Raw genomic sequence first — 115,343 nt, 5'->3', positions numbered from 1 at the left:
CCTCGCCCCCAAGATGGAGATGAAGCGCGCCGCGAAACCCGCCCCCGCGAAGCTGCCCACTCAATTGTACGACCGCGCACCCGAGCCCGTGTCGCCGGGCAACACCTTCGCCGAACACACGCCCAACGCCTTCACCGAGACCGCCGCGGACAAGCTCTCCACCTTCGCGGTGGACGTGGACACGGCCTCGTACACGGTGGCCCGCCGCTACCTCACCCAGGGCTCGCTGCCCCCGGGCGCGTCGGTGCGGGTGGAGGAGTTCGTCAACTACTTCAAGTACCGCTACGCCCCTCCCGAGGAGGGCGCCTTCCGCGTGCACCTGGAGGGCGCGCCCTCCCCCTTCGCCCAGGGCCGGCACTTCGTACGCGTGGGCATCCAGGGCAAGAGCGTCTCGCGCTCGCAGCGCAAGCCCGCGCACCTCGTCTTCCTCGTGGACACCAGTGGCTCCATGAGCCAGCCGGACAAGCTGCCGCTGGCCAAGGAGGCGATGAAGATCGCGGTGAAGAACCTCAACGAGAACGACACGGTGGCGCTCGTCACCTACGCGGGGAGCACCCGGGACGTGCTGTCGCCCACCCCGGCGACGGACCTGGAGCGCATCTACAAGGCCATCGACTCGCTGGAGTCCGGGGGCGGCACCGCCATGGGCTCGGGCATGGAGATGGCCTATCGGCACGCGGTGAAGAAGGCCTCGGCCCGCGTGGTGTCGCGCGTGGTGGTGCTCACGGATGGCGACGCCAACATCGGCCCCAACCTCTCCGCGGACACCATGCTGCGCGGCATCGAGGGCTACGTGAAGGAAGGCGTCACCCTGTCGACCATCGGCTTCGGCATGGGCAACTACCGGGATGACCTGATGGAGAAGCTCGCCGACAAGGGCAACGGCAACTGCTTCTACATCGACAGCCACAAGGAAGCGCGCAAGGTCTTCGAGCAGCAGCTCACCGGCACCCTGGAGGTCATCGCCAAGGACGTGAAGGTGCAGGTGGAGTTCGACCCCAAGGTGGTGCGCCGCTACCGGCTGGTGGGTTACGAGAACCGGAACATCGCCGACCAGGACTTCCGCGACGACAAGGTGGACGCGGGCGAGATTGGCGCCGGCCACAGCGTCACCGCGCTCTACGAGGTGGAGCTCACCCAGCCCCAGGCGTCCCTGGGCACGGTGCGCATCCGCGCGAAGACGCCCTCCGGGACCGAGGCCGCCGAGCAGGCCTTCCCCTTCGAGCCGAAGATGATGCGCGCCTCGCTCGAGGCGGCCTCCGCCGACTTCCGCTTCGCCCTGGCGGTGGCGGCCACCGCGGACGTGCTCCGGGGCAGCCCGAGCGCCAAGGAGTGGAACCTCGCCACGGTGCAGAAGCTCGCCGAGGGCGCCACCGAGGGACAGTCCGACCGGGCGGAATTCACCCGGCTCGTCGCCCAGGCGCGTGGACTGCTCGGCGCCACGGCCCGCGACGCCCGCTGAGCGGCCATGTGCCCGAAGCGCTCCCCGGAAGACCAGCCAGGAAGGCTCTCGTCCCCCCACCGTGTCGCTGCTTCACGGCGGGGGTGGAGCCAAGGTTGTCGCGGGAGGCTTCACCCATGGAAATCGGTCATACGGTTCGGGCTTTGCTGACGGGAGTTCCCCACCTCCTCCTCGGAGGCCGCTCGTCGGTCAGGGCGGGAGCCGAGCGGCTCGCGTCCGCCCGGCTCGGTGTGCGTGGACTGCCGGTGATCATCCCCATGGATTCCGTGGCCTTCAACCAGGGCGGGCCCATTCCCAGCCGGTACACCGCGGATGGGGACAGCCTCACTCCGCCCCTGTTGTGGCGGGACGTGCCCGAGCGGACGCGCTCGCTCGTCCTCATCGCCGAGGATCCCGACGCCCCCACGCCCCAGCCCTTCGTGCATTGGATCGCCCTGATGCCCCCGGAGGCCCGCAGCCTGGGCATCCTGTTGAGCAAGGAGCAGGCGACGACGGTCGAGACGGGTCGCACGACGCTGCTGCGCACCGGTTGGGTGGGCTGCTCGCCGCCCCGTGGTGACTCCGCGCACCACTACCACTTCCAGCTCTTCGCCCTGGATCGGGAGCTCCACCGCGGCACGCACCCGGGACGCTCCTCGCTCCTGCGCCAGATGAAGGGCCACGTGCTGGGCTTTGGTGAACTGGTGGGCACCTACCAGCGCGGCGCGCTCCACTGATTCCCCGACCAGGACGGGAGGGATCAAGTTGCTGGCTCGTGGCAGCAATGCTTGACGCGGCAAGCCACGCCGCTGTCACAAGCGATTGCTCGTGTTCTGCTCAAAGGCTGACAGTTTCACTTGGCCGTTGCGTGACCAGTCCATTGCCTCTAGCGTCGCCGCCGCTTCGACACGCGGTTGCTGCTCCATGGACTTTCATTTCGCATGGCCCGGAGCAGCACACGCGAGTCAGTGCACCCTACCCGACAAGTTGGAGAGTACATGGAACGGCTGTTCGCAAGGCGCAAGACTCCCGCGTGCGCGCTCGTGGCGCTACTGGCGTTGACGGCGTGCCCCTCGAAACCGGAGCCGACGCCCGACCCCGACCCCACGAATCCCCCGCCCGAGCAGGCCATCGACAAGCCCCTGGAGCCGCTGCCGGACTGGCCCCGGGTGCAGAGCACCATCCCTCGCGACGAGGAGCTGGAGAAGCGCATCGACGCCATCGTGAGCGCGATGACGCTCGAGGAGAAGATCGGGCAGATGACCCAGCCCGAAATCAAGAGCATCACGCCCGAGCAGGTGCGCGACTACCACATCGGCTCGGTGCTCAACGGAGGCGGCGCCTGGCCCAACTCGAACAAGGCCGCGACGATCCAGGACTGGACGTCGCTCGCCGACAGGTATTGGGAGGCCTCGATGGACAAGACGGCCAACCCCCACCAGATCCCCATCACCTGGGGAACGGACGCGGTGCACGGCCACAACAACGTGAAGGGCGCGACGTTCTTCCCGCACAACATCGGCCTGGGCGCCACGCGGGATCCGGAGCTGATCAAGCGCATTGGCGAGGTGACGGCGCGCGAGGTGGTCAGCACCGGCATCGACTGGGTCTTCGGTCCGACGCTCGCCGTGGTGCGCGATGATCGCTGGGGCCGCACCTATGAGGGCTACTCCGAGGATCCCGCCCTCGTGGCGGCGTACGGGGGGAAGATCGTCGAGGGGCTCCAGGGTCAGCTCGGCAAGGACGCCAAGGCCAACGAGAAGGTCGTCGCCACGCCCAAGCACTTCCTGGGGGATGGCGGCACCCTCAAGGGCAAGAACGAAGGCATCACCTTCGTCACCGAGCAGGATCTGCTCAACATCCACGGCCGCGGCTACGTCACCGCGCTCGAGGCGGGTGCCCAGACGGTCATGGCGTCCTTCAGCAGCTGGAAGGATGCCTCCAAGGGCGAGAGCGCCAAGCCCTACAAGATGCACGCCGGCAAGTACCTGCTGACGGACGTGCTGAAGAACAAGATGGGCTTCGACGGCTACGTCATCTCCGACTGGAACGGCCTCGGGCAGATCAAGCCGGACAACAGCGACTCGCCCATCACCTGCACCGCCGCGAACTGCCCGGAGGCGATCAACGCCGGCGTGGACATGATCATGGTGCCCTCGGACTGGAAAGCCTTCATCACGAACACCATCGACTCGGTGAAGAAGGGGGAGATCAAGCAGGAGCGCATCGACGACGCGGTGCGCCGCATCCTGCGCGTGAAGCTCCGCGCGGGCCTGTTCACCAAGCCCAAGCCCTCCGAGCGCATGACCACCGCCCAGGTCGGCACGCCCGAGCACCGGGCCGTGGCGCGCGAGGCGGTGCGCAAGTCGCTCGTGCTGCTCAAGAACAACGGCAACACGCTGCCGCTCGCGCGCTCGGCGAAGATCCTCGTGGCGGGCGAGAGCGCCGACAGCCTGAGGGATCAGTCCGGTGGCTGGTCCCTGAGCTGGCAGGGCAATGACAACACGAACGAGGAGTTCGGCGGTGGCACCACGCTGTGGGGCGCCATCCAGAAGATCGCCCCCAATGCCGTGCACAGCGCCGACGGAGCGCTCGCGGACGCGAGCTACGACGTGGCCGTGGTGGTGCTCGGGGAAATCCCCTACGCCGAGGGCTACGGCGACATCGGGGACAACTTCACCCTGGAGTACTCCAACATCCGGCTGAGCAACTCCGGCGGCGCCCCCTTCAAGGGCAAGAGGGATCTGGAGCTCCTCAACAGCCTGAAGGCCAAGGGCGTGAAGAAGATCGTCACCGTGCTGTACTCGGGCCGCCCGCTCTACACCCACAGGGAGCTCAACCGCTCGGATGCCTTCGTCGCGGCCTTCCTGCCCGGCACCGAGGGGGACGGCATCACGGACGTGCTGTTCAAGAAGGAGGACGGCTCGGTCGACTTCGACTTCACCGGCAAGCTGTCCTACTCCTGGCCCAAGAGCGCCTGCCAGACGGCGATCAACCGGCTGGATGCGAGCTACGAGCCCCTCTACCCCTACGGCTACGGTCTGAGCTACGCCCAGGGCCAGGAGCAGGGCGCGCTCGAGGAGGCCAGCCCGGCGAAGGGCTGCGGCGCGGGCGACCTGCCGACGGACACCACGAACCAGCCGCTGGTCATCTTCGAGCGCGGCAACCAGAACGGCTGGGTCATGCGCATTGGCGCGGATCCCAAGTGGGACATCGAGGTGCGCCAGTCCACGGGCGATAGCACCCAGACGCTCCAGGGCGAGGTCATCGCCACCCCGACGGGTGACCGCGTGGGCAGCCAGTGGGCCGGCATCGAGGCCACCTGGACGAAGGCGGGGCAGATCCTCATGCAGGCGTCCGGGGAGCGGCGCAACCTCCAGGCGTACCGCAACTCGAACAGCTCGGTGGTGTTCGACCTCAAGATGAGCGAGTACCCGACCAGCGGGGTGACCGCCCGGGTGGACACCCCGTGGCCCCAGCGCGCCGAGCTCGACGTCACCCAGGCCTTCAAGGCGCTGCCCCTCGGGGAGTGGACGGAGGTCGCCCTCCCGCTCGTGTGCTTCAATGACGAGAACGTGAACTACCAGGAGGTCGACACGCCCCTGTTGCTCACCACCTCCGGCACGATGAAGCTGACGATCGCCAACATCCGCTGGGTGCCGAACAAGCCGGGCACGGTCACGTGCGCGGGCGCCCCGACCCCGGCGGCCCTCTCCGGGAAGAAGTAGTCGGAGGCCTCGTTCGACGCGCCTCCAGGGCGGGGTGGGAAGGAGCCGGGCGGGTGGGCCCCCCTTCCCTCCCCGCCTTTTTGTTCCCTGGCGACGGACGGCGACCTTGAGGTAGGGTGCGCGCACCCTGAGGAGCGCTGCAACGGGGAGGACTCCCCGCCAGGCTCAGGTTCCCGTAACGGCGCTCGCTGACTCGTGGCTTCCGAGGCCCGGGTGTGGCGAGCGACTCCCCGCCCCATCCGACCCCTGCCGCCACGCAGGAGCAACCGCATGAGGGCTGTCGTCGATTTGAACAAGTTCACGGATTACAAGGTCGCGGACATCAAGCTGGCCGAGTGGGGCCGCAAGGAGATCGCGATCGCCGAGACCGAGATGCCCGGTCTGATGGCGATCCGCGACGAGTACGCCAAGCGCCAGCCGCTCAAGGGCGCGCGCATCGCGGGCTCGCTGCACATGACCATCCAGACCGCGGTGCTCATCCAGACGCTGGAGGCACTCGGCGCGGAGGTGCGCTGGGCCTCGTGCAACATCTTCTCCACGCAGGACCACGCCGCGGCCGCCATCGCCGCGGGCGGCACCCCCGTGTTCGCCTTCAAGGGCGAGACGCTGGAGCAGTACTGGGACTACACGCACCGCATCTTCGAGTGGGCCGATGGCGGCTCGCCCAACATGATCCTCGATGATGGCGGCGACGCCACGCTGCTGCTCCACCTGGGTGCCAACGCGGAGACGGATGCGTCGGTGCTGGCCAAGCCGGGCAGCGAGGAGGAGACGATCCTCTTCGCCGCCATCCGCAAGCGGCTGGAGAAGCAGCCGGGCTGGTACTCCAAGACGCTCAAGAACATCCAGGGCGTCACCGAGGAGACCACCACGGGCGTGCACCGGCTCTACCAGATGGCGAAGGAGGGCCGGCTCAAGTTCCCGGCCATCAACGTCAATGACTCGGTGACCAAGTCCAAGTTCGACAACATCTACGGCTGCCGCGAGTCGCTGGTGGACGCCATCAAGCGCGCCACGGACGTGATGATCGCGGGCAAGGTGGCCGTGGTGGCCGGCTATGGCGAGGTGGGCAAGGGCTCGGCGCAGGCGCTGCGCGGGCTGCAGGCCCAGGTGTGGGTCACCGAGATCGATCCCATCTGCGCCCTGCAGGCGGCCATGGAAGGCTACCGCGTGGTCTCCATGGACTACGCCGCGGACAAGGCCGACATCTTCGTCACCGCCACGGGCAACTTCCAGGTGCTCACCCACGAGCACATGAAGCGGATGAAGAACAACGCCATCGTGTGCAACATCGGCCACTTCGACAACGAGATCGATGTGGCGAGCCTGCGCCAGTACAAGTGGGACAACATCAAGCCGCAGGTGGACCACGTCATCTTCCCGGACAACAAGCGCATCATCCTGCTGGCCGAGGGCCGGCTGGTGAACCTGGGCTGCGGCACCGGCCACCCCAGCTACGTGATGAGTTCCTCCTTCGCCAACCAGGTGCTGGCGCAGATCGAGATCTTCACCAAGCCGGGCCAGTACAAGCCGGGCGTGTACATGCTGCCGCGGCACCTGGATGAGAAGGTGGCGCGCCTGCAGCTGTCCAAGCTGGGCGCGGAGCTCACCCAGCTCACCCCCGAGCAGGCGAAGTACATCGGCGTGACCCAGGAGGGTCCGTACAAGAGCGACCACTACCGCTACTAGCTAGCGGTGGGAGTACCGGGGAGCGGTGGCGCGCGTCACCGCCGCCGCTCCCTCCCCCGAAGAATCGCGGAATCCAGGTATTCGCTAGAATTGTCGGCCTAGGCTGGATCTTGCAAGGTGTCTGACCGATCGAAAAGATCGCGGCACCACATGAAGCCAGTCATACTGGAGGGAAGCCGCCACCCAGGGGGGAGGACGCGGATGGATGCCATCCCGCAGCACGCGCCGGAACTGGAAGCCACGGTCATCGAGTCGCTCGCGCGAGCCCGGCGTGCCCTGGAGCAGGCACAAAAGGCGGATGGGCGCTGGTTGGATTTCCGCTTCCGGTTCGTGGTGGGCGACCGGGACGTCATCAGCTCGCAATGGGTCACCGCCTATGTCGGACAGGCATTGGCCCGGGTAGGAGCGGACCCGGCCGTGTTGCGGCGGGCGCGTGACTGGTTGAAGGCACACGCTCATAAGGAGGGGGGCTGGGGCTTCAGCCTGGCCACCCCCGCCGACGCCGACTCCACCGCCAACGTGGTGCACTTCCTCTCCCACACCCGGGGCGAGCCCTCCGACGAGGCGGCGCTCGCCGAGGCCTGCGCGCGGCTGCTGCACTATTGGGACGAGACCGAGGGGGGCTTTCGCACGTACCGCCCCGCCGAGCAGCCCTCCCTGGATGGTTGGGCCAGCTATCCGGGCAGTAGCTGGTGTGACGTGCACCTGTGCGTCAGCGCCCTGGCCGGACGGGTGCTGCACGCCGTGGGAGCGCCGCGTCACCGGCCCGTGCTCGAGGCCTGTGCCCACCGGGTGCGGCAACGACAGTCTCCCGAGGGCTTCTGGGACGCCTATTGGTGGCACGGCCGGACGTACACCACCCGCCACGCGGCGGAGCTGCTCCAGCTCGAGGGAGACACGTCCGGGGCGGTGGCCCGCGCGGTGCGTTGGACGCTGGACACCCAGCGGGAGGATGGGGGCTGGGGCAACGGCATCGGGGGCGCGTCCACCGCGTTCGACACCGCGCTCGCCCTCGCCACGCTGCGGCTCGACCCCGGGCCCTCCGGCGCCGCGCTGCGCTCCGGTCTCCAATGGTTGGTGCGAACCCAACGGCCCGAGGGGGATTGGGACAGCGCCCCCCTCATGCGGATGCCTCGCCCCGGGGAGCACGCGCCCTGGGAGGATCCCCAGGGCTGCCTCCTGCTGCCCGTGCTCACGGATCGCAACCGGCTCTTCACCACCGCCACCGTGGTGTCGGCCCTGGCCGATTGCCTCGAGGGGCCGCGTCCCGGCCGAGGGCTCTCATGACAATCCAATACAGCCCGCCTGTCCTGTCTTACTGTACTCCAGACGGGTTGTTTTCCGACCCAGGGGAGGTCATCAATGACTTACAGAAAAAGAGAGGCAGACACTTTGACTTCTCATTGGCCACTCTTTATTCTTCTAATCGCTTTCGGCGGACGGAATGACTGACCGCCGGGAGCGAACCTGGACAGATACTCGTCCCCCCATCCAGGACCACTATCCCCAGCGAGGTAATGCCATGAGCAACGAGACCCTCTCCGAGCAGCCTGCCAATCTCACCGAGCTGAGCGACGAAGCGCTGGATGATCTCATCTCCGGCGAGGCGCAGGAATTGAGCAACACGCAGGCCTGGCAGTAAGCCCTACCCGCAACCCTGTCGTTCCCACGGACGGGCGCCCTGAACGCGCCCGTCCGTTGTTTGTTTGGACAGCCAGGGTTGTCAGGCATTGAAGGAGGGGGCCCATGAGCGATGCATTGGATGCGTACCTGAGACTCGCCGCGCCGCACCTGTCTCCCGCGCTCATCTCGTCCGAGGCGTTCGGGAATCTCCAGCGGATCGCCCGGCAGCTCCCGCCCGCCTCGGCCTCCGGCTTCGAGTGCCGGCTGGGTCAGCCCCAGGCGCTGGCGGATCTGGGCGTGAGGTTCCTCGCCGCGGATGGCAGCCGCGCGGTGCTCGCCGGACGGGGAGACCCCGGAGGGCGGTTCGAGCTCTCGCGTTTCACCCACCCCGTCTGGGAGCGTCTGCGGCGCTTCGGCGCGCGCTGGGACGAGCCGGGCTCACCCCTGGCGCGGGAGATTGGCGACATCTTCCTGGAGTTCGACGTCGAGGGGACGCCCGAGCAGGAGCCCATCCCCTCCTTCTTCATCGAATACGAGCGGGGGGCGACGCGCGACCTGGAGGTCATGGAGCAGGCCCTCGCCCTGCTCTGGGGCGAGCCGCTGGCTCCCGCCATCCGGGAGCGGGTGGTCGCCTGCCTCGAGGCCCTGCCATCCGGCGGCCAGGTGTCGGCCGTGGGCGCCATGTTCTCGCGCCGCTTCGAGGGGGTGCGGCTGTGTCTGCATGGCCTGACGCCCGACACCCTGCCGGACTACCTCGAGCGCGTCGGCTGGCCGGGAGCCTCCTCCGAGTGGGAGCCGCTGCTGTCGGCGGTGGTGCCTCACGTGGAGCGCCTGGCGCTGAGCCTGGACGTGGACGAAACCGTCCAGCCCCGCCTGGGCGTGGAGTGCCATCAGGCGGAGAGCCTGCACGAGGCGGACACCGCGCGCTGGTCGGCGCTGCTCGAGGTGCTCGAGGCTCGGGGCCTGTGTCTGCCCACCAAGCGGCGGGCGCTCGTGGACTGGGTGGGGCATCTCCACCTGCGCTCGCGTCCCGAGGCCCTTCCCTCCCACCTGAGGACCTTGTCCGCGGGACTGGCCCCTCACGCCCTCCCCGTCTTCCTGCGGCGGCTCAACCACGTGAAGCTCGTCTTCCAACCCGGCCGCCCTCCCGAGGCCAAGGCCTACCTCGCGCTCATCCAGCGCTGGCTGGGCCAGGATCGGCGGCGGGGGCGCTATGTCTTCGGAGACCTCGACGAGGTCCGCGCCTCGCTCGCCCCGTGAAGCCCTCGCCTCCTCCCTCCCCCTCCCGCCAGACACCCCCATCCTCCGCCAAGGCATGGCCCTTCGGAGTGCATGACGGCTAGAGTCTTCCGCCCTGGACGCGATGGGAGGAGCCAGAGGATGACGGCGAGTCAAATCTCCATGGAGGGAGAGTCGGGGTTGGGGACGGAGATGGAGTTGCAACGGCGGCTCTCACTGGCGACGGCCACCGACACCGTGCGGGGATTGTCCTTCCACAACCTGCTCGACGCGGTGCGCATGGAGCTGGGCGACGAGGCCATGGCGCGCTGCCAGGCACAGTGCGTGGAGGCGAGCTTCAAGAGCTTCTTCACCTATCCCGTCAGCGACTACCTCCGGCTGCAGTACACGGCGGCGTGGATGCTCCAGGAGAAGTACGGCTCGTTCGACAACGCGATACGCCGCATGTCCTCGGGGCTCGCGCCCGGCTTCCTCAGCTCGGTGGTGGGCAAGGCCTTCATGCTGCTGACGAAGGAGGGGCCGCGGCAGCTCATCAACAACATGCCGGTGGCCTTCCGGGCGGCGGCGAGCTTCGGGGAGCTGTCCGTGCACTGGACGGGAAGCCGTCGGGGGATACTCGTCACCCGGCGCGACTTCCTGCTCTACCTCAGCCACGAGGGCGGGTTGGTGGGGCTGTTCCGCACGCTGGGCATCACCACCGCCGAGGTGCGGGGCCGGCAGGTGGGGCCGCTGGACAACGAGGTGGAGTTCTCCTGGGATTGAGCGCCGGGCTCGCCTGCCCTACCCGGCGAGCAGCGCCGGAGAGGCGTCCGGCTCCGAGCGGGGCCAGGGCTGATCTCCCGCCTCGGGCAGCGTGAGGGTGAGCAGCGTGCCGCGGCCCTCGTGGCTCTCGGCGCGCAGCGTGCCGCCCAGGCTCGTGACGATGGCGTGGCTCACCGACAGGCCCAGCCCCGTGTGCGGGGCGCGCGCGGAGACGACGGGCTCGAAGATGCGCGAGAGCGCCTCGGGGGGCAGGCCCCGGCCGGTGTCCTGGACCTCCACCACCACCTCGCCTTCCTCGCCCGTGTAGACGGCCACGCGCAGCACGTTGCGCGCGCAGTTCTCCACGTCCATGGCCTGCACGGCGTTGAGCAGCAGGTTGAGGAAGAGCTGGCTGAGCCGGGCCTCGTCCGCGTCCACGGGCGGCACCTCGTGGAAGTCGCGCTCCAGCCGCGCCCGGGCCACCAGCTCGCCGCGCACCAGCTTCAGCGCGTTGTCCAGCACCGGCCGCACGTCCACGCGCGCCCGGTGCTCCGGCGGCTTGCGCGAGAGCGTGCGCAAGTCCTGGACGATGTGCTTGAGGCGCAGCGCGCCCTGCACCGTCTCGGACAGGGCCTCCAGCACGTCGTCCAGCGCCTGCCCCGCCTCGCCGCGCAGACGTGGCAGTTGGCCGAGCCGCTCCAGCTCCTCGCGCGCGAAGGAGAGGTTGGCCAGCATGAAGGCCAGCGGGTTGTTCATCTCGTGCCCCACCGCCGCCGCCAGCGAGCCCAGCGCCGAGAGCCGATCCGCCTGGAGCAGCCGCGCCTCCATCTGCTTGCGCACCGTCACGTCGCGCGCGAACAAGCGCAGGCCGGGCGGATCGCTCAGCTGCAACACCGTGAGCTCCCAGTCGTGGCCGCGCAGCTGCACCGTGGGCATGGGCTCACCCGCGGGCGCGCCACGCCAGGCCCACTGCAGCGCGGCCTGCACGATCGGGTGCTGCGCCTCCTGCTCCAGCAGCTCCGGGAAGGCCGAGTACGTGGCCGCGTTGGCGTAGCGCAGCTCGCCCTGCGAGCTCAGCTCCAGCAACGGCTCGGGATGCAGCAGCGGAAAGGAGGCCAGGCGGTACATGGGCTCCTCCAGGGCGCGCATCGCCGAGACGTCGCGCACCAGCAGGCCCAGGCGAGCCCCGGCCGCGCCCTCCTGGGGGACACAGGGGGTGATTTCCGCCACGTACCAGCGCGGCTCCCCCTCCACGTCCAGCCGGTAGTCCAACCTTCCGCCCAGGCCGCGCTGGCGCACCGTGCGGGCCAACGACAGCAGGGGCTCGCTCGCCTCCTGGCCCAGCAGCTCCGACAGCGTGCGCCCGTCGGCGCCGGTGATGTCCCGACCGAAGGCGCGGCCCGAGGGCGCCCACATCCGGTGGCAGCGCTCCTGCCCGTCCAGCTCCGCCACGACGTACTCGGCGCCGAGCATCGGCCGGCTGGCGGTGGGCGTGCGCTCCGCCTCGGACGGAAGGACGAAGCCCTCCACCCGGAAGGGCCCCATCAACATCTCCAGGCCCGAGCCATCCACGTTCATCCGCGTGAGCACGGCGACGATCGCCTGGGCCTCCGCCTCGGACAGCCGCGGGGTGAGGATGATGCCATCGGCCAGGGTGGGCTCGGTGTAGAGGAACGGGACGAGCCGCGTGTGCTCGTGGCCGACGAAGCCCGCCAGGGTGGCGCGGATGGCGTGCTCGTTGGAGTGGCTGGCGAACACGGACGTCACGTCCGCCTCCCCCGAGATCACCGCCCGGAGCGCCCGGCGGTAGGTGCCCAGGAAGCGCTGCTCCCCGAAGAGCGAGTCCGGGGAGAGGCCCCGCTGGGCCAGGAAACGCAGGGGCAGCAGATGCCCTCCCGTGGAGTGCGGGGCCACCCAGGCGGCGCGCTGGCCTCGCAGCGTCTCGAGCGTGAGCGGCGTGTCCGCGCGGCACACCAGGGCGGCGTGGTAGTGCCAGCTGCCCGAGCGCACCGCGCGCACCACCGCCCGGGCCCGCGGCTCGTAGGCGTCACATTGCTCGGCCGTGGCCCACGCCATGTCCACCTGTCCCCGCTGCAGCTCGGCCTCCAGGAACTCGTAGGTGGGCGCCAGCTCCATCACCACGGTGCGTCCCAGTTGCTCGGACAAGGTCCGGCCGAAGAGTTCGACGCGGACGTGCTCCCGCACCTCCCCGAGCGACGGGTAGAGCAGGAAGCGGATGGGCCTGAGCGACGGCATCACGTTGTACGGTCCTCCTGAAGGCTCGCCGGTGGAGTCCACGGATACACCCTCCGCGGCCCTTCGGGGTGACCTTCAACGTCGCATCATACTATCACGAGGAACCGCCTCATTTTACACACTTATCCCGTTTATCTTGACTGGTAAATCTGTCAGCATGAACCTGGAATCCAGTGATTCACGTGAAAGTTGCATGGGCTCAAATGAATTGGGGATGCGCCGCGTCACCCAGATGGGTTAGATTAGAGCCCTTGCGCCTTCCGTTCCTCCAGCTCTTGCTGTGCGCCCTGCTGTCCCTCCAGCAGCCATCCGTGCTCGTCCAGGCGGGGTTCTGGCAACGGTGCGCGCAGGGACTGGAGGTCGAGGACTCCCCCCGTCCGACACTGGCCGAGAGGGCGGAGCTGCCCGGACTGCGTTCGGGCTGCCAGATGCGCTGGTCCGCCGGAGCGGCGAGACGGTGGAGGCTGGAGCCCCGGCACGAGTCCCGGCCCGAGAGCCGGGTGGCCGCGGCGCTCCCCTCGCACGAGACGCATATCGCCGTGGCACGTTGGCGTGCGGCGTTGATGCCGCCCCGCGTTCCGCCGGACGACGAGCAACGCATCGGGGGGTAGGTGCCTCGGGCGCCCATCCCCTCGGTCCGACAGAAGCGTCTCCCTTTCTTCATTCTTCAACTCCATGGGGCTCGTGGTCCCCGGGCATGTCGTTGCCCGGGCGCCATGGCGCCGCTGTGTCATCGACTTCACTTTTTACGCCATGAGTGTGAACTTCCTTTCCCGGCTTCGTCCTCACCTCCCCTCCGTGCGCTCGGGCCTCGGCCTGCGCGAGCTGCTTCCCGAGTGGAAGGCCCTCTTCTCCTCCCGTGATCTCAAGGAAGACGTCGTGGCCGCCTTGCAGGTGGCCAGCGTGGCCGTCCCCCTGTCCCTGGCCATCGGTCTGGCCTCGGGAGTGTCCCCGGAAATCGCCCTGGTGACGGCCATCGTCGCGGGCGTCGTCGGCTCCTTGTTTGGCGGCACGCCCCTGCTGGTGACGGGCCCGACCGCCGCCATGGCGGTGCTCATCGCCTCGGCCGTGCAGCAGTACGGCCTGCGGGGCCTGCTCACCATCGGCCTGGTGGTGGGTGTGCTGCAGGTGCTCACCGGCCTGCTGGGGCTCGGCCGCGCCATCCGCCTGGTGCCCATGCCGGTGGTGTCGGGCTTCACCGCCGGCATCGGCGCCATCCTCCTCGTCTGGCAGCTCCCGCGCGCCCTGGGCCTGCCGGCTCCGGACCAGAACCACGTGTTCGACGTCCTGGCGCACCTGGGTCAGTTGATTCATCAGACCCAGCCCGTCGCGCTCGCCCTCACCGCGCTCACGCTGGCCATCACCCTGACCCTGCCCCGGGTGGCGCCCAAGCTGCCCTCGCCCCTCATCGCCGTCGCCGTCACCAGCGCCCTCGTCCTGGGCCTGCGCCTGGACGTGCCGACGCTCGGCGCGCTGCCCCACGCGCTGCCCCTGCCCGCCATGCCGAGCATGCCCACGTCGGGCTGGGTCCAGTTGATGAGCACCGCGCTCGTCGTCTACGCCCTGTCGTCCCTGACGGCGGTGACGGCCGGCGGCGTGGTGGCCAGGCTGTCTCCGCGTCCCACGCATGATCCGGATCAGGATCTCGTGGGCCTGGGACTGAGCAACATGGCCGTGTCGCTGCTCGGCGGCATCCCGGCGGCGGGTGCCTACGCGCGCGCCGCGCTCAACGCGAAGGCCGGGGGACGCACCCGGCGCGCCACGCTGCTGCACGCGCTGCTCGTGCTGGGGGCGGTGTTGCTGCTGCTGCCCGTGCTCGCGCACATCCCCATCGTGGCGCTCGTCGGCGTGCTGATGGCCCTGGCGGTGCGCATGCTGCGCCCGCGGGAGCTGCTGGGACTCTGGAAGGTGTCGCGCACGGAGGGGACGGTGTTCATCGTCACCTTCGCGTCCGTCGTGCTCCTGGACTTCATCGTCGGCGTGCAGGCGGGCATCATCGTGGCGCTGGCCATCGCCGTCGCGCGGCTGGGCCGGGGCCAGGCGGGAATCGTCCACACGAACTCGGCCGGGCCCTACCGCTTCCTGCTCACCGGCCCCATCACCTTCCTGAGCGCCGGGAAGATCGAGGCCATGCGCAACGAGGCCCACGCGCTGGAGCCCGGGCGCGGCATGGTGTTCGACTTCTCGGACGTGACGGCCATGGACGTGTCGGGCGCGGAGCTGATGACGCAGCTGGTGCGTGAGCTGCTGGAGGCCCAGCACCCGCTCGTCATCCAGGGCGCGCTGCCCGAGGTGCAGCGCCTGCTCTTGCGCCAGGCCGGAGAGGACTCGCGCTTCGAGGAGCTCTTCGCCCTCACCGAGTCCGACGTGGTGGCCCGCCTCCAGGGCCTCCAGGGCGCGACGCAGACCTCGCCGAGGGATCGGTTGGTGCACGGCGTGGAGCGCTTCCGCCGCGCGCGCCGCCCCCGCTACGGGGAGCTGTTCGGCCGGCTCGCCAAGGGCCAGACGCCGCACACGCTGCTCATCACCTGCGCCGACAGCCGCATCAGCCCGAGCCTCATCACCTCCACGGATCCCGGCGAGCTGTTCATCGTGCGCAACGTGGGCAACCTCGTGCCCGAGAACCACTCGCCCCTGTCCCCCGCGGTGAGCAGCGCCATCGAGTACGGGCTGGAGGTGCTGGGCGTGTCGGACGTCATCGTCTGCGGCCACTCGGCCTGCGGCGCCATGAAGGCGCTGCTGAGCAAGGACAAGCCCGAGGGGCTGCCCGGGGTGGTCAACTGGCTGGCCGAGGCCACGCCCGTGCTCGGCAAGCTGCCCCCCAACGCCACCCCCGAGGACGCGGCCAAGGCCAACGCCCTGGTGCAGCTGGACAACGCGCTCACCAACCCCGTGCTGCGCCGCAAGTACGACGCCGGCGAGGTGCGGCTGCACGCCTGGTTCTACGACGTGGGCCACTCGGAGGTGCTGGAGTTCGAGCCGAAGACGGGCGAGTGGGCTCCCCTCGGCCTCCCGGTGCGCGACAACGCCTCCCACGCCCATGGCGACGGGAGCCCGTCCTCGCGGGGTGACGGCCACGCCTCCCAGGAGGACGCGGCGGCGCCGGGCATCTAGTCACGGTGGGAGGGGGGCCCGGTCACCCGAGCCGGGCTCCCGCCCCCGCCCGCTGGCAGGCGCTGCTAGAAGGCGCTGAAGGTGGTGATGGTGTAGGTGTCCTTGATGCCGGGCATCGTCTGGATCCGCTCGGTGACGAAGCGACCGACGTCCTGGGCCTTGTCGAGGTGGAACTTGGCCAGCAGATCGTACCCTCCCGAGGTGGAGTACACCTCCGCTGCCTCGTCGACCTGGTCGGCGATCATCGCCGCCGTCTTGTACGTCTGCCCCAGCTCACACTTGATCATGACGAAGATGGTGTGCACGGCCTCCCACCCTATCACGCCGCGTTGGTCCTGCTCGTCCAGGACCTATTCCGCCCGCAGGGCAAGCCCCAGCTCCACCTTCGCCGCGCGCCGCGCTGGCAACCACGCGGAGAACAGCCCCACCGTGCCCAGCAGCGCCGCCACGCCCAATAGAGTGGGGACGTCCGCAGGAGTGACACCGTAAAGGAGGCCGCGCATCATCTGCCCGAGCCCCACCGCCGCCGGAAGGCCCACCAGGAGCGCGATCCCAATCAGCCGCGCGGCGGCGCCCACGACCAGCCACACCAGATGACCCTCGCTCGCCCCCAGGGCACGACGGATGGACAGCTCGCGCGTGCGCTGGGAGACGCCGTAGGACACCACGCCCCAGATGCCCAGGGCCGCCAGGAACAGCGCGAGCCCTGAAAGCGCGGAGAGCAGATCGAGCGTCATCTGGTAGCGCCGCTGGCCACGCACCACCAACGCGCCAAGCTGCTCCAGCGTGGGCACCGGCAACTCGGGGTCCACGCCGCGCACCACCTCGCGGACCTGCGCGAGCGTGGGAAGGGGCGCGCCCCGTATGAGGAGGTGCAGTTGGGTGGGCCCCGTCTGGGCCACCGGCACATAGAAGGCCGGAGCCGGGGGCTCCGTCAGCTCGCGGTGGCGGATGTCTCCCACCACGCCCACCACCGTCCACCACGTGTTCCCATCGAAGGTGAAGCGGGTGTCCAGGGCGTCCCGGCCTCCGAGGAAGGTACGAACGAAGGACTCGTTGACCAGCGCCACCGGGGGCGCACCCGGAGCGTCTGTCTCGGCGAAGAGGCGGCCGCGCTTCAGTGGCACCCCCAGGGCCTTGAGGGCGCCAGCGCTGGCCACGCGGTGCTCGGCGTGCCGACGCACCGTATCGTCCGTGCCCTCCATCATGATGCCCGACGACGAGGTGGAGCCTCCCAGGGGAACCTCCCGCAGGAGCCCCACGGCCTGGACGCCAGGAAGCGCGGACAGCGCCGCCTCGAGCTGGACGGCGGCTCGGATGCGCGCGGCCTCGTCCGGGTAGCGCTGGTCCGGCAACTGCACCGCCGCGGTCACCACGCCTTCCGGCCGGAAGCCCAGGTCCAGCGAGGAGAGCTGCGCGAGCGTGCGCACGAGCAGACCCACCCCCGTGAGCAGCACGAAGGCCAGCACGAGCTGCACCACCACCAGACCCGCGCGCAGCGGGTGATGAGCACCCGTGCTGCCGTGCCCCCCACCCAGCAGCGGCAGGAGCGAGACGCGGGCGGAGTCGATCGCGGGCACCAACCCGAGGACCATTCCAACCCCCAGACACATCCCCACCGCGAAGAGCAGCACCGGCAGGTGCAGCCCGGGCGAGGAAAGGCCGCGCAGCGTCGACGGAAGCAGCGCGGACGCGAGGTCGGTCCCCCAGAGGGCGAGGAACAACCCCACCGTGCCGCCCAGCATGGACAACAGCACGCTCTCGGCGAGCGCCTCCCACACGCGACGCCCCAGGCTCGCCCCGAGCGCGACGCGGATGGCCCCCTCGCGCCGACGGTGGATGGCGCGCGCCAACAGGAGGTTGCCCACGTTGGCGCAAGCGATGAGCAGGACGAAGGCGGCCGCGCCCCAAAGGGCGAACACCACCGAGCGCACGGGCCCGGTGACGTTCTCCTGCCACGACTGGGCCTGCACGCCATGTGGCGGCTCGGTGCTCGTGCCCACACCTTCATGCAGCAGGGCACTGCGGCGGGCGGCCGCGGCGCGCGCGGCCTCCAATGACACGCCGGGCTTCAGCCGGGCGAGCACCGTGAGATGGTGATCGCCCTGGGCCTCCGGGGTCTTGCGCAGCTCGAGCGGCAGCCAGACATCGACCTCGCGGCCGGAATCACCCAACACGAAGCCCGGGGGCAATACGCCCATGACGCGCACCGCGCTGCCATCCAGCCAGAGCGTCTGGCCGACCGCCGCCTGCGCGGTGGAGAACAGCCGCGTCGCCAGCGAGTGGGAGACGAGCGCCGAGGGCGCCGCGCCGGGCCTGGCGTCCGCGGGCTCGAACGGGCGGCCCGCCGCGGGCCCCACGCCCACCGTGGAGAGGAGGTTGGGGGTGACGCGCGCCGCCAGGAGCCGCTCGGGCAGCTCCCCTCCCGTGCGGTTGACGGAAGTATAATGAAAGCCCACCACTCCACTGAAGGCGCCTGTCTCCTCCGCCCACGCGGCCACCTCTGGCTCCGAGGGACTCACGCCCCCCTCCGTGGGCTGGGTGCAATACAGCCGCACCAGCTCCCCACTCCTGGAAAAGGGCAACGGGCGCAGCACCAACGCGTGCACCAGGCTGAAGATCACCATGTTGATGCCCAACGCCAGACCAAGCGTGAGCACCACGGCGAAGGTGAAGCCCGGGGTACGGCGCAGGCCCCGCCAGGCGAACCGGACATCTCTGAGGAGCGACTCCATTGGGACTGCGACCTCCCGGGCATGGGCGGGCTGGAGCAACAGTAGTAGACACCTTACTGACAACCACCAAACTTTGTTGACAAACGGGCAAGCACGATGCGAGCGTTATTTTACCCAAGGTGGGGGGTTCGCGCCATGGGAACACCTTACATTGGGCCACATAGGAGGAAACAATGAGCGACAGCATTCTGCAGAAGCTCTCGGCGAAGCTTGTCAAGAGCGAGGAGAAGGATCAGGGCGCGCTCGACGCGGCCCTCGATGAGCGTCTGGGCGACAGCCTCGACGAGTACCTGGACATCATCGCGGCCGGCGCGAACCACTCGAGCTACCACCAGAACAACCACTCGAGCAGCTAAGAGACTGTTTCGACAAATGCCCCCGTCCTCTCCTCGCTTGGAAATCAACCATTCAGGACTGAGGTCCGCCGAAACCGACTCCCAACACCCTCGGGGCTGCAGCTCGAGTCTGTAATCCCAGCACCTCAGCTCGAATCCGAACTGGGGTGTCTTTTGACCGGGTGACAGCCGAGACGAAGGGGGCCCGCCTCACGCTGCTCCCTTGGAGCAGTGGCCCACCACTTCGCTGAACTCGAATCGAACTCGAGGAACCCGACCCATGTCCGCGACCCCCGTCCCCACCACGACTTCAAACGAAGCCCTCAGCTTCGACATCGTTCTCAAGGTGGCGGAACGATGCAATCTCGCCTGCGATTACTGCTACTACTACATGCAGGAGTTCAGCGGATACAAGAACAAGGCATTCATCACCCAGGAAGTCATGGATGAGCTGCCCGGGTTCCTCGTGCGCTCCGTCAATGACCTCAAGCTCGGGCAGCTGCACGTCGTCTTCCACGGTGGCGAGCCGTTGCTCTTGAAGAAGTCCATCTTCGACAGCCTTTGCACGACGATCCGCAACACCCTCGAGGGCAAGGTCAAGGTCGCCTTCGCCATCCAGACCAACGGTGTCCTGATCGACGAGGAATGGATCTCCCTCTTCGAGAAGCACAAGTTCAAGGTCGGGGTCAGCATCGATGGGTCCCGGGAAATCCACGACCGCCGGAGGCCTGATCACGCGGGCCGCGGCAGCTACGAGGCGACCGTGCGCGGGCTGCGTGCCCTGCAGGCCGCGGCCAGCCAGGGGCGCCTGAACAACGTGGGCGCCATCTGCGTGGTCCATCCGTCCAACGAGAGCGACAAGCTGCTCGAGCACTTCGTCCGCGAGCTCGGAATCCGCAACCCGAACCTCAACTTCCCGCGAGGCGGGTGGGACAACCCGGACGCGGTGAAGTGGAACCAGGAGGTCGAGTCCCACCGCAAGCTCGTGCGCTACACGCTGGATCAGCTGATCTACCCGCAGTTCCACTTCGTCAGAAGCATCTCCGATGTCCTCCTGGCGCTCAGGTCCACGCAAGGCGCCGAGTTCAACGACCAGCGCAAGTCGCGCCGCCACCACATCGCGACGATCTCCAGCGAAGGGGATATCCTCGTCGATGACAACATGCTGGGGCTGGACGAGCGGTTCGCGAACACCGGCGTCAAGATCTTCGGCAAGTCCTTGCGCGACCTGCTCGAGAGTCCGACCTGGCAGATGCTCAACGATGCCATCGATCAGGTTCCAGCCGAGTGCCAGGGGTGCGAATGGTTCCGCTCGTGCCGTTCGGGCGAGCTGTTCAACCGCTACTCGAAGGCGGAAGGGTTCGCGAAGAAGTCCGTCCTCTGCGACACCATCAAGATGATTCACGAGGAGGTGGCGGGATTCCTGGTGAAGAAGACGCGGGTCTCGGTCGAGGATCTCGCCGGGCGGCTGTCACAACCGACGACGTCCACCGCCAAGGACACGTACCAGGCCTTGATGAAGTAGCCCGGAAGCAACGCGAGGGTGGACCCCATGGTGTTTTCTGTGTTCTCGAATCCGCACGAAGGCGCGTTCCTCCCCCTGGCGGAGAACCTCAGCTGCCGGATGTTCCGAGGCCTGGTGGCACATGCCAACTCGCACGCGGAGCAGCTTGGCGCCGCGCGGGTGGACCTCGGCAATGACGCGATCACACCCCGACGCTTGTCGGTGGGAGGGTGGATGCCGGAGATCGGCGCCGCCTCCATGGGGATCGGTCGCGGGGTGACGAAGGACAGCTGGTCCTGGATCTCGGGTCAGCTCATGCTGGCCGCGTTCCTGAGCCAGTTGATTCCGTCGCTCGAGCTGGAGTTCACGGGGCCACACCCGGTCACGGTCGCCGGGCACTTCCTGCGGGATGAGCGGCTGCTCTTCCGGGGCGACAGCCAGCAGCTCCTCGTCAAGAACGGCGCGGGCCAGACGGTGCTGGCCTTGGAGAAGCTGCAGGTGCCCGGAATGGCGCCGGCCTGGCTGAAGAGCCAGGGGAACTCCGTGCGGCTCGGGAACGCGGCCGTTGCGCTGCTCGGCAACGACGAGTGGATGAGCTACTGGCTTCCGGAGGGACACCGCGGTGTCCTTTCCGCCGACAGCCGGGGCGACACGGCGCGGCTCGAGTCGGCGATGGCGATCATGGAGGAGTGCATCCCGGAGTACTTCCTCTGGGTCACCACGGTGCTGCGGGAGCTCGTCCTCATCGAGGCCCACGAGCATGGGACGCAGAACCAATCCTTCGGATTGTATCCAGGCCACGTGCATGGCTCGGCCGCGACGGTGCTGACCGCGCTGATCATGCTCATCCACGAGTGCTCCCACCAGTTCTTGAACCTGCTCTTCTGGCACGGGCGCCTGGCGAAGCCTTCCGCCCCAGCGGGTTATTCGATCCTGAAGAAGACGAAGCGGCCGTTGGATCGCGTCCTCGTGGGCTTCCATGCGGTCGGCAACGTCCTTCTGGGGCTCATGCCGCTCCAGTCGTTCGCGGGGCGCGTCGATCGCGAGGAGCTCGAAAAGCAGCTACGAACCCATGAGTCCTGGGCCGTCGCGCTGGATGAACCCCTTCGCCAGCACGGTGCCGAACACCTCGAGGAGATGGGAAAGGAAATCTACTACCCGCTGCGCAAGAGGCTCGTCGACGCCAACCTCTTGCCTCCCGCGTAGACCCCCTTTCTCGCGACTGTCACACCCGGACTGACGCACATGGTCAAATCGTCGCGCATCGGAGAGGAGCGGGCGCTCTTCCGAGCGGAGGTGTTCAAGTACCAGAAGACCCGCTTCTATGGGATTCCCGTCAACGGCAAGCCGCTCTCGAGCGTCTGGCTGCTGGTTCCCACGGCCGCGCTGCTCCTCCTGTATTACGCATTTCTCACCTCGACCTATCAGCCGCGGGTGTCGGCGCGGCTGAGCCAGCAGCAGGGCGCCGGAACCGTGGTGGTCTCGGTCGCGGCTCGTCAGGAGTTGCTGGAGGGCATCGGGCCCGGGGACGAGGTTCGCCTCGAGCTCGAGGGGGGCCAGCGCTCGTATCCCCTGCGGGTGAGCGGAAAATCACGTGGTGCGTGCGCCCTGGGGCCTGGTTGCACCCAGGTCGAAGGTAGGATCGTGGGTGTTACGGCCGATTCCGAAATCCATCTGCCACGGACAGCGGAGGCGGCGCTCGTCCTGCCACCGCGGGCCGTCCTCGAGTGGCATCAGTGATTTCCGGCGCCGCGGACCGCGGCGCTGGACGGAGAAGTGAATCCATGTGGAACAGGCGTCGACAGCTCCCGATGGTCTTCCAGGCAGAGGGCTCCGAATGCGGCCTGGCCTGCCTGACCATGATCGCGTGGTATCACGGCCAGGAGACCAGCATCGACGACCTGCGCAAGCTCTTCCCCGTGTCGCTCAAGGGGCTGTCCATGCGTGGCATCATCGATGCGGCCAGGCAGCTCGGCTTCAAGTCGCGGGTGATGCGCTGTGACCTCGATCAGCTCCCGGCGGTGAAAACGCCCGCGATGCTGCATTGGGATCTCGAGCACCTGGTCGTCTTGAAGCAGGTGCGACGCAACACGTTCACCATCCACGATCCGGCCAAAGGCACCAAGGTCCTCCGGCGCGACGAGATTTCCAACCACTTCACCGGAATCGTGCTCGAGCTCGAGCCGGCCGATGACTTCTCCAAGGTGGCCCGGGGCAAGAAGCTCACGCTCTTCGATGTGCTCGGCTCGCTCGGGCAATGGAAGACGAACCTCATCCAGATCTTGCTCCTGTCCGCGCTGCTCGAGCTGCTGCTCCTGACGCAGCCGATCATCATGCGGACGATCGTCGACAACGGCATCGCCAACAAGGATGAGGGGTTCATCCTTCGCGCCGCCGGCCTGCTGATGCTCGCCGCGCTCCTTCACGGCGCGACCAACTTCATCCGCGATTACGCGGCCCTCCGCGCCGGCACCACGTTGAACCAGGAGATGATGCAGCGGGTGTTCCGACAGGCGATCCGGCTGCCGTTGGCCTTCTTCGAGAAGCGGCCCATCGGCCACCTGATCGAGCGATACAGGGTAACGGACGAGATCGAGCGATTCATGCTCGGCACCTTGCCGTTGGGGCTGATCGACGGCCTGATGACCCTCTTGTCCATCACCATGGTGTTCCGGTTCTCGTCGGCGCTCGGAGCGGTGTCGCTGCTCACCGCCGCCGCGTACTTCGTGCTCAAGAGCTTCGGTTATCAGGGTGCTCGGAGCCGTGAGCAGGCCCTGGTGTTCGCCAAGGGCGAAGAGAACGGCATCCTGATCGAGACCCTGTCCACGATCTTCACCACGAAGGTGAACGGAATCGAGGGAAGGCGCTACCAGTCCTGGCTCCACAATTACGGCCGGTTGATCCACGAGCAGAAGCGGTCTGGCAAATTCGAGATCGCCTATCGGAGCCTCAAGTTCATGCTCGTTGGCTTGAACGTGGCGCTCTTCGTCCTGCTCGCGGGCAACCAGGTGGCCGGCGGGCTCATGACGATAGGAACATTGCTGGCCGCGATCTTCTACAACTCGCACTTCCTCACCCGGGCGACGCTGCTGGTCGAGCGCTTCTTCGAGTTCCGGATCCTCGGCGTCCGCCTCGAGCGGCTGGAGGATCTCATCCTCGCGGAGCCGGAGTCGCCCGAGGTGCTCACCCCCGCCCTGGCCTCCTCGACCGCCACGCCCGTTCGCCGCCCGGTCGAGTGGGCGCTGAGCGGCGAGCTCGCCGTCGAGTCCTTGTCGTTCCGGTACAGTCCCATGGACGCGGTGATCCTCGACAAGGTGAACCTGCGGATCGCCCCGGGTGAGTTCGTCGCCATCATCGGGGAGAACGGCGCGGGCAAGACGACCTTGCTCAAGTTGCTGCTGGGTCTCTACCGGCCCACGGACGGGCGGATCCAGTACGACTCGAAGAACCTCCAGGAGATGTCACTCGCGATGCTCCGCTCCCAGATCGGAGTGGTGACGCAGGACGACCAGCTCTTCAACGGCACGCTCGCGGAGAACATCGCGCTGCTCGACCCGGAAATCGACATCGAGAGGGTTGCCGCGTGTGCGGAGCTGGCGTGCGTTCGCCAGGACATCGAACGCATGCCCATGGCCTACAACACGCGGGTGGGCCAGCTGAGCTCCCCCCTGTCCGAAGGCCAGAAGCAGAAGGTCCTCCTCGCCCGCGCGTTGTACCGCAAGCCCCGGATCCTGATGCTCGACGAAGGGACCGCCAACATCGACGCCCAGAGCGAACGGCAGATCCTCGATCATCTCCAGAACCTGGACGCCACCAAGATCATCATCGCCCATCGTTCGGCGACCATCGAGCGCGCCGACCGGGTGCTGCTCTTGCGCAATGGCCAGTTGACCGAGATGGCGCCCCGCGCGCTTGATGTTGTGACCGCCTGACGACAACCCCGTCATGGCCACCCATTGAGAAGAGGAGACGACATGCTGTCCGCGTTCTCGACCCCTTATGAGGGTGACTTTGTGCGCCTCGCGGAGAACCTCGTTTGCCGGAGCCTGCGCAGCGTGCTCGCGAAGACGAATGCCCAGGCGGAGCAGCTCGGCTACCCGAAGCTGCCCATCAGCGACGAGGCCATCTCCCCCAAGCGGCTGTCGGCCCGCTCGTGGACGCCCGAGCTCGGCGTCGTCGCCATGGGGCTCGCTCGCGGGGTGACCCGGGAGAACTGGTCATGGCTCTCCGGGCAGCTGATGCTGGCCGCCTTCTTGAACGAATTGCTGCCAGAGCTCCAGCTCGAGGTGACGGGCCCGACCCCGTTCTCGGTCGCCGGCCATTTCGTCCGGGAGGACAAGCTGCTCTTCCGGGGAGACAAGCAGGGGCTCACGGTCAAGAACGGCGGTGGAACGACGGTGCTCGAGCTGCGGAAGCTCGAGCTGCCTGGCATGGCACCGGTGTGGATCAAGGATCGCCAGGACGTGGTTCGATTGGGGAGCGCGGCGGTCGCGGTGCTGGGCGGGGACGAATGGATGGCGCACTGGTACCCGCAGGATGAGCGGCGGCCCTTGTCGGAGGCGCCGCTGCGGGACAAGGAGCATTACGAGAGCGCGCTGTCCCTCCTGGAAGAGTCCATCCCCGAGTACTTCGTCTGGGTGACGATGTTGCTGAAGGAGCTGGCGCTGCTTCGCGGACGCGATGCGGGCACGGACAGCGGCTCGTTCGCGCTCTACCCTGGCCATGTGCAGGCCTCGGTCTCGTTCTCGTCCCCCATCAGCAACGTGATCGTCCTCGTCCACGAGTGCTCCCACCAGTACTTCAACCTGCTCCTCTGGCACAGCCAGATGGTGCGGGCGGATGCGCCGGAAACCTATTCCGTCCTCAAGAATACGAAGAGACCGCTCGAGAAGATCCTTCTTGGCTTCCATGCCTTCGGCAACGTGCTCCTCGCGCTTCGTACGCTCCAATCCTCGAAGTACCGCTTCGACGAGAGCGACATGGAGAAGCAACTGCGAAAGCACCTGGCGCTCACCGTCGGGCTGGACCAGGAGCTGCAACCGCTCTTCGAGACATATCTGAAGGAGGTGGGCAAGGACATCTACCTGCCCCTTCGCAAGAGGCTCGTCGCGGCGGGTTTCCTGCCGTCCGTGTAGAGGAGGCCGACGACCATGGCAGCCAAGGAGCCCACGATGCTCTTCTCCAAGTTCTCGAATCCCTATCAGGGGAACTTCCTGCCCCTCGCGGAGAATCTCAGCTGCAGGACCTTCCGGGCACTGCTCGACAAGGCCAATGGCTTCGCCGACGAGCTGGGCGTCCCCAGGATTCCCATCCCGCGTGACGCGATCACGCCGCAGCGCCTGTCGGTCCGCGGATGGATGCCCGAAATGGGCGCCGCGGCCCTGGGCCTGACGCGGAACGTGACGAAGGACAACTGGTCGTGGATCTCCGGGCAGTTCCAGCTCGCCGCCTTCTTGAACGGGCTGGTGCCGTCCCTCGAGGTGGACATCGTCGCCTCCCATCCCCTGGCTGTCGCCGGCCATTTCGTGCACGGAGATCGCTTCATCGTCACGGGCGACCACACCGTGCTGACGATCCGAAATGGGGCCGGGGACACCGTGCTTCGCCTCAACAAGCTCGACACGGGGGGAATCTCAGCGGTGTGGGTGGAGAACGAGCAAGCCGCGCTGCGCGTGGGAAGCTCGGGCTCCGCCGTGCTCACCAATGACGAGTGGTTGAGGTATTGGCACCCGGAGGCCAGGCGAGGGATCCGCTCCGCCGAGCCCGGAAGCAAGGGCCGCTTCGAGGCCACGATGGCGCTGTTGGAAGAGCGCCTGCCAGAGTACTTCGTCTGGATCGCGGGTCTGCTGCGCGAAGTCGCCCCACTGGAGGAGTGCACGAGGGGCACGCACAGCCAGTCCTTCTCGTCCTGGCCGGGTCACGTCCATGTCCCCGTGACCAGCCCGCTCACGACCATCGTCATGCTCATCCACGAGTGCTCGCACCAGTATTTCCACCTGCTCCAGTGGAATACCCGCGTGGAGAAGGTGAATGCACCGAAAGCCTATTCGGTCCTGATGAAGACCGAGAGGCCGCTCGACAAGATCCTGCTCGGCTTCCACGCGTTCGGGAACATCCTGCTCGCGCTGCAGGCGTTGGACTCCGTCAAGGGTGTCTTCGAGCCAGCCGAGATGGCTCGCCATCAAGCCGAGAACAGGGCGTTCGTCGTCGGCATGGATCGAGAACTCCAGGTGCTCCACGACGAACATCTCGAAGGAGCGGGCAAGGACATCTACCTGCCGCTTCGAGCGAAGCTCGTCGCCGCGGATGTCCTGCCTTCGGCCTAGAGGAAGCGGAGCGCGGCCGCGTTCAACGGCAGCCGCAGCCGCGCACGGCACCCCGGGCCCTCCATCCGGTTCTCCAGGCGCAGGCTGCCCCCATGTGCCTCGGCGATCTGCCGGCTGAGCGCCAGGCCGATGCCACTGCCCTCCGGCTTCGTCGTGAAGAAGGGCACGAAGAGGTTGGCCGTGTCCGCCAGGCCCGGGCCCTCGTCCTCCACCCAGACCTCCACCGCGTCCGCCGAGGGAGCCGTCCACGACACCCACACCCTGCCCTGGCGCTCGCGCGCCGCGTCCACCGCGTTGCGCACCAGGTTGATGAGCAGCTGCTCCAACTGATCTCCGTCCGCGCTCACCGTGAGCGAGGGCCCCGGGCGAACCTCCACCGGCAGCCGCGTCTCCAGCGCCACCACACGCCGTACCCACGGGTCCACCTCCAGCGGCGAGAGCTTCGGAGGGGGCAGGCGCGCCAGCCGGGCATAGGCGGACATGAAGCGCCCCAGCGCCTCGCTGCGACGCGCGATGATGCCCAGACCCATCCGCGCGTCCTCCTCCCAATCCGCCGGGCGAGGGCTCTGCGCCAGCGTGGCCTTCAGCGAGTCCGAGATGGAGTGGATGGGCGCCAGCGAGTTGTTGATCTCATGGCTCAGCACCCGCACCATCCGTCGCCACGCCTCGCGCTCCTCCTCGCGCAGCGCCAGCCGCAGGTCCGCGATCACCACCAGTTGGTGGGGCAACCCGCCCTGCCGGAACGTCCCCCGCCGCAACTCGTACGGACCGCCCTCCACCGCGAAGGTGCGCGTGAGCCGCCGCGGCACGACGCCCTCCAGCAACTCCGCCAGCCCGAGCTCCTCCGCCTTCTGGTTCATCAGCCACGCGCGAGGCAATCCGAGCAGCCGCTCTCCGGCACGGTTGACGAGCTTCAGCGTCCCCTCCGCGTCGAAGGTCAGCACCGCGACGTCGATCTCCTGCATCACCTGGGAGAGGAGCACGTCCGCCTCCATCGCCCCCAGCCGCTGCTCGCGCAGCGTCTCGGCCAGGGCGTTGGTCTCCAGGTGCACCTCGCCCAGGGAATCTCCCCCCCGCGCACCGCGCCCACGCACCGAATAGTCCCCCTCGCGCAGGGCCGCGAGCAGGTTGGCCACCGTCTGCAGCGGCCGGGTGGCGCGCTCGCGCACGGCGAAGGCCGCGCCCAGGTACACGCCCAACACCAGCACGGTGAAGGACCAGCACACCTTCGCGCTCGCGTCCCCTCCCCAAAGGAGCACGAGCGCGGTGACGGAGCCCGGCAGCCCCGCCAGCAGCGCCAGCAGGAAGATGTGGACATCGTGCGCGAGCGGCTTGCGCCGACTCACCGGGCGCCCTTGATGCCGTAGTACTGCATGCGACGGTAGAGCGCGCTGCGCGACAGGCCGAGCGCCTTCGCCGCCTCACTGACATTGCCCTCGTGGCGGCCGAGGGAGCGCTCGATGAGGTAGCGCTCCACCTCCTCCAGCGTCATCTCTTCCAGCCGGGCCTGACCCTCGCGGCCCCCTCCACCGCGCCGCAGGAGGAGGTCCTCCGCCATCACCTCGTCCCCGCTGGCCATGAGCAGCGCGCGCTCCACCGCGTGCTCCAGCTCGCGCACGTTGCCGGGCCACGGGTAGGCCATCAGCGCGTCCAGCGCGGAGGGCGACAGCTTCAAGCCGGTGCGCCCGTAGCGCTGCCCATGCACGCCGAGGAAATGCGCGGCCAGCGGGGCGATGTCCTCGCGACGCTCCCTCAACGGCGGCAGGTGCACCTCCACCGTGTTGAGCCGGTAGAGCAGGTCCTCGCGGAAACAGCCCTCGGCCACCGCCCTGGACAGGTCCACGTTCGTCGCGGAGACGACGCGCACCGACACCCGGCGTACCTTGGAGGAGCCCACCGGGTGCAGTTCGCCCGTCTGGAGCACGCGCAGGAGCTTGGCCTGCTGCGTGAGCGGCATGTTGCCAATCTCGTCCAGGAAGAGCGTCCCCCCGTCGGCCAGCTCGAAGCTGCCGATGCGATCCGTCTTCGCGTCGGTGAAAGCCCCCTTCACGTGGCCGAACAACTCGCTCTCGAAGAGGCCCTCGGACAGTCCTCCCGAGTTGACGGCGACGAAGGGCCGCTCGGGGTGACCCGAGGCCGTGTGGATCCACCGCGCCACCACCTCCTTGCCCGTGCCGTGCTCTCCGGTGATGAGGACGTTGGCCCCCGAGGGCGCCACGCGCTCCACCATGCGGCGAATGGGCTGCATCGCCCGGGACTCGCCGACGAAGGCCGGGCGCTCCCCGCCCTTGCGCAGGTGGGTGTTCTCCTCCTCCAGCCTGCGGGAACGGCGCAGCGCCCGGCTCAGCTCGAGCTGGGTGCGCAGCGTGGCCAGCAGCCGCGTGTTGTCCCACGGCTTCTGCACGTAGTCGCGCGCTCCGCCACGCATGGCCTCCACCGCCCCCTCCACGCTGCCCCACGCCGTCATCACCACCACCGGCAACAAGGAGTCGAGCTGGCGCACGCGCGCGAGCAGCTCCAACCCCTCTCGCCCGGAGGTGGTGTCCCGCGCGTAGTTGAGATCCATCAACAGCACATCCACGTCCTCGGACTCCAGCGTGGCCAGGACGCCGGCCGGGGACTGAGCGGAGTGGATGACGTACCCGTCGCGCTTGAGCAGGAAGCGCAACGCCTCCAGGACGTCGGCCTGGTCGTCGGCGATGAGGATGCGCGGCTGCGGCGCACCGGCGGGGGTGGCGGATGCGGACTCGGACACGGCGGCTCTCGGAGAGGTCAGCGGAGGCGCTCGTCCTGGACGACGCGGCCGTCGAAGAGGCTCACCATGCGCGTACCGAGCCGCGCCTGGTTCGGATCGTGCGTCACCATGATGAGGGTGGCGCCGCCCTTGTGGAGCTCGGAGAGCAGCTGCATCACCTGCTCGCCGTTCTTGGAGTCGAGGTTACCGGTGGGCTCGTCGGCCAGGAGGATGAGCGGCGCCCCCGCCACGGCACGCGCCACGGCCACGCGCTGCTGCTGGCCGCCGGAGAGCTGCCCCGGCATATGCCGCGCCCGGTGGCTCATTCCCACCTGCTCCAGCGCCCGCTCCACCCGCTGGCGGCGCTCGTCCGCCGGCATGCCGCGATAGGTGAGCGGCAGCTCCACGTTCTCATAGACGGAGAGATCGCCGATGAGGTTGAAGCTCTGGAAGATGAAGCCGATGTGCTGGTTGCGCACCAGCGCCTGTTCCGCTGGGGACAGGTCCAGCACCGACCGGCCATCCAGCAAGTAGGAGCCCTTGGAGGCCGTGTCCAACAGCCCCAGCAGCGCCAGCAGCGTCGTCTTCCCCGAGCCCGAGGGCCCCACGATGGAGACCCACTCACCGGGCCGCACCGTGAAGTGGACGTCGGAGAGCGCATGCGTCTCCACCTCCTCCGTCTCGAAGACCTTCGTGATGCCCTCGAGCTGCAGGAGGGGCTTCTGCTGGGTCGTCGAAGAAGGGGTCTCCACCGGGGCCGTCTCCTGAACCGAAGTCACCTTCATCATCGCAGCCTCACGTACTCGATTACGGACACCGCCCCCGCCCGCTAGAAGGCGCTGAAGGTGGTGATGGTGTAGGTGTCCTTGATGCCGGGCATCGTCTGGATTCGCTCGGTGACGAAGCGACCGATGTCCTGGGCCTTGTCGAGGTGGAACTTGGCCAGCAGATCGTACCCTCCCGAGGTCGAGTACACCTCCGCTGCCTCGTCGACCTGGTCGGCGATCATCGCCGCCGTCTTGTACGTCTGCCCCAGCTCACACTTGATCATGACGAAGATGGTGTGCACGGCCTCCCACCCTATCACGCCACGTCGGGAAGCGGTTCCGACGCCCCACCCTTGCTCCGGCCCAGGCTCGCCAGCCTCCGCATGGAGCTCTTGCCCACCACCACGTCCACCATCTTGCGCGCCCGTGTCCAGACGCTCTCCTGCACGTAGGGGATGCCGTGGCGCTCGCACAGCGCGCGCACCTTGGGCTGGACCCGCTGGTACTGGAGCATCGACAGATCCGGGAAGATGTGGTGCTCGATCTGGTAGTTGAGCCACAGGTGGAGGTAGTCGTTGAGATCTCCCCCCGTGCGGTAGTTGGCGCTGCCCAGCACCTGCTGCAGGTAGCGCTCCCCACGCCCCTCCGGCGCCGAGTCGAAGCGGTAGAGATCCTCGCCGGTGTGGTTGGGCCCCACGACGAGGAAGGTGTGCAGGTTGGTGAGCACCTCGGCCATGAGCGAGTTGCCCAGGGCGCTCAGTCCCGCCCAGGCCCCCAGGGGAAGGAAGAGCGCGGGCAGCACGACGAAGTTCCACGCGGCATAGGGCGCGTAGCCCGAGCGCAGCACCTCCCGCCACTCCTCGCGCGTGAGCGGACCGTCCGGCCGGCGCTTGCGCCGCAGCGAGGCGAGCGTCTCCGGAGCGTAGTAGCTCGCCCGCCAGGTGATGGCGAGCAGCGCGAGCTGCGTGTAGCGCAGCGCGAGTGGAATATCGCCCCGGCGCAAGGAGCCCTCGGCGTTGCGCTCGAGCAGATCCGGATCCGCATCCTCACCGGTGTGCGAGTGGTGGAGCACGTTGTGCTCGAAGACCCAGGCCTCGGGCAGCATCCAGTCGAACCAGTCGACGAAGCGACGCGCGCCCTTGGCGAAGCCCTTGCTGGTGCGCTCCACGGGGGCGCCCGGTACCCGGTCATACCCGCGGTGGCCCACGTGGTGCATGAGCAGCCAGCGCGTGGAGCGGCCGAGACTCAGCGCCACCGCGCTCAGGGGATTGGGAGCCAGCCAGCACGTGGCCAGACCCACCGCCGTGGCCGTCCGACCCCAGCGCTCGATGCGCCGCAGGTGGGTGAGATCCGCCTCGCCCACGGTGGCATCGATTTCCGCGCGCAGCGCGCGCACGTCACGCAGGAAGGCCTCGACGTCCACGGACGAGGGATCGAAGCCGGAAGCGGCGGGGGACGACATGCACGAACCTCGAGGACTCGGACGGGGGCATGGAGCGGGCCCCTGTCCGAGAGCATCGGGCCACGCGGGACTCAGGTACTGGCTACGGGGGGCGACTGGGTCGCCATGATACTGAGATCAATGGCGATCACCGCCAACAATCCCACACACGGCAGGAGCAGGACGATGGTGCCGAAGGTGAGGAACAGGAACGAGCCGATGAAGCTTCCCAGGATGAAGGCCACGGCGAGGCCGAGCTGGAGCCGGGCCCGCTCGAATTGAGGGGCGACGGGCAGCTCGAACAGGCGGAGCAGGAAGCCGCGAGCCCCCTCCCGCCTGCCACCGTCGAGCACCCACACCGCCATGCGCACGATCTGGATGCCCAGATCCGTGAGCACGCCGGTCAGGTGCGTGGGACGCACCACCGCGCCGGACACGCGCGTGGTGAGGGCGTTCTGCAGCCCCATGCTGAAGGCCAGACCGTACGTGAGCAGCTCCTCGTGGGTCTCCGGGCGGTGATGGCCCCAGAAGGCCACGGAGCCCAGCGTGAAGATCTCCACGGCGAGCGCGGGGATGTACTGCCCCCGGGCGCGATGGCGCGACGACTCCAGCAGCGCCTCCGAGGCGATGGCTCCCAGGATGAAGGCCATGACGAGCTGTCCGGCGCCGATGGCGTTGTCCAACCGTCCAGCGGCGAACGACTCACCGAACCAGGACACGTTACCCGTCATGTGGCTGATGCGGACCCCGAAGGCGAAGAAACCGATGGCGTTGACTCCACCGGCAACCCCCGCCAGCAGCAAGGCCAGCGTGAAATAACCGAAACGACCACGGGATTTGATTCCACTGAAAGGCATAGAACGGGCGGTAACCTGAGGGATGGAAACAGTGGGCGGCCCGGCTAACAATGTCCGGGCGCGTCAATATTCCCATAAGTTCAATTAACTTTCAAGGTTTCCGAACAATTCTAATATTACCCACTCTTCGTGAGTACGCCAGACTCCCACAAGTCTCGTGGGAGTGTTTGCTCACGGGGACGCGTCAGCTGACGGGGCGCTGGAGGGACTGAAGCAATTCCAGTGCCTCGGTGACGGCTTGCCAGACCTGCATCGCCTTGAGGCTTTCCTCACCACTCTGCAGTGTCCGCTTGGCAACGCGTTCCAGGGGCGCCAGGGCATTCTCCACCAGGGTCAGCTGCCGCCCCAGGTCCGGTGACAAAGATGTCACGGATGTCACGGCCGCGCGTTGCAGGGCCTGTGCCGGTGGGGAGACCACCGCCGCGGGCACCGGGCGATCCGCCATGGTCTTCACCGCCAGTGTGAGCTGTTCCATGACCGGACCCAGGTCCACCGCCGGCGCGGGCGCCACCGAGCGCTCGGCGAGCGCGCGGAGGACCTTGGCCAGGTGTTGCAGGTAGGGCGAGAGATCCGTCCCCGGGGGCACCTGCACCACGGGCGCGGGAGACTCCTTGCGCGCCAGCTCCAGCATCGCCTCGCGCAGGGCTTCCAGCCGCGGCGCCATCTCCGCCACGGGGTTGGCTCCCGGGGAGCTCCGCGCGCCCTCGGCCGCGAGCACCACCGCGTCGCGCACCGAGCCGAGCTGCTCCTCGATGGCGCCGAGCTGACCCGTCACGCGCGCCACCGGATCATCCTCCTTGCCGCCCATGCGCTTGACGCGCGCGAAGCCCTGCTTGATCTCCTCCCAGCGCGCCGCCTGCTCCGGCGACAGCCGCCCGCGCAGCTCGCGCAGCTTGAGCAGGTTCTGCTCCGCCGCGGTGGTGAGCGTCTGCGACTCGCCCTGGTAGTGGTCGTCGATGAGCCGCTCCAGCTCCTCGTCCGTCATGGCGGCCACCACCTTCTCGGTGACCTTGCCCATGTTGCGGTAGGAGCCCTGCAACTTGAAGGGAGGCTCGGTGCGGAAGCGCTCGTCCTGCGCCGCCGAGGCGATGTACTGCAGGTTCACCTTGAGCATCACGTCCTGGACGCGGAAGAGCCGCTGGAAGATGGCGACGATCTCCTGCAACTCCGCGGCGGCATAGCCATAGGACAGCTCGCCCGTGGGAACGTCCTCGCCCCGGGCCATGCGGATGAGCTTGTGGATGTCCGCGGGCTCGCGCGTGGCGAGCGGCGCCAGGGCCGCGTTGGAGGTGAGCGCGTTCTCGATGTAGCTCAGCGCGAACAGGTCCTGCTTGCCATCGAGGATGTCACCCAGGTTGTAGGTGTCCGCGCGGTTGGCGAGCATGTCTGGGATGCGGAAGCGATCGCCCGTCTCCGTATAGGGATTGCCCGCCATCACCACGCAGAACTTCTTGCCGCGCAAGTCATAGGTGCGCGTCTGGCCATTCCACACGCCCTCCACGCGGCGCTGGCCGTCGCACAGGGAGATGAACTTCTGGAGGAACTCGGGATCCGTGTGCTGGATGTCGTCGAGGTAGAGCATCACGTTGTTGCCCATCTCGAAGGACAGGTTGATGCGCTCCACCTCCTGGCGGGCCGTGGCATTGGGGGCCTCGGCCGGATCCAGGGACTTCACCGAGTGCCCGAGCGCCGGGCCATTCACCTTCACGAAGGTGAGCCCGAGGCGGCTGGCCACGTACTCCATCAGCGTCGTCTTGCCGTAGCCCGGAGGCGACATGAGCAGCAGCATGCCCATGCGATCCGTGCGCTTGTTCTCCCCCGCCGCGCCGAGCTGCTTGGCGAGGTTGGCGCCGATGAGCGGCAGGTACACCTCGTCGATGAGCCGGTTGCGCACGAAGGAGCTGAGCACCTTGGGGGTGAACTCGTCCAGACGCAGACGGCGGCGCTCGCGCTCCAGGAGATCTCGCAGCAGCCCCCGGTAGGCGTGGTACGCGGGCACGCGCACCTGGCGGAAGGCGCTCAGGCGGGAGAGGAACTCATCCAGCCGCAGCGCCAGCTTGCGCTCGTGCACCCGCGGGTGCTGGCCGAGCAGTCCCGTCACCTCGGCGGACGTGAGGGCCCCGGCCACCTCCCGGTCCAGCTTGCGCTCGGTGAGCAGCAGCACCGCGGCCTCCACCGCCACGTGGGCCGCCGCGCCCGGTCCACCCTCGCGCCGCGCCAGGTACGCGTCCACCCAGGCGCGCACCACGCGCAGGCGCTCGGGGAGGCTCTTCTCCAACCCGCGCAAGTCGTCCTCGAACGCCGAGCGCGTGCCCGCGCGATCCAGGTGCGAGAGCAGCGCGTCCTTGACGGCCACCGCCTCGCCACTGGTGGTGAAGCGGGGCCGCTCCCCGCCCAGCTCCTCCACGAGGTAGCGCCCGGCGAGCCGCGCCTCCGAGGGGCCGGGCGTCACGCCCACCGCCGTGAGGAAGGCGCCGATGCGCTCGCCGGCCTCGTCGCCGAGCACCAGCAGCTCCGCGCCCTCGCCGAAGGCCGCGCGCAGGCGGTGCAGGCTGCGGGCCCGGCGATGCAGGAGCGCCTTCTCCTCGTTCTCCCCACCCAGGGCCCAGTACAGCGCGGCCCAGGCGCGCGGCGTGGGGGCGAAGCGCAACAGCCCCGCGCCCGTGTGCATGGGCAGCAGCTTCTCGAGGATGGCCACCGCGTCCGCGTCGTGGATGCCCCGCTCGTAGCCCTCGTCGTACTTGTCCGCCGAGTACGCGCGCACCTTCTCCAGCAGCCCGCCCGGCTCCAGCGCCGCCTGCCGTAGCGCCGCGAGATTCACCCCTCCCCTGCCCTCCTCCGCGTCCAGCAGCACCTGCGCGGCGAGGTACTCGGCGCGGTACACCTCGGGCGTCTCGGACACGAGGTGCTGCTCCCACAGCTCGCGGTACTTCGCCAGCTCGGGGTCCTCCAGCTTCTGGGCGTAGTCCGTGCCCGTCAGTTGCAGGGAGAGCGCGCCGTCGCGCGGCACCAGCGTCAGGTCCAACGTCTGGGTATTGACGTTGAAGCGGTGCTTGCCGAACTTGATGACGGGAGCGCCCGAGCCCTCCTCGTACAAGTCATTGCGATCGCGCAGTGCGCGCAGGGCGTCCTGGCGCGCCGTCTTCACGCGGCTGAGCACCTCGTCCGCGCGCACGCTGTCCTGCAAGTCCAGGAGCTGCTGGGCGAGCTGCCGCAGCTTGAGCACCATGGAGTCCGAGGCGAAGTAGGCGTTGAGCTCGTCCTCGGCCTTGAAGGACTTCGCCCGGCGGTTGACTCCGGTGAGGATGCGCTCGGCGGCACCGAAGAGGTTCTGCGCGCGGCGCTGGCGCTCGTCCACCAGGGCCTGCTTCTTCTGCCCGAAGGCCTCCAGCAACTCCTCGCGCTTCTGGGTGAGCTGGCCGAGGAACTCGTCGAACTCGCCGAAGCGCCCCTCCATCTCCTCCAGTTGCACGGTGAGGCGGGAGAGGCCCTCGTCGCACTTCTCCGGCGAGTCCGCCACGCTCAGCGCGCTCTCCACCGCCTGGCCGAGCAGCTTGAACTGGGCGCCGAACTCGGCCCGCTTCTCGCGGCCCACCAGCTCCTTGCGCCGGGCGCCGAGCCCCGCGCGCACGCGGTTGAGGCGGCTGAACAGCTCGGAGATGCCCTCCAGGATGCGCGCGCGCGCGAGTGGATCTCCCACCTGGAGTCCGCCCACCGTCTCGCTGAGCACCTCCAGTCCCTTGCCCACCTGCTCGATGTCCTCGCCGAGCGGGGCCAGCTCCAGCGTCGTGCGCACGGGCTCGAGCCGGGCCAGCAGATCATCCAGGCGCGTGGCGAGGGGCCGCAGCGCCTCGTCGCCCTGGAGGAAGCCCACGGCGTCGGCGCTGACCCGGTCCGTCTCGGAGATGACCTGCTGCTCGAGCGTCTCCAGCCGGGCCACGTCGATGTAGCGCACCTCCTTGAGGGTGATGAGGTGGCCGCGCTGCTTGCGCAGGTCCGACAACGCCATCATGAAGCCCTCGGCGTTCTGCAGCTCCTCGGGGCGCACGCGCAGGAGCATCTGCTCCTGGGCCGCGAGGGCCTCGGCGATGGCGTCCTCGGCGCGCTTGCGCAGGGCGAGCACCTTCTCGAACTCGTCGATGATGAGCTCGGAGGTGCGGCGCAGGGACTCGATGCCCTCCTTGAGCCGCGTCTCCTCGTGGCCGAGCCAGTAGAAGGCGTCGAGCATGCGCGAGGCGGCGGCGGCCAGGTCCTCGTAGGTGCGGCGCGAGGGCTTGTCCGAGCGGGCCAGCCGCACGAGCGTCAGCGCGTCGGAGATGCCGCGCACGAGCTCCGCGTTGCCCACCTTGCCGAGGTAGCCGGGCGCGGGAGGCATCTTCGCGGCGTGCTCGGCGGAGACGAAGGGCGTCTGCCACACCTGCATGGGGTGCACACGCGTGGGCTCGTTGGACGTCGTGCGGAAGACGACCATGCGCCCGTCCGCGAAGAGGCTGAAGCCGTGGCACTGCAGCGGGTTCTGCACCTCCTTGCGCACGAGGTTGTACGGGAAGAGCACGTAGGAGCCGTCGTCGCCGCGGAAGAAGACGTAGAGCACGTCCTCGCCGTTGGGCGAGCGGATGGCGCGCTTGAAGCGCAGTCCCTCGCCAATGCCCTCGAAGACCTTGTAGTCGCCCGTCTGGAGGTAGTAGCCGCCGGGGAAGACGATGCCCTGGTCCTCGGGGAGGCGCACGCACGCCTGGCCCACGGCGTCGATGCGCACCACGTGCTGGGTGCGGGTGTTGAAGACGAGGTAGCGGTGCTTCTGCTCGCGGAAGGGCAGCACGCGCAGGAGGATGAGTCCCCCCACCTTCGCGTAGGCGAACTCGGCGTCGTCCAGCGACTGATCCGGATCGTCCACGGGCTCGCGGTAGATGCCCTGCCCGTCCGCGGTGTTGTTCTCCACCTTGATGGTCAGGTCGCCCTTCACCGTCTCCACGAACACCTGATCCAGGATGTTGACGTGGGGGTGCTGGCCGAACACGTAGTTGTCCCGCGTGGCCACCGTCCATTCGAAGTCATGGGCCGCGGGGAAGACGTGGTCGCGATCGCCCTGGTTGTCCAGGTAGGTGGCGTTGCCCTCCACGTCGAGCGAGAAGCGGAAGACCTTGATGTCGCGCTCGGACTGGCCCGTCTGGAAGATGGCCAGCAGCCGCGACTCGTTGCGGCGCAGTTGGATGAGCCGCGCGTCCTTGTAGTACTTGTAGAGTTCCCCGAAGTCCTTGACGAAGCGCGGATCCACCAGGAAGCCGCCGGCCTCGGTGGGGGGCACCTCGGAGAAGTCGAAGCCCTCGGCCGTCTTCTCGAACTTGTGCAGCGAGAAGACGTCCGCCACGGACGTGCCCTTCTTCAGGCCGATGAAGACGTTGTAGCCGAAGAGCAGGTACTTGCCGACGCCGACGATGTCGCGCGCCACGCAGTTGTTCTCGGTGCGCACGCGCTCGTTGCCGATGACGGTGAGCTCGGTGCCACCGAAGAGCTTCTTGCGCCGCTCGTTGAGTTCCGCGGCCTGGGTGCCAAGCGCCTCCGCCTGGGTGAGCAGGCGCGCGCGGATGACCTCGTAGCTGCCGCCCTCCAGCGTGGCCTCGCCAGCGGGGGTGGGGCTTTGTGTTGCCATCGTCAGTTCACCGGAAGAAACGGAGAGTGGGTGCGTCGAACCGCGGACGCCGCGCCCCGGAAACACGGAGGGCGCGGCGCCAGGTCATGCTCGGAGGAGGCGGGCCGCGTCTCAGCCCTGGGTCCGCTCGGGAGCGGAGGCCCGGACGGCGGGCTCGGACTCGACGAGCGACTTGAGGTTGGAGGCGGCGGCGGTGGTGGGCGCGGGCGCCATGCGGTGCAGCAGCGCGGCCATGGCCAGGTTCTGCGCGTCGCTGGTGAGGCCCGGCTTGGAGAGGATGTCCTTCAAGTCGGCGGACAGGTCCTTCTGGCCATTGAGGTAGCCGGCGAAGGCCTGCTTGAGCGTCTCGCTCTGGTCGAGCGCGCCGTCCACGGACTGGCCCACGGAGATGGCCTTGATGAAGCGCTCGAAGAACTGACCGTCGCCTCCGACGATGTTGATCTTCGCATGGCCCATCGTCTCGGCGAGCACCTTGGCCTGGTGCTCGGCGATGTCCTTGCGCACGTTGATGGCGGCGAGCTCCACGTCGCGCTCCTTCTGCAGGCGCAGGCGGAACTCCTCGTGCTCGCGCGTGGCGCCCTGGAGCGCCTTCATGGACTCGGCCTTCTCGGCGAGGCCGCGCGCCTCGGCGAGCAGCTTCTCCTCGATGGCCTTCGCCTCGGCGAGCAGCTTCTCGCGGGTGGCGATGGCCTCGGCCTCGCCGCGCTTCTGGATGGCGTGGGCCTCGGCCTCGCCGATGCTCGCGCGCGCCAGCCCCTTCTCCTTCTCACCCGCCGCCTCGGCGACGAGCTTCTCGCGGGCGATGGCGGCCTCGGCCAGACCCTGCTTCTCGATGACGGAGGCCTGCACCAGGCCCTGCTTCTCGAGGACGGCGGTCTCCGCTTCCTTCACGCGCACCGCGGCCAGACCCTGCTTCTCCTGGGCGAGCGCATCCGCCTCCTTCACGCGCGCGGCGGCGAGCCCCAGCGCGGCCTCCTCGGCCTGGATGCCCTCGGACAGACGGATCTTCGCCTTGGCCGTCAAATCGGAGGCCTGCAGCTCGGCCTCGGCCAGGGTGAGCTTCTCCTTGGCGGTGAACTTGGACACCTCGTTGCTGGCCTCGGCGGCCTTGATGTCCTTGACGAGCTTCTCCTGGGCCTGGGCCTCGGCGGTGATGAGCAGCGCGTCCTTCTTGCGCGAGGCCTCGGCCTTCACGCGCAGGTCCTTGATGCGCTCCTCCTCCTCGGCCACCGTCTTCTCCACGGCGATGCGCGCGCGCACCACGTCGGCGATGGCTTTCTTCTCCGCCTCGAGCTGCTTCTCCTTGCCGATGCGCGACAGCTCCACCTCGCGCTCGCGGTTGATGGCCTCCAGGGCGCGGTCCTTCTCCACGCGCTCGGACTCCACGCCCACCACGCGCTCGCGGTTCTTCTGGGCCACTTCCACCTGGCGCTGCTTGTTCTGATCGTTGATCTGGACTTCTTCCTCGGCCTTGATGCGCGCGAGCTGCTGCTTGGCGTACTCCTCGCTCTTCACGCGCTCGGCCTCGGCCGTCTCGCGCGCCTGGATGGACTCGATCTCGCGCTTCTGCTTGGCGGCGGCCTCGGTGCGCTGGCGCTCCAGGGCGAAGATGGCCTCGTCGGCCTCCACGTTGCGCTTGGTGATGGCCATGCGCTCGCTCTGGCGGAACTCGTTGGTGTGGACGTTCTGGACGCTGGTGAGCTCGGTGATCTTCCGGATGCCCTGGGCGTCGAGGATGTTGTGCTTGTCGAGCATGTCCACGGGCGTCTGCTCGAGGAAGTCGATGGCGCAGTCCTCGAGCATGTAGCCGCTCAGATCCTTGCCGATGACCTGGACGACCTGATCCTTGATGGCGTCGCGGTGCGTGTAGAGCTCCTCGAAGTCGAAGCTCTTGCCCACCGTCTTGAGGGCCTCGGAGAACTTGGCCTCGAAGAGGTGCTCGAGCGTCTGCTCGTCACTGGCGCGCGCGCAGCCGATGGACTGGGCCACCTTGAGCACGTCCTCGCGCGTCTTGTTCACCCGGACGAAGAAGGTGACCTTGATGTCCGCGCGGATGTTGTCCTTGCAGATGAGGCCCTCCTTGCCGCGGCGGTCGATCTCCACCGTCTTCAAGGAGATGTCCATCACCTCGGCCCGGTTGATGATGGGCCACACGATGGAACCAGTGAAGGTGACGACGGGCTCGCCCTTGAAGGGGTTGATGATGAGCGCGCGGCCCTGGTCCACCTGCCGGTAGAACCTGGAGACAACGAACGCGGAGCAGAAGAGGAAGAAGAGTCCTCCCGCGATTCCGGAGGCGACGATTGGCAGTTCCATGTCGGTGCTTTTCCCGAACGAAGTAGACCGGGGGGCTTCTGTGAAGACGCGGCCGGTTCCCCCTGAAACGACTCCGGCGCGGTACGAAGAAAGGAAGAAGAAGACGGGCGGGCTAGCGGGTGCGGACCCTGTCGCGGGCCATGGCCGCGGCGGTGAGCGGATCCTTCAGGTGCTCGATTTCCTGGGGCAGGAGCCAATCCACGGGCTCCACCTCGTAGGCGTCCCGGGTGGCGTCGTAGGCGAGGATGAGCGCCTTCTCCCCGCGCTTGAGCTCATTGGCCTTGTCACACACGATGTTGAGGATGAGGCCGGCCCCGCCATCCTCGACGGTGGCGTGGCCGAAGCGCCCATCCACCCGGCCACTGGCGACGACACACACCCGGCCCATCAGCTCCGCGCGGCGCGGGGCCTGCTGCACGGCGAAGAGTGGACGCAGGGGCCGCACGGCGAATCCCGCGAGCACCGCCCCCACCCCGAGGCACAGCGCGGCCAGTCCTCCCGTGACGAGCACCCCCGGAAGCGCGCCGAGCAGCGTCTGGAGCGGACGGCCCACGGCCAGCGACAGCAGCCAGGAGAGGAAGACGACGAAGCTCACCGACACCGTGGTCGGCACCCCGCCGAACCCGAGCACATCCAGGAAGGAGCCATGGGAGTGCCCCTCCAGGGCCGCCTTGGCTCCGCCCTCGACCGCTCCCTTGGCGCCTCCCTCGAGGGCACCGCCCACATCGCCGTCCAGCACGTCGATGCCCACGGCGCCCACGATGACGGTCAGCCAGTAGCCGACCACCACACCCAGGGGGATGGTGAACAGGACGGTGGGAAAGGCCAGGATGGCGGCCAGGAAGTCGGTCATCTCACCCAGCGAGAAAGAGGTGGCGGGAGCTTATTCCAGGAACCGTGGATCACGAACCACCCCCGGTCGATTTCCACGCCTCCCCGCCTGCCCTCCGAGTGAAGGAGGGACGCATTGACGCGACGCTCCCGGCTGCACAGCCATGAAGGAGGCCGCGTGCACGGCACGTGACCGGGGAGCCGTGACGCGGACATGACGCACATCGAGCGATTGCAACAGGTGGGTATCCACCGGGTGGGCAGTCCCCAGCGGGGGTTCCACTACCGGACGGCGGACGGCAAGCGCGTGCCCGCGAAGGAAGTCGAGCGCATCGAGGCGCTGAAGCTGCCTCCGGCGTGGAAGGACGTGCTCATCAGCCCCGCGGGGACGTCGCGGCTGCAGGCCATGGGCAAGGACAGCGCGGGCCGGTGGCAGTACCGCTACCACGAGTCCTTCACCCGGCGGCAGGAGGCGCGCAAGTTCGAGCGCATCGTGGACTTCGCCCGGGCCCTGCCGAAGCTGCGGCGGCGCGTGTCACAAGACCTGCGCAAGCGGGGGCTGGGGCGGGATCGGGTGATGGCGTGCCTGTTGCGGATCCTGGGCACGTGCTTCATCCGCCCCGGCAGCCAGCAGTACGCCGAGGAGAACCACAGCTACGGGCTGGCCACGCTGCGCTCCCGGCACGTGAAGCTCAAGGGTGACACGGTCATCTTCGACTTCCCGGGCAAGAGCGGCCAGCACCAGCACCGCGAGCTGAAGGATCGGCAGGTGGCGCGGGTGGTGCGCGAGTGCATGAAGGTCCCGGGGAGGGATCTCTTCAAGTTCGTACTGGATGACGGCCTGGTGGTGGACGTGCGGCGGCGCCACATCAACGAGTACATCCGCGAGATCATGGGCGAGCGCTACAGCGCGAAGGACTTCCGCACCTGGGCGGGCACGCTCATCTGCGCCTGCGCGCTGGCACGGGCCAAGGAGCGGGTGGCCCGGGAGGCGGGCGCACGGGGAGTGAAGAAGTCCATGGTGGCGGCGGTGAAGGAGGCCGCCGAGCACCTGGGCAATACCCCGGCGGTGGCACGCGCCTCGTACATCTACCCCTCGGTGCTGGCGATGTTCGAGAAGGGGCACGTGGTGGAGCGCTACTTCGAGTCGGTGGAGGAGCTGGCCCAGCAGGAGAAGCCCGGGCTGCACGGGGCGGAAAAAGCGCTCCTGGAGATGTTGGGGGGCTGCCAACGGCCCGCCGTGTAGACTGGGCCCCATGGACGACACTCCCTCGGTGCTCGATGTGGAGCAGATCTCGCGCTTGCGCGAGCTGGGACAGGAAGACGCGGGTGAGATGTTGCGGGGGATGTTCCAACGCTACCTCGAGAGCATTCCGCCCCAACTCACGCGCATGCGCGAGGCGCTCGCCGCGGGCAACACGAAGGTGCTGGTGAGCGAGGCGCATGGGCTGGCGGGCAGCAGCGCCGTGTACGCCCTGCCCCGGCTGCGGCACTGCTGTCTGGCGTTGGAGACGCACGCCCGGGAGCAGCGGCTGGACGAGGCGGGCGCCCTGCTGGACGCGGTGCAGCGGGCCTTCGAGGAGGCCGGCCCGCTCGTGATGGCCGAGCTGTCCGCCCGCTGAGGGGCCGGCCGCTCACGGCGGTGTGTCCCGCGCGTCAGACCTTCCGGCCTATCAGGACGCCCGGGATGGAACCCAGGATCGCCGACAGTGCGCCGAACGCCCACCGCTTCTGCTCGGCATCGCCGCGGAGCGCGAAGCCCAGGGCCAGCAGGAACAGGATAATGAACATGACGGCGAGCAACCGCAGGACGGTGCGCGCCTGCCACCGCCGCTGCATGCCATCCCGGCGGGCCTCTTCCAGACGGAGCTTCAATTCCTGCTCGCTCTCCCGCTGGGTGAGTTGTATCTGGTACCTCGAGAGCAGCTCGGTGGGCATGACGGACCACGGCGGGGGCGTCCGTTCAGCGGGCGCCGGGTCGATCACTGGGGCGTTGGTGGACAGGCCTCCACGCACCACTTCTTGCCTCTCGGGGGACGGCCTCGAGTGTGTGCGCAGGAGCATGGCGGAGCCTCCTGCGTCGGATTTCCATGCGACATGACGTGCTCTCCTTCCTAGTAAGACTCCCCTCCCTTCATAAGGAGAGAGTGATGAGGGATGGGGTGTGATAAGCCTTGCGCGGAGCTTCGTTCATGAACCCGGTTTCCCCTCCCGGTCCCCTGCCGAAGCCAGTTTCAGCGGCTCAAGCCGCCTCGTCGGCGGACGGTTCATCCTCGCCCTCGCCCACCATCACCCAGGGCGGGAAGGGATCCTCGAGCTGGCTCCAGGCCGTCGGGCCCAGGGCGAGCTCCTCGTCGGTGAGCAGGCACTCCTCGAGCGCCCCGCGCAGCAGCGCCTGGTCCACCTGGCGGGTGATGAAGACGAGTTCCTGTCGCCTGTCTCCCCAAGGCTCCCGCATGTGCTGCTCGAGCTCGGCGCGGACCTCGGGCTCCTCGGGCCACTCCTCCCGGGGCACGGCGTCCCACCACAGCCCCGCGGGCTCGAAGGAGCAGGCCCCACCCGCCTGGGCCCACACGCCCGTCACCTCCATGCGAGTGGCCAGCCAGAAGAACCCCTTGGAGCGCAGCAGGCCCTTCCAGCTCCCGTGAATGAACTCCCACAGCCGCCCGGGGTGGAAGGGACGGTGGGAGCGCAAGACGAAGCTCTCGATTCCATAGGCCTCGCTCTCGGGAATGGCCTCGCCGCGCAGCGTCCGCGACCAGCCGGGAGCACGCTGGGCCTTCTCCAGCTCGAAGAGCCCCGTCTCCAGCACGTCGGACAGCGCGACCCGGCCCTGCTGGACACGCACGAGCCGTGCACCCGGATTGAGCTGGCGGAGGATGGACTCCAGCTCGCCCACCTGCTCGGGTGACACCAGGTCCGTCTTGTTGAGCACCAGCACGTCGGCGAACTCCACCTGCTCCACCAGCAGATCCACCACCGTGCGCTCGTCCTCCTCGCCCGCGGCGAGCCCCCGCGCCCGCAGTTCCTCGGTGTCTTCCCAGTCCTTCAGGAAGTTGAAGGCGTCCACCACCGTCACCAGGGTGTCCAGCCGGGCCACGTCCCCCAGGCAGCGGCCCTGCTCGTCCGCGAAGGTGAACGTCTCCGCCACCGGCATGGGCTCGGAGATGCCGGTGGACTCGATGAGCAGGTGATCGAAGCGGCCCTCGCGCGCGAGCCGGCCCACCTCCACCAGCAGATCCTCGCGCAGCGTGCAGCAGATGCAGCCGTTGCTCATCTCCACCAGCCGCTCGTCCACACGCGACAGCGAGGCCCCACCCTTCACCAGCCGGGCGTCGATGTTCACCTCGCTCATGTCGTTGACGATGACGGCGACCCGGCGGCCCTCCCGGTTGTTGAGCACGTGGTTGAGCAGCGTCGTCTTCCCCGCCCCCAGGAAGCCCGAGAGCACGGTGACGGGCAGGCGTCCATCCCTCATGGCTCGCCCTCCCGGTACAGCACCTGCTCGAGCGGGTCGTCCGTCCTCTTCCTGGTCCAATGGCTTCCGGGCATGGCGGGCACTTTTAATGCCACCCCCATGCATATGCAACCCGGTTGCATGTAGTAATGAGGGACAGAACCCGGGAAGGGCGGAGCCGCGGGAGCTAGGCCCGCTTCTGGGCTTTCTGGGCGGGTTGCCGCGCCGCCTTCAATGACAGGTTCGTCTGCTTCACCTTGAGGAGAAGCGAGAGGAGCGTCTCGGCCTCTTGATCCGTCAGATCCGCCATCGAGTGATTGAGGTTGTCGCGGGCGATCACGAGGCCCTTGGTCGCCACGAGGCGCCCTTTCTTCGTCAGCTTGAGCGTGTAGGCCCTGCGGTCCCACACGTCGCGCTCCCTCGTGATGAAGCCGAGCGCCTCCAGCTTGTCGAGCAGACGCGTCATCGCACCGGAGTCATAGTCGATCTTGGAACAGAGGATGGACGCGGACGCGGGCTCGGGCTCGGTGTCGCACTGCAGAATGGCCACGAGCACACGCCACTGCGCGAAGCTCACCGAGAGGGCATCCTTGAGACGCGCGTCCAGGTCCTCGTTGATGAGCTTCGCGAGCTCGTTGAGCAGGTAGCCCACGCTTCGCTCGATGCTGTAGTTCTTCTCGTTGTAGTACGGCATCTGGGTTCCTCTCTGGTGGCGACTCACTCGAGCTGAAGGCCGCAGTCGCTGCACGCGCCCGCGACGAGCGGGGCGGCCGTGCCGCACGCGGGGCACGGCAGCTCGCCGTCCTCCGGTATCTCCCGGGGGGCCTGGTCCTCGGGGAGGAGCCCCTCTCGGTGGAGGCTGTCCAACCAGCGCTGTTGGAGCAGGCCGGCGACCCGGGGGACGTCCTCGGGACGCACGAGCACCTGGAACTTCGGGGAACAGCTCGGCTTGCCACACGCCTCGCGGTGGACGAAGGCCGGCACGTCCTCGGCCAGGCAGGCATCCACCAGCTTCCGGGCATCCGCGAGCTGCATCTCCGCGCACGGCACCACTTCCGCGTCCGCCAGGACCTTCTCTGCTTGGTGAGGAGTCATCGGCCACAGTGAAGCGCAGCCAGAGGCACCCGTCCATGCCCTCCCGCATGTCCCTCCCGGACGCCATAGCAGCCTCCGCCATGCCGGTGAGCAGGCATGCTTCCAGGATCCCCGCGCCCCACGCGAGAAGTCCCTGGGCGGGGCGAACCCGTGGAGTCGAGTCCCCCCGACAGCACGGCGGAGAAGGAGCCTGACAGTTGGCGTCCCCGGGAGCCGTGCCGAAGTTGGCTCCAGGAACGCCTCACGCGACTCACATACGAGGGGAACGAGACCATGGACGCCATCGAACTGTTGACGCAGCAGCACCGCGAGGTCGAGGAACTGTTCGAGAAGTTCGAGAAGACCGGCGAGGGCAAGGAGGAGTTGCTGAGGGCGCTGTTCGTGCGTATCGCGGACAACCTCGCGGCGCACGCCACCATCGAGGAGAAGCTCTTCTACCCCAGCGTCTACGTCGGGCCCACGGCGGACAAGCTCCAGGAGGCGGTGGAGGAGCATCTGTCGGCCAAGCGCGTCATCGCGGATCTGCTCGACATGGAGCCCTCCGACGCGCAGTTCAGGGCGAAGGTGAAGGTGCTCCAGGATCTGGTCGAGCATCACGTCGAGGAAGAGGAGAAGGACCTCTTCAAGCAAGTGAAGAAGCTGCTGACCAAGGAGGAGCTGAGCGTCATGGGCGAGCAGCTCGAGGCCATGTTCTCCGAGCTCATCCAGACCCAGCCGCGCATGCAGGTCCCCCGTGAGATCGGCGAGGCGGCGCCGCTGAGCTGAGGACTATCGCGTCTCACTCAACCAGCGGCGCACCTCGTCGAGGTACTCGCGCGGCAAGGCGTGCCCGCTGTCGAAGGCCTTGCGCGCCTTGCTCTTGGACGGCGCGGCCTCGAACAGCGCCTGGCTGTTCTCCGCCGTGGAGAACGGGTCGCGCGTCGCGGTCAGCAGCAGCCAGGACTGATGAATCCCGCCCATCCGGTTCACGGGCGCGGCGTCGCCCAGCACGGGGTCGACGTGCGGTGGTACCATCGTCACCAGATGCGTGACGCGTGGCTCGCGCGAGGCCAGCAGGAGCCCCACCTGGGCGCCCATGCTGTAACCCGCGACGAGCACCCGCGGTGGCTTGCCCCCGGCCAGCACCCGCGCGAGGAGCGCCCGCGCATCGCGCACGGTGTCCACGATCATCGCCTGATAGGGCGCGGTGTCCCCGCCGTGCGCCCGCTTCGCGAGCTCGCCGGGCCGCGCGTCGGGAGTCGCCCGTGCCCCGTGCCGCCTCGCGTCCATGAGGTAGACCCGGTAGCCGGAGCGTAACAGGTACTCCGTCAGCGCCCCGCCATACGTGGGCGCGGCATCGGACAGCCAGTCCTCCTTGTTCCGGGTGAGGCCGTGCAGGAGGACGGCCACGGGCGGATTCGCGGCGTCCCCTTCCGGTTCCAGCACCTGTACGGCAATCCGTTCCCCATCCTCTGCCTGGACCTCCATCGGCACGGCGGGGCGGGCGGCATGGGCCACGGAGGTGGACAGGAAGCAGAGACCCAGCAAAAGCAAGCGCGTCATCGCGGTACTCCTCCTCGAAAGAGGGCACCCACACTGCCAACGCACGGGTCAACCCCGCGTCAATCACGCGTTGACACTCGTTTGACACGGCCGCTGGTACCCTCCTCGCTTGCGTCCGGAACAGGAGTCCGGCGCTCCCTCCATGCGCGTACTCATCGTCGAGGACAATCGTGACCTCCAGGCCAACATCGCCCGGTTCCTGGAGCCGGACTTCCTCCTGGACTTCGCGGCCACCGGCCCCCAGGGGCTCGCGCTCGCGCTGGCCAACGCCTACGACGTCATCGTGCTCGACCTGATGCTGCCCGGCATGAGCGGCATCCAGGTGTGCGAGCGTTACCGGCAGCTCGCACCCCGGCTCGTTCCCATCCTCATGCTGACGGCCCGGGACACGCTCGAGGACAAGCAAGAGGGCTTCCAGGCAGGCGCGGATGACTACCTCGTCAAGCCGTTCTCGCTCCGGGAACTGCGCTGGCGCCTGGAAGCGCTGGCACGCCGGCCCGTTCCCCCGAGCGGGCGGCGACTGATCCTGGGAGGACTCACCCTGGAGCCAGAGAGCGGACAACTGCGCTGGGGCGAGCGCACCGTCCGGCTCCATCGCACCGAGGCCCTCATCCTGCGGCTCCTGATGGAGGCCGCGCCCGCCGCCGTCTCCACGGAGGCGCTGGCGGAGCGGCTCTGGGGGGACGACGCGCCGGATTCGAGCGCGCTACGCACCCACGTCTACGCCCTGCGCAAGGCGCTCGCCGGGCTGGGAGTCGACCATGCCATCACCACCCGGCGAAACGAGGGGTACAGCCTGGATGCGCGCAAGTGCCAGACCGGTCCGTGACCTCCTGCTGCGCTCCATGTGGCTTTGCGCGGCGTTCGCGCTGGTGCTCATGGGCGCGTTCTTCACGCTCTTCAGCTATGACCTCGAGGACGTCATCTTCAACCGGCTCGTCGCCGCCGAGGCGGACCGGCCCGAGCCGGGGCATCCGCCGGGCATCACCACGTATTCCGGCCAAGCCTCGCTGCCTCCCTGGCTGAGAGAGCGACTGGCGGAGAAGGCGTCCCAGGGCGAATACGAGATCCCCACCGAGGGCCACGGACACTTCCACGTCGCGGTGCGCCCTGGCGCGGCGAACGGGACCCCCCGGTATGTCGCGCTCGACGTGTCCGCACTGACGAGCACGACGTCCCAGCTCCGGCGAAGGACCGGCCTGCTCCTCACCAGCGCGCTGCTGGCGCTGCTGGCCGCCGCGCTGCTCGGCCACATCGTGGCCCGCCGCCTCGGTCGGCCGCTGGAGCAACTGGTGGAACGGCTGCGGGAAGAGGACGGAGCACTCCCCGAGGACGATGGCCGAGTGGCCGAGGTGCGCGCGCTGCTCGAGGCGCTGCGAACGCGGGACGCACGTATCCAGGAGTTGCTGGAGCGTGAGCGGCGGTTCAACCGCGACGCGAGCCACGAGCTGCGCACACCCCTGGCCGTGGCCCAGGGGGCGGTGGAGATCCTCGAACTCGACCCACCCCGGGACGCGGAGACATTCCGCCGCCTTCGCCAGGCCGTGAACCAGATGGGCCTGCTGACGGAGGGCATCCTCTGGTTGGCGCGGGAGCGCCGCTCCGAGGAGCGCTGCGAGCTGCTCCGAGTCTCACGTGAGCTGGTCGCGCTGTACGAGCACCTGCGCCAGAGCGACCACGTCGAGCTCTCCATCGAGTCCGCGGGAGAAGTCCTGGCCCCCCTCCCAGCCCCCGTGGCCCGGGTGATGCTGGGCAACCTCCTCAAGAACGCCCTGGCCTACACGAGCGAGGGACGCATCGTCATCGGCATCGAGCCCACGGCGTGGACCCTCTCTGACACCGGCGTCGGCTTCGGCTCGGTCGAGCCGGGGCAGGAGGGCTTTGGCATCGGACTCTCCCTGGTGGAGCGGCTCGCCCGGCGGTTCTCGTGGACAATCGCCATCGACACCCTGGAGCCCCATGGCACGCGGGTGCGGCTGACCTGGGAACGGAAGAGTCATGGCTGATGGGCCGGTCGCCTGCCGTTGAGCCACGCCGCCGCGTCATCACGACGCCTCCGCACCTGCTTGGGGTACCATGCGTTACGTCCTCGAGTCCCGGCTCTACAACAAGTTCGTCGTGACGGGGTGCAAGCCCGTCCGTGAGGAGGCGTCTCCTTGAAGGTCGAGCTCGTCACCCTGGAGGTCCCGTTCCTTCACCTGGAGAACCCGGCGGCCCGGGAGTCCTTCATGGACATGCAGCGAGTCCGCGCCGCTGCTTATAGGGCGGACTTCGGCGACCGCTACATGCCTTTCGACACGAGCGACTTCGTTGCCCGCCATCATCTCTTCTATGTACAGACGGAGTCGGGGCGAGAGCCGGTGGCGGCCTTCAAGCAGGTCGCGCTCGCCACGTGCGATGCCCATGGGCTCGAGCTGCCCGCGCTGGGCATCTTCGGGGGCCGGAGCCCTGAGCACGTGGAGGCGCTTTCCGAACTCATCCTCCAGCATCGCCGCTCGGGCCGTCACCTCCTCTACGGGGGGAGCTGGGGGATGCGCTTCTGGGCGCGCATGGGCTATGTGCCCCTGCTCCACCGTGGTCAGCCGCTTCCCAAGGTGGCGTACTCGGAGCCCGGGGAGGAGCTCGTTCTCATCTCCCTCACCGAGCCCTCGCCCTGGGCGCTGGAATGCCGGGAACGCCAGCGCCAGGTGCTCGAGGAGCGCCGCTCCTTTCCACCACGGGCCCCCAGCAGCACCGGCGCGGAAGGTGTCAAAGAACCCGTTTCGGCGCCGCGAGTCGTTTGACACCTTTCACGTGCGCTGGCGACAGGTGATGGCGCGGTGGAGCAGTTCACGCGCCAACGCGCAGTCACGCTTCCCCACAAGCCTTCCGCAAGCGCGGCACGGGCCGCCTCCTTGCTGCCAGGTGCTGAGCCTCGTCCGCTTCCAGGCTGCGGCGTCTCGAGGATGACCCAAGCGCCCTGCTCTACCCAACGGGGATGCACGGCCTCTCCACCGACCCTCCTCGGCCCCTCTTCGCCTGCCCCCCCTCCATACAGCCCCTCTCTGTCTTATGCTCCTCATCTCGTTCGCGATGACCTGCCTGGCGCCGCTGGGGCAAGGGGCGGCCCTCGGGCCTCCGGTGCCGTGGGTAAGCTTGCTGACGGCCTGAGCCGGACCACCCGCCAACGCTCGAGGACCCTCGATGACCTTGCATTCCGTCTCTCCGACCCTCGTGCTCGACGTGCCGGGCAGGCCCTCCTGTATCGATGTCGCGGCCGCGGTCGGCGCTGTCTTCCGCCAGATGCCCGTCGTGCATCGCATCTTGCTCGAGAACATCGTGCGCACCCAACCGCCAGAGGACGCGAGGACAGCGGTCGCGCACTTCGCGGCCTGGCAGGAGCATGGGCGCAGCGACGAGGAGATCCGCTTTCTTCCAAACCGCATTCTGATGCACGACACGACCTGCGGTCCCGCGCTGACCGACATCGCCGCGATGCGCGACGTGGTGGCGAGCAAAGGCGTTGATCCCGCTCGCCTCAACCCGGTGCTACCGGTCGCGACCTCGACCGACCACTCGGTGGCGGTGGACTTCTTCGGCCGCGAGGACGCGCTCGAGCGCAACATGGCGCGCGAGATGGAGCGCAATGCCGAGCGCTACCGCTTCATGAAATGGGCGTCGCGAACCGTCACCGGCTTTCGCGTCTTTCCGCCGGGCTCCGGCATCATGCACACCATCAACATGGAGCGGCTCGCCACTGTCACGGAGACCGCGCCCGGCCACGACGGAAGCCTCACCTGCTTTCCCGACGCACTGGTCGGCACCGACAGTCATACGCCGATGGTCAACGCGATGGGCGTGCTCGCCTGGGGCGTGGGCGGCATCGAGGCCGAGGGCGTGATGTTCGGCGTGCCCGTCTCCATCCGCCTGCCCGACGTGATCGGCGTACGACTGACCGGCCGTCTGCCCGACGGCGTGTTCGCGACCGACCTCGCGCTCCATGTCACCCACAGGCTTCGCGAGATGAAGGTCGCGGGCGAGTTCGTCGAATACTTCGGCCCCGGCGTGTCGACGCTGACCGTGGGCCAGCGGTCGGTCGTCGCCAACATGGCGCCCGAATATGGCGCGACCACGGGGTTCTTCCCCGTCGACGAGCACACGCTCGACTATCTGCGCCTGACCGGCCGCTCCAATGCTCAGGTCGCCTTGGTCGCCGCGCAGACCCGGGCGCAAGAGCTGTGGTTCGAGCCCGAGGCACGGCCGCGCTACACCCGACTGCTCGAGGTCGACCTCGGCCAGCTTCGGCCGTCACTCACCGGGCCCAAGCGACCGCAGGACCTGCTCGCGACCGCCGAGGTGCCGGCCGTGCTGGCGCCAGCGCTGGCGGGGGTGCGCGAGGGTCCACTGCCGCCCGATGCGCTCGCGATCGCGGCGATCACCTCCTGCACCAACACGACCGATCCCGGATTGCTTGTCGCGGCGGGCCTGGTCGCGCGCAAGGCCCGCGCACTCGGCCTTCGGACACCGCATTGGGTCAAGACATCGATGACGCCGGGCTCGCCCGCGACCGCGCGTCGGCTCGCACGGGTCGGCCTGCTCGAGGCGCTCGAGGCGCTCGGCTTCGGCGTGGTGGGCCATGGCTGCGCCACCTGCATTGGCAATTCGGGACCGCTTTCAGCGCCGGTTGTCGAGGCCATCGAGCAGCAGGGACTGAAGCCGATCGCCGTCCTTTCGGGCAACCGCAACTTCCCGGGCCGTGTCCACACACAGGTGGACAACGCGCTGCTCGCGTCGCCGCCGCTGGTGGTCGCCTATGCGCTGGCGGGGCATGCCGCGATGGACATCGCGCACGATCCAATCACCACCGACGCGAGCGGCCGGCCGGTGACGCTGCACGAGCTGTGGCCTGGCGCCGCCGAGGTCGAGCAACTGACCCGAGAAGCCTGGGCGCCGGGCGATATGGACCAGGCGTATGGCGCGGCGGAAGCGTCGCGTGTCTGGCAGCAGCTTTCGGCACCGGGGACTCCACTGTTCCCCTGGGATCCGGCCTCCACCTATCTGCGACCGCCGCCGTTCGTCGCCTTCGCCGAGCCGCGCGGCGATGCCGGAGCCCTCTTGATGCACCCGATCATGGTGGTCGGCGACGACATCACCACCGACCATATCTCACCCGCCGGCGCGATCCCGGCGAGCAGCGACGCCGGGCGGTGGCTGATCGAGCAAGGCGAGGACCCGACCGACCTCAACGTCTATTCGTCGCGTCGTGGCAACTGGGAGGTGATGCTGCGCGGGCTGTTCACCAATCGCAGCGTCATCAACCACCTGGGCGACGAACTGCGAGCCGGCGCGAGTGTCTTCGCCGCCACGGGCGAGCGGCTCCCCGTCTGGCAGGTCGCCGCGCACTACCACGAGCTGGGCCAGCCGGTCTGCATCGTCGCCGGCGAACGCTATGGCACGGGCTCGTCGCGCGACTGGGCCGCCAAGGGCGTGCAGCTGCTCGGCGCCAAGGTGCTGTTCGCCAACAGCCTCGAGCGGATCCATCGGTCCAACCTGATCGGCATGGGCGTGCTGCCGCTCCGCCTGCCCGAGGGCTGGCGCCCAGAGGCGCTCGGCCTTCGCCCCGGTGATGTGCTGGAGGTCGACTGGGCACCGGAAGCATGGGCACCGCACCTGGAGATCACGACGACGCTGCGGCGCGCCGACGGGCGCATCGAGCGCGGCACGGCACAAGCGTTCATCGAGACGAAGGCCGAGGCCGACCTGCTGCGTGCTGGCGGCATGATCGCCAACATCCTCGCCCGGACGGTGGCGGGTCGCACCTGACGTGGCACGGCGGGGGCACGACGCGACGGCCCCGCCCATGGTGGTCGTGTACGCACCGTGCGCGATGGGCCATACTTCGCCGCCTGCCCCAAACCCCATGCATCCCCGGTCGTCCTTCATCACCCTCCTGCTCGCACTGGTCGCTTCGCTGCGCCCCTGCGACGCCGCGGCCACGTCCCTCGACCACTACGCCTACACCCAGCACCTGGTAAACGAAGGCGCTCCCGCCGACATCTGGACGCTGGAGCAGGCCCCCACGGGATACCTCTGGCTCGGCACCGGCATGGGCCTCTATCGATTCGATGGGGTCCGCTTCGACCGCTATCCGCTGCGGGAGGGGCAGCGACTGCCCTCCTCCAACATCAACGCGCTGAAGGTGCTGCCCAATGGCGACATCTGGCTGGGTTTCTTCGCCGGAGGCGCGGCGCGACTGCGTGATGGCCGCGCCACCGTCTTCGGCCCCCACGAGGGGATGCCACCAGGCCGTGTGCTGAGGTTCGCCAGCACCCCGGACGGTGTGCTCTGGGCCGCCGCCGCGAGCGGATTGGCCAGGTACGAGGCGGGGCAATGGCGTGCCGTGGGCCGGGAATGGGGCTACGACGACGGCGCCGCGGAATATGTCTACGTCGATCGGCGCGGCGTGCTCTGGGTCTGCACGCCACGCCGGCTGGTCTTCCTCCGTCCGGGGGAACGGCGGTTCCATGACACGGGAGAAACGATCTCCCGAGATGCCGTGCTCGCGGAGGACCCCGATGGCCGGCTGTGGCTGAGCGAGGATCTCCAGGGGACACGGCCTCTGCCGGATCACGCCCGGTCCGTCCCGCCGGGCACCGCCCCCGCGTCTTCAGCGGCTCCGCCGACATCCGACGCCTCTTCGTCATCTTCCACGGCGGGCGCGCCTGCCTTCGCACGGGCCAAGCAGATGCTGTTCGCCCGCGACGGCAGCCTCTGGCTCACCGTCTGGGGGGCCGGCATCTGGCGGCTGCCCTCCCCGGCCAGTATTCCGACCGGACGCGGCCTGCGCCCCTCGGATCCGCTGGAGAAGTTCGAGCAGCCCGATGGACTGGCCTCTCCGGTGGTGGTGCCGGTGCTCGAGGACACCGAGGGCACCGTGTGGGTAGGCACGAACGCCGGACTGGCGGGCTTCCAGACGAAACGCCTGCAGGACATCCCCGAGCTGGCGTCAATGTCTCAAGGGGGCTTCATGCTCGCGGTCCTGGATTCCCGGGTGGTGGCGGGCAATCGGCAGACCACGCTGGTCCTGGACCCTCCCGCACCACCTCGCGCCTACGGCGGTCCAGTACCGAACCGCACGGCCACCTACGCCGCCGATGGCGCGCTGTGGTGGTTCACCGGACGGGAGGTGTTTCGGCGCGCGGGCGACACGCTGCGGAAGTTCGAACTCCCCGTCGGCACCGTTGATTCGCAGGTGGTGGCCTCCATACCGAACGGCGAGGACGGCATGTGGCTGTCCATCGTCGGCCGTGGGATCTTCGTCGCCACACCCGAGGGCATCCACCCCGAAAGGCGGTTCGGCTACAGCCCCGCCCCCAACGCCATGGCGCTCGGTCCCGGCAACGAGGTCTGGCTGGCGTTCGAGGACGAAGTGGTCCGGTGGTCCGGCGGCCACTCGACCCGATACGGTGCGGGCGATGGGCTGGCGATCGGCCGCGCCACCACGATCCACGCGACCGACAAGAACCTGTTGGTCGCCGGCGAAAGCGGGGTCGCGCGTTTCGACGGCCAGCGCTTCGCGACGATTCTGGAAAGCCGGGACACCGCCTTTGGTTTCATCACCGGCATCGTCGAGTCGCTGGACGGGGATCTGTGGATGAACGGCGGGCGGGGCGTGGTCCAGGTGAAGGCTGGCGACATCGAAAGCATGTTCTCGCGGCCCGGCGGTGCGCTGAACTACCGCCTGCTCGACTGGCGCGACGGACTGCCCGGCATCGCCATGCAGGCGGGCCCGGTCCCCACGGCGGTGAGGGATCAGCGCGGTCGGTTGTGGTTCGCGACCAACCGCGGCGTCGCGTGGCTGGAGCCAACCGGGTTGCTCAGGAACGAGCGCCCACCCCGGACCGAGATCCAAAGCGTGCGGGCCGGCGACCGGACCTATCTCGCCGGAGAAGATCTGCATCTGCCGGAAGGGACCCACAGCGTGACGCTGCGCTACACCGCGGTCACGCTCGCGGCGGCGGATCGGGCACGCTTCCGCTATCGGCTGGAGGGCGTGGACGGCGAGTGGCACGACGGCGGCTCGCTGCGCGAGGCGACCTACGCCAATCTCACCCATGGCCGCTATCGCTTCCGCGTCGTCTCCTCCAACGGCGACGACGTGTGGGACGAAACCGGCGCCACGCTGGACTTCACCATCGAGCCCACCCTGGTCCAGACAAAGGCTTTCGCCATTGCCTGTGTGGTCGCGCTGTTGGCCATTGTCTGGGGTGCGTACCGGATGCGGGCCCGCGCCATCGAAAAACAGGTCCAGTTGCGACTGGAAGAGCGCCACCGCGAACGGGAGCGGATTGCCCGGGAACTGCACGACACGCTGCTCCAGGGCGTGCAGGGCCTGGTGCTTCAGTTCGACAGCGTGGCCAGGCGCATCGTCGACCCCGAGCTCAACGAAAGGATGGAGGGCGCGATCGTGAAGGCCGAGGGCCTGATCACCGCCGCGCGTGACCGGGTCTCCGATCTGCGCGCGACCGACGGGCCGCTCGGCACGGCGCTCGATGGTGCGGCGCGGGAAGTGGCGGACGGAAAGCTCCTCGTCAACGTCTCCGTCACCGGCGACGAAAGGCCGCTGCGCGCCGCCGCCCGCGACGAGCTGCTCATGCTCGCCCGGGAGGCGGTGGCCAACGTGGTACGCCACGCGAAGGCCCGCTCCATCGTCGTGTCCCTGACCTATGACGAGCAGCGTTTGAGCCTGTGCGTGAAGGATGACGGCATGGGCCTGGACCCCCTCTACGCCAACCACAACGGCAAGCCGGGCCGCTACGGCATCAAGGGCATGTTCGAGCGCGCCAGGCGCCTGGGTGGAGCACTGCGGATATTCAGTGCGCCGGAGGGTGGCACGGAGGTGGAAGTGCGGCTCCACGCGGCATCCGCCTACGCGGACTCTTCATCCGGCCGTTCCTACAGTCTGTTGCACCGGTGGATGAAACGGCTCAAGGCCGCCAGGCCCGGCGGAGAATAAGGAAGGAGGGACAGCCTGTTGCTCCGTTGAGCGGTGACGGACTGCAAGAGGAGGGACCCCGTGCTGAACGAAACCAAGACAACAGCTTCTCAAAACATGGGCCGCTGGCTTCTGGGCTCATTCATGACAGGGGCCGGCACGGGCCACCTCACCTTCTCGCGGGAGCCTTTTCAGGCGCAGGTGCCCGACTGGGTGCCGATGGACAAGGACACCGTGGTCCTGCTCTCGGGGGTGGTCGAGATCGGACTCGGGCTGTCCTTGATTCTCAGTACACGGCACAAGGTCCCCATGGGACTGGGCCTGGCGGCATTCTACGCGCTGATTTTTCCCGGCAATCTGCACCAGTACGCCAAGCGCATTTCCGCGTTCGGTCTCGATACGGATACCAAGCGGTTTCTACGGCTGTTCTTCCAGCCCGTGCTGATGGGTTGGGCGCTGTGGTCCACCGGTGCGTGGAAGGCGTTGCGGCCAAGGTAATCAGGCCGCTCCCAGGCGGGCAGCGGGCAGGCAGGTCAGCGCTTGCCAGCCGGCAAGCCGCGCCGCCTGGGAGTTCCACCCGCGCCCTACCGGCGACCCGGGCCCGGCCGGAACCACGTGGGCTCGGACCGGACCGTCGTGCCTCCCGTGAACATGCCGCCGGTGAAGAAGGCCTCCTCGAAGAAGTGGTACGGGTGGACAAGCTCGGGGCGGCTGGCGGCCTCCAGGCGCTCGGCGAGCGGGGCCGGAATCTCCACGTCGAGCGCGCGCAGGTTGGTCTCGAGCTGCTCCAGCCGCGTCGCGCCAATGATGGTGGACGCCACGCCGGGCCGGCGCGTCACCCACGCGAGAGCCACCTGTGCCGGAGGCCGATCCAGTTGGCGGGCCACGTCCCCGAGCGCGTCGACGATGTCCCAGTTGCGCTCGGTGAAGAGCTTGAGGAACCCCGGGTTGCCGGAAGTGGAGATGGAGGGGAGCCGGCCCTCCCCCTTCGCCCCTACGCCCTCGCGCGTGTACTTGCCCGACAGCAGCCCCGACGCCAGGGGGCTCCAGGGAGTGATGGCCGCTCCGAGCGCCAGTGCCGCTGGGATGTGCTCGCGCTCGATGTTGCGCTCGACGAGCGAATACTCCAGTTGCAGCGCCGCGATGCGCTCCAGGCCCTCGCGCTCCGCGAGCGTCTGCGCGCGAGCGAAGTACCAGGCCGGCACGTCGGACAGACCGATGTAGCGGACCTTGCCCTCGCGCACGAGGTCGGTGAGCGTGTGCAGCACCTCCTCCACGGGCGTGAGGCCGTCCCACGCATGCAGCCAGTAGAGGTCCACGTAGTCCGTCTTCAGCCGCCGCAGCGAGCCCTCCAGCGCGCGGTAGATGTTCTTGCGGCCATTGCCACCCGCGTTGGGGTCCCCCGGCGAGGTGTTGACGGTGAACTTCGTCGCGATGACCGCGCCGTCCCGCCCGCCTTGTTGCGCGAAGTACTCGCCGATGAGCTGCTCGCTGGTCCCGCCCGTGTAGCCGTCCGCCGTGTCCAGGAAGTTACCGCCCGCCTCCAGGTAGCGCGCCAGGATGCGGTGGGCGGTTTCCTTCGGGCTGCCCCAGCCCCACTCGGTGCCGAAGGTCATGGTGCCCAGGCACAGCGGGCTCACGCGCAGGCCGCTGCGGCCCAGCAGGTGGTACTGCGCCAGCGAGTCGATTCGATGGGTCGTCGTCATGTGTCTCCCCTGTGGATGGCTTCAAACTGCCTTCCAGGGGCCGCGGAATGAAGACGCGAAACCCGCACACACTCTTTAGAATCCCTTAGAAATGGCCCTCACGCCCCTCAATGCCCTGGCCGTGTTCGTCACCGTTGCCCGGCGTCGCAGCTTCACCCAGGCCGCGAAGGAACTCGGGGTCTCCTCCTCCGCGGTGAGTCAGGCCGTCCGCCAGTTGGAGGAGAAACTGGGACAAGCGCTGCTCGCCCGTACCACGCGCAGCGTGTCGCTCACCGAGGCCGGACGCCGGCTCATGGAAGACGCCGCGCCGGGTCTCCAGTCCGCACTGGCGGCGCTCGAGCACCTGTCCGCCGACACCACGCAGCTCACGGGCTCGCTTCGCCTGTCGGTGCCCGCGTTCTCGCTGCCGCTCGTGGTCGAGCCCGTGTTGGCGAAATTCCTCGAGGTCCATCCGCACGTCCACGTCGACGTGTCCGTGCAGGACGGGTTCGTCAACATCGTCGAGGAAGGCTTCGACGCGGGTATCCGTCTGTCGGAAGCGGTGGAGCGTGACATGGTCCAGGTGCGCCTCACGCCCGCCTTCCGGTTCCTCGTCGTGGGGGCCCCTTCGTACCTCGAGCGGCACGGGACTCCGCGGCGGCCGAAGGACCTGGCCGACCACGCCTGCCTCGGCTACCGCTCGCCCTCGACAGGGCTGCCGTATCACTGGGAATTCGAGCAGGGTCGGCGGGAGCTCAGCGTGCCAGTGAAGGGGCCGCTCGCCTCGGATCACGCGCCGCTGCTGCTGAGCATGGCCGCCGCGGGCCTGGGCCTCGCCTACGTGGCCGAGAGCCAGGCCGCCCCCTGGCTGCGCACCGGTGCGCTGAGGCCCGTGCTGGAAGAGTGGGCGCCCACCGTGCCGGGACTCTTCCTGTACTTCCCCAACCGGACGCGCGCCTCCCGCCCGCTGCGCGCGTTCCTCGACATGGCGCGAGACATCCTCCCTCGCCGCTGAGCCTCCGCGCGATTGAATGGGGCCGGGCTGCTGCGCCAGACCTTCGCCCCCCCATTCCCTCTCACACGTCTCGACCACCCAGGCAGGCGAGGACCTCGCGCGGGGACGTGCTGACTCCGCCTTGCCCATGAGCCAGTGTGAAGCTGCCGCGCAGCAGCCCAGCCCCCTCCTATCGATCCTCGGGACGGTGCGCGGAGAGCCGTGACGCGAACAGGGAGTCCGCATGACTCAACCATGACACCCAGGCGGAAATAAAAATGATTTGCTTCCGCTCCCATGTCCCTTCCGCGCGCTGTCCTCTCCGGTCTCCTGTTGGTGGCACTCGCGTCCGTGAGCTGCATGCGTGGCGCCACGACTCCACCCACTCCCGAGGACACGGCCTCGATCGCTCCCCAGGCCCAGCCGCCTCGGCCCGTCCCGGAACCCCACCCCGTTCCAGAACCCGAGCCCCTCCCCGCCGACATCCCTCCGCTCCCGGTGCCCGCGAATGTCCCCGCGTCCTTCGCCGAGGCGGGCCTCATCGCGCCCACCACCGCCCCGGGACTCCCCGACACGGGGAAGGTGGACATCGCGGCGCTGCGTGATGCCGTCGCCGACCCGAAGCCCATTCCCGAAGAGCTGGTCCGACGGTGGGAGGAGCGGGATCGGACGCGCGAGGGTCGTGTCGAGGGCGGCGTGGAGGGGGGCGTCATCGGAGGAGTGGTGGGGGGCGTGCTGGGAGGCGTGGTGGCAGAGGCCTCCAGGCCAGCGGAAGCACCGTTGATGCCCGCTCCTGCTTCCGAGTGGGAGGCGGCCGAAGAAGCAGCGAAGGAGGAGGAGCCCTCCGTACAGGCGAAGCCCGACGAGCCCCGGGCGCCCCGGCCGTTGCTGCCCAAGGTGGAGTCCGCCCCCCGTCTGGCCAAGGTGCTGGTGCAGGACGAGCAGGGCCGCTACCAGCCGCTGAAGGCCCGCGCGGTGCGCGTGGTGACGTACATCCAGGGCGCTCGCGCACGCACGGTCGTGGACTACCTCTTCGAGAACGACACCTCCCGCTCCCTGGAGGGCACCTTCTATTACCCGCTGCCGGGTGGGGCGACGGTGGCGGGCTTCGCGCTGTACTCGGGTGCGGTGGCGGTGGACTCGCCCTCGCTCTTCCAATCGGCGGAGCTGTTGCCCCCGCTGGGGGACTCGGGCAGGGCGGAGGAGTGGGTGGCCGCGGCCCCGCCGAGCCCCGGGGACGCGAAGCACTCGTGGGGCCAGCCGCAGGAAGCACGGGTCGTCGAGCACAAGCGCGCCCGCGAGGTGTACGAGGACGTGGTGCGGCACAACGTGGACCCGGCGCTCCTGGAGTGGGCGGGAGCCTCCACCTTCAGCGCTCGCGTCTTCCCCCTGCCCCCGAAGTCCCTCAAGCGCGTGGTGCTCGCCTACGAGCAGACGCTCCTCTTCGATGGTCAGCACCTGCGCTACACGTGGCCCCTGCCGCCCGACGCGGGCCACTCGCTCCAGGTGTCGGCGCGCATCCACGTGGACCCGCGGCACGCACGCGCGATGACGGTCCTGCCCGCGGCGGGGAGCCCGCGGGAGCTGGGACCCTGGCGGGTATGGGATTGGCCGCGATTGACGGGGGATGGGGCGCTGCAGGTGGCCCTCGCGCCCTTGCGCCCGGACGCGGACGTGCTGGTGGGCAGGGACCCCGCGGGGTTGCCCGGGCAGGCCTTCTTCGCGCGGGTGCGGATGCCCTCGAGCTTCATCGCGGGAGAGGGAGCGGCGCCCACCGGGCGGGCGGTGCTGGTGGTGGACACCTCGCTCTCGGCGGAGGACGGCAACGCGTGGGCCCTGCAGGGCGCCCTGCTGCGCGCACTGCTGGAGCGGGACGACAGCCTCACCGAGTACGCGGTGCTGCTCTTCGATGTGCGGCCGCGCTGGCTGCATGGCCCTGGATTCCGGCGCAATACGCCCGAGGCGCGCCGGGAGACCCTGGGCGAGCTGGAGCGGGTCTTCCTCGAGGGCGCTTCGCATGTGGATGGGATGCTGGGCGAACTGGACCGGGCGAGCCGCGACTGGCTGAAGCCGGCGGCGGGCGGCGGACGGGTGACGGCCTTCCTGCTCTCGGACGGCAACGTCACCTGGGGACGCGGACAGGTGGACGCGCTCGTCTCGCACCACCCCGCCTCGGACACCTTGCGGTGGGTGAGCTACCGCTTTGGCGAGTCGGCGGTGAACACGGAGCTCTTCGACGCGCTGGCCCGGGCAGGCGGAGGCCGGGTGGTGAGCGTGCTCTCCGGCTCGGAGGTGCCGGCGGCGGCTCGTGCGCACCGGGCGCCCTCGGCGGTGCTGGCACGGGTGGAGGTGCGTGGCGCGAAGGTGATGGACCTGGTGGTGGCGGGTCGTCCCCACCTCGTCTTCCCGGGACAGGAGTTGCTGGTGGCCGGACGGCTGGTGGACGAGGGCCTCGCGGAGCTGGCGGTGACGGTACGCTCGGACGGCCAGGAGCGGACGATGCGGGTGCCACTGCCACGAGACCGGGACAGTGCCTTCGCTCCGCGGGCCTGGGCGGAGGGATGGGTGGCCCGGCTGGTGGCGCTGGAGGATCCGCGAGTGGACCGGATGGTGGTGGCGCTCAGTCAGCACTACCGGCTGGCCAATGCGCGCGCCTCCATGCTGGTGCTGGAGTCGGAGGAAGACTACGTGCGCTACGCGGTACGTGACGAGCAGGTGGACCTGTCCGGGCTGGAGGCGCTGCGGCGGCGCGAGCAGGATCAGGAGCGCGAACGGTTGGAGGGGCTGGCGCTGGACGGAGTGCCGGACTCGGGCCGCGAGGTGCTGCGGGTGCTGGGCGCGAAGCAGGCGGAGCTCGGCTCGCGGCTGAAGGCCCAACCCCTGCGGGACGAGCCCTACGCGGGAGGCGAGGAGCGGCTCCAGGCGGAGCTCGAGTACCGGCGGGCGCGGCGGGCGAACAAGGACGATGTGCTGGTGTACGAAGAGGTGGCTCGCGAGCGGGCCTTCGCCGGAGACACGTGGGGCGCGGTGCGGGCCCTCTCGTCACCCGTGGAATTGCGGCCGAAGGACCCCGAGGCCCTGCGGATGGTGGGTTATGGGCTGCTGGCGCTCGGCCAGTACACGGCCGCCACGGAGCTCTTCGAGCTCGTGCGGCTCAACCGCCCCTTCGAGCCGCAAGCCTACCTGGAAGAGGCCCTGGCCCTGGACGCGGCGGGACGGCCCGCGGAGGCGGCACGCGACTGGGAGATCATCCTGGCTCGAGACTGGGCCCGGCATGAGGAGGAGACCCGGACGGTGGCGGCGTACCACTATGCCCGGATGCTGATGGCGCTGGCGAAGCAGGCCCGGCTCTCGGGGGCGGAGGTGGAGACACTGGAGTCCCGACGGCGCGAGCTGGCGAAGCTCGTGGGGCCGGCGCCCATCGACTACCAGCTCACCCTGCACTGGAACTCGGACTCGACGGACATCGACCTGTGGGTGGTGGAGCCGAGCGGCGAGCGGTGCTCCTACCGGCGGATGCGAACGCGGTTGGGTGGAGAGCTGCACTGGGACACCACGGATGGCCTGGGGCCCGAGCTGTACCACGCGCGCAAGGCCGCACGCGGCTCGTACCTGGTGGCGGTGCATTACTTCGGCAACAACTCGGCTCGCTACGTGGTCCCCACGGCGCTCCTGCTGGTGACGGACCGGGGCGTCTTCTCCCGCGATGACGGGTACCAGCGGCAGTTCCAGCTGCGCATCCTGCCGAAGGCCGAAGCCGCGCTGCTCCTGCGCGGCGAGGAGGTGGTGCCGGGAAAGCGGGCGGCGAAGGCCGGAGCCGGAGAATGAGGGCGGCGCTCGTGGACATCGAGCACGGCCCATCCGTCTCCCTTCCAGGGGGAGACACACCCACACCCTCAGTAAACTCCGCTTGACCTGCCCCACCGGCCATTCCAGGCTCTCTGGTTAAACCCATTGCAAGGAGAGTCGGGATGAAGAAGCTGACGCTGATGGCGGGAATGCTGACGCTGGTGCTGGCAGTGGGCTGTGGACCGGTGGAGGGCGGGACGGCGGACCCGGGCGAGGAGTCGCCGCTGGGGACGGACACGGCCGCGCTGACCACGTACCCCGAGTGTTGTTCCGCCATTCCGAACTCCGGGTACACGGAGGCGTTCTGCGACTCGGTGGCGTACTCGCCGGGGCGCTGCAACCAGGTGTGGGGCGGCGGGGCGTGCCAGTGGAACAACACCAACTGTCCGGTGACGTGCTGCCAGCCCAAGAGCGGCAGCACGGTGAGCTGGAACTACTGCAACCCGTACGCGATCTCCGCCGACCGCTGCAACGCGGTCAACGGCGGGACCACCTGCAACTGGACCTGCTGAGCACGCCTCCTCGCGAGGGCTCCCTGATTGGCCATGCCCACCGGGTACAGCTCCGCGGAGGGAGGATACGGCAGATGCGGCGCCAGAAACGCCGCCTCCCAAGGCTCTAGCCCATCCGTCTGACCCGAAAAATCGGCCCCCCTTCCCTCCTATCGTGGACGTCCACTCGCTTGGGGCGCGAGCAGTCCGTACAGGGTGGCCATCACCGGCGTGGGCACTCCGGCCGCCCGGCCCCGGCGCACCACCGAGCCCATCAGGGCCTCGACCTCCAACCGCTTGCCCTGCTCCAGGTCCACCAGCAGCGAAGCGCGCATCTGCGGAGGCAGGCCCTGCAACTCCTGGACGAGTGACTCGGGATTCCGGGCAACGGTCACCCCCTCGGAGGCGGCAACCCGGATGATCTCCGACGCCGCCGCCGTATAGGTGTCGAGCGCGGGCGGACACGTCCGCAGCAGGCCGATGGGCAGGCGGGTGGCGCCGGTGAGTCCGGCGAAGGGCGCCAGGAAGACGAGCTTGTCCCAGAGCGACACGCGCGCGTCCGGCACCGCGTCCGTGTGGATGCCAGCACCGGCGAGCGTGTCGCGCAGGGCGCTCACGCGCGGGGAGATGCGCGGGGTGTCCCCGAAGAACTCACCGAACGTGATGCGATGGTGCATCCCGGTCTGGGTGAGGACTCCGGGCGCGGTGATGGCCACGGAGATGTAGGCCGAGCCGCCGAGCACCGCCTCCCGACCCACGGCGGAGGCCACCTCGTCGGGACTGTCCACGCCGTTCTGCAGGGTGAGCACCACCGCCTTGTCCCCGCCCGCCAGCAGCGTCTTCACCGTGGGGAGGGCCCCGGCGATGTCGTAGGTCTTCACCGCCAACATCACCACGTCCACCGGGCCCACCCGCGCCGGGTCCGACTCCGCGCGCACCGGGACGCGCACGTCTCCGGCCGGGCCGCGGATCTCCAGCCCCCTCTGTCTCAGCGCCTCCAGGTGCTCACCCCTCGCGAGGAAGGTGATCTCATGGCCCGCCTGGACCAGCTTCGCGCCGAAATAACCGCCGACGGCCCCGGAACCCACGATGGCGAATCGCATGGGCGCGGAGCATAGAGCCTGGTGACTCCGCATCCCAGTGCGACCCGCGCTCGCGGGCGCTCACGCCGCCTTGCTGTGCTCGCGCGGAGTGGTGCGGGCTCGCAAGGTGCGGCGCCGTCCCTGGCGCAACACCTCCAGGCGGACCTCCGGCCCGGTGGCGAGCGCCAGCAGGCGCTGGACGTCGTCCACGGTCGTGAGGGGCCACTCGTTGATGCCCAACAACAAGTCGTCCGCCTCGAGCCCCGCCTCGGCCGCGGGCGTGCCCTGGCCCACCTTCATGACGCGCACCGCGCGAAGCTGCCCCGCCTCCTGGGCACGCTGGGCCGGCAGGGTGATGGCCGTGGCGGCGATGCCGAGGAAGCGCCGTTCCACCTTGCCGCGTTGGATGAGCAGGCTGGCCACCCAGGCCGCCGTGGTGGCGCTCACCGCGAAGCCGATGCCCTGCGCGTACGGCAGCACCAGCGTGTTGAGGCCCACCACCTGTCCGTGCACGTTGAGCAACGGCCCTCCCGAGTTGCCCGGGTTGATGGCCGCGTCCGTCTGCAACAGGCCCTCGAGTATCACTCCGTCCGGCAGGGGCAGCGTGCGGTTGATGGCGCTCACCACGCCCATCGACACCGACTGCTCCAGGCGGAAGGGGTTGCCGATGGCCAGCACCAACTGCCCCACGCGCACGTCGTGGGGATCCGCCAGCGGCAGCGTGGGGAACTTCGCGCCTTGCTCGGCGCGCACCACCGCCAGATCCGTGGGGGCATCCGCGCCCACGAGCTCGGCGCGCACCTCGCTGCCGTCGTGCAGCTCCAGCATGAGCCGGCCCTGGCTGCGCACCACGTGTCGGTTGGTGAGGACGTAGCCGTCCGGTGTCAGGAAGAGGCCCGTGCCGTGGCCCTGCGCGTGCTGCACCGCCACCACCGCGGGCATCGCCTTGGCGACGAGCGACTCGAGCTCGTCGGAGAACTGTTGGAGGAACTTCATGGCGTCACTCTCCCTTCACGAACGCTTGCCAATCGAGACGGGCACCTCGCGCACCTCGCCCGCACGCAGGACCCTCGCCTGGACCTGGGTGCCCACCTTCTCGTCGCCGAGGTAGCCGAGCAGCTCCTCGATGCTGCGCAACGGCTGGCCTCCGAGGCTCACCAGCACGTCCCCCATCATCAGCCCGGCCTTGTCGGCGGGGCCCCCGGGCTCGATGGTGAGGAAGATGAGCCCGTTCTCTCCGCCCGCGCGCTCCCAGAGCCCCTGGGGCAGTCGCACGGGGTACGCGCCCACGCCGAGGTAGCCCCGGCGGATGCCTCCGTGCTGCCTCAACGCCTGGGCGACCCGGCCGAGCGTCTCCCCGGGGATGACGACCGCCGCCGTGCGCGACAGGGCCGCCGTCGGCATGCCGAGGACGCGCCCCCGGGTGTCCACCACCGCCCCCCCGGAGAAGCCGGGAGGCAGATCCGCGTCCGTCTCCAGGTAGCGGTCGATGCGGCCTCCCGCGTAGGTGCGCCAGCTCTCGCCCAACGTGCTGACGATGCCCAGCGTCGCGCGCGCGGTGCGGCCGGGACGGCCCAGGGCGAGCACCAGGTGACCCACCTTGAGTCCCTCGAGCGGCGCGGGCACCAGCGGCGTGAGTCCGGAGGCGTCCGCCTTGAGCAGGGCGAGATCCGTGGACGGATCCCTCCCGACGAGCTCGGCCGGGACGGTGCGGCCATCGGCGAGGCCCACGGTGATGGAGCCCTCCTGCTCGATGGCATGGTGGGTGGTGAGGATGTGTCCCTCCGCGTCCCAGACGATGCCGGTGGCACCGTGGCGGCGACGGGCCTCGACCCGGACGAGGCCGGGAGCGATGCGCTCGACGATGGAGGCGAGGGACTCGGAGAAGGCGCTGAGATCGGCGGACATGGAGGGATTCCTTGAGCGATTTCTTTCACTCGAAAGCTAAAGGCCTCGCCCGCGCGGCACATCGGCGAGACGGATGGGCCTCGACCTACCCGAATGGGTAGTCCCCCTGTCCATCCGGTCAGATCGTCACGAGCCCCAGGCGCGCCGCCCGGACGACGGCCTCCGTTCGCCGCTGCACGCCCAGCTTGGCGAGCACCGCGTTCACATGGAACTTCGCGGTGTGCTCGCTGATGTCGAGCCGCTCGGCGATGGCCTTGTTGGACAGGCCCTCGGCGAGCAGCGTGAGCACCTCTCGCTCCCGGGGTGTCAGGCCCTCGGGCGTCGAGGTGGGCGCCGAGACGCGCGGTGTGGCGCGCACCGCGGCGAGGGCCGGGTCGAACACGGTGAGTCCTCGCGCCACGGCGCGCAGCGCGGCGAGCAGCGGAGCGGGAGCCACGTCCCGGAAGAGCAACCCCCGGGCCCCCGCGGAGAGCGCGCCTTCTCCCGCGGCCTCATCGGGCACGAGCGCGAGCACGGGCGCCCCCAGGTCCGGGGCATCGAGTTGCCCCGCGGATCCGGTCGGGTGCAGGCCCACGTCCCACAGCACGACGTCGGGAGCGGCCTCGGGACTCGAGCTCTCCACCTCCGCCAGGGTACCGGACGCCGTGACCACGACGTCACTCCCCTGCTCCGAGAGGGCTCGGGAGAGCGCACCCCGAGCGAGCGGGTCCTCGGCGACCAGGGTGAGGCGGACGGGTGTGGCGTCGGAGTCCCGCACGATCCTCCTGCCTAACGGGCACCCCTGCGCTTCGCCCGACCCGGTCCACGGCGTGGCTCCAGTTGCCTGGCAGACAAACAGGTGACACGAGACATCAAAGGAACTCCCTCGAAATGGGGATATCAGGACGATCGCTTATCCGCTAGCTTGGTCCGAGTTCCTGGTGGTGACGCGGGGCATGTCCCGACCGCGACAGGAACCCGGCCATCTGGTCCCCCTCACATCCCCCGAGTTCAATGAAGATCAAAAATATTGGAATGACTGTCGGCATCGCCCTCCTCTCGCATTCCCTGGTGGCGCAGGCCGGAGAAGCCTTCAACAACACCGGCACCGTCTCTGGTTGGAACTCCATCAACAAGGAGCACAAGGGGTCTGTCACCGAGGTGACGAATGTCACCCATTCGGGCCCGACCGCCATCAAGGTGACGCAGATCTACGATTCCGCGTACAGCGGCCGCTACCATTCGGAGGTCGTGAAGAACAACGTGTATCGTCGCGGCGATACCGGCTTCTACGGTTTCGCGTTCCGCCTGCAGCAGGACTGGCAGTTCCAACCCCAGTCGTACAACATCGCCCAGTTCATCGCGGATTTCTCCAATACCGGCTGCGATGACTACATGCCGTCCAGCATGATCTGGCTCTCGGGCAATCAACTCTTCACGCGCGTCAAGCAGGGCTCGGTCTGCTCTCAGAAGACCGTCACGTTCGGCAATCTCGCCACCGTCACCGCCGGGGTGTGGCACAAGATCGTCATCCAGGCGAAGTGGGCGAGCGACGGCACGGGTTTCTACAAGCTCTGGTTCGATGGCCAGAAGGTCCTCGAGCAGTACAACCTGAGCACCACCGTGTCCGACGACCGGTACTTCCAGTTCCGCGTCGGCCTCTACGCGAACGGCTGGCACGACAGCGGGTACATGCAGGGCAGCCAGGGGACGCGCAGCATCTGGTTCGACGAGATTGGCGCGGGCACGACCTTCGCCGACGCCGACCCCGATCAGTGATGAGAGATACTCTTGCACCGCCCGCGCCGCGAAGCTGGCCGGGCGGCTGCTGATGGAGATGCCCTCCGTCAGGCTTTCTTGACCTGGGCGCTGTTGAACATCCCCTCCGGGGTAGATGACGCGCGGCCCATGGGGCAAGGTCGCACCACCAGCGACTCCCGCGAGGGAGCCAAGCATCGGAGGAGGCACATCATGTTGGCGGAATCGCTCAAGGGGAAATCGGTCATCGTCACCGGCGCCAGCAAGGGCATCGGCAAGGGAATCGCCCGGGTCTTCGCGCGGCACGGCGCCAAGGTGCTGGTGGTCGGGCGAGATCTCCAGGCGGCCGAGGCGGTGGCGCGGGAATTCGTCTCGGCCGGTGGCACGGCCAGCGGCTTCTCCGCCGACGTGACCCGGCTCGAGGACATGGAGAAGATGGCCAGGGTCGCGGCCGAGCTCCATGGCGGAATCGACGTGCTGTGCGCCAATGCCGGCGTTTTTCCACAAGTGAAGATGGAAGACATGTCGCCGGAGACCTGGGACGAGGTGATGGCGACCAACCTCAAGGGCACCTTCCTCTCGGTCAAGGCCTGCATCCCCTATCTGAAGAAGTCCAGCCAGGGGCGCATCGTCATCACCTCGTCGATCACCGGCCCGACGACCGGCTTTCCCGGCTGGACCCACTACGGCGCCAGCAAGGCCGGGCAACTGGGCTTCATGCGCACCGCCTGCATGGAGCTCGCGAAATACGGCATCACGGTCAATGCCGTGCTGCCCGGCAACATCGTGACCGAGGGACTCGAGAAACTGGGCCCGGACTACATGAAGGGCATGGCGGCGGCGGTGCCGCTCGGCAAGCTGGGTGAGGTCGAGGATATCGGCCATGCCGCCCTGTTCTTCGCCAGCCGCGAGGCCGGCTACATCACCGGCCAGACGCTCATCGTGGATGGAGGTCAGGTCCTCCCCGAATCGCCGGACGCGCTGGCGCAGATGTAGGGCTCTGGGGAGCACGATGAACAGGTATCTACCGACAGGACTGCTGGCCGGTTTCCTCTTGTGCACGAGCAGCGCCGCGAACGCCGAGAGCCCTGCCCGGGCCTTCGTCCGGCTCGACGAGGCAACCACCGGGCGTGTCGAGCGCGCCGTGGAGCTGCGGATACAGCGCTCCGCCGATGGCGAGCAGGGCTATGCCGTGAAGAACTCCGGCAAGTGGCGGGACGGGCCTTGTCGGAGCGGGGGCCCTTCCGGACTGAGCGTGCTGCTCGTCGACTTCGACTTCGATGGCCATGCCGATCTGTGGGTGACGGGCGTCACCGACGGCCAGGGACGTGTCCGCTGCTCGGACGTCTGGTTGTACAAGCCCCAGCTGAAGCACTACGAGCGGCACTCCGAGCTGTCGAGCATCCAGAATCTGGAGATCGATCCAGACGCGAAGCAACTGGAGGGCGGCATGTGGAACTGCGGTTGCGCCGGAATGTGCTTCTTCCATGAGACCCACGGATGGTCCTCGGGCTCACTCTCGAAGCTGTCGCGCCGGGAGCAGGATTGTGGGTCAGAGGACATCGTGTATCGCGAGTTCTCGGTGGACTCCGGAGCCATGAAGCTCACCCGTGAAGTCAAAGGCGAGCCGGGCTTCGAGGAATACGATCGCCGTCAAAAGGGCATCCTGAAGTTCCTCGACTGGGGGAGCGTCAAGCAGGTCCGCCAGTGGGAGGCGGTCCGCAAGAGCGGGCGAGGCCCCTGAAGAGGTGGCGGCCGCTCAGGGAGCGAGCTCGACGTCTCCCCAGAAGCCAATCCAGTGGTCAACCCGCTTCATCGACGCCTGGGGCGCCTCGTAGGACCAGGCCGCGCGCTCGCTCCGGCCATTTCCGTCCGAGACATCGTAGAACTGGACGCCATGCGGACACGCCCGGTCGCTGTCCGTCTTCGGCGCGAGCCGAAGCAGCTCCATCTGAACCGACGCACGCGGAAAGTAGTGGTAGCCGCCGACCTCGACGGTGTCGGCGCTCTCCGCGATCACCCTGCCTCGTAATGTCGCTCTCATGTCGCGTGTATCCTAACGCCTCGAGGGGAAACTCACCGATGCGTCACCTCATTCAGATGATTCGAGGCCGCGTCGAGGAGGCCAAGGCCGCCTCGACCCTGGCCACGCTCATCATCCATGGGCTCTCCACTCAGTGACGCCGCAGGCTCCCGCTCCCCTCGAGGCGCACGTCGCGCAACGAGGCGTCTCCCCAGAGATCCACATTGCCAGAGCCATCGATGTGCACCGTCACGGTGGTAGCGACGGTGGCGCTCACGTTGCCGGAACCCGCCATGTACAGCTCCGCCTCCGAGCTGGTGAGCCCCCGGGCCTCGAGGTTCCCGCTGTTGTTCACCCGGGCCACCAGGCGCGGCGCCGAGCCGGTGAGGCTCATGTCGCCCGAACCCTCGAGGACGGCCTCCAGGCTCTTCGTGGCGCCGTCATAGGTGAGCGAGCCGGAGCCAGACAGCCCCAGGCGCACCCCGTCCAGCACCTGCTCCCGTGGAGTGCACAGCGTCATGTTGCCAGAGCCAGAGAGATTCACGGTGAGGCTGGAGGCCGGCCCGCAGTAGTCCATGTCTCCAGAGCCCTCGAGCTCGAAGCTGAGCGCGTTCGACTGGGTCACGCCCTCGACGAGGAAGTCGCCGGAGCCATCATTCTCCGCGCCGAGGAAGCGCGGCAGCGTCGCCACCACGCGGCCTTCACCCGAGTACGACAGGTTCTCGGTGTTCTCGATGAAGAGCGTCTCCCCGGAGACGCGGGTGGTGACGAACGGGAGCAGGTTCTCGTCGAGCGTGAGGGTGACGGATCCGGCGGAGGCCTCGCGCACCACCACATCCAGGGAGGAGTGATTCTCTACCCGGGTGAAGCCGGTGAGCTCGCGCGGCTGAGTGACCTTGTGGCCATTGCCCTGCTCTCCGAACCAACCGCAGGCGGGCATAAACATCAGTGCCGCCACACTCCAACCCAGGCTCTTCCGCATGTTCCCTCTCCTGAAAATGACGCCAGCCGACCGCGCTGATTCGCGAGTCCTGTCACTAGAACACCGCATCCCCTGGGAACTGTCACCCTGGATCAGTGCTTGCCCCCGGTGCGGAGGCAGGCGCAGGGGACGGGGTTGGCCTCACCGTCCGTCAACGGCTCAGGGCAGCGGCGATAGCTCGATGTTGTCGAAGTTCGTGTCCCAGCCGTTCGACGTCGCCAGGGTGACGGACGAGCAGGTGCCCTGCCAGTTCGTCACGACGTGGGTCACCTGCCCCGGCGTCAAGGTGAAGGTGCGCGTGGGCTGGTTGAAGCAACTCAGGGTGAGCGTCGCGCCCGTGTCCCAGGTGAAGGCGTCGAGGCCGACGACCGTCCGCTCCCCGTAGATGCTGAGCTCTCCCTGGTTCACCCCCCCGCCGTTGAAGGAGATGCTCTTCGTGGTGAACCCGCCCCAGGGCGACGCGAGGTACCACTTGTTGAACACGAAGTAGAAGGGGCCGTGGATGCCGGTGATGGCCTCGTCCGCACCGTCGAAGGTATCGAAGGTGACCAGGTTCGACGAAGGACCCACGGGGATCGTCAGGGTGCTGGTGTTGTTGCCCGGAACGCTGTCCGTCTCGGACGCCGCGACGGTCGCCTGGAACTGGAACGTCCCGGAGATCGAGGGCACCAGCGTCATGCGAACGACGGCGCTCTCCCCGGCGGACAGGCTCGTGATGTCGCAGTGCATGTTGTCAGTGGTGTAGTAGCCGCACGTGCCCACCGACGCCTTCGGAGTGAAGACGAAGGGCGCGAGCCCGGTGGGAACGGGAACGTCGAGCGTGAGGTTGGTGGCCGCCCTCGTGCCGTGGTTCGTCACCGTGATGTCATAGTCAAGCGCGTCGCCCCGGACCCCCGTCCCGGCGGGGAAGGCATGCTCCACGGACACGTCGACCGGGGATGCGTCCCCCGTGGCCGGCACGAAGGCGACGTCCACCCAGAAGTTGGTGTTCATCCACGCATCCGAGGGGAAGCCGCTGCCATTGAGGTGGCGCACCCCATTGCCGCCCGCCGCGACGGCGGACGGTGCATGCAGGGGCGGCACGTCCACGCCCGCGCTGCTGAAGTAGTTGGGCGTGATGGCATAGTAGCCCACGGTCGCGAAGTACGACACGACATAGGTCGTGTTCGCCGCGAGGCTCACCGGCGTCGGGAACGTCAGCTCGCGCCAGCCGAAGCTGCTCTCCCCAGGCGCCTGCACCGTGGTGCCCAGCAGCTCGCCGGTGGCGCTCCACAGGTGGCCCACGTGCGGCCCGGTGTCTACGCTGCTCTTGTAGTAGCGCACCTTCGTCACCGTGCCCGCCACGTCCGTGCGGAACTTCAGTCCCACCTCGGTGGGGGTGGCGTCGGCATTCACGAACTGGGGGTCGCCCGTCACCACGTTCCACAGGCTGCAGGGATTGCAGACGCTGCTGGCGAGGGTGGTGGCGGTGACGGTGGCGGACGCGGGGCTCAGGTTGCCGGCGGCGTCACGACCGCGCACGGTGTACTCGTACGTGGTGGCGGGCATCAGGCCGGTGTCGCGGTAGCTCGTGGTGGTGCCGGACAGCTCCGCGATGAGCTGGCTGCCCCGGTACACCAGGTGCGCGCGCGCGTTGCCCTGCGTCTCGCCCGAGCCGTCCACGGAGACGTACCAGGTCAGGTCGATGGCGGTGGACGAGTTGGGCGTCGCCACCACGTTGGTGGGCGCACGCGGAGGCGTGGTGTCGTTGGGCTGGAAGGCCACGTCCACCCAGTAGTTGCTGGCCTGGTAGCTGTCCGTGGGAAAGCCGCTCGTGCCGTAGTGGTAGAGGCCGTTGCCGCCCTCCGTCCCGCTCGCGGGCGCGTGCAGGGGCGGCACATCCAGCGCGGAGGCGAAGCCATTGCTCGTCGCCGCGTAGTGCCCCGCGGGCGCGTGGTACGACGCGACGTAGTTCGTATCCGCCGCGATGGCCACGGGTGTCGCGAAGCGCACCTCCTGCCAGCCCGAGGCCGTCTCGCCCTGGAAGGTGGCGGTGGCCAGCAAGGCTCCCGAAGCCGACCACAGGCTGCCGGTGTGCGTGCCCGTGTTGCCCGCGCCCTTGTAGAAGCGCACGCCCATGATGCGTCCGGGCGCGTCGCTGCGGAAGCGCACGCCCAGTTCCACCGCGGCGCTGTCGTCCGCGGCCGCCACGGCCGGCACGGCGGAGGCGTCGAAGAGGGAGCGCTCACCCGGCAGCAGCGGCTGCGCGGCCTCTTCGGTGCGCGGTGTCTCCGGGGCTGTGGGCTCCGCGGGAGCACAGCCTGCCTGGACCCAGGTGAAACCCACTACCAGCGTCGTGACCCAGCGTGATGCATGTCGAAGCACGTCGGACTCCTTTGTGGTGAAGGCTGGCGGTGGAATCGCACACCGTTGGTTTTGGAGTCGAGCGCTTCATGTCGAGGACCACCCCCCAGCCTTCCGCCGCCCTCCCCCGCCCCAGGACTCTGAAGGATAGGATGCGGGCTACCTGACCCGAGATGGGTGTCCGAGCTGGGTGTCAGGCGACTCTGCTCGCAGAATGAGGATGCACGTCCGATGAAGCAGAAGATGACGGGATTCCACCTCGATGGTGAGAACCACTGGGTCGCCGAGCTCGAGTGCGGCCACCGGCAGCACGTGCGCCATGAGCCACCGTGGATGGAGCGCCCCTGGGTCCTCACGGAAGAAGGGCGGCGCAGCCGTCTGGGCATCGAGCTCGACTGCAGACGTTGTGACGAGGTCGGCCACGCGGTCGCCGAGGCGGTGCGCGAAGCCTTGGCAGCCGCTGCCCGGCAAGCCTATGAGGAGGCGGGCCTGAGCGGCCTTTGTGCCGAGGGCCGCTGGGAGCTCGCGTTGGATGCCATCCGCGCCACCGGGCTCACCTCGGCGATCCACCGTGCGCTGACACGCCCTCAATGAGTGCTGGCTCGCACCTTCTGGGCGAGACACTCGATCAGGAACTCCACCGTCGCCCGGACCCCGGGCAACTGACCGCGCCGGTGGGGCATGAGGAGGGTCGTGGTCACGGTCCCCGCCACCCACTCGGGCAGCACCCGGACCAACTCGCCCGATCGCAGGGCCCCACGACACATGCTCTCGGGCAGGCAGGCCACGCCGAGACCGGCCTTGGCGGCGCCCAGCAACACGGTCGATTCGTTGGCCGCCATGACGGTGATCGGACTGACCTCGACGCGCTCGCCCGCGGGGCCGAGCAGGCGCCAGCCCATCGGGTTCAGCGCGGCCACGAGGCCGTCATGGCGCCCGAGCTGCTCGGGCCGCTCCAGCGGTTCCCGTGTCGCCAGGTAGTCGGGGGCGGCCACGAGGATGATGGGCTCGCTCACGAGCTGCCGCTGGACCAGACCCGAAGCCGGAAGCGGTGTGAAGTGGGAGCGCACCGCGATGTCGTAGCCCTCCTGCACGACATCCACGAAACGGTCGGTCACGTCCAGTTGCACCCGCAGCTTGGGGTAGGCGCGCGCGAGCTTCGGCAGGTGCTCGGCCAGGTAGAGCTGTGCCGTCGGTACGCTGGCGGTCAGCCGAACCGTGCCACTGGGCTCGGCGATGCGCCCGCGCACCACCTGCTCGGCGGCCTCCGCCTCGATCAGCACCGCACGCGCACGCTCGTGGAAGTCACGCCCGACCTCGGTGAGTGTGAAGCTGCGCGAGGTACGATGGACGAGCCGGGCATCCAGGCTCGCCTCGAGCTCCGCCACCCGCTTGCTGATGGTCGCCTTCGGCACGCCGAGACGACGCGCCGCCGCCGCGAAGCCACCGTGTTCGATCGCGGCCACGAAGAGAGCCAGGTCGTTGAGGTTGAGCATCGAGCCCCCAAAGTCCATACGGGTAGACGTTGCGTCACCGTTCTAGCCTCTACCCGGTCAAAGTCCACGACGACAGAGTGATGGGACCCGAATCAACGGGCTTTCAACCACGGAGAATCTCGTGTCCCCCATCCTCTTCTACGGCGTCCCGTCGGGCTGCTCGTTCGGCTCCATCGTCGCGCTCGAGTGGCTCGCGCGGCCCTATCGGCTTTGCCGCATCGAGATGCCGAGCGTCGTCACGAGCGACACGTACAAGCGCATCAACCCCCTCGCGGAGACGCCCTCCCTGATGACGGCCGACGGCAGGGTCATCAGCGAAACCATCGCCCTCCTGAATCACCTCGGTCCGCTCGGTATCGACCGGCGGCTCGCCTTCCCCCAAGGCACCCACGACTTCGACCGCTGGAACCAGATGTTGGCCTTCCTCAACACGACCTTCTTCGGCTCGTTCAGCCCGCTCTGGTACGCCTACGAGCACGCGTTGGAGCCAGAGGCGAAGCGGGCGCTGACCGATTACGGCCGAGCCAAGGTCGAGAAGGCCCACGCCAGGCTCGAGGCCCTGCTCGGTGACCGCCCCTGGCTGCTCGGCGAGCACCGCACCTGGGTGGACGCCTACTTCATCGGCATCGCCCGCTGGACCAGGTACCACGACGCGGTCGACCGCCGTGCATTCCCGAACGTGCGGCGGCTCATCGAGAAGCTCGAGGCCGATCCAGCGGTGAAGTTCGCCCACGCGATCGAGCAGCAGCGGCCAGCCGTCTCGGCGGGTGGCTTCGAAGGCGAGGTCCGTCTCGAAGACGCGGTGGAGTCCATCCGGCGCGCGGCTGCCTAGGACGAAGCAGGGCCGAGCTCACGCGAACCGCGTGTCAGGTGCCCGCGCCGTGCACCTGGGCCTTGCTCATGACGTGGTCCACCGCCAACAGATGCCACGCGGCTTGAGTGATGCGGGCGTGTTGTTGTGGCTCGGAAGCAAAGACGGCGGTGGCCTGTTCCAGCGGCACACCGGCGGCCGTGGACTCGGCCTGGATGACCTCTAGCACCTTGGCCGGGGTGAGGATGAGCCCGTCACGCTTGCAGATGGCGCCCAGAGCCAGGCTGATGCGCAACCGCTGCCTGGCCTCGGCCCGGGTCCTCTCGTCCGCCAGCCACGTCTGGAGCGACTCCTCCTGATGCTTGTTGCTGAACTTGAGCTTGGTCACGGAGCGACCCTCGCTCGCGCCCCAGCGCAGGCGGATCTCCTCGTTGACCAGCTCCTCGGGGATGTCCACCTGTGTGCGTGCGGCCACCTCCTCGAGCACCCGCTGCTGGCCCTCGAGGAACCGTGCTCGCGCGGCCTCCTGTTGCAGCTCCTTCGCCACACCGCGCATCACTTCATCCAGTGTCGCCCCGCGGCCAAGGGCCTCGAGGAACTCCGGATTCGTCGGGTCGGGGTACTTCACCTCGCGCGCGGCCTGGATGAGGAGGGCGAAGCGCGCGGGCTGACCCCGTAGCGCCTCGAGGGGGTAGTTCTCGCCCAGGACGATGTCCACGAGCACGCTCTCTCCCGGCAGGTGACCCACCCACTGCTCGTACAGGCCCGGCAGGAGGGGGTCGGGCGCCAGCGGGAGCCAGACGTCGGTGCGCACGCTGAAGGGGATGAGGCGCCCATTCGAATAACCCGCGATATCGACCAGCACCTCGTCACCCCAGGCGAGGCCCTCCGTGCGCGGACGCATGCGCTCGGAGGCATGGGCGCGCGCCAGCTCCTGGAAGCGTTCCTGGACCCTCCGCGCGGTGATGGGCTCCGGGGCGGGGACGATGACGGAGAGGCCTTCCAGTGACGGCGCGATCACTGGGGGCATCTGGACCTCACCGCCTTGCGCGGCCCTGCGGGCCGGCGAGGTGTACATCGGAATACCGGCTCGCTTCTTGGCGGGGGGCGAGGATTTCTGGTTCGAGTCCATGAAGTCATCCTTCCAGACAAGGACCCTACCCGAGCCGCCGGAGATCCGCAGGAGGCTCAGGCGAGTCCGCGCCCGTCAGGGTGAGGACTGGCGTGAAGTGGCCGGACAGGCCCAGCCCGCCCCTCGGCCCATTCGAGCCAGGAGCACGGGCAGTGCTTCAATGCCCACTCGCGGAGTTCTTGGCCATGGCGCCCGCCAGGCCCTGAGCCAGCGCACCCGCCGCGCCCGCGAAGCCCTGGGCCATGGGCCCGTGTCCACTCGCGGCGCCATGAGCCATCGAGCCCACCGCGCTCGCGGCCCCGTGCATCAGCCCAGTCGGTCCACCCGTGGCGCCGTGGGCCAGCGAGCTCACCGCACTCGCGAGGCCCTGGGCCAGGCCCCCGTGTCCACTCGCGGCGCCGTAGGCCAGCGAGCCCACCGCGCTCGCGGCCCCGTGCATCAGCCCATGCGGCCCGCCCGTGGCGCCATGGGCCAGCGAGCTCACCGCGCTCGCGATGGCCTGGGTCAGGGGCCCGTGTCCACTCGCGGCGCCATGGGCCAGCGAGCCCACCGCGCTCGCGGTCCCATACATCAGCCCATTCGGCCCGCCCGTGGCGCCATGGGCCAGCGAGCTCACCGCGCCCGCGAGGCCCTGGGCCAGGCCCCCGTGTCCACTCGCGGCGCCATGGGCCAGCGAGCCCACCGCGCCCGCGGCCCCATGCATCAGCCCATTCGGTCCGCCCGTGGCGCCGTGGGCCAGCGAACTCACCGCACTCGCGATGGCCTGGGTCATGGGCCCGTGTCCACTCGCGGCGCCATGGGCCAGCGAGCCCACCGCGCCCGCGGCCCCATGCATCAGCCCATTCGGTCCGCCCGTGGCGCCGTGGGCCAGCGAGCTCACCGCGCCCGCGAGGCCCTGGGCCAGGCCTCCGTGTCCACTCGCGACGCCATGGGCCAGCGAGCCCACCGCGCTCGCGGCCCCATGGTGCAACCCATTCGGCCCGCTCGTGGCGCCATGGGCCAGCGAACTCAACGCGCTCGCGATGGCCTGGGCCAGGGGCCCGTGTCCACTCGCGGCGCCATGGGCCAGCGAGCTGACCGCGCCCGCGATGCCCTGGGCCAAGGGTCCCGTCAACCCCGAGTGGCCCGTTGGCTTCGTGGTGGCCTGGTGCGGCGTCCGCGCCATCGCGAGGGCATGCAGGATGCCACCCGGAACGGTCCCGGACTGAAGCACCCCGCTCATCAGCTTCTGGCCAATACCCGTACGGCCCTGGGCCAGACCGGCCGCGTTGTGGGCGAAGCCCAGGGCGTTGTTGGCGGCCAGCGCGAGGCTCTGTTTGCCGCTGGCCACGCTCGCGAAGCCATCCATCTGCCCGAGCTGCGAGAGAGCCTGCTTCACGCTGGCGTTGCCAGAAGTCAGCCCCCCCATGAGCTTCGGGGTGGGGTTGGACACTTGCGCCAGGGACTGCTGGGCGGACTTGAAGAGGCCAGGGAGCTGGGAACGAATGGAACCGGACATGGAGAAACCCTGGAGGCGGGAGCGATTTCGACAACAACCAGGAGCCACGCTGTCCTGATCGCGGGGAACTACCCATTATCGCGTCCGGCCTCGCGAAGTTGCGGATCGTTTCTGCAAGACTTTTGCCAATTCTTGAGAAGAGGGAAGTCCGCCCCCACCGGGAGGAACCGGACGTGGGGCCGGCACGGTGACGATGCTCTCTCAAGGGGCATTCGGGCCGACATCGGCCGACGACAACGGCGCGTGGTCGATGGGGTCGGTGGAGTACTCATCCGCGCCGACGTCGTTGGCGGCGCGCAACTGCCCATCCATGTCTTCCGCGACGTAGGTGTACGCGCCCGTCGCCGCGTTGATGGCCTGACTCGTGGAACTCAGCTTCTGCAGACCGTTGACCGCGGTCAGGGACGGATTCACGTTGCGGATCTCACTGGACGTCCGCGACTTGTTGCTCAGGGCCGAGCCGTACCCGATGTTGCCCTGGAACAGGGTGTTGCTCGTCTTGAGCTCGTTGTAGAGGGTGCCCGTCGTGTTCCGGATGAGGTTGTTGGCGACCTTCGAGTCCACCGGTGCGTACGTATATTTCTTCCCGATGAGGAGGCCCGCCGTGCTGTCGACGACCGTGTTGTTCACGACCTCGGCCCGGTAGACCCTCCAGTGTTTGCTCAGATCGCTCGCGGTATAGGTGCTGGAGGTCGGCCCTCCGTCGAAATCGCCCCCGTCGATGAGGAGCGCGTCATCGGTCAGCTTCGCCAGGTAGTTGTTGTAGACCTTGTGGTCGGTCCCGTAGAGCCGGATGCCGCCCACGCCGGACTTGCTGCCATCACCCAGGATGAAGTTGCCGTAGATGCTGTTGTTGTTTCCGTGCCGCGCGGTGAGCTGTCCCTGCGACGTGATGATCGTGTTGTAGCGGATCGTGTTGTGGCCGCTCTTGATGGAGATGAACTCCGGGTCCCCGTCGCAGTTCTCGAACAGGTTGTACTGCACGGTGGCGTGGGCATCGAGCAGGGACAGGGCGGACAGGCCGAGGCGGATGGTCTCCAACCCGTTGGCGAGGCGCGGCCCGACGTCGTGGAAGTAGTTGTACTCAATCACGTCATACTGGGTCATCTGCGAGGAGTAATTGCCATCCAGGGCGATGACCGGATCGATGTTGCTCTTTCCGCCGAAGTCGTTGTGGTCGATCCGGTTGTGGTGGCTCCCGGCTCCCTTGATGAGCAGCCATTTGATCTGGGTGCCGTCCTCGATCAGCGCGAAGGTGTTCCGGGTGACCCGGATGTTGTTGGAGCCATCGAGCACGAGGGCGCTGTTGCCGGTGTTGGTGAACTTCAGGCCCGAGATGACCACGTGGGAGGAGCTGGTCACCTGGAGGGAGGCGCCGCCGGAGATGATGGCCTTGCCCCGGTTCGCGGCCTTGAGGGTGATGGGACTGGAGGAGGTGGCGTTCTTGCCCTTGAGGACGAAGGCGCCGCTGTTCGTATAGGTGCCGTCCGCCAGGACGATGGTCGTGCCCGCGGTCGCGCTGGCGAGGGCCGTGGTGAGTTGAGCGGCGGTGGAGACGTTCACGATGTTGCCCGAGGGCGCTTCCGCGGCGCTCCCGTGAACCTCCACCTCCAGGTAGCTGTTCCAGGCATTGGCGGAATTGCCATACCCCACGAGCCTCACGTACCGCGCGGACCCGACATCCGGGAAGTCGAACGTCTGGAGGCCGCTCGTCAGGCTGCTCGTCGCTTTCGAGCGCACGGTGGAAAACGTGGTGCCGTCCGGGGAGGTCTGGATGTCGAAGGTGGAGGTCCGCGAGGCGCCGTTGAGGAAGGCGATCTTCACGAAGGCCACCTTCTTGGGGCTACCCAGGTCGAGTTGGAGCCACTGTCCATCTCCCTCCGCGGACCAGCGGGTGGTCAGGTCTCCGTCGACGGTATTGGCGGGGACGTTGCCATCATCCGTGCTCGCGGTGACGGAGGTGGGCGGAATGGAGAACCGCTCATCCGCCGCGAATCCCGGGAAAGGAGTCAGACCCAGGAGCAAGCTCGAGCCAATCACAAGTTGCCGACGTGCCATGTGCATTCCTCTGAGGTGCGTCACAGTGTCGGCCAGCTATACATGATTTCCTGTTTATACTGGAACAACTTGCTCATGACGCACGTCAGGTCTTGGGAGAAAGGCGCAGGAGCCGCCACGGGGACCGGGGTGGCGGCCTCGCGGGCCGCGGTGCAGCCAGAGCCCAGCAGCCCCAGCACGCACGTCCACACCCACACTCGCATCAGGCTCATGCGTTCACGGCTTTCTGGGGCGTTGTCCAAAAGACCCTCCGCTGGCTGGTGAGAGGTGGATGTTCGAAGTGACCCGGACCTCGGCTCACGCCTTCCTCATCGCAGACGGGTGGACCATCAACCGGAACAGTCCGCGCTCCTCCAGCAGTTTTTGCACGCGCCAGGCGAACTCGACGTGCTCGGGATTGCTTGGGGTGAGCCGCTCGGAAGTCAGGGTGACGAGTGTGCCCTTGTCACCTACGGGCTCCACGAGCACGGGCGCTGGCAGCGCTGGCACCTCCCCCCGCTCTCGCGAGAAGTACGTCATCCACCCCACGAAGCAGCCGAGCCGACTGCCACCGGAGAGCTGATCCCAGAGTCCGTCCTCCGTCGCGACCGCCCACTCCGGTTCCCAAGCTACAGCCAGGGCGCGCATGACGCCCGCGACGACTGTCGCACTGAGCAGGTTTCCGCTACCCAGCGCCTCTTGCGGAAAGAAGAGCCATAAGAAGTTCGGTGCCACCTCTGCCTTGGACCCACAGCCGAACATGACCATCCCCCCCTGGTCCTGGTTCTCGTGTCCCGTCCAGGCGCCGAAGTGAAAGCCGTCCTTCCCGCTCTGGTACCTCTTTCGTCCGAAAAACTCCTCGAAGGTCGCGCGCGAAGGCTCGAACTGGAGTTCAGCCAGATTCGCGACGGCGGTGTTCTGTCGATACCATCTGGCATAGCCCGGATGACACTCCGCGAGGAGGCGGAAGAATGTCTCCGCGCGCCGAGCGCACTCCTCGGCCGACTCCGGCCGCCGTCCCCAATACCCTTTGATTGCGTACGACTCGCTCATGCGTGCTGGCCTCATGGCTCCGGTTTTGTGTACACGACCTCAATGGCGTGGAGACCTCGAGCATCGAAGTGCTTCCGAAGCACAGCCACCATCCGCGGCTCCGCGACGTGCCAGCGCACCGGCAGCCCACCTGCAAGCCTGAGCTGGCGTCCTGCTTGATCAATCATGCCCTCCAGGCCCTCGTACTTGAATCTAGGGTTCAGTTCCTCATTGAACCACTTCTGGTACTCACGCGCCTTCGCTTCAAGCAGGGTGCCCGTCTTCGGATCGTAGCCGTCGTAATTCACGCACTCCCCGTCTCGACAAACCCTGTAGGCCCATCGCCTGGGAGCCCCCGTCACCTGGGCCTGATAGTCCCGCGCCTGCTCGGACATGCTCGTGGTGTCCTCCACCCATTGCCCGGGCCCTCCAACCGGAGGCCACCCACCACCGCCTCCCGCCCCCTGGACGCTCGTGTTGGCCATGTGCAGGACGTAGGTGGAGCTCAGCGCCGACGCCGCCGCGGTGGCGACACTCCCCACGGGTACGGCCGCCAAGCGCACTGCCAGGAGACCGTCACCCGAGAGCGACAGCAGGGGTACGGTGAGACTCCCCAGCTTGCCGCCCCAGGCGGCTGCCTTCGCAGCTCCAGCACCGGCCGTGCCCACCGTCAGCACCGCACCCGTCGCCAGCCGCGAGATGGTTCGCACCTTCTCCGCATAGGGCTTGTGGCGGAACTCCTCCCACAGCCGCGGAGAGTTCTCGTAGAGCTGCCTCACCGCACCTGGGAGCTGGGCGAGCCCCTCGAGCGTCTCGCCCGTGTGGAACACGAGCCGATAGAGGCCCTCCACCGTATCCACCTCCATGAGCATGTGCGCTGCCATACGGCGCATCCCGAAGTTGCCCAGCGTCACCGGCGTGGAGAGCAGGTGCGGCAACAGCGCCAAGGCCTGCTGGGGCGACAGCGTGCGCCCATCCTTGGGGAGTGCCGCGCTGGGCACTCCGGCCTGCACGAGGAACCCCTGGAAGTAGTTGAGGCTCATGGGCACCGTGAACGGCCGCCCGTCGCCCACTCCATCCGGCCATCCGAGGCCCTTCCCCTCCAGGTTCTCCTCGTCGTCTAGCTCCCTCGCGCGCCGAGGCCGTGCACCCTCCTCGGCCGCGCTGACCTCCACCGGACCAGCCGCCTCAGCCGCCTCAGCTGCATCGGCCTCGAGGTTTTCGCTGGGAGCGTCCTGAGTGACCGAGACCACCGCCCGGGCATCACCGGCGCGCTCCTCGTGTACCGTCCTCTGGCGCTGGACGCGCCCCCAGTGGCGCGTCGGGCCAGCGATCATCCCGCCCATGGGATAGCCCATCGCGCACGCCGTCTGCAGACCGAGGAGCACCAGCACCACCCCATGCGAAGCCCACCACGGCCTGCCCCGCGGGCTCCGCCGATCCTCGAGCTGCGTACCGCCGCCCTCCCCCGCCCCAGGACTTCGGTATTCATTCGCCATGGCGCTGGCCTTTCCCCCAGATGAAACTCTCCTGAAGGATAGGATACGGGCCACCCAACCCGAGATGGGTGTCAGACGACTCGTATGTACTGCGCGCTGGACTCGTCTCCGTCATAACCACTCAGGCCTGTACAGTGGCCCGACGTCCGGAGTAGGAAGCCGACGCGGTCGACCGCCGTGCATTCCCGAACCTGCAGCGGCTCATCGAGAAGCTCGAGGCCGATCCGGCAGTGAAGTTCGCCCACGCGATCGAGCAGCAGCGGCCAGCCGTCTCGGCGGGTGGATTCGAAGGCGAGGTCCAGCGCGAAGAAGCGGTGGCGTCCATCCGGCGCGCGGAAAGAGTTAGGAACTTTTGAGTTCCTTCGAGCCACGCACGGCCATGGACATGGGAAAGAGGGCGCGGTGGTTGATGTTGGAGTAGTACACCGCGAGGTAGAACTCACCCGCGACCTTCACCCATGTTCGTTTGGCTGGGTGGGCCTGTCTCATCAGCCAGGCTTCCGCTTCTTCGAGCGTGGAAAACGAGGCTTCGGCATCGGGCGGATCGAATTCCTCGAGCCAGGAGAGATACTGGTGGAGACGGCGATTCCATGGCAGGCGCCGGAAGTTGGTTTCGCGGACATACACCACATCATGGGGTTTGTTGCCGATCAGCACCTCGGCGAAGAGAGGTGGGCTCGGATGTTTCTGGAGCCAGGCCTCGGCCTCTTCCCGCGAGTCGAACGCGGCCATGACATATGGCGGTGCGTTGGCCTCGAGATGTTCGAGGAAATGAGCGAAGGCTTCGTGCTGACGGGTCGAGGAGATGAAGCGAAGCGCGTCGAGGATGACCTGAATGGCCGGCTGTTCATCCGCGGCCGTCGGATCATTGAGAAGCCGCTCGAAGAAGGCCTCTGTCTTGCACAACTGTTCGTGCAACTGCGTGGAACGTTCATCGGCGGCAGGAGGAGAGCCGTGATGCCAGCCACCCACTCGAGAATCATCGAAGGGATACCATTGGCCCGTGGCGGAGATGAAATCCAGGGCATCCCGTGCGAGGCCGAGAATCCGCGCTTGATCTAGAGACTGCCCGTCGTTCCAACGTCTTCCAATCGTCTGCTGTGCATCCGAAAGGATGAGCGGATTCGTCATGGCATCACCGCCAGGGAGCGGAGTTCGGATGCGGTATCGTAGAATGCGAGCATGACGAAGGATCGGAAGGTGTGAAATGAAGACGGAGGAAAGCGCGCTGTGGTTCTGTGCGAAGATCAAGGCGATTCGGACCGAGGCAGGACACGACGTAGAAAAACTCGAGGCGCTCGCTCAATCCCCGGAACTCGTGGCCGAGGCTGCGGCTCGGTTTCCCGACGACCCTTTTCTGGCAGCACAGGTTCGCACGGCAATTGAGTTGGAACTCCCTCTGGCGAGGAGGGAAATCTTCCTGCTGGACGGTCCGCCGACGGATGAGCAGATCGCGGAACTCCACCGCCAGAACAAATGAGCGGTCTGGGAGCGTCAAATCAGAGCGCCGCCTCAGCGCACAACGCAGGCGGCGCCCATGGGCCCCTCACGGCCAACTCCAGACAGCACTCACCGGCAGCTCCCGACTCAGCACGGCGGCCCCTTCCTTGGAGCCTTCAAGCTTGGGCACGCGCCCGACATGGTCGCCCAGGATGATGCACACGGGGTACTGTCGACCATCAGGGAGCACGGCCAGGGTGTAGCGGCCCATGACAGCCGGGCGCTTCTTTTGCACATCCATCTCGGAATACGTGTCGTAGATACCGGGGCCTGTCCAGAGACGGCCGTGGAGCAGCGTCCCCGCGGGCATATTGCCATCGCCCTCCACGATTTGGCTGACGACGGGTCCATCCTGGTAGACCCCCGGCACGCCCAGGCCGCTCGGCTGGTTCACATCCACGACAGCCGTAAGGAAGCTGCCCGTCAGAATCTTCAACTCCTTGAACATGGCCTCGGTTGCCTCCCTGGGGCAGTCAGCGGGCTCCGGGGGCTTCACCTGGGCGGCGGGGCAGCCCGCGCCGACGACAGCACACAGCCAGGCGGCGAGGAAACTCGAAGGGGCAGAGCGCGAAGGAGTGGGCACAGGTGGGCTTCCTTTCTCGGGGCCAGACCCAGGCAGCAGCGCCTCGGGTGGGGGCGCGAGTGTGGAGCGCACCAGCCACAAGGCAAGGCCGAGCACGATCAGACCCGCGAGTAGGACCCTGGGCCACGTTGTGCGCCTCGGGCGGGCAGGTGCAGCGGGGGGCTCCTGAGGAGCCGCCTGGGACGCTTCCTTCTCAGGCGGCTGAGCCTCCTCTGGCTCCGCGGACGCCGTCTCCGGCGGCTGGGCGGGCTGTTCCGCTACCTCCTGGAGCATTGGCTCCGCGGCTGGACTGCCCTCGACAGCGAAGAGCGGCCGCCTCCAGGCGGGGGACTGCCTCTCCTTCTCGGCGGCTTTCTCCAGCGCCTCGAGCAGCGCCTGGGTGTCCGGGTACCGGTCCTCGGGCCGTTTCTCCAGCAGCTTCATGGCGATGTCGCTCAGGGAGCGCGGCGCCAGGGGATTGAGCAGGTGCGGGGCCTTTGGAGGACGGGTGGCGATGGCGGCCACCAGCTCCTCGTCCGGCAACTCCGGATTGAAGGGGTGCAAGTCCGTGAGGCCCTGGTAGAGCAACACCCCCAGGGCGTACAAATCCGCGGCCACGCCCCCTTGGAAGGCTTCGCCTCGCTTCCACGCCTCGGTGCGGGTGTAGGCCAGGAGCTCGGGCGGAACCAGGTGCAGGGCGCCCTCGGGCAGGCCCAGCGTCTTCGTGAGCGCTCCCGGCAGCCGCGCGGTGCCGAAGTCGATGAGGAAGGGGCGGCCGTCCGCACGGCGGATGAGGATGTTCTCCGCCTTCAAGTCCCGGTGGTAGACGCCGCGCGCGTGGAGTACGCCCACGGTGCGCACCACGTCGCTGAAGGTGTCCACCAGCCCCATGGCGTGCGGAGGCGTGCGCCAGCGCCACTCGTGCCACGTGTCCCCCTCCACGTAGTCGGTGATGAGGAAGGGATAGCCCTGGGCGGGATTGGGCCAGAAGTCCACCCCGTACACGCGCAGCAGGTTGGGGTGCGACGAGTAGGTGAAGAGCGCTGCCGCCTCGCGCGCCAGCTGCCGGTAGGCGCTCTTCTCCTCGACGTACTTCTCCTCGGAGAAGCCCTCCTTGAATTGGGTGATGGGGCGCAGCGCCATCTTCATGGAGTACGGGCGGCCGTCGCGCTCCACCTTGAAGACGCGGGAGGAGCCTCCACGGCCCAGCACCTGGACGATCAGCCAGGGGCCCACCACATGGCCGGGTTGGAGGTGGTCCGGGTGCAGGGATTCCATTGTCATGGGGCCTGCCTCCTTTCTAGAGAGCCACGTCGAGGGTGGGGAGGGGCCGGACGCCGCTCTCGTCCAGCAGCTCGAGGCGGAAGACATCGCCCATCTTCCAGGAGGGGGCCTCTGGCTCCACCGTGACGATGCCCTCTTCACCCGGCGCGAGCTGTGCCTTGTTCATGTCCACGGAGAGGACCTTCAGGGCGGTGCCGTCCGCACGGATGAGCCGCGCCACGCCTGGCCTCCAGGGGCTTTGCCCCGGAAGGTTGCGCACACGGACGACGGCGAGCGCCCAGGAACTGGCGCGATACCCCTCTCCGCCCGCCACCTTCAGCCCACCCCACGCGCCCTCGGGTGCTCTCATGATGCGTCGGGCCTGTACCCCGTCCGGGCCCAGCCGCCCGGAAAACACGAGCCCGGCCAGCCCGCTCGAGGCCCGAAGTGTCGCGAGCTCCGCCTCTTTCTCCGCCAGCGCCGCCTCCAACGATTCGACGGTGCGAGGGCGGCGCACCACCTCTACCTCCTTGTCCACCCGCGTGGGGTGGGAGGCGAGCACGAGCGTGACACCCACCGGGGAGGCTCCGTCCTTGTAGCGCACCCGCACCACCAGCTTCTCCTCGACGCCCAGGTCGACGGAGGGCTCCACGGCGACCAGACGCTCCCCGACATCCACCCAGCGGAAGCGCATCGACCGACCCTCCACCTCCACCGAGGCCTTGTCGATGGGAGCGTCGAAGCGGATGTAGGTGGCGGTACCGGCGGCCACACTCACCTCCGGCCCGGCCTCCTCCGGGTTGCCGGAGAGGGTCACACGCCGCTCCTGGCGCTCGCGGGCGGGGGGATGGGGCTGAGCTGCTGCTGTGGCTCCAGTCAGAAGAAGCGTGAGCGACAACCACGGGAAAAGTCGGGTCAGGGCTGGGCACCTCCGAAGTCGCGAACCTAGCAGATGCCGCAACCAGGACGGCTCGCCTTCGTCGCTCCAGCACCGGCCGTGCCCACCGTCAGCACCGTCCTCTCGCATGGACGCCCCCCAGTCACGCACGTCCACACCCACACTCGCATCAGGCGCATGCGTTCACGGCTTTCTGGGGCGTTGTCCAAAGGACCCTCCGCTGGCTGGTGAGAGGTGGATGTTCGAAGTGCCCCGGACCTCGGCTCACGCCTTCCGCATCGCAGACGGGTGGACCATCAACCGGAACAGTCCGCGCTCCTCTCGGCGCCACATCCCCTCCGAGTCGTCTATGTGCCAGTGTCCAGGGCCATGAGCATTGCCAACACACCTGAGCCGCCCTACGTGGCGGTCATCTTCACCTCCGTGCGCACTCCGGTCGACGAGGGCTACGCGGTGACTTCCGAGGAGATGGTCTCCATGGCCGCCGCGCAGCCAGGCTTCCTGGGCATGGAGAGCGCCCGTGGCACCGATGGGCTGGGCATCACCGTCTCGTACTGGCGGGACATGGAGTCGGTGCGCGCGTGGAAGGCCGTGGCTGAGCACCGCACGGCCCAGCGGCTTGGCCGTGAACGGTGGTACCGCGCGTACCGGACCCGCATCAGCCTGGTGGAGCGGGAGTACGGATTCTCGCCGGGAAGGTGACGAAGGACTCGTCTCGAGGTGAGTGAAAACGCCAGAAGGCCCTCCCCTGCCCCCGTGGACCGAGGGCCTGGGGGAACACTCACGCCGCCACGCGCACCGCTTGTCCCAAGGCGAGCGCGAGGTCCTCCTGCAGGTCCTCCAGCTCCTCCAGCCCCACCGAGTAGCGGATGAGCCCATCGGTGATGCCGCGCCGCTGCCGCTCGGGCGCGGGGACGGACGCATGCGAGTGACGGGCCGGCACGGTGACGATGCTCTCCACCGCGCCCAGCGACACACCGAGCAGGGGCAACTGGAGCGCCTCCACGAAGGGCGCCGCCCACTCGTCGCGCGCGAGCCGGAAGGACACCACCGCGCCCGCTCCCGGGTAGAACACCTCCTTCACCTCGGTCCTGTCCGCCAGCCAGCGGGCCAGCCCCGCCGCCGTCCTCACCTGCCGCTCCATGCGCACGCCCAGCGTCTTGATGCCCCGCTGGAGCAGGAAGCAGTCCTGCGGGCCCAGCACCGCGCCCACCGCGTTCTGGAGGAAATACACCTCCCGCGCCAGCTCCGCGGTCTTCACCGCCACCGTCCCCGCGACGATGTCGCTGTGCCCGCCAAGGTACTTCGTGGCCGAGTGCACCACGATGTCCGCGCCCTCGGTGATCGGCCGCGAGACGTACGGCGACAGGAACGTGTTGTCGACGATGAGCAGCGCGCCACAGGTGCGCGCGAGGATGGACATCGCGAGGATGTCCGTGCGCTTGAGGAACGGGTTGCTGACGCTCTCCACCAGCAGTGCCTTGGTATTGGGACGGATGGCGGCGCGCACCGCGTCCGGGTCGCTCGTGTCCACGAAGGTGGCCTTGAGCCCGAAGCGGCTGAACACGCGTGTCAACACACGGTAGGTGCCGCCATAACAGTCGTCGGTGACGACGAGGTGGTCCCCCGCGCTGAACAACATCAGCACCGTGGAGATGGCGGCCATGCCGGAGCCGAAGGCGAAGGCGGCGTGGGCCTCGTCCAGCTCGGCGAGCACGCCCTCCAGCGCCTTGCGCGTCGGGTTGCCCGAGCGCGCGTAGTCGAACTCGCCGGGCTGATCCAGCCCCGGCTGGTCGAACATGGACACCTGGTAGATGGGCACCGCCGCCGCGCCGGTGGCGGGGTCGGTCTCATGCCCGGTGTGCAGCAGGCGCGTCGCGAAGCGGGTTCGCACAGCGAGCTCCTTCGAGCGCTTGGGCCAGGTCGGCGATGATGTCATGACAGTCCTCGATTCCCACGGAAAGGCGAAGCAGTCGGTCGGAGATGCCCAGTTGCTCCCGGCGCGCGACGGGGATGTCGGCGTGGGTCTGGGTGGTTGGATAGGTAATGAGCGTCTCGACGCCGCCGAGCGACTCGGCGAAGAGGCACACCTGGACGGAGGCGAGCACCCCAGGCACCAGGGCCGCCTCGGTGACGTTGAAGGACAGCATGCCCCCCACGCCCGGGTAGAAGACGCGCTCCACCAGCGGGTGCGTGGCCAGCCACGCGGCCACCTCGCGCGCGTTGGCCTGGTGCTTCTCCATGCGCAGGGCCAGCGTCTTCAGCCCGCGAATCACGAGGTACGCGTCCTGCGGCCCCAGGATCGCGCCAATGCCATTCTGGATGTACGCGAGGCGCTCGCCCAGCGTCGCGTCGCGCACCACCAGCGCGCCCGCCACCACGTCGTTGTGCCCGGCGAGGTACTTCGTCGCGCTGTGCACCACGATGTCCGCGCCCAGCTCCAGCGGCCGCTGCAGCCACGGCGTGAAGAAGGTGTTGTCGACGATGAGCAGCGCCCCGGCCTCGTGCGCGATGTGGGCGATGGCCGGAATGTCCGCCGTCTTCATCAGTGGGTTCGTGGGAGACTCCACGAGGATGGCCCGCGTGTTGGGACGCAGCGCGGCCCGCACCGCCTCCGGACGCGTGGTGTCCACGAAGGTGAAGGGCACGTGGAGGATGCGATCCACCAGCCGGTACGTCCCGCCGTAGAGGTCCTCGGTGAGCAGGACGTGGTCCTCCGGCCCGAAGAGCTGGAGCGCGCAGTGCAGCGCGGCCATGCCGGAGCTGAAGGCGAGACCCTGGCTGCCGCCTTCCAGCCGAGCCAGCGCGTCCTCGAGCGCGCTGCGGGTGGGGTTCTTGGTGCGCGAGTAGTCGTAGCCGGTGGACTGGCCGAGCGCGGGATGCTGGTAGGTGGCGGACTGGTAGATGGGGACGGCGACGGCACCGGTGGTGGGGTCCCGGCGCACGCCCGAGTGGACGAGCGCGGTGGCGAGTTTCATGGAAGGGGCTCTTTCATTCGGCGAGGACAGGGGAAGAGGTCAGCGGCCGCGCAGCGCCTGGGAGATGCGGAGGATGTCGGCCAGCACGCCCGAGGCCGTCACCGCGCCGCCCGCGCCCGCGCCGCGCACGACGAGCGGGAAGTCGCTGTGGCGCGTGGTGGTGAAGGACACGAAGGACTCGGAGCCGCGCAGGTCCGCCCCGGGCTGGCCGGCCTCCACGGGGGCGGGGCCCACGCGGATGACGGGCGAGCCGGTGCCCACCTTCGACGGATCGATGCGCGCCAGGTAGCGCAGCACCGTGCCAGCACTCCGGCAGCGCGCGACACGGTCCGCGAAGGCCGCGTCCAGGGCCTTGAGCCCGTGGAGGAACGCGTCCACGGAAGCGCCGGGCCGCGGGTCCTCGGGGACGAAGGGCTCCAGCGCCACGTCGGACAGGGAGAGGGGCAACCCCAGTTCGCGGGCGAGGATGAGCGCCTTGCGCGCCACGTCCGTGCCGCTCAGGTCCTCGCGCGGGTCCGGCTCGGTGAAGCCGCGCTCCCTCGCGGTGCGCACGGCCACGGACAGGGGGACGCCCGCCGTCAGCTCGTTGCAGATGAAGCCCACGCTGCCGGACAGCGACGCGGTGATGAGGCGCACGGTGTCGCCCGTGCGCACGAGGTTGGCCAGCGTGTCGATGACGGGCAGGCTGGACGCCACCGTCGTCTCGTAGTGGTAGGCCACATGGTGGCGCCGGGCCTCGGCGAGCAGCGTCTCCCGCTCCTCCCACGGCAGCGCCAGCGGCTTCTTGTTGGCCCCCACCACGTGGATGCCCCGGCGAAAGGCCTCCGTGTAGAGCGCCTCGATGCCGCCCGCGGCGGTACAGTCCACGAGGATGGGCACGGGCAGCCGACGCAGCTCGTCCAGCAGCGGCACCAGCGTGCGCGTCTTCGGGCCCACCGGCTCCTCGCGCGCCAACCGCTCCTCCAGTCCCTCCAGCGGCAGGCCCGCCGCGTCGAACAGGGCGCGCCGGCTATCGGCGAGACCCACGACTCGCAGGGCGATGCCGTGCTTGTCCTGGAGCAGCGCCTGCTGCGCGCGCACCTGTGCCAGGAGCTGGCCGCCCACGGTGCCCCGGCCGAGGAGGAAGAGACTCACCTGCTGGTGCGCCAGGTTGAAGGCCGCGTGCGTGGTGCGCACGGCGATGGTGGTGTCCGCCGCGTCCACGACACAGGAGATGGAGCGCGAGCTGGCACCCTGGGCGCTCGCACGCACGTTGACGCCCACCGCGCCCAGCGCGCCGAAGAAGCGCCCCGCCACGTTGGCGCCCTGCCCCATGGCCTCGGCCACCAGCGTCAGCAGCGTCACCGGCTCGCGCAGGGCGAGGGGCTCCACCTCGTGCCGGGCCAGCTCCTGGGCCAGCTCGCTCTCCAGGGCACCCCGGGCGCGGAGCAGGTCCGGCCGGGGGACGACGACGGCGATGGACTGGCCATTGGCCGACTGCGTGGACAGCCACACCGTGACGCTCGCCTCGCGCAGCGCGGCCAGCACGCGCTCGCCGAGCTGGAACTGGTCCGACAGCTTGCGCACCTCGATGCCGAGCAGCGCGAGCTCCTCCCGGGTGGCGATGCACGTGGGCCGCTGGCCGTCGCGCGAGCCGATGGCGTCGATGAGCGTGCCCGGGTGGTCCGGGTGCATCGTGTTGCGGATGCGCAGGGAGATGCCCGCCTCGATGAGCGGAATCATCGTGCGCGGGTGCAGCATGCGCACGCCCACGGCGGCCAGCTCCAGCCCCTCGCCGTGGGTGAGGTGCGCGACGGGGTAGGCGTCACTCACGAGGTCCGGGTCGGCGGTGTGCAGACCCAGCACGTCCGTCCACACCGTGACTTCGGTCGCGTCGATGCCCTGGGCCACCAGCGCCGCGGTGTAGTCGGAGCCATTGCGCCCCAGCGTGGTGGTGCGCCCGTCCGGCGTCGCGGCGATGAAGCCGGGGAGGACGGGCACGGAACTCCTCCAGCCCGCCACGGCCGCCTGGAGCCGCTCGCGCGTGAGCGCCACATCCACCCGCGCCGCGCCGAAGCGGTCATCCGTCACCAGCAACTGCCGCGCGTCGCGGAAGGTGGCCTCGGTGCCCGAGGCCGTGAGCAGCTCCGCGAGGAGCGTGGCGGAGACCAGCTCTCCGAAGGAGAGCACCCTGTCGCGAGAGGGCGCCGAGCACTCGCGGGTGAGGGAGATGCCCTGGAGGAGCTGCCGCAGGGGCTCGAGCAGGGAGTCCACCCGCGCCGCGAGCGCCGTGGCACGCGCCGGGTCCAGCGCGGCGGCGTTCGTCTTCGCGAGGTGGGCGATGCGCGCCACCCCGCTCAGCGCGCCCTCGAGGTCTCCCTGGGTGGCGAGCCCCGCCGCCTCGATGAGCCAGTCCGTGGTGTCGCCCATGGCCGAGACGACGACGGCGAGGGGCCCCTGTTTCGCGTGTCGACCAATCAGCTCGATGACCTGACGGAGCCGCCGGGGCGAGCCCACGGAGGAACCTCCGAACTTCATCACCTGGAAGGGAGCGCTGCTCATCTGCGAACCTCTGGAGGGCCGCACGGGCCCGGGAAGACGGTCAAAGGCAGACACGTTCCGCGCTCCGGGCACACGAGGGCCCGTCGCGGCGCACGTGCGCCCACGGCATGAGAGGAATGGGGAGGAGGTGAAGCCCTGGCGGACGCGGACTCGCGTTCGCCGGAGGGCTAGCGCATTCGAGCGGGGTCCACGCGGAGCTGGCGCATGCTCGCGGCCGGGAGACGGCACGGCATGAGGCGGTCAGCGGCGGCGTTCAGGGATGCGGCACGGGTGGATGGAACCACGGGAGGGTCCTCTCTCACCGAAGCGGAGGGGTGGCCTCTGCTTCGGACGCTTGGATTGCCCGGGAGGTATTTCTCCTCGAGCCGCATCGTTTGGACACCTTGGAGGTCCGACTCCAGGTTGTCGAGCCACCGCGCGAAGCGGTGGCCGCTCTTGATGCTGAGACAGCAGATAGACGCACTCCGGGCGTCTGTCAATCCCTTGGTTGCCGGAAGATGGATGTTTCCTCGACGCTCCCCCTCGGCTCAGCACCAACCCTGCCCTGCTGAACCTGGACGTCATCACGGGTTCCCTGCCCGGTCCACCTGGGCCAGGGGCGAGGGATGATCCCTCCCCGCCCTACGAATCGAAGCCCGCGGCAGGCCTCCCGCGCGCGGTGATCATCAAGGCGTTTGGAACGTCCACTGTTGATTCGTGCCGCCGGTCCACTGCCACTGCTGGACATTGGCTCCGTTGGCCGTGGAGCCGCCTGACACCTCCAATGCCGACCCACCGCTGCTCAAGGGCGTAAGACGATAGAACCCACCACTCGTGGCGGTGATGGCCCAGTGCTGGTTCGCGGCGCCCGTATAGGTGTAGATATCGACATTCGTTCCGTTGGCCGTCGAGGGGCTGGTGACCTGCAGGACCTTGCCGCTTTCCACGCCGGTGATCCGATACACGTCGTCGCCCAGGTGGGTCAGCGTCCAGCGCTGATTGTTCGCTCCGCCATAGGACCACTGCAACACGTTGGTATTGTCCGCCGTCCCATGCCCCGCGACATCGAGCGCCTTGTCGAGGCTATCGCGCGGTGTGATGCGATAGGTTCCGTCAGCGATGATTCCATTGCCCTCGCCGCCATTGTCGGTCAGGAACTGAGTCAGCGGCGAGTACCACTTGTTCGCGATCTTGACGATGCCCGCGTCGTTGGGGTGCACGCCATCGCCCGTATCCGTGGCCGGGTTGAAACCGGTCCATTGATCCACGACGACGATCGGCGAAGCCGTCGTGCTCTTGCTCGCCGCCCAGGCGGGAATCGCGGCGTTGAACTCGATGGTCCGCCGCGGACAATCCGCGCAGCTCCCCGGTGCCACTGGAATGATCTGCGCCACCAGGATCTTCATGTTCGGATTGCTCGCGCGCATCTGATCCACGAGCTTGCTGAAGGCAGCCAGGAGCTGGCTGGGCGTTCGCGCGCTCCAGACATCGTTGGTGCCGAAATGCATGAGCACGATGTCCGGGCGTGTCGCGCTCAACCAGCCGGGGAGAAGATTCTGATCCGCCACGCTGGTGGCCAGATATCCACCATGGCCTTCGTTGTCGCCGTCGTAAGCGACCCCGCACCCCTGGGGCGGCAGCGTGCCGACGAAATCGATATTCGTGAAGCCAGTGCTTTGCAGTTGGTTCCACAGCAGCGCACGCCAACACCCCGGTGATCCGGTAATCGAATCCCCGAGCGGCATGATGCGTGTCTGTGCATCCGCCGGCCGCGGGCAGGCAAGCAGCACGAAAAGCAGAACGGCCAGGATGTTCGTCAAGCGCAGCGCATGAGTCCGGTACATGACACTTCCTCGTGTATGATGCGGAACTTCCATTGATGCGCGAGCGAGCGGGCGTGCACGCCCGTGCGGGGGGAACGATAGTGCATTACTCGATGAAGCCTGTCAAAACGCATTTTTCGCGACAGCACTTCTTAGCCAGCGTGCCTTGAAAATCACACTACGGCTGTCAACGACTTGCCTTGACGTGCGACACCCGGTCGTTCGTGTCGGAGAACGACTCCTTTGACACCTTTCCCGAGACCTTTGGAGACCTCTCTCGGCACGAACCAGACACTGAGATGCCAGCTCGGTGGAATGGACAACCCTCCGGGCAGGCCCCTCCCTGGCTCCTCCCGAGTCGGCTCCCTACGTTGCGCCTCCCCACCCCTCGGCGGAGGCGTTACGAATGACACGGCGAATCCCAGTTCTCACTTGGGCTCTCTCGGCCCTCCTCGCGTGCGGGGGGTGGCCTCCGGAGGCGTTCCCGCCGCCCCAGGAGCTACCGGGCTCCGCGATCCCCCCATCCCAGTCGCCCTCCCCCGGGCTCACGTGGGTGACGGTCCCCGCGTCCGATTCACGAATCCAATACATGGGGCGGGTCGACGTCTCCGATGCGTCCGCGGTGTTCTCCCACCCGGGAGTCTCCGTCAAGGTCCGGTTCAAGGGAGACGCGATCGCCTTGTTGCTGAAGGATCGTAGCGCGGGTGACAAGCGGACGACCAATTACTACCAGGTCACGCTCGACGCCCAGATGTCCATGAAGTTCGCTGTCCACGGAGACCAGGCGGTATATGAGATGGGATGGGGCCTGGCGCCAGGCGAGCACACCCTCGAGCTCGTCAAGCTGACGGAGAGCGAGGTCGGTACCAGCGAGTTGCAAGGCTTCAAGGTCCACGGAGAGCTCCTGGACCCTCCGGCCCGTCCGGCCCTGAAGCTCGAATTCATCGGGGACTCCATCACCTGCGGTTACGGGAATGAGGCGTCCATCCCGGAAGCCGACAACCCGACGACGGGCTTCCATTCCATCAACCAGAACATCACCCGCTCCCATGGCTGGCTCACCGCGCGCAACCTCGGCGCCGAGGTGATGACGGTCTGCTATTCGGGCCGGGGGATGTACCGCAACAACACCGGAGACACGACGGGAACGCTCCCCCAACTCCACGACCGCGTCCTTCCCAGGCAGGCCACCCCACGTTGGGACTTCGCGCGCTACACGCCCTCCATCGTGGTGCTCAACCTGGGCACGAACGACTTCGCCCCGGGTACACCAGACGCCGCCCGGTTCACCGCGGCCTACCAGGACTTCGTCGCCCGTCTCCGGAGCTACTATCCCAAGGCGAGGATCATCTGCGCCGTGGGCCCCATCATGAACGACTGGTACCCCGCCGGGCAGAAGCACTGGAGCAAGATCCAGGACTGGGTTTCCTCGGTGGTGAAGGACTTCAACGCTCGGGGGGACGCCCGCGTGCACTACCTCGCCTATGCCCCGCAGCAAGGTCCCTACGGTGAGGACTGGCATCCCTCGACCGCGACCCAGGAGGCCATGGCCACCCGGCTGACGGACTTCATCCGCTCGCTGAAATGAACGGTGGCACCCCGCGCCGCCCGGGCGCGGGAGGCCCAGCGCGGGGGAGCGGCGACCGGGGAGCGTACAAGGGATTGTCTCTCGGAATGCTTGCTCTTGATGAGGTCATGGCCCTCTCGAACTCTTCCCCCCAGGGTTCGCGTTGTTCCATCCAGGTATGTTGAGCATTCCTGGCTACACCCTTCGAAGGCCCCTCAGGATCACTGGCTCCAACCAGCTCTTCCACGCGGTGCGCGATACCGATGGCCTTCCCCTCATCCTCAAGACGCCCGTGGCCTCTCCCCCGGGCCCTCGAGCAATCGAGCGCTACCGCCGTGAGTTCAGCATCCTTCAGCGCCTCCAGGACGTGCGCGGCGTCCCCCGCGTCCATGCCTGCGAACAGCTCCAGGAGCGCCCGGTCCTCCTGTTGGAGGAGGTAGAGGGCGAGACCCTGTCGGAGTTCACCCATGGCCCCCTCGAGGTACTCCGCGCCCTGGACCTGGTGATCTCCCTGGCGTCCACCCTGACCGAGATCCACCTTCGGGGTGTCATCCACAAGGATCTCAAGCCCTCCAACATCATCGTCACCCCGTCTGGCGAGACACGGCTCATCGACTTCGGCATCGCCTCCGTGCAGCTCGTCGAGCACGTGGATGCCCCCCCCGCCACGCTCATCGAAGGCACCCTGGCCTATATGTCTCCCGAGCAGACGGGGCGCATGAACCGCGCGGTGGACTACCGCACGGACCTGTATTCGCTGGGCGTCACCCTCTACGAACTCCTGAGCGGAACGAGACCCTTCCAGGGGCACGACGCGCTCGAGTGGTTCCATGCCCACATGGCACAAGCGCCCCAGCCCCCGCTGAAGCTCGTACCGGACCTGCCTCCCGTCCTGTCCGCCATCGTCCTGAAGCTGCTGGCCAAGGTCGCCGAGGAGCGCTACCAGAGCGCCGACGGCCTCAAGGCCGACCTCGAGCGGTGCCGGGAGGACCTGCTCCGGGGCGTGCACGAGGACTTCCCCCTCGGCGTGCACGACCATCCCACGCGCTTCCAGCTCCCCCAGCGTCTCTATGGGCGGGCCTCCGAGGCCGCGGCCCTGCGCCAGGGTTTCGAGCGCGTGGCCCGGGGGGGACGGCCCGAGCTGATCCTCGTCCGGGGTTACTCCGGCATCGGCAAGTCCTCTCTGGTGCACGAGCTGCACAAGCCGGTGGTGCGCCAGCGTGGCTTCTTCCTCAGTGGCAAGTTCGACCAGTTCCGGCGGGACGTTCCCTACTACACCCTGGCCCAGGCCATCCGCGGCCTGACACAACAACTGCTCGCGAGCACCGACGAGGAGCTGGCGCGCTGGAGTGCTCGCCTGAACGAGGCCTGGGAGGGCCAGGGCCAGGTGCTCGTGGACGTGGTGCCCCAGCTCGCGCTCGTCGCCGGCACGCAGCCCCCGGTCCAGGAGCTGCCTCCCTCCGCGGCCCAGCACCGCTTCAACCGCGTCTTCCGCGAGTTCCTCGGCGTCTTCGCCACCCCCGAGCACCCCCTCGTCGTCTTCCTGGATGACCTCCAGTGGGCCGACCTCGCCAGCCTCCAGCTGCTCCACCACCTGCTCACCCACCCGGAGACGCCTCCGGTCCTGCTCATCGGCGCCTACCGCGACAACGAGGTCGGCCCCACCCACCCGGTGGCGCAGGCGTTGGAGGGCTTGCGCGGGGCCGGTACCCAGATGACCGACCTCCGGCTGGAGGCGCTGGGCCTCGCGCAGGTGCGACAGCTCGTCACCGACTCGCTCCCGGGAGCGGACGCCGGGGTGGTCGAGCCGCTCTCGGCCCTGGCGCTCGAGAAGACCGGAGGCAACCCCTTCTTCCTGCTGCAGTTCCTGCTGACGCTCAACCAGGACGGGCTCCTGGTCCGCTCGCCGGAGGGCTCATGGCGCTGGGATGCCGGGGCCACCCGTGCCCGGGGCTACTCCGACAACGTCGTCGACTTCATGGTCGGCAAGCTGCGCCAGCTCCCCCTGGGGACCCAGCACCTGCTGCGGCTCGCGGCCTGCGTGGGCAACGCCTTCCCGCTCCAGTTGCTCGGCCTGCTCTCCGACACGCGGGAGTCCTCGGTGGTGGAGCAGGGTCTGGAGCCCGCGCTCCTGGAGGGCTTGCTGGTGCGGAGCGGTCCGGAGCACTACCGCTTCCTCCACGACCGCATCCAGCAGGCGGCCCACTCCCTCATCCCCGAAGCGGAGCGCAAGGCCGTCCACCTGCGCATCGGCCGGCTGCTGCTGGCGAGCCTGAATCCGGAAGAGGTGCGGGAGAAGCTCTTCGATGTCGTGAGTCAGCTCAACGCCGGGCTGGAGCTGCTCGACAACGCCGAGGAGCGACTCCGGGTGGCGCGCCTGAACATCGAGGCCGGAGGGAAGGCCAAGGCCTCCACCGCGTTCCACTCGGCCATCGCCTATTTCACCACGGCCTTCCAGCTCCTCCCGGAGGACCCGTGGGAGACCGCCGCCGGGCTGGCCTTCAGGAGCCAGCTCGACCGGGCCCTCTGCGAGTTCATGAGCGGCAATGCCGCCGAGGCGCGCCGCCTGGTGGAGGAACTCCGGTCCCGGGCCCGCACCCGCCCGGACACAGCGGCCGTCTACCGCTTGAAGAGCAGCCTCCACATCGCCGCCAGTGAGATTCCGGCGGCCATCGCCTGCCTCCTGGAGTGTCTTTCCCTGTGGGGCATGCCCATGTCCCCGCGCCCCTCGTGGGAGGAGGTCGTGGCCGCCAACGAGGAGGTGTGGAAGCTCCTGGGGGAGCGCCCCATCGAGAGCCTCGTCGACCTGCCTCGCATGGAGGACCCGGACCTGGAGGCGGTGATGAGCGTGCTGGGCGCCCTGTTCGTGCCGGCGGTCCTGACCGACCCGAACCTGCTCATCCTCAGCCTGTGCCGGATGGTCTCCTTGAGCATCCGCCATGGAAACAGTGGCTCGGCCGCACTGGGGTATGGCTTGTACGGCATGGTGCTGGTCTCCACCTTCAGGCGCTATGAGGAGGCCTGGTCCTTCGGTCGGCTCGCCTGGGCCATCATCGAGCGCTACGATCTCTCCGCCTTCCGAGGAAAAATCCTCTACACCCAGGAGAGCATCAACAACTGGATCGAACCCCTGTCCAACTCGCTGGAGGTTCTCCGCAGGGCCTTCCATCTCGCGTTCCAGAGCAGTGATCTCCAGCCCGCGGGCTACTGCGCCAATCACCTCGTCACGCTCCGGCTCATGCTGGGACATGACCTGGAGGAGGTCTACCAGGAGTCCGTCGTGCGCCTGGCCTTCATGGCCAACGCGAGCTTCCCGGACATGCAGTTCATCCTGCTCCACCAGCAGCTCTACGTGCAGCAGTTGCGCGGCCTCTCCCCCTCGTTCGGTTCGCTGACGGGGGAGGGTTTCGACGAGGCCTCCTTCGAGGCCGGGCTGACCCCCGACCGCCTGAGCAACATGCGGTTCTGGTACTGGACCCTCAAGATGCAGGCGCGCTTCCTGTGCGGTGCCCATGCCGAGGCGCGCGAGGCGGGGGCCCGGGCCGCGGAGCTGTGGTGGTCCTCGCTCGGGCAGGTGCGGCGCCTGGACTTCCACCTCTTCTACGCGCTGACCCTGGCCGCCTGCTACGGCGACATGTCACCCGAGGAGCAACCCCGGACCCTGGAGTCCCTGCGCGAGCACCAGCAACTGCTCGCCGAATGGGCCAGCCTCCAGCCCGCGACCTTCCGGGCTCCCGAGCGGATGGTGTCCGCGGAGCTGGCCCGCATTCTGGATCGGGAGGGCGAGGCCCTCCGGGCCTACGAGGAAGCCCACCAATCGGCGCGGGAGCACGGCCTCATCCAGCACGTCGCCCTGGCCTGTGAGCTCGCCGCCCGCTTCTGGCGCGAGCGGAAGATGCCGACGCTCGCGGACACCTACGCGCGCAAGGCCCGGACGGCGTACCTGCGCTGGGGCGCCAGGGGCAAGGTGGCGCACCTGGACGCCCACTGCCCCCATCTGGCCTCTTCCCCCGGCACGGAGGGGACCACCACCGAGACGGACTCCACCCAGGTCGACGCGCTCACCGTGGTGAAGGCCCAGCAGGCCATCTCGGGAGAGATCGTCCTCGAACGGCTGGCGGACACACTGCTGCGCGCCGCCCTGGAGAACGCCGGGGCCCAGCGCGGCGCCCTGTTGCTGCCTCGCGGTGACAGTCTCCCGGTGGTCGCTGTCGCGGGCTCCTCGCCGGAGGACTCCACCCCCAGGCCGGACGAATTCCGTCTGCCCTGGACCCTCGTCGCCTACGTCAGGCGCACCCGTGAGCACGTGCTCATCGGTGACGTCTCCCAGCCCCATCCGTTCTCGTTGGATCCCTGGTTCGAGCACGGCCGCGCCCGCTCCGTGCTCTGCCTGCCCCTGCTGCGCCAGGAGGAGTTCCGCGGGGTGCTGTACCTGGAGAACGGACTCGCCACCAACGCCTTCACTCCCGCTCGCCTCTCCCTGCTCGGGCATCTCGCCTCCCAGGCGGCCATCTCCATCGAGAACGCCCAGCTCTACGCCGAGGTCCAACGCGCGGAGAGCGCCCTGCGCCGTGCCAACGATGACCTGGAGCGGCGCGTGGAGGAGCGCACGCAGGAGCTCAAGAATGCCCAGGCCTGCCTGGTGGACTCCGCGCGCAAGGCGGGAATGGCCGAAGTGGCCATCCATGTGCTCCACAACGTGGGCAACGTCCTCACCAGCGCCGTCATCAACCTCCAGAGCATGCTCGAGATGGTGAGCGCCTCGCGCGTGGGCCGGCTCAAGCAGGTCACCTCCCTGTTCGAGGAGCACGGCGGAGAGCTGGCGGACTTCCTCACCCGCGATCCGCGCGGCACCCAGCTTCCGGCCTACCTCTCCGCGCTCGGTGACGAGCTGCTCCGCGAGCGGAAGACGCTCCAGGAGAGCATGGAGGCCATGGGCAAGCACATCGAGCACATCCGCGCCATCGTCCAGGTCCAGCAGGCCCATGCGCGCAACACGCTCGTCCTCGAGGAGTGCGAGCTCTCACTCCTCATCGAGGATGCCTTGAGCATCCAGATGCCCTCCCTCCAACTCAACGGCGTCACCGTCACCCGGGAGTTCTCCACGGTGCCCAGGCTGCGGCTCGACAAGCACAAGGTGTTGCAGATCCTCGTCAACCTCATCAGCAATGCCAGGTACGCCATGAATACCCTCCCCGAGGGGCAGCGGCAGCTTCACGTACGGCTCGCCGCGAAAGGCCACACGGCCTATCTCCAGGTGGCGGACAATGGCATGGGCCTGGCGCCAGAGCTCCGCCCGCGGCTCTTCACCCAGGGCTTCACCACCCGAGAGGGGGGACTGGGCCTGGGCCTTCACTCCAGCGCCCTGGCGGCGGAGATGCTGGGCGGCCGCCTTTCCCTGGAGAGCGAAGGGCCGGGCAAGGGCGCCACGGCCACGCTCGAGCTGCCCCTCGGGTGAGGTTGGCCTCCAGATTCGCCTCGTAGTCCTTCGCCGTCTGCCCGTCGATGCCCTCGGCTCAGAAACCGAGCCCCCTCGGCCGGTGGGGACGCGGCTTGATGCGGCGGGTGGTTTCTCGTGAAGTCGGCGGGAGTCGAACCCGCGTAGACTCGCGGAGGTGAGCGAGTACGTCACCCATCGCGGCGCCCTGCCGAAGGAGGCGCTGGAGTCCCTACGCGGCGCCCTGCTCGCCTCGCGCTTCGTGGCGAGGAGCCCCCTGATGGGCACCTTCCAGGGCAGCCGCGGCTTCGCCCTCATCTTCACGGAAGCGGGACGGTCCACGCTCGAGGAGCGCTTCCCCTTCCTGCGCGACTACCTGGCCCGGATACTGGAGCCCCGGAGCTGGCGGGGGCTCCTGCCGTGGCGCGAGCGGCTCCTCGGCCCCCGGCCCGAGCGACGCCGCCCCAACGCCTTCTATCTGAACCTGCTGCTGCTCGAGGCGGGCCGGGGCGTGGGCCGGCACATCGACGCGACCCTGCAGGAGCCCAGCGGCGTGCCGGGCGCGACGCCCGAGCACGTGAGCGTGCTCTACCTGAACGTGCCCGGGGGCGCGAAGGGCGGCGCGCTGGTGCTCTCCCGGGGACAGCTCGCGCTGGGCGAGGTGCGTCCGCGGCCGGGCATGCTGGTGCACTTCCGGGGCGACCTGACGCACGAGGTCCAGCCCTTCACCGGTGGCCCCGAGGGCGCGCTCCGGGCGAGCCTCGTGTGCGAGCAGTACGCGTTCGCTCCCGAGGCGCTGGCGCGGCTGCCCGCGTTCCGTATCCAATCCAAGGCGGGCTTCTCCGCGTATCTCGAGGAGCACCGCGCTCGCGGGAGCTGAGGCCCGGAAAAGAAAAAACCCCGTGGACTCATCGTCCACGGGGCTTCGTCTTCGAGTTGCGGGGGCAGGATTTGAACCTGCGACCTTCGGGTTATGAGCCCGACGAGCTACCAGGCTGCTCCACCCCGCGATACCGTTTGCTGCCTTTGTTGCGCTTCTCTTTGTCAGACACCAGAGACCCTGTCACCTGATTTCGACAGGGTCTCTGGCCTGTCAAGTTGCGGGGGCAGGATTTGAACCTGCGACCTTCGGGTTATGAGCCCGACGAGCTACCAGGCTGCTCCACCCCGCGGCGAAGTGAGAGGCTTAGTACCGCCCTCCCCCTGGACCGTCAACTCTTTTGATCGAACGCCGGGAGACACGTCTGGGATTCCCCGTGTCTCCCGCGCGCTCGGGGCACGAACTACTTGCCCAGCTTCTGCTTGAAGAGATCGGCGAACGTGCCGAGCCCCTTCTTGCCGCCACCCACGGGCTGCTGGGTCTTCGTCCAGGCCTCGACCTCGGCGCGCTCCTCGGCGCGCTCGGCGGCGGTGATGGACAGGCGGATCTTCCCGGAGGCGTCGATGTCCACCAGGGCCACCTTCAGCTCCTGGCCGAGCGAGAACTTCTTGCGCAGGTCCGTACCGCGCTCGGTGCCCGTCTCGGAGGCGGGGATGAGCCCCTTGCCGCCCGGGAACGCGAGGAACACGCCGTAGGGCTCGATGCGATCCACCTTGCCCACCACCACCTGGCCCACCTTGGGGCGCGGCGCCGCGGGCTCGGCCGGCTTCTTCTCCTCGGGGGCGGCGGCCGCCGGACGCTCCTCGGCGGGGCGCTGGGCCTCCTCCTCGGAGATGCGGCGCAGACCGATGCGCTTGTCGTTCGCGTCGATCTTCTCCACCTGCACCCAGATGACCTCGCCCTCCTTCACGGCGTCGCGCGGGTGCGCGATGCGGCGCTCGGACAGCGCGGAGATGTGCACCAGGCCATCCACGCCCGGGCGCAGCTCCACGAAGGCGCCGAAGGGCTGCAACCGCACCACCTTGCCCTGCAGCCGGTCGCCTTCCTTGATCTCCGAGAGCGCCGTCTTGAAGGGATCCTCCTGGCGGGCGCGCATGGAGAGGGTGATCCGCTCCTTCTGCTTGGACTTGTCCGGCGAGTTGGGCTGGCCGGGCTCCATGCGGAGGATCTCCACCTCCACCTCGTCGCCCTGCTTCACCACGTCGCTCGGGTGGGCCACGCGCATGTAGGACATCTCGGAGACGGGGATCATCCCCTCCACGCCGCCCAGGTCCACGAAGGCGCCGAAGTCGCGCACGCCGGTGATCTTCCCCTTGACGACCTTGCCCACGTCCAGCGTCTGGCGCGTCTTGGCCGCCAGCTGCTTCTGCTCGTCCTCGAGCAGCGAGCGGCGCGAGAGCACCACGTTGCGGTCACGCACCTCGGTGACGCGGAAGGTGAGCTTCTCGCCGATGAAGGCGTCCGGCTTCTCCACGAAGCGGATGTCCAGCTGGCTGATGGGGCAGAAGGCGCGCACGTCGCCGATCGCCACCTCCACGCCTCCCTTGTTCACGCTGAGCACCAGGCCTTCCACCGGCATGCCGGAAGAGCGGGCCTCGGCGAGCATCGCCATGTTGGCGCTGCCCTTGGCCAGCGCGCGGCTGAGCAGGATGCCCCGGGCGCCCGCCTCGATGACGTGCGCCTCGATGGTGTCCCCCACGCCGTAGCGCAGCACACCCTCGTCGTCCTTGAGCTCGCGCAGCTCGATCATCGCCTCGCTCTTGGCGTTGGACAGCGTCACGAAGGCCGTGTCCGCGCCGAGCTGGAAGATGGTGCCGGTGACCTTCTCACCCACGCGCACCGAGCGCCGGCCCGGCACGCCGCCATCCTTCTGCTGCGCCTCGAACATCTCCGCGAAGGACTTGTCCTCGGGGACCTCCTCGTAGAGCGCGCTGGAGGGCGCGGGCACCACGGGCGCCTTGGGCGTCACGGGGGCCGGCGTCGGAGCGGCCGAGGCCTCGGGGGCCGCCTCGGCGGTGGGCTCGGACGACGCCGCCGGGGCCGGGGTCACCGGTCCGCGCGTCTCCACCGCGCCCGAGGCGCGCTTGACCACCACCATGGGGCCCTGCTGGCGCTCGCCACCGCCACCGCCGCGGCCACCACGCTCACCACGCGGACGGCGCTCCTCGCGGGGCGCCCCCTGCGGCTTGCTTCCCGCCTCGCCCGTGGGCTTGGGGGCAGCGGCCTCGCGCTCGCCACGCGGGCGATCCGAACGGCGGTCCTTGTCGCCGCGACCACCGCGCTCCTCGCGCTCGCCGCCACGACCCGCGGGAATGCCGAGCATCACGTCACCAAAGGTGGCCTTGGGCTTCTTGGGGCCAAAGCCCCCTGCCCCATCGCCGCCACCAGAACCCACGGAACCGTTCTTCTCGTCGCTCACTGCGGGGACCTTCCTGAACGAAATCGAAATCCAGCGCTGGGGGACCATGCCCCCCCGCTGGGGGAAAAAGGCGGCGCACTCTACACACGCGCCGTGTCTGGACGGAAGACGCATCTGGTCATCTTCCGCACTCCGGCCTTGAATCCCCCCATAACGCGGGCGGACACGAGGTCCATCCCTCCCCCTCCCCGAGGGGGCATGCCCGCCTGCTCCGCACCCGCCCCCGGACTCCAGGCGAGCGGGGCATGGCCTAGGCGGATCGTTTGCGCCGCAACACCCGCTGGAGCACCGCCCTGGCCTCGGGGACGCCCAGGGCGCTGGTGAGGGCGAAGTAGACGAGGCCAAAGGGCAGCACCACCAGGGGGAAGACGAGCACCGGGTGCAGGTGGGGCGGAGGCAGGACGCTCCCTCCCCACTCCGTCAGGACCCGGGGGGTGGGACCCAGCAGGTGGGTCAGCGCCACCTTGACGCCCAGGCCCGTCAGACCCGCCGCGAGCGCCGCTCCCCACAGCTTCACCATCCCCTCGGGCGGGGGCACGGGACCAATCAGGGAGGCGAGCGTGCGCCGCAGCATCAGCGCCTCGAACCAGGCCATCAGCCCCCCGGCCAGGGGCAGGAAGGCCGCGCCCAACTGGGAGGGCAGGCCGAGCAGCCCCGGCAGCCGCAGCGCCAGGAACCAGGCCAGGGCGGCGCCCAGCACCACGCGCAGCGTGGCGAAGCGCAGGGGCGTGCGCGTGTCCTTGAGGGCGTAGAAGGTCGAGGCGTACAGGCGCCCCAGCGCCGAGGCGGCCAGGCCCAGCGAGGCCCCCATCAGCACGTACCAGAGGTAGCGCGTGTCCGCGGCGGTGAACCGGCCCCACTGGAAGAGCGCCGCCGCCACCACGTCGCCGATGAAGAGCAGCGCCGCCGCCGAGGGCACCACGAAGAAGGCGATGCGGCGCGAGCCCGCCTCCAGCCGCGCGTGCAGCTTGCCCGCCACGGCCTCGCCCGCCCCGGCCGCGCGGGACATCTCCGGCAGTTCCGCCGCGGAGATCGCCATGCCGAAGAGGCTCACCGGAATGAGGTAGAGGGTCTGCGCGTAGGTGAGCGTGGACAGCGCCCGGACGGCGATGAGCGAGGCGTAGGACGTGTCGACGTAGGCGCTGATCTGCACCACGCCGCGGCCGAGCACCACCGTGGCGAAGCTGCGCAGCACCTGGCGCACGGACTCGCTCGCCGTGGACAGGTGGGGCCGGAAGTGGCCGAGCACCCGCAACACCGAGGGCACCTGCACGAGGAACTGCAGGGCACAGCCCACCACCACGCCGTAGGAGAGCACCACCACCAGGGACTCCTCGGCGAGCCCGCTCAGCCCCGCGCCCACCAGCGAGGTGACGATGGCCAGGTTCCACACCACCGGGGCCACGTAGGACAGGAAGAACTTGCGGTGGCTGTTGAGCACGCCCAGGCACCACGCGGACATCACCAGCAGGCCCGTGCCGGGAAAGAGGATGCGCACCAGCCGGATGGTCATCCGCCGCGCCTCCCCCTCGAAGCCCGCGGCGATGGTGTCCACGAAGAGCGGCGTGGCCAGCATGCCCAGCGCCACCATCACCGCGGTGGTCAGCGCGAGCAGGCCGAACACCGCGCCCGCCACCTGGTCCGCCTCCTTCTCGTCCCCCTTGCCGAGCAGCCCGGCGTACACGGGAATGAAGGAGCCGGACAGCACCCCCTCGCCAAAGAGGTTCTGCAGGAAGTTGGGGATGCGCAGCGCCGCCTTGAACACGCCCGCCGCCATCCCATTGCCCAGGAAGTAGGCGATGAAGACCTCGCGCACCAGGCCCACCAGCTTCGAGGCCAGGATGCCCGCGGCGACGAACAGCGCGCCACCGCCCTTGGCGGCGCGACCCTGTACTGTGGGACGAGGAGGAGGAGAGGAGACGGGAGCTTCGGAGCCAGGAGAGGGAACGGTCAAGACGGCCGCACTCTATGTCGACGCCTTCACGGGCTTGAAGCCCGAACTCCCTTGCCCCCCCGGGTTTCCCTTGACGCTCCCCCCAACGGACCGCGATGGTCAACCGCTTCGCGTCGGCCCCCCGGCGCCGCGACCTCCCATGCCCAAAGTACTGGTCATCGACGACGAGACGAACCTCCGCAAGGTGCTCGCCGCCATGCTGCGCCGGGACGGCTTCGACGTCACCGTCGCGGCCGATGGCGAGCAGGGCCTCGCCGAGTTCCACAAGAACGGCGCCGACATCGTGGTGACCGACCTCGTCATGCCCAAGGCCGGCGGCATGGAGGTCCTGCGCGCCGTCAACGCCGCCAACCCCGACGTGCCCGTCATCATCATCACCGCTCACGGCACCGTGGACTCCGCCGTCGAGGCCATCAAGGCGGGCGCCTTCGACTACGTCACCAAGCCCTTCGATCAATCCGAGCTCTCGGCCGCCATCGCCAAGGCCGCCAAGGCCCACGTCGTGGCCCAGCGCTCGGTGCGCGCGGATGCCAAGGCCCGCGCCGCCATCATCGGCGAGTCGCCCCAGCTCCAGGACGTCTTCAAGATCATCGACAAGGTGGCGGACACCCCCTCCACCGTCCTCATCACCGGCGAGAGCGGCACGGGCAAGGAGCTCATCGCCTCCGCGCTGCACGGCGCCTCCAGCCGCCGGGACAAGCCGTTCATCAAGATCAACTGCGCCGCCATCCCCCACAACCTCCTGGAGTCCGAGCTGTTCGGCTACGAGCGCGGGGCCTTCACCGGCGCCGTCACCTCCAAGCCCGGCCGCTTCGAGCTGGCCGACGGGGGCACGCTCTTCCTCGACGAGATCGGCGAGATTCCCGTGGAGATGCAGGTGAAGCTCCTGCGCGCGCTCCAGGAGGGCGAGTTCGAGCGCGTGGGCGGCATCAAGACGACGCGCGTGGACGTGCGCCTCATCGCCGCCACCAACCGCGACCTGCAGGCGGAGATCGAGGCCGGACGCTTCCGCAAGGATCTCTACTACCGGCTCGCGGTGGTGCCCATCACCCTGCCCGCCCTGCGCGAGCGCCGGGGCGACATCCGCATGCTCGCGACGCACTTCGTGGAGAAGTACAACCGCAAGCTCAACAAGAAGATCGAGGGCATCGCCGACGACGCGCTCGTGCTGCTGCAGGCCTACAACTGGCCCGGCAACATCCGCGAGCTGGAGAACCTCATCGAGCGCGTGCTGCTCTTCGCCGATGGGCCGCTCATCACCGCGAAGGATCTGCCCGAGCCGGTGCGCCAGGCCTCCTCTCCAGTGCCCGCCTCCCCGGCCGCTCTCGCGGAGACGCCTCCGGGCGAAGGGGGCCTCAAGGACATCGTCCGCATGAAGGCGGCCGAGCTGGAGAAGGATCTCATCACCAAGGCCCTCGAGGAGACAGGCGGCAACGTCACCCGGGCGGCCCGATTGCTGCAAATCAGCCGCAAGTCCCTTCAAACGAAAATGAAGGAATTTGGCCTGCGCGACACGACCGCCCAAGATGGGCGGGATGACGGCTCCGAGGACTGAGGCCGGTGGCGAAATATCGCCGCGAAATCAACGGTTCCGGTCCCCGCGCCACCCCCCTCTTCACCCTCTGGGAGCCTGAATGCGGCCGCCTCTTCCCACCCTTGGACCTCAACCGAAGAAAAGCCCCCTGGGGCCGGTGATAGGTCTCTCATTGCTTCTGGGTCTGTGCACCGGAGGCGTGTGGTGGTGGAAGCACCGGCCCGCCTCGCCGCCCTCGGCCGATGCCGGGGACTCCCCCGAGAAGGCTGGGGCCGAGGATCCCGCGAAGGCCGGGGCGCTCGCCGCCACTCCGTCTTCGACCAACCCCGACGTGCCTCCCCTGGCCCCCACGACGGTGGATCCAATACCCGCCACCCCACCCCCGGGCGCGGTGCCCGCCGTCCCCGGCGAGCTGTCGCGAGCCACCATCCGCGTGGAGGGCCCGTTGGAGACGGCCGTCGTCGCGGCGGCCGGAGCGGCCGTGGGTCCCGCGCTCGCCCAGGTGGTGACGCGCACGTTGGTGTGGTGGGTGGACGTGCCGGGAGACATCCGCCGCGGGGACACCCTGGACGTGCTCTATGAGGTGCGCTCCAACGAGGAGCCCCTCGTGCACGCGGTGCGCTTCTCCAGCGGCAAGACGGGCCAGACGCACCGCGCCTACCGCTTCCAGGCCGCGAGCGACAAGAACGCCCGCTACTACCTGCCGAGCGGCGAGGAGCTGGAGCTGCGCCTGGTGAATTCGCCCCTGGACGACTACGAGCAGGTGACGTCGCTCCTGCGCGATGGCCGCAAGCACAAGGGCGTGGACTTCAAGACGCCCGTGGGCACGCCCATCAAGGCGCCCTTCACCGGGATTGTCCGGCGCAAGAACTGGGCCTTCCGCTTCAACGGCAACTGCATCGACCTCGAGGAGGTGGGCGGCAAGCACCGCCACGCCCTCTTCCTGCACATGGACGAGCTGCCGCGCTCGCTCAAGGTGGGAGACCGGATCGCGGTGGGCAGCGTGCTGGGCCGCAGCGGCAACAGCGGCCGCTCCTTCGCGCCTCACCTGCACTACCAGCTCGAGGCCGCCAACGAGCGCATCCTGGACCCCTACGAGAACCACCGCACCTACCGGCGCTCGCTCCCGGCGTCCCAGCGCGCCGCCTTCGAGACCGAGATGCGCCGGCAGGAGGGGCTGCTCGGGGCCACGGCGATGGCCGGCTCGGGGGGCGCGGGCAATTGACCGCATCCGTTTCTTGACACCCCCGTGCCCGGCGGCTAGCGTCCCCGAAATTTCTCAACATTTCCCGGGGGTTAGGCGGTTGGGTGTGCTTGCCGGGGGGTGTGATTAACGGAGGTCGGATGTCCAGGCTTCGCGCCGTTGCCGCCGTCCTGACGCTGGGGGTGCCCTTCGCCGCCACGGCGGCGGACATCACCCGCGTCGCTTCTTCCTTCGAGGATGATGATCCCTTCGGGCTCTTCATCGACGCGGGCGTCGAGTACGCACAGCGCAACTCGAGGATCGTGCGCGAGACGTCCGTCGCCACTCCCGACGGCAGTGCCACGCCCCAGCTCCGCGATGCGTTGGAGTACGGGCGATACGAGGCCCGGCTGAACCTCGACCTGGCGGTGGGTATCTCCCGGGACGTGGAGTTCTCCTTCGGCCTACCGCTGGTGCTCCTGCAGAACGAGTACTGGAACCGCCCGAGAGCCGAGCAAGGCCCACGCGCGGACATCTCCGACATCGACCTCTCCAGGGGTCTGCGAGTGTACCGCTGGGGTCTGGGCAACGCGCGCTTCGGCCTTGGGTGGGCCATCTTCAACCAGCGCAAGGACGACACCAAGCCCACGTGGGTGGCGCGCCTCAACTACGAGGCGCCCACGGCTCCGGCGTTCGATCCGAGCTACGACACCGCGGCGACCGACCGCACGACGGTCGGGGACCGGGTGCACAAGTACACTCTGTCCACGGCGCTCTCGCGGAAGATCGGCTTGGCCGAGCCCTACTTCAATGTGGCCTACACCATCCCGGTCCGCGGCCCGTTTGCCTACTCCAACTGCGACAACACCTTGGGCATGGGCACCCCGGAGAACTGTGGCAAGCCCGGGTGGAGCCGAGGAGAGACCGGCATCCAGGCGCCGCACGTGGTGGGCGTGACGATGGGCTCGGAGTTCCAGGTTGGAGACCGGTCCGCGCGCATGCTCAAGCTGGACGCGCGCGTCGTGAGCAACTTCGTGTCCGCGGGCCGCTACTACAACGAGCTGAGCGGTGCGTTGGGCAAGCTGCTCTACTCCTCGGAGTACCTCCAGTTGGGAGGACAGCTCGGCGCGACGTTCCAGCTCAACGAGTACATCTCGTTCCGCGGCACGGCCTCGTTCCTCTACAACACGGACCACGCCCTCACGGCCGAGTCCGTGGGCCGGGACACCAACGACGATGGCAAGGTGGACTTCCTGGACGTCGCCAACAAGCCGGAGGACCGCAATCCCAACTTCAATCCCACCTGGGATCAGCCCGGGGGGCGCTTCTACGCCGTCGGGAGCAGGGATCTGCACTTCAGCGCGACGATCAACTTCACCTTCTGAAAGAGGCGCCTTCAGCGCTTCTTGAGCCCGAGTCCGAGCCGGTACACGTCCTGACCGGACCAACCGGCGCGGCGGGCCAGCTCGGTGCTCAGGGGCTTGAGCTTGTCGCCCCGGCCGAGCCCCGCCTCCAGCGCACGCAGCAGCTCCTCCTCGCTCCAGCGGTGCTCGCCGGTGCGCCCCTCCACCAACACCACCACCTCTCCCCGGGGCTCCTCGGCCGCGTAGCGCTCGCCCAACGAGCCGAGCGTGCCGCGAGCGAACTCCTCGTGCACCTTGGTCAACTCGCGCGCCACCACCGCGCGCCGCTCGCCCAGCGCGTCGCGCAAGTCGGAGAGCGTCTCGGCCAGTCGGCGCGGTGACTCGTAGAGGGCGAGCGTGGCGGACAGAGGGGCCACCTCTTCCAGCATGGCCTGGCGCTCGGGGCCCTTGCGCGGCAGGAAGCCCAGGAAGTGGAAGCGCCCGGTGGGCAGGCCCGAGGCACTCAAGGCCGCCACCAACGCCGTGGGACCGGGCACGGGCACCACCTTCACGCCGCGCTCGAGCGCCTCGGCCACCAGCTTCTCGCCGGGATCGCTGATACCGGGGCTGCCCGCGTCCGTCACCAGCGCGCAGTCCTCGCCGGCCACCAGCCGATCCAGGATGCGACCGGCGCGCTGGCCCTCGGCGAAGGCGGGCAGGCTCACCGTGTCCGCGGCGATGCCGAAGTGCTCCAACAACACGCGCGAGTGCCGCGTGTCCTCGCAGGCCACGAAGGCCACCTGCCGCAGCGTCTCGAGTGCCCGCGAGGACACGTCCCCCAGGTTCCCGATGGGCGTGGCCACCAGATAGAGCGTTCCCGACATCGACAGCCTCACATGCCGGCGTCGAAGGCGCCCGGCAGGTGCTCCACCGTCGCGCGCTCGCCGCGGCCCACCACCGAGATGACATCGAAGCGCAGCTCCCGATCTCGCACGCCGTGCGCCATCAGGTAGTGCATGGCCGCCTTCACGACCCTGCGCTGCTTGGCGAAGGACACCGTGTGGGAAGGGTCTCCCCACACCGCCGTGGAGCGCATCCGCACCTCCACGAAGCACACGGTATCCCCGCGTTCGGCCACCACGTCCAGCTCTCCGTGGCGGCACGCGTAGTTGCGCGCCCGCACCCGATAGCCCTGGGTCTCCAGGAAGCGCACCGCGGCCTCCTCGCCCTCGTCCCCGTACTGCTTGCGCTCGCCCCTCGTCCCTTCCCGCTCCATCCCCACCCTCCCCGGCGGCCCCGCCTCTCGGGGCCTCGTGCGCTACAGATTGACAGTCCCGTCCGACAGCTGCGGGAAGCCCGCGAGCGGCGTGACGTGGAGCACCTGCGTGATCGTGCCCAGGTGCTTGAGCATCCGGCCGAGCAGGGGCAGCCGGGACTCGTCCACGCCGATGAAGGCGTCCTCGACGATGAGCGGCAGCTTCACGCGGGCGCACACCTTCTCCACCAACGTCAGCCGGAGGCTCAGGAAGAAGAGATCCACCTCGCGAGGAGGCAGCTCGCTCAGCGGCAGGCGCCGGCCCGAGGCCCCGAGCACGGAGGTGCGTCCATCCCGATCCCACTCCACGCCGGTGTAGCGGCGCTCGGTGAGCGCGCTGAAGTACTGCACGCACCGCTCCCGGGCGAGCCCCATGACGGCCTGGATGTCCGTGGCGAGCAGATCTCCGGCGAGCCCCAGCAACTGGGGCGAGGGATCCTCCAGGGCCTGCGGACCGTGGGCGGCCGTCTCCATGCCCGGCACGGCACCCCCGGCCATGTGCGGATTGCGCGCGAGCGCGATGGAGTCCTTGATCCGGCTCAGCTCGCGCTCCACCTCGCGCAGGTCGCGCACGAAGGAGCCCTTCTGCTCGATCTGCGCGTTGAGCAGCTCGATCTGCTGGCGGATGATGGGCAGCTGGTTTGCGGCGTCGATGAAGTCGGGGTGCTTCTCCTGGGAGATGAGCTGCGTGCGCAGCTCGGCCACGGTGGAACCGAGCTGCTCGCGGCGCTGCAGGCGCGGGGGGATGTCCTGGGGGGTGTCCACGTCGAACACCTCCATGGCCTTGCGCACGGGGCCCGCCTCGGCCTCGAACTCCTCGGCGATCTTCTTCTCGCGCGCGACGAACATCTCGCCCCGGCGCGCCACCCGATCCTTGTCCTGCAGCTCCTCCACGAAGCGCAGGGCGAGCACGGCGGCGAAGCCGAAGGCGGGCACGTCCAACAGCGCCACGTAGCGGACCGCCTTGGGCACGAAGAAGCTGGCGATGAGGCACGCCACGCCCACGCCCACGGCGATCCAGAAGTTGCGGTTGCGCACCAGGGGCTCCACGTCGGGCAGACGCGCGGCCTCCTCGTCGGCCACCTCCTTCTCGGACATCAACCGCGCGAGCGCCTCGTCGCGCCGGGCGAGGACCCGGCCATAGCGCTCGGCGCGCGCGACGATGTCCGCGGGCAGGCCCATGGACTCGGGGGTGGGCTCGGCGTTCCACAGCGCCTCCGCCTCGCGCACCTTCTCCTTGAGCGGCTCGGTGCTGCGCAGCTTCGACTCCAGGCTGAAGACCTGGGAGTTGAGTCCGTCCACCTCGAACTGGAGGTTGTCCACCTCCTTGCAGAGCACGAGCTCCTTCTCCAACTCGCGCTGCCTGGCCTCGGCGGCGGGGATGTCCGAGGCGGGCAGCACCGACTGCGCGGCGGCGAGGCCCGACGAGGAACTCGTCCGCACGGCGGGCATGCCCGGGGAGGACAGCGTCCTCGCGGCGGGCATGCCCGGAGTGGACATCGAGCGTCCGCCGGAGCGGGGCCGACGCGAGGGCAGCTGCGCGGCCTGGAGGGTGAAGAGCTGTTCGAAGGTGGTGCGCGGCGGCAGCCCCGCCTGACCACGGAGGAACTGATTGGCCTCGCCGGTGTCCTGCGTCACGAGCTCGGGCTGCTTCGTGGTGGGGTTGAGCCGATGCAGCGTGCCCCCTCCGCCCATCTCCCGCAGCACGCGGTAGGTGAGCGTGTCCTGCCCCACGAACGTCAAGGCGCCCTTGCCCGGCTTCTGCGCGGAGACGGAGAAGGCGGCATCCCCGCCTCGGCCATCCGCGTAGAGCAACGCGAGTGTCAACCCGGACAGCGGACTCGGCTCCGCCGTGGGCGGCTTGAGCACGAAGTACCCGGTTTTCAGGGCGAAACGGCCGGCGGGGGAAAACCCCCGGACATTCTGGACGGCGAGCTCAACGAAGTGCATGCGCCCCCCATTCTAGCGCGTGCGGATATGAAAAAAGGGAGCGTCCCTGAACGGGCGCTCCCCAAAAAGAGACCGGCCGGGCAGGCCGGAGTCGACTCAGGCCTTGGCCTGGTGGGCCTTGGCGGCGCGGCGCATCTCCGCGTCCTCCTGGCTCTCCACGCGGGAGGCCTTGCCCTTGAGGTTGCGGATGTAGAAGAGGCGGTTGCGGTTGACGTGACCGCGGGTGAGGACCTCGATCTTCTCGTAGCGGGGGCTGTGCACCGGGAAGATGCGCTCCACGCCCACGCCGAAGGACACCTTGCGCACGGTGAAGGTGGCGCGGTTGTAGCCCCGCGTCTTGCGGATCACGAGACCCTCGAAGGCCTGCACGCGCTCCTTGTCGCCTTCCTTGATCTTCCAGTGAACTCGAACCGAGTCACCCGTTTGGAAAGCGGTGACGTCCTGACGGAGGTTCTTGGCCTCCACGTACTCGATAGCGCTGCGACGCATGACTCACTCCAGAAAAGCTTGGACTGGCGGTACGAAAACTTGAGAGCGGGCCGTCCTACCAGAGAGCCGGGGGGCGGACAAGCCCGCAAAGCACCACCCGGATCTGGAAACCACCGGAAGGACTACAACTCCTCCTCTTTCTTCTGCAACAGCTTCACGTCCGCCTTGCCCAGTTCCAGGCGAGCGAACAGATCCGGCCGCCGCTCCTGGGTGAGCCGCAGCGCGTGCCAGCGCCGCCACCGGGCGATCCGCGCGTGATCCCCACACTGGAGGACGGCGGGCACCTCGGCTCCCCGGAAGGAGGGAGGCCGGGTGTAGTGCGGATGCTCCAGGAGGTTCTCCTCGAAGCTCTCGGTGATGCTGGAGGACTCGTTGCCGAGCACCCCGGGCAGCAGCCGCGCCACGGCGTCCACCACGGCCAGGGCGGCCACCTCGCCTCCGGTGAGGATGAAGTCGCCCAGCGACACCTCTCCATCCAGGAAGGGCATCACGCGCTCGTCCACCCCCTCGTAGCGGCCGCACACGAGGATGAGCCCCGGCTCCCGGACAAGCTCACGCGCCCGGGCCTGGGTGAAGGTCGGGCCCCGGGGACTCATCAGCAGGACCTTGGCGCCCGCGGGAGCGCGGCTCCGGGCGGCCTCGATCGCGGCCACCAGGGGCTCGGGCTTCATCACCATGCCCGCGCCGCCGCCGTAGGGGGCGTCGTCGGTGACGCGGTGCTTGCCCTCGGC

The 115,343-nt window shown here is 68.6% G+C and carries 87 protein-coding genes, 2 tRNA genes and 2 riboswitches (2 of these 91 running past the window's edge); of the genes, 41 read left to right on the top strand and 48 right to left on the bottom strand.

The genetic code is table 11. From position 1 onward, the window contains the following. The 7 genes from CYFUS_RS23580 to CYFUS_RS23550 form a co-directional block, all read left to right on the top strand. On the top strand, positions 1 to 1,462 hold the 3' portion of the coding sequence (locus CYFUS_RS23580) for a vWA domain-containing protein (protein ID WP_095987279.1). Its footprint begins 383 nt before the window's first position; only the last 1,462 of its 1,845 coding nucleotides appear in the window; the start codon falls outside the window, past its left edge; it ends in the stop codon at positions 1,460 to 1,462. 116 nt (positions 1,463 to 1,578) lie between these two features. Then, entirely contained in the window at positions 1,579 to 2,178 is a 600-nt protein-coding gene (locus CYFUS_RS23575) for a YbhB/YbcL family Raf kinase inhibitor-like protein (RefSeq protein ID WP_095987278.1), read from the top strand. Positions 2,179 to 2,439: 261 nt separating this feature from the next. Continuing rightward, the gene (locus tag CYFUS_RS23570) at positions 2,440 to 5,169 is read left to right on the top strand and encodes a glycoside hydrolase family 3 protein (protein ID WP_095987277.1); all 2,730 of its coding nucleotides are present in this window, start codon (positions 2,440 to 2,442) and stop codon (positions 5,167 to 5,169) included. Between the two features lie 123 nt (positions 5,170 to 5,292). Beyond that, positions 5,293 to 5,363: riboswitch (S-adenosyl-L-homocysteine riboswitch) on the top strand. Between the two features lie 76 nt (positions 5,364 to 5,439). Further along, a complete protein-coding gene (gene ahcY / locus CYFUS_RS23565) occupies positions 5,440 to 6,858 on the top strand; it encodes an adenosylhomocysteinase (protein WP_095987276.1) in 1,419 nt (472 codons plus the stop codon). A gap of 201 nt (positions 6,859 to 7,059) precedes the next feature. Beyond that, the gene (locus tag CYFUS_RS23560) at positions 7,060 to 8,145 is read left to right on the top strand and encodes a prenyltransferase/squalene oxidase repeat-containing protein (protein ID WP_198316722.1); all 1,086 of its coding nucleotides are present in this window, start codon (positions 7,060 to 7,062) and stop codon (positions 8,143 to 8,145) included. Between the two features lie 459 nt (positions 8,146 to 8,604). Then, complete coding sequence (locus CYFUS_RS23555; protein ID WP_095987274.1) at positions 8,605 to 9,741, top strand: hypothetical protein; 1,137 nt, start codon at positions 8,605 to 8,607, stop codon at positions 9,739 to 9,741. 120 nt (positions 9,742 to 9,861) lie between these two features. Further along, positions 9,862 to 10,482, top strand: a complete 621-nt coding sequence (locus CYFUS_RS23550; RefSeq protein WP_157758609.1) for a TIGR02265 family protein — start codon at positions 9,862 to 9,864, stop codon at positions 10,480 to 10,482. A gap of 18 nt (positions 10,483 to 10,500) precedes the next feature. Here CYFUS_RS23550 and CYFUS_RS23545 read toward each other — a convergent pair whose 3' ends face one another. Further along, positions 10,501 to 12,717 (bottom strand): sensor histidine kinase, encoded by a 2,217-nt coding sequence (locus CYFUS_RS23545; protein WP_232537818.1) that lies wholly within the window; start codon positions 12,715 to 12,717, stop codon positions 10,501 to 10,503. A gap of 251 nt (positions 12,718 to 12,968) precedes the next feature. Between CYFUS_RS23545 and CYFUS_RS23540 the strand changes: the two genes are divergently transcribed. Together CYFUS_RS23540 and CYFUS_RS23535 are read left to right on the top strand one after the other, a co-directional pair. Beyond that, positions 12,969 to 13,328, top strand: a complete 360-nt coding sequence (locus CYFUS_RS23540) for a hypothetical protein (protein ID WP_095987271.1) — start codon at positions 12,969 to 12,971, stop codon at positions 13,326 to 13,328. A gap of 142 nt (positions 13,329 to 13,470) precedes the next feature. Next, positions 13,471 to 15,831 carry a SulP family inorganic anion transporter gene (locus CYFUS_RS23535; RefSeq protein WP_095987270.1) on the top strand — a complete coding sequence of 787 codons (2,361 nt, stop codon included), beginning with the start codon at positions 13,471 to 13,473 and terminating at the stop codon, positions 15,829 to 15,831. Between the two features lie 65 nt (positions 15,832 to 15,896). Here the strand turns inward: CYFUS_RS23535 and CYFUS_RS23530 are convergent, their stop codons facing one another. Continuing rightward, positions 15,897 to 16,136 carry an Lrp/AsnC family transcriptional regulator gene (locus CYFUS_RS23530; protein ID WP_095987269.1) on the bottom strand — a complete coding sequence of 80 codons (240 nt, stop codon included), beginning with the start codon at positions 16,134 to 16,136 and terminating at the stop codon, positions 15,897 to 15,899. A gap of 45 nt (positions 16,137 to 16,181) precedes the next feature. Continuing rightward, positions 16,182 to 18,566: an ABC transporter permease gene (locus tag CYFUS_RS23525; RefSeq protein WP_095987268.1), complete on the bottom strand. Its 2,385-nt coding sequence runs from the start codon at positions 18,564 to 18,566 to the stop codon at positions 16,182 to 16,184. A gap of 173 nt (positions 18,567 to 18,739) precedes the next feature. Here CYFUS_RS23525 and CYFUS_RS23520 point away from each other — a divergent pair, with 173 nt between their 5' ends. The 7 genes from CYFUS_RS23520 (at position 18,740) to CYFUS_RS23490 (ending at position 26,731) form a co-directional block, all read left to right on the top strand. After that, on the top strand, positions 18,740 to 18,922 hold the full coding sequence (locus CYFUS_RS23520; RefSeq protein WP_095987267.1) for a hypothetical protein: 183 nt from the start codon (positions 18,740 to 18,742) through the stop codon (positions 18,920 to 18,922). Positions 18,923 to 19,181: 259 nt separating this feature from the next. Beyond that, positions 19,182 to 20,426: a radical SAM protein gene (locus CYFUS_RS23515; protein WP_095987266.1), complete on the top strand. Its 1,245-nt coding sequence runs from the start codon at positions 19,182 to 19,184 to the stop codon at positions 20,424 to 20,426. Between the two features lie 27 nt (positions 20,427 to 20,453). Continuing rightward, positions 20,454 to 21,611, top strand: coding sequence for an aKG-HExxH-type peptide beta-hydroxylase (locus tag CYFUS_RS23510; protein ID WP_095987265.1), 1,158 nt, complete (start codon positions 20,454 to 20,456; stop codon positions 21,609 to 21,611). A gap of 39 nt (positions 21,612 to 21,650) precedes the next feature. Then, a complete protein-coding gene (locus tag CYFUS_RS23505; RefSeq protein WP_095987264.1) occupies positions 21,651 to 22,145 on the top strand; it encodes a hypothetical protein in 495 nt (164 codons plus the stop codon). A gap of 44 nt (positions 22,146 to 22,189) precedes the next feature. Continuing rightward, positions 22,190 to 24,337 carry a peptidase domain-containing ABC transporter gene (locus tag CYFUS_RS23500; protein WP_095987263.1) on the top strand — a complete coding sequence of 716 codons (2,148 nt, stop codon included), beginning with the start codon at positions 22,190 to 22,192 and terminating at the stop codon, positions 24,335 to 24,337. A gap of 42 nt (positions 24,338 to 24,379) precedes the next feature. Beyond that, positions 24,380 to 25,540: an aKG-HExxH-type peptide beta-hydroxylase gene (locus CYFUS_RS23495; RefSeq protein WP_095987262.1), complete on the top strand. Its 1,161-nt coding sequence runs from the start codon at positions 24,380 to 24,382 to the stop codon at positions 25,538 to 25,540. A gap of 15 nt (positions 25,541 to 25,555) precedes the next feature. Next, complete coding sequence (locus CYFUS_RS23490; RefSeq protein ID WP_095987261.1) at positions 25,556 to 26,731, top strand: aKG-HExxH-type peptide beta-hydroxylase; 1,176 nt, start codon at positions 25,556 to 25,558, stop codon at positions 26,729 to 26,731. Here the strand turns inward: CYFUS_RS23490 and CYFUS_RS23485 are convergent. From CYFUS_RS23485 to CYFUS_RS23445, 9 genes are all read right to left on the bottom strand, one after another. Then, positions 26,728 to 28,077: a sensor histidine kinase gene (locus CYFUS_RS23485; RefSeq protein WP_232537726.1), complete on the bottom strand. Its 1,350-nt coding sequence runs from the start codon at positions 28,075 to 28,077 to the stop codon at positions 26,728 to 26,730. The genes CYFUS_RS23490 and CYFUS_RS23485 overlap by 4 nt on opposite strands. Beyond that, positions 28,074 to 29,486 carry a sigma-54-dependent transcriptional regulator gene (locus CYFUS_RS23480; RefSeq protein ID WP_095987260.1) on the bottom strand — a complete coding sequence of 471 codons (1,413 nt, stop codon included), beginning with the start codon at positions 29,484 to 29,486 and terminating at the stop codon, positions 28,074 to 28,076. Before CYFUS_RS23480 ends, CYFUS_RS23485 begins: the two co-directional genes overlap by 4 nt. Before the next feature lie 17 nt (positions 29,487 to 29,503). Then, a complete protein-coding gene (locus CYFUS_RS23475) occupies positions 29,504 to 30,253 on the bottom strand; it encodes an ABC transporter ATP-binding protein (protein WP_232537725.1) in 750 nt (249 codons plus the stop codon). A gap of 41 nt (positions 30,254 to 30,294) precedes the next feature. Further along, positions 30,295 to 30,534: an Lrp/AsnC family transcriptional regulator gene (locus CYFUS_RS23470; protein WP_002620661.1), complete on the bottom strand. Its 240-nt coding sequence runs from the start codon at positions 30,532 to 30,534 to the stop codon at positions 30,295 to 30,297. Between the two features lie 14 nt (positions 30,535 to 30,548). Beyond that, on the bottom strand, positions 30,549 to 31,694 hold the full coding sequence (locus CYFUS_RS23465) for a fatty acid desaturase family protein (RefSeq protein ID WP_095987259.1): 1,146 nt from the start codon (positions 31,692 to 31,694) through the stop codon (positions 30,549 to 30,551). A 71-nt stretch (positions 31,695 to 31,765) separates the two neighbouring features. After that, a complete protein-coding gene (locus CYFUS_RS23460; RefSeq protein ID WP_095987258.1) occupies positions 31,766 to 32,530 on the bottom strand; it encodes a YoaK family protein in 765 nt (254 codons plus the stop codon). A gap of 184 nt (positions 32,531 to 32,714) precedes the next feature. Further along, positions 32,715 to 38,183 (bottom strand): DNA repair ATPase, encoded by a 5,469-nt coding sequence (locus tag CYFUS_RS23455; RefSeq protein WP_095987257.1) that lies wholly within the window; start codon positions 38,181 to 38,183, stop codon positions 32,715 to 32,717. A 111-nt stretch (positions 38,184 to 38,294) separates the two neighbouring features. Next, positions 38,295 to 40,499 (bottom strand): hypothetical protein, encoded by a 2,205-nt coding sequence (locus CYFUS_RS23450; RefSeq protein WP_095987256.1) that lies wholly within the window; start codon positions 40,497 to 40,499, stop codon positions 38,295 to 38,297. Between the two features lie 112 nt (positions 40,500 to 40,611). Continuing rightward, the gene (locus tag CYFUS_RS23445) at positions 40,612 to 41,352 is read right to left on the bottom strand and encodes a hypothetical protein (protein WP_095987255.1); all 741 of its coding nucleotides are present in this window, start codon (positions 41,350 to 41,352) and stop codon (positions 40,612 to 40,614) included. Between the two features lie 192 nt (positions 41,353 to 41,544). On the opposite strand from CYFUS_RS23445, the gene CYFUS_RS23440 reads away from it, so the two are divergent. Together CYFUS_RS23440 and CYFUS_RS23435 are read left to right on the top strand one after the other, a co-directional pair. Next, positions 41,545 to 42,576 carry a DNA topoisomerase IB gene (locus CYFUS_RS23440; protein ID WP_095987254.1) on the top strand — a complete coding sequence of 344 codons (1,032 nt, stop codon included), beginning with the start codon at positions 41,545 to 41,547 and terminating at the stop codon, positions 42,574 to 42,576. Positions 42,577 to 42,586: 10 nt separating this feature from the next. Further along, positions 42,587 to 42,952, top strand: coding sequence for an Hpt domain-containing protein (locus CYFUS_RS23435; protein WP_095987253.1), 366 nt, complete (start codon positions 42,587 to 42,589; stop codon positions 42,950 to 42,952). Positions 42,953 to 42,986: 34 nt separating this feature from the next. Here CYFUS_RS23435 and CYFUS_RS23430 read toward each other — a convergent pair whose 3' ends face one another. The 4 genes from CYFUS_RS23430 to CYFUS_RS23415 form a co-directional block, all read right to left on the bottom strand. Continuing rightward, positions 42,987 to 43,268, bottom strand: coding sequence for a hypothetical protein (locus CYFUS_RS23430; protein WP_157758608.1), 282 nt, complete (start codon positions 43,266 to 43,268; stop codon positions 42,987 to 42,989). Between the two features lie 304 nt (positions 43,269 to 43,572). Continuing rightward, positions 43,573 to 44,808 (bottom strand): zinc metallochaperone GTPase ZigA, encoded by a 1,236-nt coding sequence (zigA, locus tag CYFUS_RS23425; RefSeq protein WP_095987251.1) that lies wholly within the window; start codon positions 44,806 to 44,808, stop codon positions 43,573 to 43,575. A gap of 166 nt (positions 44,809 to 44,974) precedes the next feature. After that, a complete protein-coding gene (locus CYFUS_RS23420; RefSeq protein ID WP_095987250.1) occupies positions 44,975 to 45,481 on the bottom strand; it encodes a MarR family winged helix-turn-helix transcriptional regulator in 507 nt (168 codons plus the stop codon). Between the two features lie 23 nt (positions 45,482 to 45,504). Then, on the bottom strand, positions 45,505 to 45,882 hold the full coding sequence (locus tag CYFUS_RS23415; protein WP_095987249.1) for a hypothetical protein: 378 nt from the start codon (positions 45,880 to 45,882) through the stop codon (positions 45,505 to 45,507). A gap of 273 nt (positions 45,883 to 46,155) precedes the next feature. Between CYFUS_RS23415 and CYFUS_RS23410 the strand changes: the two genes are divergently transcribed. Then, positions 46,156 to 46,647 (top strand): hemerythrin domain-containing protein, encoded by a 492-nt coding sequence (locus CYFUS_RS23410; RefSeq protein ID WP_095987248.1) that lies wholly within the window; start codon positions 46,156 to 46,158, stop codon positions 46,645 to 46,647. Positions 46,648 to 46,650: 3 nt separating this feature from the next. On the opposite strand, the gene CYFUS_RS23405 is transcribed toward CYFUS_RS23410, so the two are convergent. Continuing rightward, entirely contained in the window at positions 46,651 to 47,424 is a 774-nt protein-coding gene (locus CYFUS_RS23405) for an alpha/beta hydrolase (protein ID WP_095987247.1), read from the bottom strand. 142 nt (positions 47,425 to 47,566) lie between these two features. Here CYFUS_RS23405 and CYFUS_RS23400 point away from each other — a divergent pair, with 142 nt between their 5' ends. From CYFUS_RS23400 to CYFUS_RS23375, 6 genes are all read left to right on the top strand, one after another. Next, positions 47,567 to 48,253 (top strand): response regulator transcription factor, encoded by a 687-nt coding sequence (locus tag CYFUS_RS23400; RefSeq protein WP_095987246.1) that lies wholly within the window; start codon positions 47,567 to 47,569, stop codon positions 48,251 to 48,253. Further along, positions 48,225 to 49,430 (top strand): sensor histidine kinase, encoded by a 1,206-nt coding sequence (locus CYFUS_RS23395; protein WP_232537724.1) that lies wholly within the window; start codon positions 48,225 to 48,227, stop codon positions 49,428 to 49,430. The genes CYFUS_RS23400 and CYFUS_RS23395 overlap by 29 nt, the downstream gene beginning before the upstream one ends. A gap of 150 nt (positions 49,431 to 49,580) precedes the next feature. Continuing rightward, positions 49,581 to 50,207 (top strand): hypothetical protein, encoded by a 627-nt coding sequence (locus tag CYFUS_RS23390; RefSeq protein WP_095987245.1) that lies wholly within the window; start codon positions 49,581 to 49,583, stop codon positions 50,205 to 50,207. Positions 50,208 to 50,607: 400 nt separating this feature from the next. Further along, positions 50,608 to 53,226 (top strand): aconitate hydratase AcnA, encoded by a 2,619-nt coding sequence (gene acnA, locus CYFUS_RS23385; RefSeq protein WP_095987244.1) that lies wholly within the window; start codon positions 50,608 to 50,610, stop codon positions 53,224 to 53,226. A gap of 37 nt (positions 53,227 to 53,263) precedes the next feature. Further along, positions 53,264 to 56,419: a sensor histidine kinase gene (locus tag CYFUS_RS23380; protein WP_095987243.1), complete on the top strand. Its 3,156-nt coding sequence runs from the start codon at positions 53,264 to 53,266 to the stop codon at positions 56,417 to 56,419. 60 nt (positions 56,420 to 56,479) lie between these two features. Then, the gene (locus tag CYFUS_RS23375; protein WP_095992180.1) at positions 56,480 to 56,896 is read left to right on the top strand and encodes a hypothetical protein; all 417 of its coding nucleotides are present in this window, start codon (positions 56,480 to 56,482) and stop codon (positions 56,894 to 56,896) included. An 86-nt stretch (positions 56,897 to 56,982) separates the two neighbouring features. Here CYFUS_RS23375 and CYFUS_RS23370 read toward each other — a convergent pair whose 3' ends face one another. Continuing rightward, positions 56,983 to 58,104, bottom strand: coding sequence for an aldo/keto reductase (locus CYFUS_RS23370; protein ID WP_095987242.1), 1,122 nt, complete (start codon positions 58,102 to 58,104; stop codon positions 56,983 to 56,985). A gap of 91 nt (positions 58,105 to 58,195) precedes the next feature. On the opposite strand from CYFUS_RS23370, the gene CYFUS_RS23365 reads away from it, so the two are divergent. The 3 genes from CYFUS_RS23365 to CYFUS_RS23355 all read left to right on the top strand — a co-directional run bounded on the left by CYFUS_RS23365 (position 58,196) and on the right by CYFUS_RS23355 (position 63,438). Then, the gene (locus CYFUS_RS23365) at positions 58,196 to 59,098 is read left to right on the top strand and encodes a LysR family transcriptional regulator (RefSeq protein WP_095987241.1); all 903 of its coding nucleotides are present in this window, start codon (positions 58,196 to 58,198) and stop codon (positions 59,096 to 59,098) included. Between the two features lie 276 nt (positions 59,099 to 59,374). Beyond that, on the top strand, positions 59,375 to 62,905 hold the full coding sequence (locus CYFUS_RS54000) for a hypothetical protein (RefSeq protein ID WP_269770257.1): 3,531 nt from the start codon (positions 59,375 to 59,377) through the stop codon (positions 62,903 to 62,905). Between the two features lie 143 nt (positions 62,906 to 63,048). Then, positions 63,049 to 63,438, top strand: a complete 390-nt coding sequence (locus CYFUS_RS23355; RefSeq protein WP_095987240.1) for a hypothetical protein — start codon at positions 63,049 to 63,051, stop codon at positions 63,436 to 63,438. Between the two features lie 149 nt (positions 63,439 to 63,587). On the opposite strand, the gene CYFUS_RS23350 is transcribed toward CYFUS_RS23355, so the two are convergent. From CYFUS_RS23350 to CYFUS_RS23335, 4 genes are all read right to left on the bottom strand, one after another. Continuing rightward, positions 63,588 to 64,520, bottom strand: coding sequence for a ketopantoate reductase family protein (locus tag CYFUS_RS23350; RefSeq protein ID WP_095987239.1), 933 nt, complete (start codon positions 64,518 to 64,520; stop codon positions 63,588 to 63,590). A gap of 60 nt (positions 64,521 to 64,580) precedes the next feature. Continuing rightward, complete coding sequence (locus CYFUS_RS23345; protein ID WP_095987238.1) at positions 64,581 to 65,495, bottom strand: S1C family serine protease; 915 nt, start codon at positions 65,493 to 65,495, stop codon at positions 64,581 to 64,583. A 15-nt stretch (positions 65,496 to 65,510) separates the two neighbouring features. Then, a complete protein-coding gene (locus tag CYFUS_RS23340) occupies positions 65,511 to 66,407 on the bottom strand; it encodes a S1C family serine protease (RefSeq protein ID WP_095987237.1) in 897 nt (298 codons plus the stop codon). A 118-nt stretch (positions 66,408 to 66,525) separates the two neighbouring features. Next, entirely contained in the window at positions 66,526 to 67,164 is a 639-nt protein-coding gene (locus CYFUS_RS23335; protein ID WP_095987236.1) for a response regulator transcription factor, read from the bottom strand. Positions 67,165 to 67,400: 236 nt separating this feature from the next. Here CYFUS_RS23335 and CYFUS_RS23330 point away from each other — a divergent pair, with 236 nt between their 5' ends. The 3 genes from CYFUS_RS23330 to CYFUS_RS23320 all read left to right on the top strand — a co-directional run bounded on the left by CYFUS_RS23330 (position 67,401) and on the right by CYFUS_RS23320 (position 69,888). Then, positions 67,401 to 68,165 (top strand): polysaccharide lyase, encoded by a 765-nt coding sequence (locus tag CYFUS_RS23330; protein ID WP_095987235.1) that lies wholly within the window; start codon positions 67,401 to 67,403, stop codon positions 68,163 to 68,165. A 192-nt stretch (positions 68,166 to 68,357) separates the two neighbouring features. Further along, positions 68,358 to 69,140 (top strand): 3-oxoacyl-ACP reductase FabG, encoded by a 783-nt coding sequence (fabG, locus tag CYFUS_RS23325; RefSeq protein WP_198316720.1) that lies wholly within the window; start codon positions 68,358 to 68,360, stop codon positions 69,138 to 69,140. A gap of 16 nt (positions 69,141 to 69,156) precedes the next feature. Beyond that, entirely contained in the window at positions 69,157 to 69,888 is a 732-nt protein-coding gene (locus tag CYFUS_RS23320; RefSeq protein WP_157758607.1) for an XAC2610-related protein, read from the top strand. Between the two features lie 15 nt (positions 69,889 to 69,903). On the opposite strand, the gene CYFUS_RS23315 is transcribed toward CYFUS_RS23320, so the two are convergent. From CYFUS_RS23315 to CYFUS_RS23305, 3 genes are all read right to left on the bottom strand, one after another. Next, positions 69,904 to 70,188 carry a DUF427 domain-containing protein gene (locus tag CYFUS_RS23315; RefSeq protein ID WP_095987233.1) on the bottom strand — a complete coding sequence of 95 codons (285 nt, stop codon included), beginning with the start codon at positions 70,186 to 70,188 and terminating at the stop codon, positions 69,904 to 69,906. Positions 70,189 to 70,318: 130 nt separating this feature from the next. Beyond that, positions 70,319 to 71,113: a GIN domain-containing protein gene (locus CYFUS_RS23310; RefSeq protein WP_198316718.1), complete on the bottom strand. Its 795-nt coding sequence runs from the start codon at positions 71,111 to 71,113 to the stop codon at positions 70,319 to 70,321. Positions 71,114 to 71,308: 195 nt separating this feature from the next. Further along, entirely contained in the window at positions 71,309 to 73,513 is a 2,205-nt protein-coding gene (locus CYFUS_RS23305; protein WP_095987231.1) for a DUF4082 domain-containing protein, read from the bottom strand. Between the two features lie 210 nt (positions 73,514 to 73,723). On the opposite strand from CYFUS_RS23305, the gene CYFUS_RS23300 reads away from it, so the two are divergent. After that, complete coding sequence (locus CYFUS_RS23300; RefSeq protein ID WP_095987230.1) at positions 73,724 to 74,086, top strand: DUF3565 domain-containing protein; 363 nt, start codon at positions 73,724 to 73,726, stop codon at positions 74,084 to 74,086. Here the strand turns inward: CYFUS_RS23300 and CYFUS_RS23295 are convergent. Then, positions 74,080 to 74,988 carry a LysR substrate-binding domain-containing protein gene (locus CYFUS_RS23295; protein ID WP_095992177.1) on the bottom strand — a complete coding sequence of 303 codons (909 nt, stop codon included), beginning with the start codon at positions 74,986 to 74,988 and terminating at the stop codon, positions 74,080 to 74,082. The genes CYFUS_RS23300 and CYFUS_RS23295 overlap by 7 nt on opposite strands. Positions 74,989 to 75,109: 121 nt before the next feature. On the opposite strand from CYFUS_RS23295, the gene CYFUS_RS23290 reads away from it, so the two are divergent. Next, positions 75,110 to 75,820, top strand: a complete 711-nt coding sequence (locus CYFUS_RS23290) for a glutathione S-transferase family protein (protein ID WP_095987229.1) — start codon at positions 75,110 to 75,112, stop codon at positions 75,818 to 75,820. A 34-nt stretch (positions 75,821 to 75,854) separates the two neighbouring features. Here CYFUS_RS23290 and CYFUS_RS23285 read toward each other — a convergent pair whose 3' ends face one another. The 7 genes from CYFUS_RS23285 to CYFUS_RS23250 all read right to left on the bottom strand — a co-directional run bounded on the left by CYFUS_RS23285 (position 75,855) and on the right by CYFUS_RS23250 (position 84,128). Beyond that, positions 75,855 to 76,829, bottom strand: a complete 975-nt coding sequence (locus tag CYFUS_RS23285; protein ID WP_232537723.1) for a peptidylprolyl isomerase — start codon at positions 76,827 to 76,829, stop codon at positions 75,855 to 75,857. A gap of 259 nt (positions 76,830 to 77,088) precedes the next feature. Next, entirely contained in the window at positions 77,089 to 78,429 is a 1,341-nt protein-coding gene (locus CYFUS_RS23280; protein WP_095987228.1) for a hypothetical protein, read from the bottom strand. 201 nt (positions 78,430 to 78,630) lie between these two features. Further along, a complete protein-coding gene (locus CYFUS_RS23275; RefSeq protein WP_095987227.1) occupies positions 78,631 to 80,487 on the bottom strand; it encodes a chondroitinase-B domain-containing protein in 1,857 nt (618 codons plus the stop codon). A 20-nt stretch (positions 80,488 to 80,507) separates the two neighbouring features. Next, positions 80,508 to 80,699, bottom strand: coding sequence for a hypothetical protein (locus CYFUS_RS52850; RefSeq protein ID WP_095987226.1), 192 nt, complete (start codon positions 80,697 to 80,699; stop codon positions 80,508 to 80,510). A gap of 85 nt (positions 80,700 to 80,784) precedes the next feature. After that, positions 80,785 to 81,519, bottom strand: coding sequence for an immunity 52 family protein (locus CYFUS_RS23265; protein ID WP_157758606.1), 735 nt, complete (start codon positions 81,517 to 81,519; stop codon positions 80,785 to 80,787). Positions 81,520 to 81,530: 11 nt separating this feature from the next. Beyond that, complete coding sequence (locus CYFUS_RS23260; protein WP_095987224.1) at positions 81,531 to 82,997, bottom strand: Tox-REase-5 domain-containing protein; 1,467 nt, start codon at positions 82,995 to 82,997, stop codon at positions 81,531 to 81,533. A gap of 342 nt (positions 82,998 to 83,339) precedes the next feature. Continuing rightward, the gene (locus tag CYFUS_RS23250) at positions 83,340 to 84,128 is read right to left on the bottom strand and encodes a hypothetical protein (RefSeq protein ID WP_095987223.1); all 789 of its coding nucleotides are present in this window, start codon (positions 84,126 to 84,128) and stop codon (positions 83,340 to 83,342) included. Positions 84,129 to 84,204: 76 nt separating this feature from the next. On the opposite strand from CYFUS_RS23250, the gene CYFUS_RS23245 reads away from it, so the two are divergent. Continuing rightward, complete coding sequence (locus CYFUS_RS23245) at positions 84,205 to 84,477, top strand: hypothetical protein (protein ID WP_095987222.1); 273 nt, start codon at positions 84,205 to 84,207, stop codon at positions 84,475 to 84,477. 66 nt (positions 84,478 to 84,543) lie between these two features. On the opposite strand, the gene CYFUS_RS23240 is transcribed toward CYFUS_RS23245, so the two are convergent. After that, positions 84,544 to 86,343 carry a serine/threonine protein kinase gene (locus tag CYFUS_RS23240; protein WP_095987221.1) on the bottom strand — a complete coding sequence of 600 codons (1,800 nt, stop codon included), beginning with the start codon at positions 86,341 to 86,343 and terminating at the stop codon, positions 84,544 to 84,546. Between the two features lie 16 nt (positions 86,344 to 86,359). After that, a complete protein-coding gene (locus CYFUS_RS23235) occupies positions 86,360 to 87,220 on the bottom strand; it encodes a DUF2381 family protein (RefSeq protein WP_095987220.1) in 861 nt (286 codons plus the stop codon). Positions 87,221 to 87,589: 369 nt separating this feature from the next. Here CYFUS_RS23235 and CYFUS_RS23230 point away from each other — a divergent pair, with 369 nt between their 5' ends. Then, positions 87,590 to 87,922 carry an antibiotic biosynthesis monooxygenase family protein gene (locus CYFUS_RS23230; protein ID WP_095987219.1) on the top strand — a complete coding sequence of 111 codons (333 nt, stop codon included), beginning with the start codon at positions 87,590 to 87,592 and terminating at the stop codon, positions 87,920 to 87,922. Positions 87,923 to 88,001: 79 nt separating this feature from the next. Here CYFUS_RS23230 and CYFUS_RS23225 read toward each other — a convergent pair whose 3' ends face one another. From CYFUS_RS23225 to CYFUS_RS50830, 4 genes are all read right to left on the bottom strand, one after another. After that, on the bottom strand, positions 88,002 to 89,159 hold the full coding sequence (locus CYFUS_RS23225) for a trans-sulfuration enzyme family protein (RefSeq protein WP_095987218.1): 1,158 nt from the start codon (positions 89,157 to 89,159) through the stop codon (positions 88,002 to 88,004). Beyond that, a complete protein-coding gene (locus tag CYFUS_RS23220) occupies positions 89,071 to 90,198 on the bottom strand; it encodes a trans-sulfuration enzyme family protein (RefSeq protein ID WP_095987217.1) in 1,128 nt (375 codons plus the stop codon). Before CYFUS_RS23220 ends, CYFUS_RS23225 begins: the two co-directional genes overlap by 89 nt. 39 nt (positions 90,199 to 90,237) lie before the next feature. After that, positions 90,238 to 92,739: a bifunctional aspartate kinase/homoserine dehydrogenase I gene (gene thrA, locus CYFUS_RS23215; RefSeq protein WP_095987216.1), complete on the bottom strand. Its 2,502-nt coding sequence runs from the start codon at positions 92,737 to 92,739 to the stop codon at positions 90,238 to 90,240. Between the two features lie 325 nt (positions 92,740 to 93,064). Then, positions 93,065 to 93,186, bottom strand: a riboswitch (SAM-I-IV-variant riboswitch). Between the two features lie 218 nt (positions 93,187 to 93,404). Continuing rightward, positions 93,405 to 94,562, bottom strand: a complete 1,158-nt coding sequence (locus CYFUS_RS50830; RefSeq protein ID WP_157758605.1) for an RICIN domain-containing protein — start codon at positions 94,560 to 94,562, stop codon at positions 93,405 to 93,407. Positions 94,563 to 95,130: 568 nt separating this feature from the next. On the opposite strand from CYFUS_RS50830, the gene CYFUS_RS23205 reads away from it, so the two are divergent. From CYFUS_RS23205 to CYFUS_RS23195, 3 genes are all read left to right on the top strand, one after another. After that, positions 95,131 to 96,129 (top strand): SGNH/GDSL hydrolase family protein, encoded by a 999-nt coding sequence (locus CYFUS_RS23205; RefSeq protein ID WP_157758604.1) that lies wholly within the window; start codon positions 95,131 to 95,133, stop codon positions 96,127 to 96,129. A 157-nt stretch (positions 96,130 to 96,286) separates the two neighbouring features. Then, positions 96,287 to 101,566 (top strand): trifunctional serine/threonine-protein kinase/ATP-binding protein/sensor histidine kinase, encoded by a 5,280-nt coding sequence (locus CYFUS_RS23200; protein WP_095987214.1) that lies wholly within the window; start codon positions 96,287 to 96,289, stop codon positions 101,564 to 101,566. A gap of 157 nt (positions 101,567 to 101,723) precedes the next feature. Then, on the top strand, positions 101,724 to 102,425 hold the full coding sequence (locus tag CYFUS_RS23195) for a 2OG-Fe(II) oxygenase (RefSeq protein WP_095987213.1): 702 nt from the start codon (positions 101,724 to 101,726) through the stop codon (positions 102,423 to 102,425). 56 nt (positions 102,426 to 102,481) lie between these two features. Here the strand turns inward: CYFUS_RS23195 and CYFUS_RS23190 are convergent. From CYFUS_RS23190 to murJ, 4 genes are all read right to left on the bottom strand, one after another. After that, positions 102,482 to 102,555, bottom strand: a tRNA-Met gene (locus CYFUS_RS23190). Positions 102,556 to 102,643: 88 nt separating this feature from the next. Next, a tRNA-Met gene (locus tag CYFUS_RS23185) sits at positions 102,644 to 102,717 on the bottom strand. Positions 102,718 to 102,828: 111 nt separating this feature from the next. Next, positions 102,829 to 104,844 carry a S1 RNA-binding domain-containing protein gene (locus CYFUS_RS23180; RefSeq protein ID WP_095987212.1) on the bottom strand — a complete coding sequence of 672 codons (2,016 nt, stop codon included), beginning with the start codon at positions 104,842 to 104,844 and terminating at the stop codon, positions 102,829 to 102,831. A 250-nt stretch (positions 104,845 to 105,094) separates the two neighbouring features. Continuing rightward, complete coding sequence (gene murJ, locus CYFUS_RS23175; RefSeq protein ID WP_198316710.1) at positions 105,095 to 106,798, bottom strand: murein biosynthesis integral membrane protein MurJ; 1,704 nt, start codon at positions 106,796 to 106,798, stop codon at positions 105,095 to 105,097. 139 nt (positions 106,799 to 106,937) lie between these two features. On the opposite strand from murJ, the gene CYFUS_RS23170 reads away from it, so the two are divergent. The 3 genes from CYFUS_RS23170 (at position 106,938) to CYFUS_RS23160 (ending at position 110,900) form a co-directional block, all read left to right on the top strand. Continuing rightward, positions 106,938 to 108,353 (top strand): sigma-54-dependent transcriptional regulator, encoded by a 1,416-nt coding sequence (locus CYFUS_RS23170; protein WP_095987211.1) that lies wholly within the window; start codon positions 106,938 to 106,940, stop codon positions 108,351 to 108,353. 178 nt (positions 108,354 to 108,531) lie between these two features. After that, positions 108,532 to 109,557, top strand: a complete 1,026-nt coding sequence (locus CYFUS_RS23165) for a M23 family metallopeptidase (protein ID WP_095992174.1) — start codon at positions 108,532 to 108,534, stop codon at positions 109,555 to 109,557. A gap of 119 nt (positions 109,558 to 109,676) precedes the next feature. Further along, positions 109,677 to 110,900, top strand: a complete 1,224-nt coding sequence (locus tag CYFUS_RS23160; RefSeq protein WP_095987210.1) for a hypothetical protein — start codon at positions 109,677 to 109,679, stop codon at positions 110,898 to 110,900. Positions 110,901 to 110,911: 11 nt separating this feature from the next. Here the strand turns inward: CYFUS_RS23160 and rsmI are convergent, their stop codons facing one another. The 5 genes from rsmI to trmD all read right to left on the bottom strand — a co-directional run. Then, positions 110,912 to 111,742 carry a 16S rRNA (cytidine(1402)-2'-O)-methyltransferase gene (rsmI, locus tag CYFUS_RS23155; protein WP_095987209.1) on the bottom strand — a complete coding sequence of 277 codons (831 nt, stop codon included), beginning with the start codon at positions 111,740 to 111,742 and terminating at the stop codon, positions 110,912 to 110,914. A gap of 8 nt (positions 111,743 to 111,750) precedes the next feature. Further along, positions 111,751 to 112,134, bottom strand: a complete 384-nt coding sequence (locus CYFUS_RS23150) for a YraN family protein (protein WP_095987208.1) — start codon at positions 112,132 to 112,134, stop codon at positions 111,751 to 111,753. A 42-nt stretch (positions 112,135 to 112,176) separates the two neighbouring features. Further along, positions 112,177 to 114,123 carry an ATP-binding protein gene (locus tag CYFUS_RS23145; RefSeq protein WP_095987207.1) on the bottom strand — a complete coding sequence of 649 codons (1,947 nt, stop codon included), beginning with the start codon at positions 114,121 to 114,123 and terminating at the stop codon, positions 112,177 to 112,179. Between the two features lie 96 nt (positions 114,124 to 114,219). Beyond that, complete coding sequence (gene rplS, locus CYFUS_RS23140; RefSeq protein ID WP_002625297.1) at positions 114,220 to 114,612, bottom strand: 50S ribosomal protein L19; 393 nt, start codon at positions 114,610 to 114,612, stop codon at positions 114,220 to 114,222. 122 nt (positions 114,613 to 114,734) lie between these two features. Beyond that, a protein-coding gene (trmD, locus tag CYFUS_RS23135; protein ID WP_095987206.1) for a tRNA (guanosine(37)-N1)-methyltransferase TrmD crosses the window boundary here: on the bottom strand, positions 114,735 to 115,343 show its 3' portion. 126 nt of this gene lie beyond the right edge of the window; the window shows 609 of its 735 coding nt (coding positions 127-735); the start codon falls outside the window, past its right edge — the gene reads right to left on this strand; it ends in the stop codon at positions 114,735 to 114,737.

Origin of the sequence: Cystobacter fuscus, assembly GCF_002305875.1 — a bacterium.
GTDB lineage: Bacteria > Myxococcota > Myxococcia > Myxococcales > Myxococcaceae > Cystobacter > Cystobacter fuscus_A.
Note: the sequence above shows the minus strand (reverse complement) of the source record. Positions and strands in the feature narration are given on the sequence as shown.

What these genes read in the sequence shown, in the direction of transcription:
- CYFUS_RS23515 (WP_095987266.1), top strand. Translation starts at nt 19,182, where the DNA reads ATGTCCGCGACCCCCGTCCCCACCACGACTTCAAACGAAGCCCTCAGC.
- CYFUS_RS23300 (WP_095987230.1), top strand. Translation starts at nt 73,724, where the DNA reads ATGAAGCAGAAGATGACGGGATTCCACCTCGATGGTGAGAACCACTGG.
- CYFUS_RS23310 (WP_198316718.1), bottom strand. Translation starts at nt 71,113, where the DNA reads ATGTTTATGCCCGCCTGCGGTTGGTTCGGAGAGCAGGGCAATGGCCAC.
- CYFUS_RS23240 (WP_095987221.1), bottom strand. Translation starts at nt 86,343, where the DNA reads ATGACAATGGAATCCCTGCACCCGGACCACCTCCAACCCGGCCATGTG.
- fabG (WP_198316720.1), top strand. Translation starts at nt 68,358, where the DNA reads ATGTTGGCGGAATCGCTCAAGGGGAAATCGGTCATCGTCACCGGCGCC.
- CYFUS_RS23435 (WP_095987253.1), top strand. Translation starts at nt 42,587, where the DNA reads ATGGACGACACTCCCTCGGTGCTCGATGTGGAGCAGATCTCGCGCTTG.
- CYFUS_RS23170 (WP_095987211.1), top strand. Translation starts at nt 106,938, where the DNA reads ATGCCCAAAGTACTGGTCATCGACGACGAGACGAACCTCCGCAAGGTG.
- CYFUS_RS23395 (WP_232537724.1), top strand. Translation starts at nt 48,225, where the DNA reads ATGCGCGCAAGTGCCAGACCGGTCCGTGACCTCCTGCTGCGCTCCATG.
- CYFUS_RS23370 (WP_095987242.1), bottom strand. Translation starts at nt 58,104, where the DNA reads ATGACGACGACCCATCGAATCGACTCGCTGGCGCAGTACCACCTGCTG.
- CYFUS_RS23445 (WP_095987255.1), bottom strand. Translation starts at nt 41,352, where the DNA reads ATGACCGACTTCCTGGCCGCCATCCTGGCCTTTCCCACCGTCCTGTTC.
- CYFUS_RS23405 (WP_095987247.1), bottom strand. Translation starts at nt 47,424, where the DNA reads ATGACGCGCTTGCTTTTGCTGGGTCTCTGCTTCCTGTCCACCTCCGTG.
- thrA (WP_095987216.1), bottom strand. Translation starts at nt 92,739, where the DNA reads ATGAGCAGCGCTCCCTTCCAGGTGATGAAGTTCGGAGGTTCCTCCGTG.
- CYFUS_RS23265 (WP_157758606.1), bottom strand. Translation starts at nt 81,519, where the DNA reads ATGAGCGAGTCGTACGCAATCAAAGGGTATTGGGGACGGCGGCCGGAG.
- CYFUS_RS23285 (WP_232537723.1), bottom strand. Translation starts at nt 76,829, where the DNA reads ATGCCCCCAGTGATCGCGCCGTCACTGGAAGGCCTCTCCGTCATCGTC.
- CYFUS_RS23545 (WP_232537818.1), bottom strand. Translation starts at nt 12,717, where the DNA reads ATGCCGTCGCTCAGGCCCATCCGCTTCCTGCTCTACCCGTCGCTCGGG.
- CYFUS_RS23510 (WP_095987265.1), top strand. Translation starts at nt 20,454, where the DNA reads ATGGTGTTTTCTGTGTTCTCGAATCCGCACGAAGGCGCGTTCCTCCCC.
- CYFUS_RS23220 (WP_095987217.1), bottom strand. Translation starts at nt 90,198, where the DNA reads ATGAAACTCGCCACCGCGCTCGTCCACTCGGGCGTGCGCCGGGACCCC.
- acnA (WP_095987244.1), top strand. Translation starts at nt 50,608, where the DNA reads ATGACCTTGCATTCCGTCTCTCCGACCCTCGTGCTCGACGTGCCGGGC.
- CYFUS_RS23355 (WP_095987240.1), top strand. Translation starts at nt 63,049, where the DNA reads ATGAAGAAGCTGACGCTGATGGCGGGAATGCTGACGCTGGTGCTGGCA.
- CYFUS_RS23145 (WP_095987207.1), bottom strand. Translation starts at nt 114,123, where the DNA reads ATGCACTTCGTTGAGCTCGCCGTCCAGAATGTCCGGGGGTTTTCCCCC.
- CYFUS_RS50830 (WP_157758605.1), bottom strand. Translation starts at nt 94,562, where the DNA reads ATGTACCGGACTCATGCGCTGCGCTTGACGAACATCCTGGCCGTTCTG.
- CYFUS_RS23420 (WP_095987250.1), bottom strand. Translation starts at nt 45,481, where the DNA reads ATGCCGTACTACAACGAGAAGAACTACAGCATCGAGCGAAGCGTGGGC.
- ahcY (WP_095987276.1), top strand. Translation starts at nt 5,440, where the DNA reads ATGAGGGCTGTCGTCGATTTGAACAAGTTCACGGATTACAAGGTCGCG.
- CYFUS_RS23350 (WP_095987239.1), bottom strand. Translation starts at nt 64,520, where the DNA reads ATGCGATTCGCCATCGTGGGTTCCGGGGCCGTCGGCGGTTATTTCGGC.
- CYFUS_RS23520 (WP_095987267.1), top strand. Translation starts at nt 18,740, where the DNA reads ATGAGCGACAGCATTCTGCAGAAGCTCTCGGCGAAGCTTGTCAAGAGC.
- CYFUS_RS23245 (WP_095987222.1), top strand. Translation starts at nt 84,205, where the DNA reads ATGAAGACGGAGGAAAGCGCGCTGTGGTTCTGTGCGAAGATCAAGGCG.
- CYFUS_RS23560 (WP_198316722.1), top strand. Translation starts at nt 7,060, where the DNA reads ATGGATGCCATCCCGCAGCACGCGCCGGAACTGGAAGCCACGGTCATC.
- CYFUS_RS23550 (WP_157758609.1), top strand. Translation starts at nt 9,862, where the DNA reads ATGACGGCGAGTCAAATCTCCATGGAGGGAGAGTCGGGGTTGGGGACG.
- CYFUS_RS23205 (WP_157758604.1), top strand. Translation starts at nt 95,131, where the DNA reads ATGGGGCGGGTCGACGTCTCCGATGCGTCCGCGGTGTTCTCCCACCCG.
- CYFUS_RS23495 (WP_095987262.1), top strand. Translation starts at nt 24,380, where the DNA reads ATGCTGTCCGCGTTCTCGACCCCTTATGAGGGTGACTTTGTGCGCCTC.
- CYFUS_RS23415 (WP_095987249.1), bottom strand. Translation starts at nt 45,882, where the DNA reads ATGACTCCTCACCAAGCAGAGAAGGTCCTGGCGGACGCGGAAGTGGTG.
- CYFUS_RS54000 (WP_269770257.1), top strand. Translation starts at nt 59,375, where the DNA reads ATGTCCCTTCCGCGCGCTGTCCTCTCCGGTCTCCTGTTGGTGGCACTC.
- CYFUS_RS23160 (WP_095987210.1), top strand. Translation starts at nt 109,677, where the DNA reads ATGTCCAGGCTTCGCGCCGTTGCCGCCGTCCTGACGCTGGGGGTGCCC.
- CYFUS_RS23555 (WP_095987274.1), top strand. Translation starts at nt 8,605, where the DNA reads ATGAGCGATGCATTGGATGCGTACCTGAGACTCGCCGCGCCGCACCTG.
- CYFUS_RS23250 (WP_095987223.1), bottom strand. Translation starts at nt 84,128, where the DNA reads ATGACGAATCCGCTCATCCTTTCGGATGCACAGCAGACGATTGGAAGA.
- CYFUS_RS23315 (WP_095987233.1), bottom strand. Translation starts at nt 70,188, where the DNA reads ATGAGAGCGACATTACGAGGCAGGGTGATCGCGGAGAGCGCCGACACC.
- CYFUS_RS23295 (WP_095992177.1), bottom strand. Translation starts at nt 74,988, where the DNA reads ATGCTCAACCTCAACGACCTGGCTCTCTTCGTGGCCGCGATCGAACAC.
- CYFUS_RS23440 (WP_095987254.1), top strand. Translation starts at nt 41,545, where the DNA reads ATGACGCACATCGAGCGATTGCAACAGGTGGGTATCCACCGGGTGGGC.
- CYFUS_RS23575 (WP_095987278.1), top strand. Translation starts at nt 1,579, where the DNA reads ATGGAAATCGGTCATACGGTTCGGGCTTTGCTGACGGGAGTTCCCCAC.
- CYFUS_RS23525 (WP_095987268.1), bottom strand. Translation starts at nt 18,566, where the DNA reads ATGGAGTCGCTCCTCAGAGATGTCCGGTTCGCCTGGCGGGGCCTGCGC.
- CYFUS_RS23475 (WP_232537725.1), bottom strand. Translation starts at nt 30,253, where the DNA reads ATGATGAAGGTGACTTCGGTTCAGGAGACGGCCCCGGTGGAGACCCCT.
- CYFUS_RS23505 (WP_095987264.1), top strand. Translation starts at nt 21,651, where the DNA reads ATGGTCAAATCGTCGCGCATCGGAGAGGAGCGGGCGCTCTTCCGAGCG.
- CYFUS_RS23200 (WP_095987214.1), top strand. Translation starts at nt 96,287, where the DNA reads ATGTTGAGCATTCCTGGCTACACCCTTCGAAGGCCCCTCAGGATCACT.
- CYFUS_RS23400 (WP_095987246.1), top strand. Translation starts at nt 47,567, where the DNA reads ATGCGCGTACTCATCGTCGAGGACAATCGTGACCTCCAGGCCAACATC.
- CYFUS_RS23275 (WP_095987227.1), bottom strand. Translation starts at nt 80,487, where the DNA reads ATGGCACGTCGGCAACTTGTGATTGGCTCGAGCTTGCTCCTGGGTCTG.
- CYFUS_RS23430 (WP_157758608.1), bottom strand. Translation starts at nt 43,268, where the DNA reads ATGCCCACCGAGCTGCTCTCGAGGTACCAGATACAACTCACCCAGCGG.
- CYFUS_RS52850 (WP_095987226.1), bottom strand. Translation starts at nt 80,699, where the DNA reads ATGAGCCTGATGCGAGTGTGGGTGTGGACGTGCGTGCTGGGGCTGCTG.
- CYFUS_RS23410 (WP_095987248.1), top strand. Translation starts at nt 46,156, where the DNA reads ATGGACGCCATCGAACTGTTGACGCAGCAGCACCGCGAGGTCGAGGAA.
- rsmI (WP_095987209.1), bottom strand. Translation starts at nt 111,742, where the DNA reads ATGTCGGGAACGCTCTATCTGGTGGCCACGCCCATCGGGAACCTGGGG.
- CYFUS_RS23150 (WP_095987208.1), bottom strand. Translation starts at nt 112,134, where the DNA reads ATGGAGCGGGAAGGGACGAGGGGCGAGCGCAAGCAGTACGGGGACGAG.
- CYFUS_RS23280 (WP_095987228.1), bottom strand. Translation starts at nt 78,429, where the DNA reads ATGTCCGGTTCCATTCGTTCCCAGCTCCCTGGCCTCTTCAAGTCCGCC.
- CYFUS_RS23230 (WP_095987219.1), top strand. Translation starts at nt 87,590, where the DNA reads ATGAGCATTGCCAACACACCTGAGCCGCCCTACGTGGCGGTCATCTTC.
- CYFUS_RS23320 (WP_157758607.1), top strand. Translation starts at nt 69,157, where the DNA reads ATGAACAGGTATCTACCGACAGGACTGCTGGCCGGTTTCCTCTTGTGC.
- CYFUS_RS23465 (WP_095987259.1), bottom strand. Translation starts at nt 31,694, where the DNA reads ATGTCGTCCCCCGCCGCTTCCGGCTTCGATCCCTCGTCCGTGGACGTC.
- zigA (WP_095987251.1), bottom strand. Translation starts at nt 44,808, where the DNA reads ATGAGGGATGGACGCCTGCCCGTCACCGTGCTCTCGGGCTTCCTGGGG.
- CYFUS_RS23225 (WP_095987218.1), bottom strand. Translation starts at nt 89,159, where the DNA reads ATGACATCATCGCCGACCTGGCCCAAGCGCTCGAAGGAGCTCGCTGTG.
- CYFUS_RS23260 (WP_095987224.1), bottom strand. Translation starts at nt 82,997, where the DNA reads ATGGCGAATGAATACCGAAGTCCTGGGGCGGGGGAGGGCGGCGGTACG.
- CYFUS_RS23365 (WP_095987241.1), top strand. Translation starts at nt 58,196, where the DNA reads ATGGCCCTCACGCCCCTCAATGCCCTGGCCGTGTTCGTCACCGTTGCC.
- CYFUS_RS23450 (WP_095987256.1), bottom strand. Translation starts at nt 40,499, where the DNA reads ATGGAACTGCCAATCGTCGCCTCCGGAATCGCGGGAGGACTCTTCTTC.
- CYFUS_RS23570 (WP_095987277.1), top strand. Translation starts at nt 2,440, where the DNA reads ATGGAACGGCTGTTCGCAAGGCGCAAGACTCCCGCGTGCGCGCTCGTG.
- CYFUS_RS23345 (WP_095987238.1), bottom strand. Translation starts at nt 65,495, where the DNA reads ATGAAGTTCCTCCAACAGTTCTCCGACGAGCTCGAGTCGCTCGTCGCC.
- CYFUS_RS23535 (WP_095987270.1), top strand. Translation starts at nt 13,471, where the DNA reads ATGAGTGTGAACTTCCTTTCCCGGCTTCGTCCTCACCTCCCCTCCGTG.
- CYFUS_RS23490 (WP_095987261.1), top strand. Translation starts at nt 25,556, where the DNA reads ATGGCAGCCAAGGAGCCCACGATGCTCTTCTCCAAGTTCTCGAATCCC.
- CYFUS_RS23380 (WP_095987243.1), top strand. Translation starts at nt 53,264, where the DNA reads ATGGTGGTCGTGTACGCACCGTGCGCGATGGGCCATACTTCGCCGCCT.
- CYFUS_RS23460 (WP_095987258.1), bottom strand. Translation starts at nt 32,530, where the DNA reads ATGCCTTTCAGTGGAATCAAATCCCGTGGTCGTTTCGGTTATTTCACG.
- CYFUS_RS23340 (WP_095987237.1), bottom strand. Translation starts at nt 66,407, where the DNA reads ATGTCCGCCGATCTCAGCGCCTTCTCCGAGTCCCTCGCCTCCATCGTC.
- rplS (WP_002625297.1), bottom strand. Translation starts at nt 114,612, where the DNA reads ATGCGTCGCAGCGCTATCGAGTACGTGGAGGCCAAGAACCTCCGTCAG.
- CYFUS_RS23500 (WP_095987263.1), top strand. Translation starts at nt 22,190, where the DNA reads ATGTGGAACAGGCGTCGACAGCTCCCGATGGTCTTCCAGGCAGAGGGC.
- CYFUS_RS23455 (WP_095987257.1), bottom strand. Translation starts at nt 38,183, where the DNA reads ATGGCAACACAAAGCCCCACCCCCGCTGGCGAGGCCACGCTGGAGGGC.
- CYFUS_RS23330 (WP_095987235.1), top strand. Translation starts at nt 67,401, where the DNA reads ATGAAGATCAAAAATATTGGAATGACTGTCGGCATCGCCCTCCTCTCG.